We start from the raw sequence: 115,343 nt of genomic DNA, 5'->3' as shown, positions 1-115,343 counted from the left end.
AACCGCCCGATGGTCGGGGCGGATGTGATCAAGAGCAAGGAGCTGCAGCAGCAGTTCAATACCTACATGGAGGAGCGCGACCAGAGCGCGCGGGTCGATTGCCTGCCGCCGAACCCGAGCTTGTATGCGAAGATGGGGCCGACCGTCCAAGCCTCCGAGATGTTCCGCAAAACCTATCTGGCGAAAGGCTTGCTGCCTGAGCGGGATCCCGTCCCCACCTTGGCCGAAACCTGCGCGTTCCTCATCCGCAACGACCAGCACGTCTTCGCGAAGGAAACCCAGCGCACCTGGCCGATCTTTCCGCTGAAGGCCCCGTGGCCGGCACTGGTCCTGCTCGCCACCCAACGCGACCCGCTGCGGGAGTGTCAGGAGATCTGGGAAAACTATCGCGATACCGGCCGCGCCACCAAGGGCGGCCCGGCCTATGTCGGCAGCATCGCGCAGAAGCCTGACCTGCTGCGTGCCCGCTCGGTTGCGCCATTGGATTTCGGCTATGGCTCGGTGCAGATGATGTGCAAGGATGGCGGTGTCTGCGGCGTCGTCTCTGGCGTTAGCGTGCGTACCCAATTAGCCTTGGGCCGCCCCGCTGCCACCACTCGTGAGCCCGGGCACTGCGGCACCACCGGCGTCCGCTTTGACGCCGCGACGAACACCTATCAGTTCGGCAGCGGACTCTCTCCGGTGCTGTGGCCCTTCAGCAATCCCGCCGCCACCCTGACCTCTCCCCGCCGCGCCGCCACCACTGGCTTCGCCGTTAATTTCGGGATGCCGGCGTTCCTCGACTCGATGATGGCGGCCCGCTTGTGGAGCCTGCTTTCCCCCGATGACCGACAGGCCAATGGACTCGAACTGGTGAAGAGCGGGCTGGACCTCAACCCCTACAACATCCTCTTGACCGAAGCCGCCGCCGACTTCGATCCGCGGACGCAACTGCGGCTGATCCAATGGCTGGCCGAACGGCAGGCCGCCATCAACAAACCGGGCTGCCCGGTCTTTCTCCTGCATGTGCACGAGATGTTCGCGAAGACAGCCCTCTCCAAACCCGTTCCGCAAGACAAGGAGGCATGCCGCGAGATCCAAGCCTACCTGCTTGAGAAGAAGATCGGCACTCCCCTCGCCTTGGCCCGTTACCAGACAGCCGTGGACGGCCTGCCGGCCACGTTGGCCAAGGCCGAAGATGTCTTGAATAGCCACATCGCCTCCGTGCGCGGTGCTGCGACCTGCAAGGCGACCGCCGACCTCCTCCACGCGGCGTCCCAGCAAATCCCCGGCAAGGCGGAACAGCGTGCATGGGCCAAGGCGCGTCTCGGCGACTACGCCGGGCATGAGTTGTATCTCAGCGGCAAGAAGATCGTCACCGATGCCTGCGTGCCGGTCCTCGCAAAGATCGCCGGTGAAAAAGTCCGCCCTCAAGCCGCGATGATCCCGGCTTTCCTTGAATCCCTGACCGCCCGTCTACAAGCCGACATCGAAGGCACGCACGATCCGCGCGCCTGCCAGAAATTGCTCGCCGAAGTTCGTGTCGTCCTTCCGCAGCTTACCGACGCGGCGCAAAGGAGACAGTGGTGTGAAGGACTCGCACGCCTCATCGGCGACCGTGCGCCGTACCAGGACCTCAAGCGCACAGTGGTGAAATTCGACTGGAAGGTCACCGACTGCTCCCGCGAGTCCACGATTCGCCGCGGCGTCGCCACCCAGGCGATCGACGGCAACGCGACCTCCGTTTGGCACACCATGAACACCAAGGAAGACCAGGGAGGCCTGCCGCAGGACTTCTCGGTGGACATGGGCGAAGTCAAAACCCTTACAGGATTTACCTACCTGCCGCGCGTGACGATGAGTTCAGGCATGGTCGATCATTGCGCCTTCTTCACGTCCCTCGATGGCAGCACCTGGACCTTGGCCGCAGAGGGAAAATTCGACGACCTGCTCAAGTCGATCAAAGCGGGGCCGGAAGAGCAAAAAGTCACCTTCGCCCCTACTCCGGCCCGCTACTTCAAATTCGTGGCCAAGCATGTCCTCAAGGACGACTACTGCGCCGTCGCCGAGATCGGCGTGATCGAAGAGGAAGACGCTCCTTCTCGATGAAGGAGCTGAGTCTCTCTTGATTGCCGCCTCGGATCGCTTGCCTACTAACAGAAATCTGCAGTGAAACATTTGATTGCTGGCGGCTTCATCTCGCTATTCCTGCTGGCCGCACATGGCCGGGCGGCAACTCCGGCAGCCACACCCCAAGCAACCGCATTCGCTCAAAACGCGGTCGATTGGCCTGTCTTCATGGCGAAGCAGGACATGCATTTCACCAAATTGCCACGCAATTGGAAGGAAGCTCCCCATTTCGGCAACGCCTCCGTCGGGTCCATGCTTTATCTGGCCGACAGGTCCGGCACCGCACTGCGATTGCAGGTTTTCCGCTCCGATGTGCAGGACCACCGCGATGACTCGTACGGCTGGGCCGCATACAGCCGCCCGCGTTTGGGCATCGGTCACTTCGATCTCCACACGACCGGTAAAATCACCGGCTGCGATTGGCGCAAGGACCTGTGGAATGCCGAGCTGACCGGCTCCATCACCACGGACAAAGGGGAAATCAAAATCCGTCATTTCACTCATGCGGACGACGATGCCATCGTCACCGAGCTGACGCCCTCATCAGGGGAAAAAGACTGCCATTGGACCTGGCATCCGCTTCCGGCAAAAACCACCCGCAGTGGCGGCCCGGCAAAACTCGCCAAGAATCCGAATCCGCCGGGGCGCTTGGAGAAGCGAGGTGACACCTCGGTGTGGATCCAGGACTTCCTGGCCGGCGGCCAATACGCCACCGCCTGGGCAGAGCGGAACGACAAGGGCACACGCACCCACGTCGCCACCATCGCGCACAGTCATCCGGCCTCTACCGCCGCCGATACCGCCGCGACCGGCATCAACCGTTTTAAAAAAGCGAATCCATCCGTCTGGCATCAGGCGCATCGCGATTGGTGGCATCGCTACTACCCGCAAAGTTTCGTCTCCCTTCCGGACGCAAAACTCGAGGCGCTCTACTGGCAGACCATTTACCGCTTCGGCTCCATCACGCGCTCCGGCCGTTTTTATGTAGATACGCCGGGCATGTGGGCACAGGGCGGGTCGTGGTGCTATACCACCACTGACTGGAACATCGAGGCCGCCCATTGGCCCGTCTATACCGCCAACCGTCTGGATCAGGGCGCGGCCTTGCTGGAAGCATTCCACAGGAACCGGGAGGAATTGGTCAAAGCGGTTCGCCCCGTGGAGTGGCAAAAGGATTCCGCCTACCTGCCCGTGACCGTCTCCGGCGACCTTCAAGGCAACCGCGACGACCTCAAATCATCGCACCATTTCGACATGTGCATGGGCAACCTCACGTGGACCATCGCCAACTTCTGGAAGCACTACCGCTACTCGATGGATGAAGCGATCCTGCGCGAGCAAGTTTTCCCGCTGCTCCGGCGCAGCATCAACATGTATCTGCACCTGCTGACGGAGGGGCCCGACGGCAAACTACACCTGCCACCCACCTACTCGCCCGAAGCGGGAACCTTCGAGGACGCCAACTATGATCTGGCGATGCTCAAGTGGGGTTGCCACACCCTGATCAAGTCCGCCGGCATCCTGAAGATCGATGACCCGCTGATCCCACGCTGGAAGGAGGTGATCGCCCGAACGATCGACTTCCCACAAGACGAACGTGGCTTCCGACTCGGCAGCAACCGGACAGCGGATCCCGGCCACCGGCACCTGTCCCATCTGGTGATGATCTATCCCCTGTATCTCGTGAATAGCGAGCAACCGGAGCGGAAGGAGGCATTGGAAAAATCCTACGCCGCCGCCAACGCGGTGCGTGGCCTGCCAGCCATGGTCCAGTCCCATGCCGCGCCCATCGGCGCGAACCTCGGGAATGGCGACGCGACGCTGCTCGGCTTGCGACGCCTGCAACGGGATCTCCTTCCCAATGGCATGTGGTATCCCTCATCCCCCTGCCTGGAATCATCACTCGGCGCGGCCAACATCGTGCAGGAGATGCTGCTCCAGAGCTGGAGCGATCCGACCAAAGACGACGCCGGTCCTATCCGGGTGTTTCCCGCATGTCCCACCTCATGGCAGGATGTGACCTTCCACGACCTGAGGACTGAAGGCGCGTTCCTCGTCTCCGCGGAACGCAAGGGCGGCGTCACCCAATGGGTGCGCATCAAGAGCCTCGCTGGCGAACCCTGCCGTGTGCGCCCCGCCCTGAATGGGGCCCTCCAAGTCAAGGGTCCGCGCACCATCGCATTCAAGACCGTGGCACCCGGCGTGTACGATCTCGATCTCAAGAAAGACGAGGAAGTGCTGCTGACTGGAGAATGAAGCAGGCAAGGCATCGAGATGATCCCCATGAATGCACCTGCTCGACCGTGCCAGTTCGGAACCTCCCCTCGATGTCCCTCCGAATGTTTCACTCCATGAAATGGCACCCACTCATCCACCTGCTTGCTCTCCTCTCCGCCGCCGTTGCGGCACCGAATCCGTCGCCATTGGTGGTACCCGCGGTCCACGAATGGACTGGCGGTGAGGGCACCTTGGAGGTCGAGACGGCCCGTATCCTCGTCGATGCCAGCCATCAGGCATCATTGGCTGGAGTTGCCGCCGTTCTCCAAAGTGATCTCGCCACTCTGCGTGGCGGACCCATCGGCATTGAAATCTCCGACAAGCCAGCCGCCGGGGCCGTTTTCCTCACGTTGACCAAGCCGGACGCCGCACGCCCCGCAGACTTTCACCGTCTTGAGATCGATGAAAGCGTGCGCCTCTCCGCCAGCACCCCTACCGGCGTCTTTTACGCTACCCGCACGTTGCTGCAAATGGTGGCCCGATCCCCAGACGGCATGCTGCCCCGAGGCACCGTCACGGACTGGCCGGATTCGCGCGGCCGCATGCTGATGCTCGACGTGGCGCGCAAGCCGTTCCCGATCCCGGTGCTCAAGGACTACATCCGCATGATGGCTTGGTACAAGATGAACGAGCTCCACCTGCACTTCACCGACGAGTCCCGCGGTGACCGCTATCCGGCCTTCCGCATCGAGTCGAAGAAGTTCCCCGGCCTGCACAGCAAGGACCTGTTCTACACCTGGGAGGAATTGCGCGAGCTACAGGACTTCGCCGCCGCGCGTGGCATGACCATCACTCCGGAAATCGACATGCCCGGTCACGCCAGGCCTCTCACCGTCTATTGGCCGGAACTCAAACACCCGAAACTCGGCGAATCCAATCTCGACATTACTAACCCCAAGACCGCCGAGACCATGAAGGCGCTGCTCGACGAGATGATCCCGTTGTTCGATGCGCCGGATTTCCACATCGGCACGGACGAATACCGCATGGGAGGCTTGGCCAAGGAAGAGCAGGCGATCGCCGGCGAAGCCTTCCGCAAGTTCATCAACGAGATGAACGCCCATGTGCGGTCCAAAGGAAAAAATTGCCGCATCTGGTCCGGCTGGTCTCACATGCCCGGCACCACCGAACCGGATCCGTCTGTCGTGATCGACATCTGGCTTGGCACCAATGGCAAGGAACTCATCGGCAAGGGCCACAAGGTCATCCACTCGTCGGACCAGCGCACCTACCTCGTGCCCGGAGCGGGCTACTACGGGGTCAATCTGCCCGCCATCTACGCCAATTGGCATCCGTGGGTATTCGGCGGTGCCGACAAGAATCTGGACAGATACGATCCGAATCTCCTCGGTGGAAAGCTTCACGTCTGGATGGACATGGGTCCCGCCGGTTACACCATGACCGAGATCGCCGAAGCCACCCTCCCCAGCATCCAGGCCTTCGCCGAAAAAATGTGGGGCACCAAGGGCTCCAAGGACCATGCGGAGTTCCAGACCCGCGCGGCAGCGACGTTGCCGGTGCCCGGCGTGTCGGTCTTCGAGCGCATGTCCGGTGGCTGCCGCGAAAAGGACGTGTTCTATTCCAGGCCTGCCGAGACGACTCTCAAGGACGTCAACAGCACCGTCTATCTCCCGTGGTCCGTTGCCTCCCGCGCCGACCTCGAATATCCTTGGACGCTGACGATGGAAGTCCGCAAGACCGCCGAAACCGGCAAGCGCGGCGTGATCCTCGGTTCGGACCTCGTAGAGATTTGTTCCGACTTCAAACGCACGGACACGAAGAAAACCAAAGGCCCTGACGGCAAGCCGGTGGTCGAAAAAATCCCGCGCCATGGCATCGGTCTGATCCGGGCATCCGGTGCCTTTGGCAAGGATCCCGCCGATTCGGTCAAGGCACTCGAGGCATCGGCCGCCGTTTACAGCGACGCTCTCCCGCTCAACGAATGGGTGAAGATCACCGTGGTGGCCGAGGCGACCAAGACGGCCGTTTTTCTCAACGACGTCAAAACCGGCGAGAGCAAACACCAGATGGTCTGCCCGCTCCGCCATCTCGGGAGCAAGACCGGCAACTCCTTCGTGGGCCAGATCCGCAATCTGAAGGTGGAGTCAACGGCCCGGTAAAATCTCATGCGCCGCGGCCCACCGGCCTCGCGGCTTCCCAACTGACAATAGGGTGCCACGCGCGTTGGCAGCCCCAAGCCTTGCCGCGCCCTCGCGGCCCCATTCGGAACCCTGCGGGCCACTCCGGAAAGTCCACAAATCAAGCATCATAGTGCATAGACTTCCGATTGGTGGATCTGGCATCTTCCATCCTCCAATGCAGGCTCCAGCTTTTGTTAGAGACTCTGGACATGACCTCACACCGTGCGGGTCGGTGCCCGCAAAGCCACGCCGCGCTGGGGCATTCTCCCAAAGCTCACGTCTCCCGCAGGGTTTGAGAACGTGAGCCGCATTCTCCTCATGGTTCCACCCATATCCCGTCAGTAGAACCCAAGAAAACCCGTATGAAAAAGACCCAGTGGTTGAGCTTGTTCGCCGCAGGAGGAATGATCGGTGCGATCTTCCTTCTGAAAGACGGCGATCAACCCAGCGAAGCAACAACCCATCCGAAGGAATCCCCGGTACCGCGCCCGGCCCGGGAACTCGTTTCAAGTGAAACGCCGGAATCCACACCGGCCGACGCGGAACCGATGAAGCCGGTGCTTCAAGCCGGCTCGCACCAGCACACCGCAGAGTGCCTCCATGAGCATGGCGAGCATTCCAGCGCCGGCGGCAATGAGGTAAAGCCCGTCCATCAGGACCTTGAGCCGGACTTTCTGGACCGCATCGTTTCTGGAAAGTCCGTCGCCTTCGATCTCCCCGACGGCCGCAAGGCGACGGGCACCGTGGACCTGATCCAACACGATGCTGAAGGCGTCCTGTTCGTCCAGGGCCGCCTCGATAAACCGGCCGCGGGGTCCTATTTCTTCCAACGCCAAACCATCGCAGGAGTGGCCGGATCGCTGGTCGGCAACATCCGTTTCGACGCCGGCAAGGACGCGTGGAAGGTTCTGCCAGAGGCTCCGAACGGGGCCCCGCGCCTCGTCGCCAGCACCGTGGATGATGTGGTATGCGCGAACTACGCCGCGATGCCGGCACCGCCCGCGGCGGCCGAAGACGCGGAGCAAGCGGAGGAAGGCGACGCGCAACACGCGCCGCAGACTCATCCGACCAACGTCACCATCCCCTCGTATCAGAACGGCGTCATTCCCCTGCAGAGCCTGCCGGACGCTACCGGTGTCGTCTATCTCGACTTCGACGGCGAAAAGGGACCGTTCTCGGGCTGGGGAAATTTCGACGCCGCCCATTCCGGAGCCAATAACTCCCAAATCTACGATGTCTGGAAAATGGTCGCGGAGGATTTCCAAGGCTTCAACCTCAACGTGACCACCGACCGAAAGGTATTCGACTCGGCTCCGCAGGGCCGCCGCGTTCATTGCATGGTCACGCCCACTACCACCGCCGCTCCAGGTGCGGGTGGCGTGGCCTTCATCGGATCCTACAACTGGGGCGGCGATACTGTGTGCTGGGCTTTCTACACCACCGGCAAGTCGGCGGTTGAAGTCATCTCCCACGAGGTCGGGCACACCCTCAATCTCGGCCACGACGGGCGGACCAGTCCCCAGGAAGGCTACTATGGCGGCCACGGAAGTGGCGCTACTGCTTGGGCACCGATCATGGGCGTCGGCTACTACGCCAACCTCTCCCAATGGTCGAAGGGCGAGTATGCCAACGCCAACAACCTGCAGGATGACCTCGCGGTGATCGTCAACAACAACGACGTCGACTACCGCGCGGACGACCGGGGCAACACCCTCGCCACCGCTAGCTACCTCGAGATCGCGTCCAACAATTCGGTTTCCAACGAAGGGATCATCGAGAGCACCGGCGACGTGGACGCGTTCCGCTTCGTCACCAGCGGTGGCCAGACGACGCTCAACGTCAACACCGTCGGCCTAAATCCCAATCTGGACATCCTCGCGGAGCTCGTCAACGCCGCCACCGGTGTAGTGGTAACTTCTAACAATCCGGACCTTGGCATTGACGCCACCGTCACCTCCAACCTGCCGGCCGGCGAGTATCTACTGCGCGTGAGCGGCACCGGCCGCGGCAATCCTTTGACCGACGGCTATACGAACTACGGCAGCCTCGGTGCCTACCTCGTTTCCGGCTCGGTCGCCGGGGGCATGAAGCCCGACCGCTTCTCCATCGCTGAGAACAGCACCAACGGAACTTCGGTCGGCACCGTGGTGCCCCGCAACAATCACGGCGGCGCCACGCTCACTTACGCCATCGCTTCCGGCAACGGCGCGGGTGCCTTCGCGATCAACAGCGGCAGCGGCCTCATCACCGTGGCAAACGGTTCTCCACTCGACTACGAGGCGCTCTCCCTTCGCTGGGATGACCCGGCCAGCATAGAGCTGTTTGTGAACATCACCAATGCCTCGAACCCGTCCTTGAATGAAACCGTGCGCGTCGTGGTCAGCGCCACGGATGTTAACGAAGCCCACAGCATCGCCGGCACCTCCAACGCCTCGGTCTACCGCAACGCCATCGCCGGGACACTGGTGGCGGACTTCTCGACCGAGGGTGAGGATCAGTTCGACAGCATCACCTGGTCCATCACCTCGGGCAATGGCGGCGGTGCCTTCGCCCTTTCGTCGAACGGCAGACTGACCGTGGCGAATTCCGCTGCACTGGCCGCACAGGGCAACCATGTCCTGCAAATCACTGCGACGGACAGCGGCCCGCTGGCTCCCGTCATCACGGATAATCACACCGTTACCATCGGCACCTTGCTCTGGAATCCCGGCAATACCCTGGTCGTCAAGAATTGGACCCAGGAAGCGGGAGTGACGGCGAGCCAGTCCTCGACCTACAGCACGGGTGTCGCCTCAAGAGCCATCGATGGCAATGTGGACGGGAACTGGGGCAACGGAAGCGTTTCCCATACCGACACCGGCACTAACAGTTGGTGGGAAGTGAATCTGGGCGCCGATCGCCTCATCGGCTCGGTCGAGCTCTTCAATCGCACCGACGGAGCCGTCACGCGGCTTTCCAATTTCAGGGTCTCCGTGCTCAACGCCTCCCATGTGGAAGTCGCCGGCCAAGACTTCTATCCGGGCAGCGGCTCGGTGGGCGCCAGCGAACTATGGACCTTGGCCTCCACAGTGACCGGCCGCTATGTGCGGGTGCAATTCCTTGGCAGCAACAATGACGGCAACGGCTACCTGTCCCTGGCGGAGGTCATCGTCGCCGCGCCGCTTCCGCCCAATCTCGCCGTGGGTGATCCCAACTGGGCACGGGAAGCAGGAGCGACGGCGAGCCAGTCCTCGGTTCTGAGCGGGGGGGCCGCCTCACGGGCCATCGATGGCAACATTGACGGGAACTGGGGCAACGGAAGCGTCACTCATACCAACACCGGCAGCAACAGTTGGTGGGAAGTCGATCTCGGGGCCGACCGCGTCGTCGGCTCGGTGCACCTCTACAACCGCACCGATGGGGCGGGCACCCGGCTTTCCAACTTCAGGGTGTCGGTGCTCGACTCCAGCCGCGTGGAGCTCGCAGGCCAAAACTACTATCAGGGGACCGATTTTGTCGGCACCAGCGAGCTGTGGACCCTTCCTAGCGCCGTGACCGGCCGACATGTCCGGGTCCAGTTCCTAGGAAGCAACAACGATGGCAATGGCTACCTGAGCCTCGCCGAGGTTCGGGTCTTCTCCACCAGTACGCCGAGCGAGCCGCTTGCAACGCAATCCACCACCTACCAGACGGGAGTCGCTTCCCGCGCGATCGATGGCAACACGAATGGCACCTACTCCAATGGGAGCGTCACCCACACCGACGGCTCCACGAACGGTTGGTGGCAAGTGAATCTCGGAACGCTGCAGAACATTGATCAAATCGTTCTCTACAACCGGACGGATCTTCCTCAACGGCTTTCCAACTTCAAGGTGAGCCTCTGGAATGGAAGCACGGAGGTTTATAGCAGCACCCACTTCACCGCGCCCGGCACCTGGGCATCGAACGTGTTCAGCCTGTCTCAAATCGAAGGCATGGTTGCGGACCGCGTGAGGGTTGAGCTTCTCGGCAACAACAACAACGGAGACAAGTTCCTCTCATTGGCGGAAGTGCAGGTCTATGGAACTCCACCGACCAAAACCTGGGCCAATGCCGCAGGGGGATCGTGGATCAGCCCCGGCAACTGGAACGGCAACGGCGCTGCCAACGGTGCGGACAACACCGCCAACTTCGCCAGCCTGAACCTCACGGCCAATGCCACCGTCACGCTCGATGGCGCGCGCACCATCGGCCACCTGACCTTTGGCGACACCACTCCCAGCCACAACTGGGCCCTCAACACCGGCAGCGGTGGACCGCTCACGCTCGACGTCAGCTCGGGCAGTCCGCTGGTCACGGTCAACAACCAGACCGCCACCCTCGGAATGGTCGTCGCGGGAAATGACGGGTTCACCAAAGCCGGCTCCGGGACGCTGGTGCTCAATGCCACCAGCACCTACAGCGGCGGCACGAACATCAATGCGGGCACGCTTCAGGTCGGCAATGGCGGCACCACCGGGGCGCTTGGCACCGGCACCATCGTGAACAACGCCACCTTGGCCTATCTGTTCAGCAACGCGGGCTCGATCTCTCTGCCATCCGGCAGCGCCATCTCGGGCACGGGCAACCTCAGTGCGGGCGCCCGTGACATCAAGCTCAACGGCAGCATCACCCTGGGTGGCAGCCAGACCCTTGCCGAAAACGGTGGCGGGGGGCTCTATCAAGGGATCGAAGTCGCAACGTCCTCCACGCTCACGGCCTCGGCCATCACCCTGTCGGGCGATGTCGGCAAGCGAAGCAGCAACGGCAACAGCCTGGCCTTGGATACCAGTGCGGCGAACGGTCCGATCACGCTCAACGTGTCGCTGGGCCGCAACGGCGTCTGGTATGAGATGACCGCCTTCACCGCGAACGCGGGCACCGGTATCATCAACATCACCGGCTCCGGCCCCGCCTCCTCGGGCTGGAGGAATACCCCCGTGACCCTCACCGGCGCCATGAATATCACGTCCAACGTCAATGCCTTGAACTCGGTCACCCTCAATGCCACTGCCAACGGTGCCGCAGGGGGGGCCTTCTCGGGAAGCATGGCGCTGATCAAGCATGGCACCGGAACGCTCACGTTGTCCGGTGCGAACAGCTACACTGGTGCCACCACGGTCAGCGCGGGCACCTTGATCGTCACCGGATCCCTCGGCGCGACCACCACCACCGTCCAAAGCCAGGCCACCCTCGGTGGCACCGGCACCTTGGGCGGTGCCGTCACCGTGCAGAGCAGCGGCGCGCTCGTCCCGGGACTGAGTGGCATTGACATCGGCACGCTTACGCTCAGCAACAAGGCGCTCTCCCTGTCAGGCATCACCGCGATGCAGATTGCGCGCAATGGCAGCATGCTCTCCAACGACAAGGTCAGTGGCATCAGCACGGTGACCTACGGAGGCTGGCTGCTCATCACCGATGTGGGGGCGGACGCGCTACAGGCTGGCAACACGTTCCAGCTCTTCAGCGCCACCACCCGCACCGGCAGCTTCAGCAGCCTCACGCTGCCAGCCCTCGCCTCCGGCCTTGCGTGGGACACCAGTCGCCTCGCGGTTGACGGCAGCATCGTGGTTGCAACAAGCGGCGGAATCGTTGTCAGCCCCTACGCCACGTGGGCTGCGACCCACGGCCTCGACGGCTCCAGCAACGACACCGATTCCGATGGTGATGGCATCAACAACCTCCTCGAGTTCTATCTCAACGGGGACCCGCTGACTTCCGACAGCTCCACCCTCCCGGTCATGACGCTGGGTGCCACGCATGTGGTGTTTACCTTCCAGCGCCGCGACGATGCCGAGGCCCATGCCGGCACCGAGCTCATCCAGTGGGGATCGGACCTCTCCGGTTGGAGTGATGTCATTCTCGGTGCTTCCAGTTCCGAAGCCGACGCCGACGGCGTGTCGGTCGAAGTGAGCGAACACGATGATGCCCCGGATGACATCAAGGTATCGATTCCGCGCACTCTGGAGGCCGGCGGCAAGCTGTTCGCACGCCTCAAGGTCACCGAATGACTTTCGCGGAGCGACACGGGTGACCGGAGGTTGCCATTCCTCCGGTCACCCACTGCCCGCGTACCGAATCATCGATCGTCATCCCGCACTCAAAGACGGTCCTCACACCACTCGAAGGACCACGGGACCTAAAGCGAACACGAGGGCTTCGGATTGAAACAGGTTTGGTTTTGGTGATGCTCGGAAGGCTCGATCCACGATCGCGTTTGCCCCGCAAACCATCGCCCGCCGGACGGAAAAAAGGGAATTGCATAGGGATCTGTTAGAACTTCCGAAATCGTCGGATAGTCCATCATTTCGATCGGAAGATCCATGGATCCCGCGGTAATCCCTGTATTACAACTACTATTGGGTCGCGGGTTCTAACATGCCCGGTTGGAGCCGCCCGCTATCCACAAAACCCAAAAGAACCCATCAGTGAAAACCCCAAGAACCCTCCTCCTGCTCAGCGCAGCCATGCTGGGCGTGCTCACGGCCGTGATACTCTGGCTGTCGTCCGGTCATCGTGAACCGGCAAGCGCTCCGCCTGAATCCGCGATCGCCTCCACGACCGATCCCGCGCCCCCGTCTCTTGCAGGCGAGGAACCCATGGAGCCGTCCCCCACCCCGGAGGAAACGGGCTTCGTGACGCCGCGCCCCCAGCCGCGCGAACCGGATCTCTCGAAGCTCGCCGCCTTCGACGGCTGGATTGCCAAATGGAGGGATGCTGCGCCCGAAGAGCGCCAGCAGATGATGGATGAGGGAGCGCGGCTGGCCGCTGAGCGACGCGAGGAATTCAAAGCCCTCATCATCACCAATCCGCGGCAGGCGCTCCTGTCAGCGGTGGATCCGCTGGTCCGCCAGGAACTGCCGGAAGAAATCGTCGCACTTCTGGAAAAGCGGGTTTCCGCCACGGGTGACTACAACGTCTATATGTCGAACGGGAAGTACGGCGCTCCTCCGGTCGCTCGCTTCTTCGAAGCGAATGGAGTGAGTTATCAGGCCTACGTCTACGGAGGCATGGCGGACGTTCCCACACGCCCGCAGATCCCCTTGTATGGCGTGGCGGTGGACCGTCCCTTGGCGGTAGCCGAGAGCCCAGTCTACCGTTACAAGGTCGGCGAGAAGATTGCCAAGGGCACTGTGGTGGAATCGACCTGCCCGGTGTCGGGCAAGGAGACCGAAGTCGTGGCGCAAACGACGCCCGTGACGGAGGAGATGCCCACGGTCGAGGTGGGCGGCAAAGTGATCGGGCTTTGCGAAAGCGCTCACGTGGAGGTGCTGGATGACCAGTACCAAATGCTGATCATGGGAGCAGGGCCGGGTGGAGGCACTTCGATGGTCGAGGGCCTTCCCGGTTCATCCGCGAGGACGACCGGCAACTTCCGGGCGATCTACATCCGCACCACATTTCCAGACCAACTGGCGGCACCGTGCACGGAGGACCAGGCTGCCGATGACATGCGGGACGCCGCCCGCTACCTTCAGGAGACCTCCTTCGGCAAGTTGACCCTCACATCCACGGTCACCCCGGTAATCGTGCTGCCCCAGACGCGAGCGTGGTATGATCAGAAAGATGGGGATGCGGTCGACGGTGTCGATGTCCTCTCCGTGACACAGCAACAAGCGCGCGCCGCAGTCCTCAACCTGGGCTACGATTACACGCAATACGACATCGTCATTGTCCGGATCAATGGGGCGACCCAGGGTAGCTCGTGGGGAAGCCTCGGTGGCAGCAACGTCTGGCTCGATGAGAATGGCATGGGTGTGGCGTGTCACGAGATCGGTCACACGCTCGGGCTCGGGCATGCCAACTCCTGGAATACAACGGATGGCACCGCCTATGGCGACGGCAGCGTCCAGGAATACGGCAATCCCTTCGACGAAATGGGCGCCTCGTACGGCTTCAACCGCCACTACAATAGCATCAGCAAGCGCGTGCTCGGCTGGCTTCCGAGCAGCCATGTGCACCTTCCGACAGCCAATGGCGTTTACCGTATCCACGCCTATGACCAGCCGCGCCTGGAGACCGGAAAACAATACGGACTCAGCGTGAAGAAGGACAGCGTGCGCAGCTACAACATCGAGTATCACCCGCTCATGGGCGGACTGCTGGCGGATTCCGCGCTCGTTCTCTACAGCGGCGCCATCCGCGACCCAGACGGCAAGAACAGCAACGCCGGCTACTTGCTCGACACCACCCCCGGCACCACCGGCGGAAAAAACGACGGCGGCATCCAAGTCGGCCGCACTTATTCGGACAATGAAGCTGACATGCACTTCACGGTGTTGGCAACGAATGCGACGGATCCGCCATCGCTCGATATCGCCTTCAACCGCGGGCCTTTCCCGGGGAATGTCGCTCCCGTCACCACTTTGGCCGCCAGTGCCACCAATATCAGTGCGGGTGGCAGCGTCACCTTCACCGCCACCGCCAACGATGCCAACGGTGACGCGCTCGCCTATCACTGGCAGTTCGATGACGGGGTGACCGGGACCAGCAACGCGGTTTACACCCGCGTGTTCCCCAACGTTGCCCAGATGACGGCCATGCTGACCGTGTCCGACAGGAAGGGTGGCACGGCACGGCGTTCCGTCGTGATCAACGTCGGCGCGCATGGCAAGCAGGTCGTCGCCGGAACCATCACCGTGGACGGCACCCCCATTCCCGGTGTCCGTGTCAGCAACGGCACCAAGGAATGTTACACCAACTTCGACGGCACCTATTCGCTCGCGGGTCTTTCCACCGGCACGCACACGCTTAGCGCGAAGCTAGCTGGCTATACCTTTACGCCCTCGATCGCCAATCCCTATACCGTGGTCGCCGGAACCAACACCGTCAACTGGACGGCCACGGCTTTGACTGCCGTCACCTTGACCAAGATCGCCGATGCCACGGAAGGCGGCGCGGACGGAACATTCCGCCTCACCCGCAGCGGTGACACCACGGCCGCATTGACCGTGCTGGTCGCTCCGCCCGGTGGGACGGCCACCCTCACCACGGACTACACGTTGTCCCCGAATGTCACCGCAGCCGGTTCCTTTCGCAGCTTCACGATCCCCGCGGGGGCAGCATCCCTGGACATCACTGTTGATGCCTTGAACGACACGGCCGTGGAAGGTCCGGAAGCAATCACGATGCAGGTTGTTTCCGGAGACGGTCAATTCTCCGCTAGCGGCTATGTTTCCACCGCGGCGAATGCGGCGGAGATGACATTGGTGGACACGGACACGGCCCTGCCCCAGGTGGGAGTGACGGCTTCGGATGCTCACTCCACCGAAGGAGCGGGCGGAGACACCGGCAGGTTCACCTTCACCCGCACCGGCTCGACCGCCGCAGCGCTGAATCTCACCGTCGCGTGGAGTGGCACCGCCACCAATGGCACCGACCACACGACGCTGCCCGCGACGGTCACGATTCCCTCCGGCCAGAGTTTCATGGAGGTGACGGTCTCTCCGGTGAATGACAGTTTGATCGAAGGGCCGGAGGATGTGATTGCCACCATCGGCACCAACGCCACCTATGTCCTGGGCTCCACTATCACCGCCAAGGTTCTCGTCGCGGACGACGACACTCCGACAGTGACCCTTGTGACCCTGGACTCTTCCTCCGCCGAGGCAGGTCCGGATTCCGGCATGTTCCTTTTCACGCGCACGGGAAGCACCGCGGCACCGCTGCTGGTGTACTACTCCATCTCCGGCAGTGCCTATCTGGGTGCCGATTACGTCCCGCTCAGCGGACAGGTCCTCATTCCCGCCGGAGCCAGCAGTGCACAGGTAGCCCTCACGCCCTATGACGACGACGAGGGCGAAAGGGCGGAAACCGTGACGCTCGCGGTGAGTTCTTTTCCCGACGGATACAAGATCGGGCCAGACTCCACAGGCACGGTGACGATCGCGGACAACAATGATGTCCCCGTGGTTTCCGTGCGTGCCGGCACCGTCGCCGGCATCGAGGGCGGAGCCGGCCCCGCCGTGGTCTTCCATTCGACGGGAACCGGCAGTGGCACCATCACGTTGAATTACACGGTCTCAGGCACGGCGACGGCGGGTGTGGACTATACGGCTCTCACCGGTTCGATCAACGTGCCCGTGAATGGCTCGAATGAAACGGTTCTCTCGATTCCCCTCATCAGCGACACCCTTGCCGAACCGTCCGAAACGGTGAAGATCACGCTGACTCCCGGAACTGGCTATCGCATCGTCAACGATCCGTCCGCCGAGGCGATCATCCGCGACAATGACAGCGGGGAGCGGGTCCTGGTATCAGCCTACAACTCCGCGCCCACCGAGGCCGGGGCCGCCGGGAAGTTCTATATCTCCCGCGCGGGCACGGCGGGTAATCTCACGGTGAGCTACACCCTGTCCGGAACTGCCACCGATGGCAGCGACTACACGGGACTTACCGGCTCCGCCGTGATCCCGGATACCGAAAGAGGGGTGGTTGTCGCCTTCACACCTGTCAATGACACGCTCGCGGAAGGCACGGAGACGGTGGTGCTCACGGTGGTGGCAGCGGCAGGCTATGGAGTGGATCGTCCCGGGTCGGCGTCGCTCTCGATTGCAGACAACGACGCCTTCCCCGTGAATGTGGGTTTCGAAGACCACACGCTGGTGACCAGTGAACAGCCCGGCGCGCTCGGGGAATACCGGGACATTGCGGTGGTGCTCTCGGCGGCCTCCGCTTCGACTGTCACGGTCACCTGCACCGGGGGATCGGGCAGCACCGCTTTGGGAGACGGTTGCGATTGGGCCTTCGTCGATGCCGCGAACGGCAATGCGGTCATTCCCTACGCCACGATCACGTTCGCGCCGGGCCAAACCACCCGCAACGTGCGGATCCGGATCAATCCAGATCCCTTTGATGAAGCGGAGGAACTCGCGGTGCTCGAACTGCGCTCGCCTGTGAACACCGTCATCGACACCCCGAACCGCAGGCATTCCATCACGATCTTTGATGACGCGGTTCCAGCGTCGCTCGTCACCGAGGAACGTTGGACCGGGGTCACGGTCTTCGACAGCAACACCTGGGATACCGTCGCCCCCACCTTCACCGGGACCCTGGGCTCGTTCACCCCCCCCCAGCACGTAGCGGATAGCTACTCGCGGCGGCTCACCGGCCTGATCACCGCGCCGGCCACGGGCACCTACACGTTCTGGATCTCCGGTGACGATGTCGCGCGTCTCTTCCTGAGCACCGACTCCACCGCGGCGAACAAAGCCTTGATCGCCCAGACCACCTCCCCTACCGCGTTTCAAGAGTGGGATGCGGATCCATCCCAGAAGTCCGCCAACGTCAACCTGGTGGCCGGACAGTCCTACTATCTGGAAGTCCAGCACAAGGAAGCCACGGGCGACGACCACGTCTCTGCCGCGTGGCAGGGTCCCGGCTTCAACCGTATCCCCGTCCGCTTCGACGACGCTGCTCCTCGCACAGTCGGCCTCTTGACCTCCTCGTCCCTGCGTTCCGAAGCGGACGGCTCCGAGCCGCTTCTGATGGCGGTGCTCGACCGCCCGGCAGGAACAACTCCGGTCACCGTGAACTACAACGTCAGCGGTGGTACCGCTACCAATGGCAGCGACTACACGCTGACGCCGGGCGCGCTGACCTTCGCGGGGGGAGAGCAGTTCAAGCTTATCCCGCTGTCGATCCTGACGGATGCCATCGTTGAGATCCCCGAGAGCATCGTGGTGTCCCTGTCGAGTCCATCCGGAGCCTCGCTCGGCGCGCCGGCCAGTCACACCATCACGCTGACCGACACCACGGACCTGCGCGCCTGGTGGAAGCTTGATGAAACCGAAGGCACCGTGGCCGCGGATGCCTCCGGCACCGGCAGCACCGGCACCCTGCTCAATGGCCCGGTCTGGGAAACGGGCTTCACGGACAATGCCCTCGCCTTGAACGGCACGAGCCAATCGGTGGAGGTCCAGCCCCTCAACCTAAACTCGAATACCGTCACCATTTCCGCCTGGGTGAAACGCGACGGCGATCAACCGGACTACACCGGCATCGCCTTCATGCGCGATGGAGCTGCCAGCGGCCTGACCTTCGGCACGGACAATGAACTTCGCTACCGGTGGAACAATGTGGTGGCCACCTATCAGTTCAATAGTGGGCTGACGGTTCCGGATAACACCTGGACGCTATGCACCGTGGTAGTCGAACCGACCAAGGCGACCTTCTACATGCAGCCTGCCGGAGGCACCCTGCAGACGGCGGTCAATACGGCCACCCATGCCTCGGTTCCCTTCGCCACAAAACTCTATCTCGGTCAGGACAGCTACGGCGGACGGTTCCTCAACGGCTCCTTGGACGACGTGCGGATCTACAAGCGGGCGCTCAACGCGGCGGCGGTGGGCGTCCTATATCAAGAAGGCCTTCCTCCGGCCGCACCACTCTTCACCAGCGACCCGATCTCGGGAGCAGGAGCCACCGAGGACGCCGCCTACAGCGCCATGCTGGCTGGCAGCGTCACCGATGTGAATTTCGGGGAACTGGCGTATTCGAAGGTCAGCGGCCCGGCCTGGCTCAGTGTTGCCAGCAGCGGCGCGCTCAGTGGATCACCGGGCAATGGTGAGGTCGGAGCGAATGCATTCACCGTCCGCGTCACCGACCCCACGGGCCTGACCGACTACGCGACTCTGAATATCACCGTAAACAACGTCAACGACACGCCGGCCTGGACGAACGCCATCATCACGAAGCCGGCGGCAAGCGAGGGCGTGGCCTATTCCGGCAGCTTGGCCGGCGACGCCGGGGACGATGACCTCATCCATGGCGACACGATTGAGTTCACCAAAACGAGCGGCCCCGCCTGGCTCGCCGTGGCTACGGACGGCACTCTCTCCGGCACGCCGACCTCCGGTGACCTGAGCGGTCTCCCCTTCACGGTGCAGGTGACCGATGTGGCGGACTCTTTCGCCACGGCAACGCTAAACATCAGCGTGAACGTAACCAACAACGACGGCGCCTGGACCAATGCCAACGGCGGTTCTTGGACCGTTCCCACGAACTGGAACGGAAGTATCATCGCCAAGGGCGCGGACAAGTCCGCGAACTTCGCCAACCTGAACCTGACCTCGAACGCGACCGTCACGCTCGATGGAGCGCGAACGATCGGCAACCTGAGCTTCGGCGATACGACGACTTCTCACGACTGGATCCTCAACACCGGCAGCGGCGGACCACTTACGCTCGACGTCACCGGTGGCAGTCCACTGGTGACGGTCAACAACCGGTCCACCACCATCGGTGCGGTCATTGCAGGCAATGACGGGCTCACCAAGGCCGGGGCGGGAACCCTGAATCTCGGTGGAGCCAACACCTACTCGGGCGGCACCACGGTGTCCGGCGGTACTCTGACCCTCTCCCACCTCGGCACCGCAGGTTCCGGGAACATCGCCCTCGGAAACGGCACCACTCTCCAGGTGGCCAGTTCCCTCAATGGCACCCTGACCAACACGAATACCCTGTCCGTGACCTCGGGGAACACCGCGACCCTGGAAATGACCAACTCCTCAAGCAATGCCAGCTTCGGGACGGGCGCTATCACGATTGGTGGCAAGTTGATCATCCAGCGTTCCGCAGGCGGCACCGCGACGAATACCTTCAGCGGTGACCTTCTCGGTGCAGGCACCCTGGAGCTTGGCAGCCCGAGCGCCGTTGGCTCCATCACCCCGTTCCGCCGCACGAACTTCAGCAGTGCCACGGCCTTCGACAACTTCACGGGAAGCGTCGCAATTCAAAGCGGCGCCAACTTGATCTTCGTCACGGGCGGCACGCTGACCAACAGCAACAACGTCTCGGTCAACTCCGGCGGCTACCTCACCTTGGTCGCGGGCAACACCCCGGCCATTGGTGACCTCACGGGCGACGGAACCATCGTCAAGAACTCGACGGGGAGTACGGCGACCATGAATGTCACCAGCGGAAACTTCACCGGCGTGATCGGATCCAGCGTCTTCAGCGTCACGGGCCCGACCTTGATCGCCTTGAACAAGACCGGCACCGGCACACTCACGCTGGGCGGCGCCAATGCCTACACCGGTGCCACGACGGTCAGTGGCGGGACGCTCAGTGTCACCGGCTCGCTCGCTGCTACCACGCTCATCGTAGAAAGCGGCGGCACGCTCGGTGGCACCGGCACCCTTGGCGGGGCAGTCACCGTGCAGAGCGGCGGCACCCTGGCCCCGGGCGTGAATGGCACGGGCACCCTCGCGCTGTCCAGCAAGGCACTCACCTTGTCCGGCACCACCGCGATGCAGATCGGGCGCACCGGCAGCACGCTCTCCACCGACAAGGTCAGCGGCATCACCACCGTCACCTATGGCGGCACGCTGCTGGTCACCAATGTCGGTGGGAACGCACTCCAAGTCGGCGATTCGTTCCAACTCTTCAGTGCGACCACCCGCACCGGCAGCTTCGCCACGATGACCCTGCAGCCCCCCGGCGCCGGCCTCGTCTGGAACACCAGCACCTTGGCGACAACCGGCACCATCTCGGTGGCAGTCGCGGGTGCCCTGGTAAATCCCTATCTCGCGTGGGCCAGTGCCCATGGCCTCGATGGTTCCCATGACGATCCCGACCACGATGGCACCGGCAACCTGCTCGAGTTCTACCTCGGCGGCAATCCCATGACTGCGGACGGCTCGATCCTCCCACTCACGACCGTGAATGCCACGCACGTGGTGCTCACCTTCAAGCGTCGCGATGATGCCGAGGCCCATGCCGGCACGGAGATGGTCCAGTGGGGATCGGATCTCACCGGCTGGACCGATGTTGTTGTCGGTGAGTCCAGCGCCGCACCCGACGCGAACGGTGTCGAGATCCAGGTGATCGAGAACGAGGCCGCGCCGGACGACATCACCGTGTCCATCCCGAGGGCCTTGGCAAGTGGCGGCAAGCTCTTCGCCCGGCTCAATATCACTGAATAGCTACCGACAGGGATCGGCACAGACTTCTGCGAGTCGACGACGTGTCGTCGACTCGCCATTTGATCCGAGCCTTTGAAAAGGCGTTGCTTCTTTGTCGGCCCAAGATTGTGGGGTTGCCTGCGCCATGCGCCTTCTTGAGTCGTTCGCTTTCGACGTCCTCCTTCACGGTGCGGCCACCCGGCGTGGATACTTGAGTCGCAAGGAGCGCGCGGACATCTCCGCTTGGGCGGCGACTTTTTTCACGGAGATGACTTCGTGGAAATGCCGGTGGATGAAGACAGCCGCCCCCGTCACACCGGCATGGCCGCAGTGGAATGCCGTGGCCTGCTCAGCGCAGGCTTGCGGGTAGCCACAGCAAACCACTCGCGGGTATCGCTATTCCAAATCATCCAATCCGGAGATGCGATCGTTCGAAGGATTCCGTGTCAGGCATCGCCACACGGGGCCGTTCGGATCCACCGGGACGGTCTTCGTGTCGGAAGGAAGGCTATCATCGAGGCGAAACAAGGGAAGGATGGGCGAGCCTTCGGCCGTCTTCTGGTAGGTCTTGCCCGATTGTTCGATCATCAGCCATGAGCTGAAATACGCGCCCGGCATTTCTCCCGTCAGGATCTCGATCTCATAGCTCTTGCCGGCGAAGGCCGCAAACTCCGGCCCCACGGCCAACCCTCCGAACCAGTCGTTGTAAGGCAACGGCTTGTTGAGCCCGGGGTAAGGATAAAATGACATCGGCAGCGAAGCTGGCGCGCGACGGAGCTGCTTCTCGACGTTCTTGTCGCGTTTCTTCCCGGCCAGAACATCCAGATGGGTGGCAGACTTCGTGAGCAGTAGCCGTGTCGGGCCGCTGAGGATCGTGACACCATAGTCGAACACCAGCTTCCCATCAAATCGCACCGCCAGCACGTTGTCCGCGAATCCGACGAAGCGGAAGCGGCCGGATTCCGGCGGGCTCACCGTTCCCCGATAGATCACCGCCCAGCAACTCGGCTGGACCTCCTTCTCGCATTGGAATGCCGCAGGAGCATTCTTCGCGGGCATGGTGGGGAGATAGATTTTCGTCTGATACAGGGTTTGAGTCGCCTTGTAGTACTTCTCCTGGAGCGCGCGTTCCTTCCAGCCGTTGTTGATGAACTCGTGAAGGATCTGTTCCACCTTATCGGAATTCACGCCGGTGGGTTTTCGGTCCTGGTTTTGCTTGAAGTCGTAGAAGGTGCCGACCAGCGCATTGCCCGTGGGCTTCATGATTCCGAATGGATTGATGAACCCCTTCCCGAAGCCCGGGCCGCTGCCCGGCCCCGTGCCAGAACCGACGCCCGTTCCCGAGCCCGCCCCACTTCCCCCGCCCACACCGCCACCGGAACCCATATGCGCCGCTCCCATATCCATCGGCAGGCCCGGGTCCATGAGATTGTCCGCCGAGTCGGGCAGCGAGAAGGAGGCCGTGAGCGAGGTGGAGGCGATGCGCTTGGACTGCGCCGGGGCGGTCATCGCCGCCTTCCGCGCCGGTTGGATCCTGTGGGAAGTTCCGTTGCTACCCCCGCCTCCCCCCCCGGGGAGGAAATCGATCTTCTCCGGCGGCGGCTCCACCCAGCGGATGAAGAAGAAGATCGCCAGCAGGATAAAGATCGCATGGACCAGCATGGAGATCGTGAAGGCCCCCAGCCCCATTCGAGCGATGAGTCGTTTGAGCCCGGAACGACTCTTCGTTTGCGTCTGCTCGGGCTCGGCGTTGGCGGAAGATGGGTTCATGGGTAGTGTTGGGCTTCCAAAGTGAAAGATGCTGTCCCGCGAAATGTTTCCGGGAGCTGTGGAATTCGAAAAGGGAGCGCACGCGCGGAGTCGAAGGCGGCCTCATTCTGGAACTAAAATCTAGTTTCGGGCCGACAGGCACCGCGCGGATTCCTCCGCGCGGCACCCATCCTTCCCTTCTTGACCTCGACGGGAAATTTATTGTCGTCCCTTGGATGACCCCATTGGCTCAGGGCGCGATCTCCACCCGCAGGCGGGCGAATTTCTTCGTGTCTGGAGCTTGGGCAATCGTCAACTTTACCGTGTCGGTGCCGTTGAGATTGTCAGTCACGGTTACCCCGGTCGTGGAGCCGGCGGTGTTGTTGCCGACGGTGAAGTTCAGCGGCCAGGTCGCGAGCGTGGTCCCGACGTCGATAAAGACTGTAGCGTCCAGGGTCTTAGAATCCTGATCGCGCAGAAAGGTGAAGACAAGGTTGCCCGCCTCGATCGAAATGGTTGGCAGTTTGCTAAGATCGTTGGTGTTCGCCAGTCCACCGAGGACATACTCGACGCCGTTGGCAACCCCGTCGCCGTCGTAATCCTGATCGTCGGTTTGCCCGGGTGCGTTGGTGCTCGCCCACGAGCTGTAGCCACCCGCAGGAGTGACGGCTTCCAAGGTCACCGCATTGCTGTCGGCGTAGCGGATCTTGAAACTGTTGATGCCGACATTCACCGTGGCGCCCTCCGCCAAGCCGCTGAAGGTGCCGCCGAGCGTGCCGCTGTAGGTGATGAGGGTTAGCTTGGTGCCAAGCGTAACAGCCGCCGGAGTGCCGGCGATGTCCGTGACCGCAAGCGTGCCGCCCAAGGTGACATTACCCGTGACATTCACCACGTCCGCGGATGGCGTTCCGGACGAGTCGATCTGGGCAAAAAGCGTGGCACCGACTGGCAGCGTGAGGTCGCCCGTTGCGAGCGACTCGATCGAGGTCCCCGGGGCGAGCGCGGCGCCGGATTCCAGGACGACGGGTCCCGCCACAGCGCCGGTGCCGCCAAGGGTGCCGGTGGACTTGACGGTAACGGTGTTGGTGCCGGTGGCGGAACCGCTGGCATTGTTCGCCAGCAGCGTGCCGGCATTGATGGTGGTGGGTCCCGTGTAGGTATTGATCCCGGTGAGCGCCCAGGTTCCCGCGCCGGCCTTGGAGAAGGACACCACACCGGTGCCGTTGTCACCAATGACGGGAGCGAAGGTGTTCGCGCCGGTATTGGAGCCGCCGAGGGTGAGCGAACGCGTCAGGTTCGTCGTGCCGTAGGTGATGTCACCGGAGTTCGAAAATTCCAGCGTGTTGCTCGTGGCGTTGTTGGCGATGATGCCCGCGCCACCGGCGGCGGTCCGGCCGATTTGTAGCGGACGATCGGTGGATGAAGACGAGCCGCCGTCAACCAGCGCGAGGGTAGCGCCGCCATCGAGCGTGAAGAGACCCGTGGCGCTCGCGGCAGAGGCCCTGCCAATTGAGGAGTTGGAACCAATGTTGGCGAGCTTGGTTGCGGCGAGCGTGCCGCCGGTGGCCGTGACGGCGGAGTAACCGATTTCGCTGTTTCCCGTTCCCTTGATCACCAGCGTGCCGGATCCGCCCTTGAGAAAAGTCGTGGCGTTGGTGCTGAGGGCAGTATTAACGATGTTGCCATTGAAGGTGACAGAGGTGGTCCCTGCGACATTGACGGTCCGATTGGTCGCCCCCGTCCCACGTTCCAAATTACCCGTGAAGGTGAGGTTGCCGGTACCGGTACCATCGCCGAACGTGATGGAGCCTCCGGCAAGCTCTTGATAAAATCCCTTGCTGATCGTGAGCGCAGTGGCATCCACCGAGGCAAAGACGGTACTTGCGCTCCCGCTGCTGCTGCGGAGCGAGGCGCTGGTACCCAGAGCCGAACTGGCGTTCACGCGCAGGGTCCCTGCATCGATGCTTGTTGTGCCACTGAAGCTGTTCGTGCCGGTGAGCGTCAGCACACCGGTGCCGATTTTGATCAAACCGCCGGTGCCGGAGATGACGCCGGCGTAGCTCGTGGAAGCGTTGTTGCGTCCCGTCGTCAGGGTCGCCGCACCCAAGACAACGTTGCCGCCCGTCGTGCCGCCTCCGGCGAGAGAACCGATATCGGTCGCAAATCCCGTGATATTCAGGGTTGCTCCTGCCACATCCGCCAACGTCACCGTGGATCCATTGCCAAAGGGACCGCTCGTGCCACCCACCGAGGGCCCGCCCGCCTTGAGGGTGCCGGCACTTACCGTGGTAGCACCGCTGTAGGTGCTGGCTCCGCTGAGGGTGAGGGTTCCGGCAGACGTCTTGGTAACTGCGACCGCGCCGATGGCTCCGACCAAATTTTGCGCAATCACACCCGAGAACGAACCGCTGCCGACCGTCAAGGTAGCCGTGGTACCGGTGCCACTGTTCCGTGTGATGAATCCACCGCCATTCAGCGCCCCAATGCTCGTCGAATTGGAGTTGACAATGGTGAGGTAGCCCCCCGCATCGACCGTGGCATCCTGGCCATTCAACGTACCATTGAAAAGTGTCAGATTGCCACCTTCGAGAACGTGGACGCTACCGGTGAAAGCGGCATAGGCGTTGGCATTGGTGATGTTGAACCGGCCTTGGTTTGGGCTCACTCCCACGGCAGTTCCTGACTGGGTATTGCCAACTTCGAGAGTTCCGGCTCCGACCAGTGCTCCGGTGAAGTTCACCCCCCCCGAACCGGTGGCGGTGCGTGTGACCCGCAGCGTGCCATCCAGGTTGATATTCCCCGTGCCGAGCGCGCGAGCGCCACTCCCGACGAAATCGATCAGCGCGCTATTCCCCGAAGCCACGGTGAGGGTGTTGGCTCCGGTGAGGTTGCCGGTGGTGTTGACCTGTAGGGTGGTATTGTTCCCGAGCGCGACGTCACCGGTTCCCAAGGCACCGAGGTGGGAAATCGCCAGGGTGCCGGCTTGGATGGTGGTGCCGCCGCTGTAGGTGTTCGCCGCATTGAGCGCCAGCATGCCGGGGCCCGCTTTGGTAAGGCCCGCAGTTCCCGCGAGCTCCGCGGTGACGGCGGCGTTCTTGCCAGTTCCCAGTGCGTTGACGGCGATGGTCGGCGTGCCACCTTCCAGCGTGAGCACGTTGCCGGGCGTGGCATTGTTATCGAGGATCCATCCGGCAGCGGTGAGAGGGTCGGTGTCCCCAAAGCTCAGGCTGCCAATGGTTCGCGCGGAATCCAGATGGACCGTATTGTCCGCTGTGATATCGATGGCGCTAAAGTCCGCGGTGAAACCCGCGCCGTCGGCGCTGATGGAACCCGACCAGTTGGTGGGCTCACTCCAGGTACCACCGCTGGTGGCATTGGCCCAAGCCCCCGCAGCGCTTTCCGCATGGGCTTGGAAAACAACGGATCCGAGCAGGACGCTGAGATGGATGAAACGTGGAGTTTTTTTCACGAGGTCGGAGTGATCTGGTTTTAACAATTCGGGTAAGGACGGGAGGACGAAAGGGAACCGGAGCCGGATAAAATGCTGGAGATTTGTGGGCCGGGCCGGTTGGCCTTTTTCATCGAGATCGCAGCCCAGTTGTATTACAGCCAGAGACCCCGAAGCCATGGACAATCCGGGGAAAAAACTGGACAAACTTACGATTGGCGGCCCCGTCCAAACGGGGGTTCCACCTGTGCTTGAGCAAGAAATTCGCTCTCGTGAATGAACTTCAAAGGGATACTTGGACCCATCTAACAAGCACCCACTTCCATCAGGCCTGGACCTCATTCACCTGGGAACCAATCCCACGCCTCTCCACTTCCCTGCCGCGATCAGAAACGCACGCGCCCCTCGGATTGCTCCGGGGGAAAGCGCCCCTCCCCTCCTTGTCCTCGACGGCAAGTCGATCTCATCACCCTGTTTGCGTAGGCCGCGAATGCCGGGACGCGGTCAACCCGCCGAACCGTCGTTGGATGGCAAGGGCTGGCTGAGCCGGGGTAAAGATGAAGTGACCTCGCCAGCTAAGCGGGTGCGCGTCGTAGCGGCCTCTCGACGTTCTTGTCCGCCGATGCAGTTTGGTTATGCCTCCGCGCTCGCCACCTGGCGCTGGCTGCCGAGTCCGTCGATTCCGAGTTCGATCACGTCGCCCGGCTTGAGATACTGGGGCGGATTGAAGCCGAGTCCAACGCCGGCAGGCGTGCCGGTGGAGATCACGTCGCCGGGCAGGAGCGTCATGAAGCCGCTGAGGTAGCTGATGACGTGCGGAATGTTGAAAATGAAGTTGGCGGTGTTGCCGTCCTGCTTCTTCTCGCCATTCACGGTAAGCCAGAGGCGCAGAGCGTGGGGATCGACGATCTCATCCGGGGTGGCGAGCCAGGGGCCGAGCGGGGCGTAGGTATCGGCACTCTTGCCTTTCACCCATTGCCCGCCGCGTTCGAGCTGCCAGGCGCGTTCGCTGTAGTCGTTGTGAAGGACGTAGCCGGCGACGTGCGACAGGGCATCCTCGTAGGACACGTGCTTGGCGGTCTTGCCGATGACCACGGCAAGCTCGACCTCCCAGTCGGTCTTCTCCGAGCTACGCGGGATGACCAGCCCGTCGTCGGGACCGGTAAGCGCGGTGGTGGCCTTGAAGAAGACGACCGGTTCGGCGGGCTCGGCCATGCCGGACTCGGCGGCGTGGTCGCGGTAGTTCAGGCCGATGCAGATGATCTTGCTGGGGCGGGCAATGGGAGAACCCAAACGGGCGCCGGCCGCCACCTCGGGAGCACTGGTGGCGTTGGCCGCAAGCCATTCTGTTAGTCGAGTGAGGCCATCGCTGGCGAAGAAGGCTTCATCGTAGTTGGCGAAGGCGGCGGAAACATCGATGTGGCGACCATCGGCGAGGATGACGCCGGTTTTCTCATGGCCGGGCTGACCGTGACGGATGAGTTTCATGAGCGAGTGGAGCGTGGTGCGGATTAGCGGAGCAAGGTGAAGCCGCCGTCGAGATCGTAGGCGGAGCCGGTGATGAATGAGGCCTCAGGGGAGCAAAGGAAAGCAGCGAGGGCGGCGACTTCCTCCGGAGTGCCCATGCGGCCGATCGGCTGCGAGGCAGACAGTTTGGCAAACATTTCCGCTTCACGTCCCGGATAGTTCGCGGCGAGGAAGCCATCGACAAAGGGTGTGTGAACGCGGGCCGGGCAAATGCAGTTACAGCGGATACCCTTGTCCACGAAATCGCGGGCTACCGAGAGCGTCATGGTGAGCACCGCACCCTTCGTCATGCTGTAAGCAAAGCGATCGGCGATGCCGACCTTTGAAGCGATGGACGCCAGATTGACGATCGAGCCTCCGCCACTGGCGAGCATCTTGGCGACGCCAAAGTGGAGACAGTGGTACACACCGCGGACATTGACCTGATAGAGACGATCGAGATCGGCCGGTGTGGTGTTGAGGACATTGCCGATATGGGCGATGCCGGCGTTGTTGACCAGGATGTCGAGGCGATCGAGCGAGGCAAAGGCTTCGCGGACCGATTCGGTATCGGAGACATCGGCGGCGACGACCGATGCACTGCCGCCGCCCTCGCGGATGGCGACTGCGGTCTCCTCGCCAGCTTCCGCGCGGAGTTCCAGGATGTGAATGTGAGCGCCGGCTGCAGCCAGACGGAGCGCGATGGCACGGCCAATACCGGATCCAGCACCGGTCACGAGGGCTTGAGAGGAAGGACTCATGGAGCAAAAGGCTTCAGTTGATAAATGCGCCGCACGTTGCGCTGATAGAGGCGATCGAGTTCGTCTTGGGAGCAACCCGCCAGAATCTCATCCAGCAGTGTGATCCAGGTGGTCATGTCACGGGTGAGATTGCAGAGCGGCCAATCGCTCCCCCAAACCAAGCGGTCCCAGCCGAAACAATCGATCACGTGTTCGACGACCGGGCGCAGGGTGTCGGCTTCGATGCGCTCCGGCGAGGCGTAGGCGATGATGCCGGAGATCTTGCACGCGAGGTTGGGGCGACGCGAAAGCTCCTTCAGTCCGGCCTTCCAGAAATTGAGATCACCCGCCGCAATGTCCGGAACCCCGCAATGGTCGAGGACGAAGCGCGTGCCCGGACAGGCATCGATGAGTTCCGCGGCGATTGCATGCTGACGCGGCAGTATGCAGAGATCGAAAGTGAGACCCTTCGTCCCGATCCGCGCGACGTTTTCACGAAAGACCGGAGCGGTGGACAACTCGTCGGGTTGGGTATGCAGCACGCGGCGGTATCCCACCAGACGTGGATGCGCCGTAGCCTGGAGCCAGGCACTGATGTCATTCTCTTCGGGACGGCAGGCCGCGATGACCCCCGAAATCCCGTTCGCGGGATCGTCCGCGAGCTCACAGAAGAACGCGGCTTCACCGACCGCTTGCGCGAAGGGCACATCGACCTCCATGAAGATGGACTCCCTCACTTGGGACGTGACCGTCGCGGCGCGGTAGTCATTCACGCGGAATGATTTCCCCCCAAGAACCGGGAACGCCGCCGTCCAGTCGTATGAGAAATGCTCCGGATAAAGGAGATGCTGATGGCAGTCGATACGGTCCATGGCAGGTCAGAGCAAGTCACACGATGCGCCCGGTTCCTGAGGCGTCTGATAGACGCCGCCCTCGACGCGGACGGGATGAACGAAGTGCCCGCGCAGGTGAGGAATGTGCTCGAGAAAGAGCGCCTCGTGGCCCAGCCCGATATGGTTGAAGAGCACGAGGTGCTGGTGGAGCTGGCCCATGTCGCCGACGTGCGGCACGACGGGGATGCCGGCCTTGCGGGCCATCAGGCTGATCGCGAGGAACTCGCTCACACCGGCCACGCGCACGGCGTCCACCTGGCAGAAGCCCATGCACTCCATCTGGAGGTAATTCTTAAAGATGACGCGGTTCGGCACATGCTCGCCGGTGGCGACGCGGTGACGGCCGATCACATCAGCGAGCGTCTTGTGCGCAAGGATGTCGTCCGGGTGCGTCGGTTCCTCGATCCAGAAAGGGTCCATCGGGAGCAGCTTCCTGCAGATGTCGAGCGCCTGCGGAAGCGTCCACTGCTGGTTCGCGTCCACCATCACGCGCACCTCGTCTCCGGCCGCCTCGCGGACGATGTTGGCGCGGCGGATGTCGCGCTCCGCCTCCTTCGAGCCGACCTTGAGTTTCATGGCGGTGAATCCGGCGGCGACGGCCTTCCTTGTATTCTCACGCACCTGCTCGTCGGAATAGTTGAACCAGCCAACGGAGGTGTCATAGCCGGTGTATCCGCTTTTCAAGACGCCGCTGCGGGATTCTCGGGTCGGCTCGGCGGCTTCGAGGATCGAGAGCGCGTCAGCGGGCATGAGGTAATCCTCGAGATAGGAGAGGTCGAGCGTGGCGACGACTTCGGCCGGCTTGAGGTCGATAAGGAGCTTCCAGAGCGGGACGCCGCGCTTCTTGGCCCAGAGGTCCCAACAGGCGTTGGTGACGGAGGCGAGCGCGAGCTGCACCACGCCCTTGTGCGGTCCGAGCCAGCGGAACTGCTGCTCATCGGCCATGGCGCGCTGGAGGTTGCCGAAATCAGCCATGACCTCCTCGATGTCGCGCCCGACGAGGCGAGCGGCGTAGAACTCAGCGGCGCGGCAGACGAGATCGTTCCCCTCGCCCAAGGTGAAGGCGAGTCCGGTCCCGGTCAGGCCCGAGTCGTCATGCAGGAGCAGCGTGGCGTAGGAGTAAATCGGGTCGCGATGAATGGCGTCCGAGCCATGGCCGGAACCGATCGGGTAGCGGGCGTCGCGAGTGGCAATGCGGGTGATCATGTTGACAGGAGACTTGCCGGTGCCGCCCGGACTTAATTTTGCTCGCCGAAAACTTCGACTTGCTTGAGAAGTAGTGGCCGCGATGCGCCTTCCGGGAGTTGGAGTTTGACGTAGCGGGCGTTCTTGCCAGGCACATACGCTCCAGCCACGAATTGGGTGACTGGAACCGACCAAATCTCCGCATGGGAGGCGGCTTTCCAGACCGGTGTCCACTCCGACTTGTCCGCGGAAACCAACACTTCCAGGTCTCGGGCTCGCGTATCGCCGCGGCGGTTGGCGATGCGAAGGCCTTTGATGTTTTTAACCCCTCCGAGATCGATGATCGCCCATGGGCTCTTCTCGCTCATGGTGTGGAAGGCATAGTCCTGGTTTTTGCCGGTGAAGAGCGTGGGGTGAAGGGACGGGTCGTCATATTCCGGCCATGAGGAACTGGCCGTGAAAGTAGCGGCTCCGGAGATCACCTCTCCATAGCCCGGGCCATCGAAAATGGAGGGCGCGGCCTTGGCCTCGTAGATTTTGGTGACCGGACGGTCGAGCTTGAGTTCGATGATGGTGTCGAGCGGATCGCGGTCCTTCTCGTCCATGCTGAGGGTGATGACTCCAGCGGATTGCTCGAATTTCACCGCTCCCCCGGTGAGCGCGCGGGCGGACACGATCTTTTCATCGATGGGCGCAAGCGGAAGACTGGGGCCCGGCCAGCGAAGGATATGAACGTAAACCGTATCACCACGGTAAGTCGTCCCCCCCCAGGTGGAGTTACGCAGAGGACCGCCGCGGGTGTGGTAGACGCTTACCCCGTATTTTTTCAGCCATTCGCCCACGCCTTTCAGGGCAGCGACCTCCTTGGGCTGGATCTCGCCGGTTGGCATCGGCCCGACGTTCAGTAGCAGATTGCCGTCACCGGTGGAGGTCTGGACAAGAAGGGAGATGAGCTGTTGGACCGACTTTACCCCGGCGGTGGGATGGTAGCTCCATTGCGAGGTGAGGGTGACACAGGATTCCCAAGGACGATCGTGCTGGAAGTTGCCGACGTGCTGCTCGGGCGTGTCGAAGTCTCCGGGGATCGAGGCCCGATTGTTGATAAGGATCTGGGGCTGGCACTCGCGAATCAGCCGATAAAGCCGTTCCGCGTCCCAATCCTCCTCCTTGAACATTCCTCCCCACCAAGCGGCATCCAGCCATAAGATATCAATCTTGCCATACTTGGTCAGCAGCTCCCGGACGGCGTTGAATTGATACTCGAGGTATTTCTTGTGGTCGCGTCCCGCAAGATTGCCCCTGGGATTGTACTGGGGGTGATAGAATTCCCGCTGGGCGAAATAGAACCCGATCGGCATGCCCGCCGCGTGGCAGGCATCGGCCAGCTCTTTGATGTAGTCCCGATCGAAGGGCGAGTTCGTGATCTTGTAGTCCGAAAACGCGGTATCCCACATGTGGAAGCCGTCGTGGTGTTTGGTGACGATGACGATGTACTTCGCGCCTGCGGAACGCGCGATGTTCACCCATTCCTTGGCATCGAAGTTCTCCAGTTTGAAGTCCTTGTAGAGGTTGTCATAAACTTCGTCCGGGATTGGCCCTGTGCCGCCATCGGGCGAGAGGTGGGTTCCCCTCCCCCAACCGAGTTCCACACCCTTCAGGCTCGCCACGCCGAAATGAACGAACATTCCGAGCCGCGCCTCTTGCCACCACTGCTGCGCTCCGGCGGGGGCAAACGAACTGGTGTCCCAGCGCTCCGGCGAGAATGATTGGAACTTGAAGCTTGGCGTGTGTTCAGGTCGCAGGGGACCGCGCACCGAGCTTTGCGCGTGGAGGGCAGGGCCGAGCCACAGCAGACAGCACGGCGCTAGCAAGAGGCGTTTCACCTTGAGCATAATGGCGGATGGAGATTTGCCGATGGAAATGCGGGTGATCATGGTTTCGAGCGATCGGGTCAGTGGGTGGTGACAGCTTCCTTCGGTTCGCCATTCCCCATGGACTGGTCGGCGGCGGACTGAAGACGGGTGCCCGTATCCGAGTGAGCAGGACCGGAAGGAACTTCATCGCACCCTTGCCGTACAGCGCGGTAGCCGATCTCAGCTCCGCCCGAGACATGCATGATGTGCCCCGTGATGAACCGCGACTTGGAGGAAAGCAGGAACACGCAGGCATCCGCGACAACGTCGCCCTCCGGGCAATAGCCCAAGGCGTGGATGTCATCCAGGTACTGGGTAATCCCCGCTGGGTCGGGTTGTTCGGCAGCCCACTGGCGGAGCATCGGCGTCCAGGTGCCGGCCGGGCAGACGGCGTTCACCCGGATCCCTTCTTTGGCATAGTCGAGCGCCATCGACTTGGTGAGCGTGTTCATGCCGCCCTTGCTGGCGGTGTAGGCGGCATGGATTTCCTGGCCGATCACGCCGACCAGGCTGGAGGTGTTGAGGATGCACCCTCGCGAGGCGCGCAATGCCACGATCCCGTGTCGCGTGGTGTGGAGCACGCTCTTGAGGTTGATGTTGAAGAGGGCATCCCACTCCTCGTCCGTGGTTTCGTGGAGCGGCTTGCTCGGCGTCGCGATGCCAGCGTTGTTATGGATGGCATCGAGCTTCCCGTAGCGAGCAAGCACCTGCCCGATGGCGGCCTTGACGTCAGCATCGCTGGAGACATCGCAGGCGAAACCCAGGTGGTCGGGACCGAGGGCGGTGGCAGCTTGTGCGGCGAGCTCGCCGTTTCGTGCCACCAGCGCGACCTTGGCGCCTTCCGCCGCATACGCCTTCGCACAATCGAGCCCGATCCCGGTGGAACCACCGGTGAGGAAAATGACGTGATCCTTGAGTAGCATGGCAAACTTGGCGTGAAGCTCCAGTCGTTAGGGCAAATGGTAGAGTTCCCGGGTATCGGCCCAGATCTTGCCGGCCTTGAGTGCGTCCGGCAGTGGCGACTGGCACGGATCGGTTTCCTTCCACCAGCGTTGGGTCTGGGGATCCGCGGCCATCTTCTTCATGTCGGCGTCGAAGTCCTTCCCCGTATACTCAAGGTAGGCGAAAAGGTAGGTCTTCGCTTCGATGTCCCGTTCGTAGATGACAAATTCTCTCACATTGCACTCCTTGAGCGTCACGTTGACGGACGGCCACGGGTTGGCGTGAAGCTTGCGATAGTAGCTGGCCTTCTCCGGCTTCAAGCCGGTGACCCAGGCATGGCGTTCGACGCGGGTCGGTGCGCAGGCACCGACGACACCGGCAAGGAGAAGGATGATGAGGCGGGCCTTCATGGCAGGTCAGCGGAAGATGGCGTAGAGTGAAGTCATTGCGAGGATGACAATCGCCGCGAGGACCTTGTAGTTGCCGAGCCCCCGCCAGCCGGGGAACTCCAGCGCTTCGAGCGGGTAACGCCAGTAGAGCGACTGGGGATCTTCACCAGCTTCCTTCGGCATCAGCAGCGTGAACACGACCTGCATCGCGATGCAGGCGACGCACATGTAAAACGCCATCATCATGAACGGCGTCTCGTAAAGGAACGCCGGCACCCATGCGAAGTCGGCGGGCTTCCAAACGTGCAGGGTTTTCAACGTGAAGGCCATGACGCCCAGAAGCGAGCCAAGCCACATGGTCCACTTCGCTCCGCGGGCGGAAGCGGCGGGCCAAAACACGCCGAGGACGAACACACTGGTGATCGGCGGCGCCATGTGAGCAATGATGTCATTGATCCCGCTGAAGATGCTCTCGTAGCGGTCGAGCAGCGGCACCAGCGCGATGCCCGAGGAGATCGCGACCAGCGTGGCAATGCGGCCGATCCGGACCAGTTGCTTGTCGCCGGTGTGCGGCCGGAAGCGTTTGACGATGTCGTAGCTGACCATTGTCGCAATGGAGTTCGAGGCGCTCGAAAGATTCCCCATCAGTGCGGCCATCAATGCCGCGGCGAGCACTCCGAGAACGCCGCTCGGCAGCAGCTTGCGGATCATCACGGCATACACCTCCTTGGACTGATAGGCCTTCACGCCCGGCGGGGTGAGCATACTACCGTTGCCGTCCCCTTTCACCGGCACGCCGGGGCCGATGATGATCGCGGGCTCCTTGCCCGAAGCAGCCGCAGGGTACTGGGAAAGATCGAGCTGGTCGCCTTGTTTGACGATGATCGTCTCCCCCGCACCGGTGGCTCCGGTGAGGGCGATGGTGTGTTCCTTGGTGCCATCGGGAGCGGTCGCCGTGCCGACGACGCGGACTTGGGAAACGCCATCCACCCTCCCCTGCTTCACCGCCGTGTAGAGCATCAGTCCAGGCACGATGAAGATGAAGACCGGCAAGATCTTGATCAAGCCGCAGAAGATCGAGCCGACGCGGGCGTCGTTCTCGCTGCGCGCGCCGAGCACCCGCTGGACAATCGTCTGATCCGCGCACCAGTACCAGATACCCAGCACGGGATAGCCGAGAAACACCGCATACCATGGCATGCCGCTGGGGTCACCGTGCGGGCGGAGCATGCTCATCAACTGGCTGTCGCTGGAGCCCGGGGTGGAGTCGAGCGCGGCGGTCATGCCACCCCACCCGCCAGTCTTCTCCCATGCAAACCACGTGATGACAAAGGCACCCAGCAGCAGGATGATCGTCTGGATGGTCTCGGTGATGGCAACCGCCGCCAAACCACCGGTGACGGTGTAGATCCCGGTGAGGACACACATCACGACAATGCAGGTCCATTTCTCGATGCCGAAGATGTCGTGCAGGATCAGCCAGCCGGTCGCCAGGGGAAAGGCGATGTGGAAGATGATCGCTGCGACAATGGACACCACGGCCAGCCAGTCGCGGCACTCGCGGCAGTATCGCTTCTCAAGGAAGTCGGGCAGCGTCGCGACCTTCGACTTCAGGTAGAAGGGCGCGAAGAAGAAGCCGAGCAGGATTAGCGTGAATGCGGCCATCCACTCGAAGTTCCCATTGAGCAGACCGGTGTCGTAGCCCGACTGGGCGAGGCTGACGAGGTGGACGCAGGAGATGTTGGTGGCGAAGAGCGCGAGTCCGATGACGGGCCACTTCAGGGTATGTGCGGCCATGAAGTAGTCGCCGGCCTCGGACTCCCCCTTCGTCTTGCCTTTCCTTCTGGCGACAATTCCGGCCCAGCAGCCGAGTCCCACCACCCCGACGAGGTAGACAACGACGATAATCCAATCGATGGGACCGATGTTCATGGAGAGATCTGAAAATGGGGGTCAGTGGCGCGCACCGGCGGGACTGACCATGGCTGGGGGAAGGCGCGGAATTCCATGCATTTTGGCACCTCATTTATGGACTTTTCGGAAAAACCCCGCATTGACCTCGCTCCCTGCTTAACGCTTTTTTGAGGAATGCAAGACTCTGATCTCAGAGTGCTCAACCGTGGCTGCTATCAGCAGCCGCAGTCGGGGGTCGGCATGGAGTTTTCGCCCCTCTCGGGCCCGGTGCGGGAAACCCAGATCGTGCTTCATGAGACCGGCTACCTCACAAAAAACGACTGGTGGCACTTCCCAAATACCATCAGCCCCTTCTGGCGCTTCTACTACAATGCGACCCCCGGCCATAAGGTGATTTTCGCGGACTGCGAAATCACTCTCGGCCCCGAGCATGTGGTGATCATCCCCGATCGCCAGATTTTCCATTCACACGGCACCGAGGCGGTCCGGCATTTCTGGCTCACCTTCACCATCGGGGTCTTACCTCAAAAATCGGAACCCATTGTCCTGCCGGCCGATCCTGAATTGATAGACCGGGTCGACCGGATCTGTGGGCTCTTCACGGGAGTGGGTGAAGGAGATCGCTTTGCCATCTACCACGAGAGCATGGCCTTGCTTTACCAGTCGGTCCTGCGGATGCGGCCCTATCTGCAGGAATCGCTGCGGTCCGCGGTTCTGGAAACCGTGGTGGGCCACGTCCAAAACCATTTGCAGGAACCGCTCGATATCCCCGCCCTGGCGAAACTGGCCGGACTTACCCCGCGCTCCCTGGCCGCTCATTTCCGCAAGGAGTATCACTGCACGCCCGCCCACTTCGTCATGCAAATGCGAATTCGTGAAGCAGCACGGCTCTTGGCGGCCACTCCCCTGACGATCGATGAGATCGCCTTTGCGGTCGGATTCGCGGATCGCTTTTATCTGACCCGCGTCTTCTCGCGTATGGTCGGCAAGTCTCCCGCAAAATTCCGCCGCGAATATAAGAATCATGAATGAGGAACCACCTCGGATCCCAAGTCGCGACCTATCGCGTGAATGCCAGTGACCGGTCGCTGAACTCCCCAGTCGATGCGGCAAATCACAAGGAAGTGTATGGAAGGGGAGGCCCATCCGTTTTCTTCATGAACCGATAGCGCCAACCGCAGCAGGCTGTCTGATCGCGCTTGAAATCATGGAACGTGCCCACCAGTCCCGGGCCGCCCTTGAGCCCAAAGGGATTGGGATCGATGAAACCACGGCCGACGCCGGGGCCACCGCCCGGACCCGTCCCTATCCCCGTGCCGCTTCCTATCCCCGTGCCGCTTTCACCCCCGGCTCCCCCGCCCTTGCCCGCAGAAGCCGACCCCATCTCCATCGGCATGGTGACGTCGGGGAGTTCGCTTGCAGAATCGGACAGGGAAAATTCAGCCGACAGGCTGGTGGATGCGATGCGCTTCGAGACGGTGGTGGGAGTAATTCGCTGCCGCGCCGCTTGCTGGATCTTGTGGGTTACCTCAGAGCCACTGCTTCCGCCGCCTCCCCCGCCGGGGATGAAATCGATCCTCTCCGGTAGCGGCTCGACTCAGGGGATGAAGAAGAAGATCGCCAACACGATGAAGATCGCATGCACCAGCAAGGAAACGGAGAGTGCTCCACCTCCCGGTTTCCGCCATGCTCTTCCTCCGGTCCGGCGATCCGCCTCCGGGGGCGGGCGCATGCCTCTCGGCAGTTCCCACGCTGCGGAAGTTCGCCGGCTTGATGTCATCCCTCCCCGGCTGGAAATGCCCCGGATTGTTGGAGCAACTCATCATGGCACTCGAATGGCAGAGGTGGGGAAGCCACTTCCGGTTCAGTCGACCAGGCGTTCGGGAATGCCCAGCAGGGTAACCCGGCCGTTCTTGGGCGAGGGGTAGAGAAAAAGATAGGATCGGAAGCGCCGGTCCACGGCCCAGCGGGTGCTCTGTACCGCTTCCCAGCTTCCACCAGTCTTCCGGGTGAGAATCTGTGTGGCGATCATATCGTCCTGCTGCGGCACTGAGATGGGCAACAGACGGTGGCTACCGGGAGAGAAGCTCTCCGGCTTCGCATTTCCCTGGCGAACGGCCGCCTCAACCGGGCAAAGGTTGAAGACCAGCGTCGCGCCGCCATCGAAGCCCGTTGCGGGCAACGACACTGCACTTCCCTGATAACCTTTACCTGCGGAGACGATCATGAAGAGCAGCCGCTCGCGTCCTTCCGCAGGCACCTTGATGGAAAAGGCAGGCGTTTCGTCGGAGTCCGTCTTGAAGAAATCGACAAAGGCCTCGTCGCGCAGCGAGGCCTTGTGCGGACCTCCAATGTCATTCTTCGAGGTGGGAATCCTTTCACGTCCCGTGCCCGAATCGACATGGAAGACTGGCGGTGCACTCGCCGTCGGATCGAAGCACACCGAACGGAACGACACCACCGAGGGTTCCGCCCGTAGGCACGCCATGGCCAGCCATGGCATCGAGCGGGCAAGGAGGCGCCAGACACGCCGCTGAATTCGCAAGTGGGAGTTCATCCGATCAGATCAATGGGGATCACAGTTCCTCCGCAGGCAGCCAACGGAACGAAGTGATGTTGAAGCGGCGGCCAAAGCTACGGTTCACCTCCGAGCGAAGCGAAGCGGCGGCGACTTCGGGCAAATCGGTTGCATCAAGATAGTCCGGCACCCGTTGCACCACCGCCTCACACCAGGCACGGGCAGTCACCGTCCCGTCGCCAGCAGTGGCTTCGCCGTAGCCGCGCACCAGGAAGGTATCGGAACGCGCATTGAGCACGGGCGCGATCGGTCCTAACAGGTCCGCCTGGCAGACATAGGCGGGAGCCCCCTGATAGCGCGATCCCATCGCCGCGCTGCGGTTCGCGTAGTCGGTATCCGCCAGGTCGGCGGCGGTGATCCTTGCCGAGCGGAAGTCCTCGTTGATGTTTACCGCGGGGTCTTCGAGAGCGCCTTGCAAGGCGCCATAAAGGGTTCGCTCGTCGCTCTCCGGCCCCAGCCGGCGATTGATGAATTCCCCCAGTGAACGGAACGGGCCGCGTGCCTTGACCTGGCGGACGATCGCCTGCGCCAGCGCGTCGATCTGCTCTTCCTTGAGTTCGCGATAGCCAGTCCACCGCAAGTCGTCGCCGGCCTTCCCGCTGGCCGCATCGGCGGAGCCACCATTCGGCATGCTGAAGCGGCTGACCACGAAGTTGCCCGCCGGGCCCACCTCCGGCTTGCCGGCCATGCTTTCCATGATGCCCATCCGCTTGCGGTGGGCGGAGGCGAGCAAAGTCTTCCACGCCGCGACCGAGACAGAGTTGATGTTGAAGCCGCCCTCCACCATCAGCGAGGAGGCTGCTTTCTTGTAACCGTTCGTCGTCGGCCGGTCACGGGCCACCAACTCGGCGATCACACTTTCAGCGGGCCGCGTGAGGTAGGGACGATAGCGTTCATTGGGCAGCGGCTTGCCTTCCTCGTAGAATTCACGGACCGTCGCTTCGATGCCAGCTTTGTCCCCGGCGGCACGCAACAGGCCATCCTTCGGAGCCATCGAACTGAAGAAATAGTCGTCCCACAGCAGATGGTTCGCCGCATAGCTGCGGTCGATGTTCGACCGCTCCAGGAAGGCCTCCTTTGGGAACTTTTCGCCGCGGATGGTGCCGCCGCTATTGTTCATGTACATGTCCACCCAGAACGGCCAGCCGCGGTTCGACTTCACGGCATTGGACGGCACACCGGGAGATGCAAAGGAATTCCCGATCGCGTGATTCTGCATGAAGAACCCGCTTGAATAGAGGTTGTCGATCGAGGCCTGCGGCAAATGCTGCAACTGGGCCAGCGAGGTCAGGGGTACCATCGGGATCTCGATGTCGGTAATCAGGGATTGGCCGCCTTGCGGAAAATGACTGCCGCCAAAATAGGTGTGGGTAGCATCGTCGGGCGCGACCTGAAGATAGCTCGACGCCTCCTGATACGAGTTGATCGACTCCAGGCTCAGCTTGTAGGCACTGGCGGAGAAGGGGGTCTTGCCCTTGGAATTAGTCGCACCCTGGAAGGAGTGGCCCGGGATGCAATCGGCCCACGTTTTGTTCGGCAGGTCGGCTTCGTCGAGGGCCTTGAGCTGGGCGTCCATCACCATGAACGGACGCGGAGCGCCGTTCAAACTGGCGAAGGTCGTCTGCGCCCGGTCGTTCGACAGCTTGTTCGGGGACGGGCTGCCCTGCTGATAGCGCCACGCCACTTTCGATGACCAAAGGTAGGTGGGCCACGCGCCATCACTCTCCAGGCAGTGATTGCCACGGATATCGAAGGTGGATTGGTATCCTTGGCCAGCGGCGAAGGCGGTACCACCGTTTTCAAACAGCTTGACCGCGGTTCTCACTTCAACGCGATCGGAAGCCACGCCGCTGACTTGGATCAGTGCGTCCGAACCGCCGGCACCATTGCCATTACCCCATTCACCACCGGCAAAGGCGGGTGAATAACGAAATGGCACCGCATCCATGTAGTGGGCATGGTGCATCGAGACGGCTTGAAACCAGTTCCACCGCGTGGGCGTTAGCATCTTCGCCTCGCCAGCGCGCAGCCGCAGAGGCTTGTCGAGGATGGGGCGCACGGCACTGCCCTTTCCCCCGTTCCGCCAGTCGAAGACCCCGCGGACCTGGCCATTGACCACGATCTCGTGCTCCATCGGCATCGCCGTCCACAGCATGTTATACTCGGGCACCAGCAGATCCACGTTATACGGGTTCCACAGGGTCATCACCGGATAGGCGTAGAATCGCACCACCAGCTTTTGGGCATCCGCCGGATCGGGCTTGGTGCCGTAGCTGATGAAAAGGAGGCACCGGACCATCACCGGAGCCGGACGCAGCGTCCCGCTGTTCCAGCGCTGGTTGACCTGTTCGTCTGGTTGCACGTCAGAGCTGCCGTTGAAGGTGGTCAGCGTTGGCCGGCCGTTGCTCAGAGTTACCCGGTTCCGCAGGCGGCTGTAGTGGGCGAGGCTCTTCCACGACAAGACGTCGTACTCATTGACATCGCTCAGCGCGATCTTGCGGTTGGGTCCGAGCGGAGCATTGAGCGTCGTGGACGGCCAAGCCGGAGCCCGATCAAAGCTCGACTGCTCCAGGAAGAGGCTGAGGTCCTCTCGCAGTGCTCCCTTAGCGACGTTGGCGAGCACGCTCCGCGGATAAGGCGACAGGTCGTGGAAATGTTTCTCGCTCGCGTTCGGGGAAGCCATCGCCAGATCGCCCTGGCCTGAGGTAATGACCTTGGCGGCTTCCGGTTTGTTGGACGGGAATTCACTTTCCACCGCCTGGACACCATACGCACCTGGTGTTCCCGCTGCGGCCAGCACGTCCGCCGTGGGGGGGGATTCCTTCCGTTCGATTTCGGATACCGGGTTGATGAAGCCCTTGCAGTTTTCATCACCCACCCACCATGCCAGCCTCCCGGACCTCCCTTTCTCCGCTGTCACGTCGATGCCACCGGCGTGCACCGGCTCCCTATCCCCGTGACCGCTTACGAGCTTCACTGGCTGCTTGAAGCTGCCCTTGTCGGCGAAGTCGGTGCGGCCTAGTGGATCGGCATCATCCGACGAGACCAGCCACCGGCGGAACGGCTTCTCCCGGTCGTAGTCGGGGGCCTTGCCGAGCGCTTCCTCACGCGAATCCCAGACGCCGGTCAGTTGGGGATGAGCGAGCGCTGGCGCATCGTCATCGCCCGATGAAAGAATGCCAGAGGGTGCCGTGATCCGGCGGTCCGGGCCGAGTTCCTTTTGCAAGTCGCCGATCGCCAGCATCAGTGCCAGGCGTGCATTCGCCCTCGCCGTCCGGGCATCCGATTCGCGACCCGAAGTGCGCAGCGACAGCGTGGACAAACTGAGCAGCCCCACCGTTAGAACGAGCAGCAACGCCATCAACGAAAGCGAGACCACCAAGGCGAAACCTCGCGGCTTCCCGGACGTGAGCTTCCTCGACAGCCGCGTGCCCCAGCTTCCCTTCGCGATGATCTTCCGGCGTGCGTTCGGGATCGGCAGGTTGATTCTCATGACATTCAAATGACGTTCATCGTGCCCGGCATTCACGATCCGGGCTCTGAGGTCTCTGCGTGATGCATCCACTGAACGCGGTCCGGTGGGGAAACCAAACTGCATGTGCGTGCAACGTAGTGACAATTCGTGCAAAGATGCCGGATTCACCGAACGGACGACAATGCGGCGCCGGGGCTCCCCGCCCTCCGCCGAAGACCTGCCAAGTTGTGCAGCAAGGTGACAAATCGTGCAGAGAGATTTCGCCCCTGATCGGCCATGCATCAGAGATCGGCTCCAGCTCGACCGCGTTTCGACAGCCGTCCTGCGCGCTACCGCATGAACGGAAGATTTACATCCCCCTGCGATCTCTGAGAAAGGGCCGCCGTCGGCGTCACTCTCCCCGATCACTCCACGCCGCGCCAAACCTGCGAGTCATGTTCCCAAAGATCGCTCTCGATCCGATTCTCGCTGCCGATACCGGCGGCACGATCATCAAACTCGGCGTCGTTCAAAACGGCACCGTGCTCGCGGGAAAATCCATTCCCGCGCAGTCGGATCGACCACTGGCGGAGCGGCTGCCGGTCATCGCCGGAGTGTGGCGCGAGTTGTGCCGGGAGGCCGGAGTTGCCCCGCGGGATTGCGCCGGGATCGGCATCTCATTTCCGAGCATCATGAACCCGGTGACGGGGCGGATCCTGACTCATTTCGGGAAGTACGTCGACGCGATGGAAATCGATTTCAAAAGGTGGGCGAAGGATCTCTTCGGCCTCCCCCTGACGATTGAGAATGATGCGCGTGCGGCGCTCATCGGCGAGTGGCAGTACGGCGCGGGCCGTAATTGCGACAACCTGGTGATGATCACCCTTGGCACCGGCCTTGGCAGCGCGGCGCTGATCAACGGCCACCCTCTGCGGGGCAAGCACGGGCAAGCGGCCATCCTGGGCGGACATAGCACCCTCAACCACGCCGGCGCAATCTGCCGCGTCTGCGGCAACATCGGCTGCGCCGAAAACGAAGCCTCCACCGCTTCCCTGCCGCTCCACGCGAAGAGCATGACTGGCTTCGAGCAAAGCCTGCTGGCCCGGGAAGCCACGATCGACTACATGGCGGTCTTCCGCCTTGCCGCCCTTGGCGACCGCGTTTGCCGGCAATTGCGCGACCAAAGCCTGGGCGTCTGGGGAGCCTTCGCGGCCAACCTCGTGCTGGCTTACGATCCCGAGCGCGTCCTCATTGGTGGTGGCATTTCCGCCAGTGATGAAGTCATCGGTGCCATACGTGAATACATCCACCAACATGCCCTGACGCCTTGGGGTAAGGTCGCTGTGGAACGTGCCGGCCTCGGCGACGACGCCGCCCTGTTAGGCTGCGAGTGGCTGGGCAGGAATACCACGCCTGCCGCCACCCTGCCGTAAAAGTTCCCCTCCATCTTCTTTCCATCCATGCGCACCCCGAACTACGACAAGTGCCCCTCCATCCGGATACCCGTTTCCCCCGACGCCTGCGTGGCGGGCTGGGAAGCCATTGCCGGCAAACTGCGCCTTGCCTTGGCCAACCGGGGTGCCAGGACGGTGCTGACGGTCGAATGTTACACCGGGGTCCTGGCGGCTGAAGTAGGGGAGGCACTCACCGCGCTCTTGAGGCCCGCTCTCGCGATTGATTCCGAAGTCGCCTTCAAATCAGAAGCGCAGGTCGACGCGATGGTGGAACCATTCCTGGGAGGCGATGACCCGGTCTTCGGTTTCCTGTCCGGCCTCACCTTGCCGGCCTTTTTCGACGATGCCAAACTGGAGCATCTGAAGGCCGGAGTAGCGGCCCAAAAGGAAGGATTGATTCTGATCGTTGGGATCGGTGCTGCCCTCGTCCACCCGGGCGACATTCTGGTCTATGCCGACCTGGCCCGCTGGGAAGGTCAGCTCCGCCAACGCCGCAGTGAGGTCCCGAATCTCGGGGTCAGCAACCATGGCTTCAAGGCGAGCCTGCAGTACAAGCGCGCTTATTTCATCGATTGGCGCGTGTGCGATCGGTTCAAGCGTTCGCTGCTCGCTCGGGCCGACTTCGTCCTGGACACGAATTACACCTACGACCGCTTGCCAAAGCTGGCGGATGGGGCCGCCGTGCGTGCCGGCTTGGCCGAAGCTGCAAGGCAACCCTTCCGGGTGGTCCCCTTCTTCGACCCGGCACCGTGGGGCGGCCAATGGATGAAGGAAGTCTTCGACCTCGATCCCTCCAAGCCGAACTACGGCTGGTGCTTCGACTGCGTCCCCGAGGAAAACAGCCTCTTGCTCTCCTTCGGCGAAGGGCCCGAAGCGATCGCGAACTTCGAGATCCCCTCCTTGAATCTCGTCCACTCACATCCTCGCGAACTGTTAGGCGATCCGGTGCACGCCCGTTTTGGCGCCGAATTCCCCATCCGCTTCGACTTCCTCGATACCATCGGCGGCGGGCATCTCTCCTTCCAAGTCCATCCCCTCACCGAATACATCCAGCAACACTTCGGCATGCACTACACGCAGGACGAAAGCTACTACATGCTGGATGCGGTGGATGGAGCCTGTGTGTACCTTGGTCTCAAGCCGGGCGTGGATGCGGCGCGAATGATCGAGGATCTGGAGCAATCGCAACGGCCACTTGATGACGGATACCAGCCCTTTGACGCGGACCTCTACTCAAACCGCTTCCCGGCCAAAAAGCATGACCACTTCCTGATCCCCGCTGGCACCGTCCATTGCTCGGGCGCGGGCTCGATGGTGCTGGAAATCAGCGCTACCCCCTACATCTTCACTTTCAAATTGTGGGATTGGAATCGCCTCGGTTTGGACGGCAAGCCGCGCCACTGCCACATCGGCCACGGCCAGCAGGCCATCCAATGGGACCGCGACACCGAGTGGACGCGGAAGCAACTCGTCAACGCCGTCGAGGTCGTGGCTCAAGGCGAGGGCTGGCTTGAGGAGCGCACTGGCCTGCATGAGCGTGAGTTCATCGAAACACGACGTCATTGGTTCACCGGGATGGTCACCCATGACACCGGCGGCATTCTCAAGGGCAGCGTGCATGTGCTCAACCTCGTCGAAGGAGAGGAGGCCATCGTTGAAAGCCCGGGCCACGCATTCGCGCCGTTTGTCGTCCACTACGCCGAAACCTTCATTATCCCGGCGCAGGTAGGGCCCTACACCATTCGTCCGCATGGTCCATCCGCAGGCAACAAATGCGCCACCATGCTGGCGTACGTGCGGCATTGAGCGGGAGGAAGGCCGCCTTTGTTAAACGAAGGAAGCCGCTTCAATGACCTGCTGCGAGGGTGGCCTCCGCGGTGTCACCACGCATCGCCGGATCTCCCTTGAGGCGCATCGAGCCCGGGCTCAGCTCCCGGAGTACTTTGCACGAATTGTCACCTCGTTGCATGGATCGGCTACTGACCATCCGGACCCGATCCCGTTAATCCGATGATCGATAAGAGAGATCGCCCCTTTCGATCCTTGCATTGCGACCCACCTCAAAAACACCAGACTCACCATGCACACTTCCCCATCTATGCCTGCCGCGGCACTTGCGGCCCTCTTCAGCCTGGCGCTGCCGACGGCAAGCCAGGCCGCGACCATTCAGAACGTCGATCAAACATTCGCCGCCCACCCTCCGGTGGCCGACTTTTACGCCTACAACAACAACACAGCGGGCAACACCTGGACGGTAAACGGAAACATCACCTTGGGCAACGGCAGCACCGCCGACAGCCGCCTGTTCGTGGGCGTGAATTTCACCAGCATCGCCGCCAATGGCCTGCTCACCTTGCATGGGGCCAATGGGAGCGGAGATACCTTTCTCATCAACGGCTATCATCCTGCGGATCCGATTCTCGGCCGCTTGGGCCATGTAAGCGGGGGCAACTGGGTCGCCACGATCAACATCGACGGCGGTCTGGCGGTGACCATGGGCGGGCGGAAGATGAGATACGAAGCCGGCACCAACACGATCAACGTCGTGAACGGCTCGCTGAACTTCACAACCGCAGGCTTCGGATGGGCGGAAGCCGGCTCGGCCAATGCCTTCGTGAAGGTCGTCTTGACCCAAGGTGGCTCCTTGATCGTTCCTGGCGTCCTCAACGACGCCGCGGGAGTCGCCTCGTGGGCGGTCTCGAGCGGAACCGGAGTGGAACTCAACGACGTCACCGTGGAAGGTGCGCCAGGTCACCTCCTGGCATTCAACAACGACGGGGTGAACACCACCATCACCTCCATCCAGTCGGATAGCGATGGCGATGGCCTGCTCAACGACTGGGAGGTCGCGAATGACCTCGATCCTAATGACGACGGTACCGATGTATTTGACAACGGCCGCGAGGGAGATCCCGACCAGGATCTTTCCCTGAACTGGGAAGAGCAGGCCCGCGGCACAGACCCCCAGGACCACGACACCGATGACGACGGCGCGGACGACGTCGACGAAACCGATACCAACGTCTGGGTCAGCGAGTTCAACCGCGGCACGGATCCTCTGGATCCAGATACCGATGGAGATGGCCTCGAGGATGGCGTGGAATCCAACAGCGGCACCTATGTTGATGGCGACGACACCGGAACCCACCCGCTCAAAACAGATTCGGACAATGACGGTTTGTCGGACTTCATTGAAGACAACAGCGGAGATTTCATCAGTGGCGCCGACCCCGGCACCAACCCGAATCTCGCGGATACCGATGGTGACGGGATGCCCGACAAATACGAGATCGACAAGGAACAGGACCCGACCGACGACGACGACGCCTCAGGCGACACTGACGAAGACGGCGTGAACAACTTCGACGAATTCACTCGTGGCACCGATCCGGTTAGCACTTCCGGCACCGCATCGGTCGCCTCAGTGGACGCATCTCCCTACACCCCGGATGGGACCGACCTGCTGCAAACGAACCTGGGCTCGGTTTCAGCAGCCAGCGCGTGGGTCACCACCAACGAGCCCACCACCAATCCAGCGGATTCCGCCATGTTGCTGGCGGATGGGATTCTCCAGACCGGGGTCGCCGGCCCTCCCAATACCCATCTCCAAGGGCTGGCGGGCGAGGTTGGTGATTTCGTGGAGTTCCGTCTCAACACCGCTACCCATACGGCAGGCTTCGACATCACCCAGATCGACACCTTTGCCCATTGGCAGGACTTCCGCTCCCGTCAGGCCTACTCGATCGAGATGCGCCAGGTGGGAAGCAGCACCTTCACCGAGATCGTGCCCTCGGCGATCTGGCACGCGAACACGAGCGCCGATGCCAAATCCACGAGGGTGCGACACATCAGCAACGGCGCGATCGGCACCAAGCTGGCGACCGGAGTCGATGCCATCCGCTTCGTGTTTGCAGATCCCACAGCCGCTGCCGTGGCTTGGTCGATGTATCGAGAGATCGACGTGATCGGCACCGCGGTGCCGGTCGATGCCATGACGCTGAAGACGCTCGGCTTCGGGATCAGTGCTCCGAATGCCTTCGACATGCAAGCCAGCGGCTTGACCGTGGGGGCCACTTATCACCTGCGCCGTTCGGCCACTCTGGGCGAGCCTTGGACTACGGTGGGTGATCCGATCGTGCCTGCCTCCTCCAGCCAGATGCTGAGCGATCCGAACCCTCTGGCGGGCAAGGCGTTTTACCGTCTCGAGCGGAACCCGTGATTTTTTCCGAGGGGCTCACACCCGCTCCCATGGCCTCGGCCGGGGGCGGGTGTTTTTGTTTTGTTCCGCTTCTTCGCGAAGACTCACCCATTCCCGAGGCTCCGGCTCAGGGAACGGGTGCTGGCAAAGCCCGCCTTCCCCGCAGCTTCCCGCCGGGTCATCCCGGGGTGCTCCCGCAGGAGTCGGTCGGCCAATTGGGTTCGCTGCCGGCGCAGGTAATCCGCAGGAGTTACCCCCAGGTCGTCGCAGAACAAATGATAGAGCGTGCGCCGCGAAATACCCGCCGCTTCGGCCGCTTGGTCGAGCGAAAGCGACTTGCGGAGATTGGCCGTCATGAAAGCGATGGCTTCGGCCAGTCGAGGATCACGTACCACCGTGGTGTCGCTGCTCTCACGGACTACCAAGGCTCCCGGCGCCAGCCGCTCGGATCCCGCCGTCATCTTGCCGCGTGCCATCAAGCGGTCTAACATGGCAGCCGCACGTTCCGCGACCTCGGTGGAGCGGAGGTCAATGCTCGTGATCGGTATCTGCGAACATTCACAGACGGCGCTCAGGTTTCCCATTCCCACCACCGCGAGGTCGTCAGGAACACGTCGCCCGGCTTCAAGGGCGATCTCGATGAACTCCGACGCCACCAGATCGTCCAGCGCGAGCACGCCGGCCCGCGGCGGCAGCTTGCGGAGTTGGGCAGCCAAGCGCCGCCGTTGATCCGACCATGGGACCAGCCGGTTCGACCCTTTACGAGGGCAAATCGCGTGCAAGCGGTAGCCGGACGCCCGGATCACCTCCTCGAATCCGCTGCGCCGCTCGTCGGAAACGATTCCACCGAGCGCGCTGTAGTAAGCAAAATCGCGATGCCCTCTTTCGAGCAGGTGTCTCGCGGCCATTCGTCCGGCCTCCGCATTGTCAGAAGCGACGACGGGAACAACGAGTCCTTTCGGCAAATTCGCATTCAAGGACACCACCGGACACCGCTTGGCCTGATCGATCACGAATCGATCGATGCGTTCGCGGATTCCCTGGCTGTAGAGTATCCCGTCCCCGTTCCAGCGCTCCGGCACCATGTCGGTGAAGTAGGCTCTCATCTCGAGATGCCAGTGGTGCTCGCGGGCATAGTTGCTCACCGCCACGAATCCTTCCGGATCGCTCCATCCAAAAAGCACCATCACGGTGGGTTTTTTCCGCGGCGAGGTCATACCGGAAATTCCTCCAGAAGCATGGGTTGAGGTGACACTACCCTTTGCGGTTCAGATGCCATGTCAAGGCTGCTGCCAGTCCCCGACATCCCGCTGGAATTCCGTGCACCGGGCCGTCCGGACACAGGTGCACGATTTGTCCCATCGCTGCACGGAATGGGACTCAATGAAGCCTCGATTCGGGCGCAGGATGGCTTCCGTCGGCCCGCGATGCGTGAGCCAGCATTTTCGACAGCAAGATTGACACTCCCCAAATCCCAAGGTCATGCCCATCCTCCAATCTCTCCTCAATCTCACTTTGGCAGCCGCCATCACGGCGAGCGCCCGCGCGGCCACGGTCCAGAACATTGATAAAACCTTCGCCACCAACCCTCCCGTCGCGGACATTTACTTTTACGACAATCCGGTAGGGTACACTTGGACGGTGAACGGCAGCATCACCGTGGGTGATGGAACCACGACGCCAACCATCGACAGCCGTCTGTTCGTCGGGCTGAGAGTGGGTCCCTCTGATGCCGGCAATGGCTTGCTCACCCTCACCAGCACTGTCGGCGGCAGCACGCTCCTGCTGGACGGCTGGCATTCGGCGGATCCCGTGCTGGGCCGCTTGGGGCATACCAGCGGCGGAAACTTCGTCGGCACGCTCAACATCGACGGCGGGCTTGCGGTAATCATGGGCGGGCGGGACATGCGATACGACGGTGGGGCAAATACCATCAACGTCGTGAACGGCTCCCTCAACTACACCAACAGCCTCTTCGGGTGGCAGGAAGGAGCTGGCATCGCCCTGGTGAATCATTTCATCGGCGCCGACGGGGCACTGATCGTTCCTGGCATCATTAGCGACGCCGCCGGATTTTCGGCTTGGGCGGTATCGAGCGGGACCGGCGTGGAACTCAATGACATCACCGTGGCGGCCTCCGGCGGACTGACCCTCAACTTCGAGAACAACGGATCGTTCACGACGATCACGGCCGTCCCGGAATCATCGGTCGCCCTGCTCGGTGGTCTCGGCCTTCTGGTCTTGCTGCGGCGCCGCCGCTGATTCCCAGCCCTCTCGTTTTTACGGGGTAATCGAGGTTATTGCATCCGGCGGCCCTGGGCCGCCGGATGCACGTTCCGCCAACGAATATGAGATCGCAAAGCACTTCCCATCATACAGCACCCCGCCGAAGGCTGAGGAGAGCGCTTGGCGCTTGCCTGGCATGTTCCATCTTCCTCATCTCCCCGCTGAACGCCTCCCCCGTGGAGGCAGTGGGCATCGTCGGCCCTCATGAGGCGGTCTGGAACAGTCCTCCCACCGGCACCCCGAACAATGCTTCGGTGGATGGACCGTTGTTGGGAAACGGTGACATGCTCGTCGCCATGTCCGGACCGCCCGAACGGCTGGTGTTCCATCTCGGGAAGAATGATTTCTGGCGGCTCAAGCATGGCTCCGGCAACGCGATGCCGCTGCCGGTGGGCACCTTGTCACTGCAGTGCGCGGATCTAACAGGGGCATCCTATCAGGTGAAGCAATCGCTCGCGGAGGCAGCCACCCGCGGACGCTTTAGCCGCAGTGACGGAGCCTTGGAGGTGGAGACGCGGGTCTTGGCGCAGGAGAATCTCTTGCTGATCGGGCTCACCGCGGAAGAACGAGCTTTTGAGGTGCGCTGCGATCTCACCGCCGCGAGCGGGCGAGGGTCAAACTCGGCTGCGGGCATCGAGAACGGCGTGCCGTGGATGGAGCGCTCTTTTGCCGCAGGGACCGTGGACATTCCGGCCAAAGCGGCCTGCGCCATGCAGGCCATTGGCACTATCATTCCTGGCAGTGGCGGACGCCCGGAGGCGACGAGGTTTACCAGCTACAATGTGAATTTCGGCCGCGAGCAATGGTCCGGAGGAAGCCGCTGGGGCTTCGACGGCAGCGTGGATGAACTCGCCCTCTATAAGGTGGCCCTGACCGAAGAAGAAGTGGCCGCGCTCCACGGCGGATCGGTACCACAGACCGGCCTGGTCGGCCATTGGTCGATGGACACTCTGCCAGCGGGCAGCGTGAACGCCACCACCGTGGCCGGACGCCATGGCTCCGCCACCGACTACCTGGGTGCGAGCAACAGCTACACCGGGATCGGCACCATGTCAGTGCCGGAGGACGTGGTCTCCCTCGCCTGTTGGATCAATGTGGGGACCACGGGTGTCGCAAACTATCTGTTCAGTTGCGGTGAGTGGAACCAAGGCGTCAGCCTCGGCCTCTCCGGAGGGAAGGTCCGCTTCGCCATCAAGGGGCGCTATCTTGAAACGTCCGTCGTGCCGACCGGTAGCTGGGTCCATGTGGCCGCCACAGAGAACAACGGGGACATGAAGCTCTGGCTGAATGGCGCGCTGGCAGCACAGACCACCAGCGGTGGATCATCGGGAGTCACGCTTTCCATCGGTGCCGGCGAAACCGCATGGCTCGGGGTGGCCATGGACAGCATGTTCAAAAGCGCCGCCCCGAGGGAGGCCGCGATCGCCCGCTGCGATGCCTTTGATGCGGCGGAGATCCCCTCCCTGATCGAGGCCCACGCAGGTTGGTGGGCCGGCTACTGGGATCAGTCGTGGATCGAGATCGGCGACCCCGCGATCGAGAAGGCCTACTATCTCTCCTATCACGGCATGGGTGCTTGTTCCGGCGACCCCAGTTTCCCGCCCGCGCTCTTTGGCTGGACCACCACCGACAATCCCAGTTGGGCCGGCGACTACCACCTGAACTACAACTTCCAGGCTCCCTTCTATGCCCTGGCATCCGGCAACCGGCTCGAGCAACTCACGCCCCACGACGCCCCCATTCTCGACTTCCTGCCGAGAGCCCGGAACTACGCCACCACGATCTTCGGCCCGGAGGCGAAGGGGGTGATTTATTCGGTCGGCATCGGGCCTCTCGGGATCGATGTCACCCTGAACTCCGGCTACTCGTATCCCAACGAAGAAGCCGGCGTCCTGACCTTCGGCCAACGTTCGAACGCTGCCTACAGCCTGCTCAACATGGCCCAGCGCTGGCGCACGACCTACGATCCCGCCTATGGCGCCGAGATCTATCCCTTCGTCAAGGAGGTCGTCGCATTCTGGGAAGACTACCTCGTCCACGAAGGCTCGCGTTACAAGATCGTCGGCGACTCTGTCCATGAAGGCAGCGGCTCCGACGTCAACCCGATCCTGACGCTCGGATTGCTCCGCAATGCGTTCGACCTCGTTCTCGACCTCAGCAAGGAGCTGGAACTCGACGCCGACAAACGCGCGACATGGCAAGACATCCTGGAACATCTCAGCGGCTACACCACCCAGATCCGCAGCGGACGCCAGGTCTTCCGCTACACCGAATCCGGAACCGCGTGGTGGAACGATAACACGCTTGGCATCCAGCACATCTATCCCGGTGGCGCGCTGAATATGGAGAGCGATCCGGCGCTAGTAAGCACTTCGCTGAACACGCTCGATGTAATGCAGCGGTGGTTCGACTTCAATGGCTCGAACAGCTTTTTCCCCGCAGCCGCCCGCATGGGCTACGAGCCGCGGTTGATCCTCGCCAAGCTCCGCGAGTATGCAGGCAGGATGAGGCCGAATGGCTTCCAACAGAATAATCCGCACGGGATCGAGAACCTTTCAACGGTGCCCAACACCATCAACGAGATGCTCTGCATGAGCCACGTCGCGCTCGGCTACGCTTCTCCCGACGGGCCGCATCCGCCCCGGGCGGAATCGATCATCCGGGTCTTCGGGGCTTGGCCGCTGGAGCGCGACGCGCGTTTCGTCCGGCTGCGAGCGTGGGGCGGGTTTCTAGTCAGTTCGTCTCTCTGCGCCGGTGAAGTCCAATACGTCGAACTGCTTAGCGAGCAGGGCCGCCACTGCACCCTGCGCAATCCGTGGCCCGGGCAGCCAGCGCGGCTCTACCGCAACGGGACCGCCGCCGAGGTCGTCACCGGCGACACCTTTGTCTTCCCCACGAGTGCGGGCGAGTCGCTCCGGCTGTTTCCCGGCGAACATGAAATGCCCACGCTGGGCCAGACGCTGAGGATGACACCGCCCGCCGCCCGGGCCGGGACGCCGCTAGGTGGCACCAACCTCTCTTTCGAAAACGGGATGTCCGGATGGACCGTCAACGGCGGCACCTCGACCTTCGCCGAGGATGGCATCTCCACCACGACACCGCTTCCCGATGGCAACTTCGCCCGCGGCTTGCGCGCCGACTCCCCTTCAACTCCGATCCGCGCCAGCCAATCCCTCGGACCGGCCGCGGCGGGCGAGCATGTGATTTCCTTCCACGTCGCCGACCGGATCGCCGAGCGCTGGCTCAACTACCAGGTCGAGCTGCTCGCGGGCGCAACGGTCGTGCTAAGCCGCGATTCCGATAGCGATCCCTCCTTGCGTCCCCCCAATGGCTCGACGAGCCACCCGGGGTCATGGGGATTCGGTGGTAGTGAAGGCAACTGGCATCAAGTCCGGCTCAGCGCGTCGATCCCCCCCTCGCTGGCCGGCCAAGCGCTGACCCTGCGCTTTACCAGCACCACGCGGTCGTCCGGCGACAATGGACTCCACGACGACTTCGCGCTCGATGCCATCCAGGTAAGCCGCCTTGATTCCGGACTCTGGCCATTGGCGCAAGAGATCCAGAGCGTGCAGCGGCAGCCCGACGGCAGCACCCTCGTCACGCTCAACTGGTTGAGCGCCGCCGGCATGACCTACCGTGTCGAAAGCTCGACCACTTTGCAGACCCCATGGACGACGGTCCAAACCGGCATCGCCGCGACCCAGCCCGTCAACTCAATCACCGTTCAGTTCCCATCTGCCGCCAACTGCGCGTTCCTACGGGTGGTAGGATGGTGAAGTCTCACAGCGCGATCCGATTCCAATGCACCCATTTCTCTACCGATGAACGTCGAACCTGGCACGCCCATTCTCCACTCCACGGCCCAGCGGGCACTTGGCCATGGAGCTTCCGGAAATCCGGTTCACGATTCGAGTATGCTGGAGAGCGATCGGGCCCACGAGGATCAGGCACCTCAACTCACCGCGCCTCATGCCGCGCAGATCTCCGAGATTCTTGTCGTCCATCACAGTCACCTGGACGTGGGCTACACCCACTCGCAGCCGGTGTTCTGGAACTTGCAGCACGAATACATCGATCAGGCGCTCGATTGGCTGGAGGAAACGGCAGACCTGCCTGAAGGCGCGAGGCCGAAGTGGACCTGCGAAGCGAGTGAACCGGTACGCCGCTGGTTGGCAAAGGCATCGGGCCCGCAGGTGGATCGCTTCGTCCAATTGCACCGGGCCGGGCGCCTCGGGGTTTCCGCGCTGCGCTGGCACACCACGCCACTCGCCGACCGCGCCGGACTGGAACGCTTGCTGGCGGGGAAACAGGACCTTGAGCAGCTCCTTGGCACGAAGATTCCGGTGGCTTGCCAGCATGACGTTGCCGGAGTGCCGTGGCCGCTTGCCGACGTGTTGCTCGATGCCGGCGTCGATCTCTTCATCATGGCGGTCAACGTCCATCTCGGACGAGCGGTGAACCCGCGCCCCGGCATCTTTCGGTGGCAAGCTCCGTCAGGTCGCACGCTGCGGGTATTCAACGGCAACCACTACACGATGTTCGACCAGTGGCTGCATGCCTGGGACGATTCCGTAGCCGGAATGGAAGAGGGATGGAACGCGTATCAGACGCATTTGCAGACGATCGGCTACTCACTGGATTTCGCCTATTTGACCACGACCTGCTCGCCCGTCATGTGGGACAACGCTCCGCCCAACCCCTTCCTTCCCGACCTGATCCGGCGATGGAATGACGGCCACGAGGCCAGGCAGATGCCGCACATCCGGTATGCGACCTTCGATGACCTGCGCGAGCGAGTGATGAAGGTGCCGGAAAGCCGCTTGCCGGAACTCCGCGGAGATTGGACCGACTATTGGAATTTCGGTTGCGCGGCGAGCCCGATTGCCACCGCCCGCAACCTGCAGACGAAGCCGCTCATTGCGAGCGCCCGGCTGCTGATGGGACGTGCGGAGTCGCTCGCCGAGGCTCAAGAGAAGGCGGACCTGTATGATGAACACACCTGCGGCTACTACGACTCGGATCACGCCCATCCCCAGGCCCAGACGACGGAGATCCTCAAGCAAGCGGTCGCCCACGAAGGGCATGAGCATGCAGCATTCGCCCTGATGGATGGACTGGAGCGTCTCGCACAAAACCCGGTTGCTGACAAGGGCATCAAGGGAGTCATGTTCGTCAATCCCGGACCACAACCGGTCACGCTGCGTCCCGCACTTCCGGGCGATTGGTTTGCAAAGATTGCCCCGTCAAACGAACGGACCTACCGGGCCAGCAGGATGTTTTACGACGGTCGTTCTTGGGGAGAACGCTATCCAGGGTTGGATCCCCACCATTTCGGTCCGCTGGAACTGCCTCCCTTCTCATGGCGGGTCATTGCCTTGGCCGATCTGCCTCCTCCGGAGGTGACCGCCTCGATTTCCCATCAGATCGAAACCGAAACCTCCAGCCGTCGCGAGCTGAACTTCGCCCCTGCCGCTCATCACAAACGGAGGACCGGGCGTATCATCTCGCCATTTCATATCCTCCGCTACGATCTGAAATCGGGGAGAGTCCTGTCTCTACACGATCGGCTGCAGAACCGAGAAATACTCTCGCGCCGGGATGGACTGGATCTCTTCGCCTTCGTCCGCGAGCGCACCGATGCGCTGCACGAAGACCGGCGCTACGCCTTCTATAAACGCGACCTCGATAAGGAGAAGGTGGACGCGACGTGCTGGCGGAACTGGGTGCCCGTTCGCGAGCGGGCGAACCGTTTGATCCGTTGCAGCATCGAGGAAGATCAGGGCCGCATCAGCTTGGTCCGCGAGTTCCAGGCACCGGGCATGGCGTTTCTCAGGCAAAAGATCTCCCTGTCCGCACACGAGCCGGTGATCGGCTTGGAGGTCGAGATGGAATTGCTACCGGATCCCTCGCCCCACGGATTGTACTTTGCCATCCCCTTGGAGATGCACTCCGGCTGGCGGGCAATGTTCGACACCGCCGGGCAGCCAGTGCGCATGGACGACGACCAGTTGCCCGGCGCCTGCCGCAATTGGGTTACCACCGAAATGATGGCCGCCATGTGGGATGATGACGGGGGCGTGGCTTTGTTCACCCCCGACGCGCCCATGGTGCAGTTCGGCGATTTCCACTTCGGGCCTCCTTTGGACTCGCTGCCGCGACCGCAGAACCCGCTGCTCTTGGCTTGGCCGGTGAACAACTATTGGGACACCAATTTCCCACGTGTCCAATCGGGGCGCATCCGCTTGCGCTACGGGCTGCAAACCTTCGCCGGCCCGGCGGACGCGCTGCTGCTGCGCGCGGCGGCGGAGAGATTCCGCCATGCGCCACTCATTTGGCCGGTAACCACGAAGGGGAGATCGCCTGGGCACGGAAGCCTCGTATCTGAATCGGCAGTCCCGACCACCCCCTGATCTTTTCCACGTGCACTCGATCGACTGGTTCATTGTTGGCGCGTTCTTCTTCGTCGTTGTGGGCGCGGGGTTCCGCTTCTCGCGTAAAAGCGCGGAGAGTTCGAAATCCTATTTCCTGGGGGCCGAGAACAAGTGGTGGATGCTTGCCGCGTCCGGAGCCTCCACCAATTTCTCGGTCAATGGCACCGTCTGGAACCTCGCGATCCTGATGGTACTGGGGATGAAATCCTTCTGGGTCACCCTGGTGTGGTGGATGCCCAACGCGGTATTCCTGATGGCGTACTCAGGCATCTGGATCCGTCGCTGCGGCGGCATCACGTCCGCGGAGCTCAACAAGATCCGCTTCGGCGTCGGAACCGGCGCGAAGTGGGCGCGCACCAGCTTTGCCTTCATGATCACGCTGTTCTCCGTGGCCTCGCTGTGCATGTCCTACATCATCATCCACAAGTTTGCGGTGGTGTTCGGACTGCCGGGCTCCAACGCGCACGGCTTGGCATTGGGAATCGTCGGCATCACCAGTATCTACGTGCTATTCGGCGGCTTCAAAGGGGTGATCCTCAGCGAGTTCTTGCAAACCGTGGTGCTGTTCGCGGTGGCGTTCATTGTCGGCTTCATCTGCTACCAGCAGTATTCGGCGGACCAGATCCACAGCGCGGTCGCGCATGGCACCGGTGCCGCCGCGGTGACGCCGGACTACTGGAAGTCGCTCGTGCCGGAAGCCACTCCGGAGATCGGAATGTTCAGTGCCGCCGAGGGCTATAAGGGTTGGCAAGACTTCATCGGTTCCACGCTCGCGTTTTCCATCGTCGGCATGATCGGTTGCGTGGGCGGAGCGGGTGGACGCTATGGCGAGCAACGGTTTCTCGCCGCCACCAATGTGAAGGAAGCAGCGAAGCTGGCGGCCCTATGGCAATTCCTGGGTTTCCCGCGCTGGATCATGACCGCCGGGCTCTGCTTCCTCGGCTATACGCTCTACAAGTCCCAGATCGCGTATGACCCGGAGAGCGTGATGCCCAGGTTTCTCCAGTCCGGCCTGCTGGCTCCCGGCCTGTTAGGATTGGTCGTCGCAGGCCTTTCCGCCTCGTTCATGACGAACTTCTGTTCCGAGATCAACGCGTGCGCCTCGATCATCGTGCGCGATCTCTATCAGCCGCTGGTCGCTCCGGGATTGGAAGACTCCGACCGCAAGCTGGTGAAAATCAGCTATGCTGCCACCGGCTTCCTGGCACTGCTGTCCGCGGCGATCGGCTATGTCATGGTCGAGTCGCAGGCTAGCGGCGGAGGCAGCGCGCTGAATGTCATCTGGGGCTGGACGCTCGGGGGGCTGCTGACCTGCTTCGTGGTCCCGCTCGCCTTCCGCTGGTACTGGGGTCGCATGAATGGCTGGGGCTTCGCCGCAGGCTGCTTGTTCAGTCTGGTGCCATCGCTGGCGATGCTGGCGCGTGCCTTTGTCCCGGAAGGACACTTTCTCAAGGCATGGCCGGAGAGCTATTACACCTATGCCACGCTGGCGACCTCCACGCTTGCCTGCATCGTGGTCTCGTGGCTGACGCCGCCGATCGAGGATGAAACCTCGGTGGCATTCTACGCCCGGGTCCGGCCCTTCGGCCTTTGGAAGGAAACAGCCGCCAAAGCGGTCCGAGCAGGCGTCCCCTTGGCCACGGCCATCCCCGTGCCCCAAATCGTCCTGAATGTGGCGATTGGACTTGTTGCCTCATTCTCCCTCTACATGGCTCCCGTCTATTTTCTCGGCCATTGGCCGCTCGAGGGTTGGATCTGTAGCGGCATTTTCGCCGCCTGCTGCGTGGTTCTGTATTTCACCTGGTATCGCACCCTGCCTGACGACTGAATTTATGAAGCGTCATCCTTCCATGAGTTTCTCGGTGATTCCATTGATCGGCCTTCTGATGTTCGGCCCCGCGAATGCGCAGTCTCGAACACCGGAGGCAGCGGGACCACGGATTGTGGCCGCTCATAATACGGTCTTTGACCAACCGCCCAAGCAGATCCCCTCCAACGGCCCGACGGACGCGCCGCTGCTTGGCAATGGCGACTTCCTCGCCGCGTTCGGAGGCCCGCCGGAAATGCTGCAATTCCATCTCTCCAAGGCCGACCTTTGGGAAATCCGCCCGGATGGGGGTCCGCGGGGACTTGGACGGGTGGACCTCGCCTTTCCCGCCCTTAAAGGCGCCACCTATCAGGTCACTCAGGATCTACTTCATGCCACCACTACCGGCAGCTTCGAGAAAGACGGCGTCACGCTCACCGTGGAATCAGCCATCGCCGCAACGGAGAACCTCCTATGGGTGACCCTTTCCTCAACCGGAGGCGACGTCAAAGGGAGCGCCCTGCTAAAGAACGCGGACCAAGCCAGCGCGCCAGACGCGATCGTGGACAATGATCATCCGGCGATCATCGGAAAAGAAGGCTACGGCGGAGGACGCTACCACTTCGATGGAGAGATCGCCGATGTCGTGGTTTCCTCGAATCCCCCTCCCCCGACTGCAGCGAGCAAGCCTGTCGCCATCCATTCTTTCGACGGCAAGACGACCTCACGTGAACTGGCCGTTTCCAAAATGGACAAGGCCGTCAATGTGGGAGCGTGGATCAAGGTCAACCGTGCTGGGGAGGCGAACTACATCATTAGCAAGGGAGAATGGAACGCCGCATATAGTCTTGGCCTGTCCGGCGGACGCCTGCGCTGGTCGGTGAACGGCACCTTCATTCAGACCGAGACGCCCCTTGAAACGGGAAAGTGGATTCACGTTGCCGCCACCTTCGAGCCCGGCGCCATGCGCCTCCTCATCAACGGCAAAACCGTTGCCGAAAAGCGGCCGCAGAAAAGCGCGGCCGGCGTGCAAGTCATCGAACGCCGCTATGAACAGGGCGTGGCCCGCCCGACGGGGGCGGCTTGCGCCTTGCGCGCCCTCCGCGGTGAAGCCGGTGATTTCACGGTCTCACCCGGCAAGCCCGTCACCTTGATTCTCTCGGCATCCGGTTTGGCCAACACCACCGACTACCGCGCCGCTGCCGTCCGGCGCGCCACGGAAGCAACTCCCGCGTCATTCACCTCCCTCACCCGCGCCCATGCGGCATGGTGGTCCGACTTCTGGAGCAAATCCTTCATCGAGATTCCCGACAAGACGCTGGAGCGTCGATACTATCTCTCCCACTACTGCATGGCCAGTTGCAGCCGGCTGCGCCATTTTCCGCCGGGCCTGTATGGATGGACGCTCTCGGAGGCGACCCCGAGGTGGGGCGGGGCCTATTTCCTCAACTACAACTTCTACGCGCCCTTCTACGGCCTGTATGCCGCGAATCACATCGAGCAAGCAATGCCCGCCAATGACGCGATCATCGATTCGATCGGGCTGGGTCGCGCTTGGTGCGAGGACGAAGGGAAGTATGAACGGATGTGCGGGAATAGCCTGAAGATCAAAGACGGCAAGGGCATTCTCCTCCCCGTCTCGATCCTTCCCCACGGAGTCACCGGTGCTCCGACAACCTGGGGCCAGCGCAGCAACGCCGCCTACTGCTGCGTGCCGATCGCCTCCACCTGGTATTCGACCTACGACCGGAACTTCGCCAAACAGGCCTATCCGTTCGTGCGGGCAACGGCCGAATTCTGGGAGGACTATCTGGTTCTCGAGAACGGGCGCTATGTGGACAAGAACGACGCCGCCCTCGAAAACTCCGGCCGCGACACCAACCCTCTTGTTAGCCTCGCCATGATCCGCCTGGTCATGGAGTTGGCCAAGGACATGAGCATCGAACTTGGCGTGGATCGCGACAAGCATTCCAAATGGGCGGATATCGGCACGCGCTTGAGCGACTATCCGACCTGCACGGTGGGCGACCTGCCACCCGGAAGCCGCATCGAGCTGCCCAATACGCCGGAGACCAAGGCCCTACCCATCTTCCGCTACAGCGAATCCGGACAGGCGTGGCAGAACGACAACGCGGTCGGCATCCAGCACATTTTCCCCGGCAACGGCATCGGGCTCGGCAAGCGCCCCGAACTTCTCGAGAGGGCTCGCAACCAGATCCAAGTGATGGCCCGCTGGATCGATCTCAACGGTTGCAACAGCTTCTACCCCGCTGCCGTGCGCACTGGCTACGATCCGGAGATCATCCTCCAGAAGTTGGGCCATTGGACGGCCACCGCTTCCAAGAACGGCATGCGCTCCGACAACCCGCATGGTACCGAGCAGTTCAGCGTAGTCCCCTGCACGCTGCAGGAGATGCTGTTTCAAAGTCACGACCACGTCCTGCGCTTCTTCCCCAACTGGCCGAAGAACCAGAACGCACGCTTCAGCACGCTGCGGGCTTACGGGGCATTTCTCGTATCGGCGGATCTGAAGGACGGCCTCATTGGCGAGGTAAAGATCACCAGTGAAAGAGGCCGGGATTGCAGCGTCATCAATCCTTGGCCCGGCCGCCAGGTACAGGTCACCCGCAACGGCAAGCCCGCAGAGACATTCGAAGGAGAACGCTTCCAATTCAAAACCTCCATCGCAGAGCGTCTTGAACTCAAAGCGAAATAACGTCCCCACAATCCGTCACGCGGGTCACGTCTGCTCTTCAGGTTTCACGGAAGCATCGCCATTTAATTCGAACACGATGACAATCGTTTCCACCACTTTCGCCATCGCCACGCTCCTCGTCACCCCCTGCCTCGGGGCGGCCATCGAGACACGCGCCGCCCCGGCGCCAGAGGGTACTGCCATCGTCGCCAGGCACACCATTGTCTTCGACAAAACCGCCACGCGCGTACCCACCAACTTCATGGTGGACGGCCCCTTGCTGGGCAACGGTGACATTGGCGTGGTACAGGCCGGCCCGCCGGAGAACCTGCTCTTTTACATCGGCAAGAATGACTTCTGGAGCATTCAGACCCAAGCGCCCACGCCGGTAGGCCAGCTCCAGATTCTCACACCCGCTTTGAAAGGCGCGACCTTCCGCACCGAGCAGGACATGCTGCTGGCAGAAACGCGGGGTCGCTTCACCCAGGGCAAATCGGAACTCAGCACGCGTTCCTTCGTGGATGCCAATGGCAATGGATTCATCCAATCGCTCGGCAATAGCGGACAAGAACCGCTGACCATCGAAGTGCGCACCCTTAAGGGAGCGGCAGTCGCTGTGGCTGACGTTCCCGCACGAGTGAATCCCCCGCCAAAGCCGCCGCTCTTTGGCTGCGAGCAGCACGGGGAGAATCGCTGGTTCTTCCGAGGAGCGATGGCCGACGCCCGAGTTCAGGATCGCGCTCTCTCGGCCGCGGAAGTCGTTGCCTTGGCCAAGACCCGCCGTGGCGAAGCCGAACGGTTTGACGGAAAGACCAGCCGACCCGCCAACGCTCCGGTGATCGACAAGGCGATGACCTTTTCGGCATGGGTCAAGCCGGACACGTTTTCAGATGAAGCCGACTACCTCCTCAGCAGCGGGGACTGGGATCACGCCTATAGCTTCGGTTTCTCCTCCGGACACCCACGCTTCAGCCTCCACGGGATCGCCTTCCAACATCCGGGGACCATCCCTCTGGGACAGTGGACCCACGTGGCGGCTGTTTTTGACGGCAAGTCGATGCGCATCTATCTCAATGGCCTCGCCGGGAACGATGATGCGGGGGATTCATTCCTCCTCGATCCCGACGCCAAACCCGAGGGCCGTAAAGCCGGGGTTTCAACCCGCGTTCTGTTCAAGGACGGCTCCCGCACCTTCACGCTCGCACCCGGCGAAACCGCGATCGTGGCGACCGTGATCTTGAGTGATCTGGACGTCGGAAGCCCGGATCCGCTGGCCACGGCCAAAACAAAAGCGGCAGCCCTGACTCCGGCAACCATCAAGCAACAGGTCCTGGGCCATCGCGCATGGTGGAACAACTTCTGGAGCCAATCCTTCATTGAGATCCCCGACAAGGTGATCGAGCAGAACTGGTATTCGTCCCAATACGTCATGGCCTCATGCAGTCGCAAGGGCAAGGTTGCGCCCGGTCTGTGGGGAAACTGGATTACCACCCGCACTCCCGCGTGGCACGGGGACTTCCATCTCAACTACAACTTCCAGGCACCGTTCTATAGTCTGTATGCCGCCAACCACACCGATGGCACCCTGCCCTTTTACGAGGCCTTGAATCAATCCATACCGCGCGGGCGAAGCATCGCCCAAAAGCGCGGCTGGAAGGGCATCCATCTTCCGGTTTCCATCGGCCCTTGGGGAATGTGCCCGGAGGGCGACAACAGCGACCATGGCCAGCGCAGCAACACAGCTTACTCCGCCCTGCTTTACATCTGGCACTGGCAATACACCCGCGATGAGGCTTGGCTGGAGCACGATGGCTATGCCTTCGTGCGTGAGACTGCCTTGTTCTGGGAAGACTACCTGAAGCTTGAGAATGGCCGTTATGTGATCTACAACGACTCAATCCATGAAGGCTCGGGAGCGGATTTCAACCCGCTCCTTTCGCTCGGTCTGGTCCGCACGCTTTTTCAAAACATTGTGCCCATGAGCGAGGTCCTGGGACTGGACACCGCCAAGCGCGCCAAATGGAAAGACATCAGCGAGAAGCTCAGCGCGTTCCCCACACAGGAGCGCGGTGGCAAGACGGTCTTCCGCTACAGTGAGAAGGGCACGCCATGGTGGGGAGACAACACCCTGGGAATCCAGCACATCTTCCCCGCCGGAAGCATCGGCTTGGACAGCGACCCCGGACTGCTTGAGATCAGCCACAATATGCTGGATGCCATGGGCCGCTGGCGCGACTACAACGGCAGTTCCTCATGGTACACCGCTTGCGCGCGCGTGGGTTACCAGCCCGCGCGTATCCTGACCGAGCTGCGCCACATGCTCGACACGCATTCACTGCCGAACCGGCTGCTTAACTTCGGAGGCGGCGGGATCGAGAATGCATCTCCCTCCTTGGCGGTCACCGAGATGTTGCTTCAGAGCCACGATGGAAAAATACGCTTCTTCCCCTGCTGGCCCAAGGAACAGGATGCCCGCTTTGGCTCGTTGCGGGCGGTGGGCGCCTTCCTCGTGTGGGGCGAATGGAAAGGCGGCGTCGTGGCCGGCGTGAAGATCGTCAGCGAAAAGGGCGAGGACTGCACCATCGTCAATCCGTGGCCCGGGAAGAAGGTGCAAGTCCTCCGCACCGGAAAAGCTGCGAACACCGTGGAAGGCACCCATTTCACACTCGAAACCACTGTCGGGGAATCCCTTGAACTCAAGGTGGACTCATGACGCAACCCCGGAGCCTGGAAACAAGGCATCAGCGCCACGTAACCCTGCAAGTCACTCGTTCAACCGGTGTATGATCAACATCCTGTTTCCCCTTTGCCTCTGCTTGCTTTCATTGAGCGCCCTCGCGGAGGACACCGCCCTGAAGATCGTCGGCCAATATAAGGCCGTGTTCACCTCGCCGCCGCGCAAGATTCCGGCGAGCACTGCGGTGGACGCGCCGCTGTTAGGCAACGGCGATCTACTTGTCGCCCTCGGCGGGAAAGCCGAGAAACTTCGCTTTCATGTCAGCAAGAACGACCTCTGGGTCATGCGCGGCGACCACGACACTCGTCCGCAACCGCTCGCACGGCTAGATGTGGGGCTGTCCGGCATGGAGGACGCCTCTTACCGGGTAGAACAGGATTTGGCGCAAGCCATCACAACCGGGACCTTCACGAAGGAGAAGACGACGGTAACACTCGAAACGGGCGTCGCGGCCACGGAGAACCTGCTATGGATCAAGCTCTCCGTTTCCGGTGGGGAGATTCAGGGCCGCGCAGGACTGTTCCTGCCGAGCCAAGACGGCCAGACAGAGATTCCCGTCGGCACGCACACGAGCGTTCGGAATTCCCAGGGTATCTACAGGAAGGGCAACGCGTGCGAAGAAACCGTCATCCGCGGCACAGATGGCGTCCAGGTGGCTGAACGAAAATTCAGTCAGAAGGTTGTCGTGCCGTCCGGAGCAACTTGCGCGATGCGAGTCGTGGGAGCCAAAGAGTCCTTCGTTCTCACGCCGCAAAAGCCGGTATTGATCGTGATGTCGGCATCCGGCCTCGCGAATACGCCCGACTTCCGTGCGGCAGCCATCAAGCGCGCGACCACGTTCGGGAAAGATGAGTTGCCGGCAGTCAGGCAGGCGCACCAGAGGTGGTGGCAGGGCTTCTGGGACAAGTCGTTCGTGGAGATTCCCGACAAGCTGCTGGAGCAGCGCTACTACCTGTCGCACTACGGCATGGCCTGCGCCAGCCGGCTGCGCGGATTCCCGCCGGGCATCTTCGGCTGGAACACCACCGACACGCCTATGTGGAACGGCGACTACCACATGAACTACAATCTCGTCGCGCCGTTTTACGGCCTCTATGCCGCCAACCACATCGAGCAGGCCGACCCTTGCAACGACGCGATCATCGACTCCCTCGAAAACTCCCGCGACTTCTGCCGCAAGCAATTCGGATTCGACGGCATTGCCCAGAGGGTTGCACACGGCCCCAAGGGTTCGCTGGCGCATCTAACAGACGCCGGACAGAAGAGCCACGCCTCCTATTCGTGCGTTCCCCTTTCCTTTCGCTGGTATGCCACCTACGACCTCGATTTTGCACGGCAAGCCTACCCCTTCGTGCGCGGGGTCGCGGAGTTCTGGGAGAATTACCTGACGTTCGAAGGCGGCCGGTATGTCATCTACAAGGACTCCGCTCACGAACAGTCCGGCGCGGACATGAACTCCCTGCACTCGCTCGCCTTCGTGCGGATGGTGATGAACCTGTCGCTCGACATGAGCCGGGAACTCAAGGTGGACGCCGGCAAGCACGAGAAATGGAACCACATCCTCGACCATCTCAGCGCGTATCCCACCATCACCGGCGCCGACCTGCCTGCCAATTTCCGCCCCAAGGACGAGTCGCTGTGGTCGCTGCCGATCTTCCGCTACACGGAACAGGGCATCCCCTGGTATCGCAGCAACGTCGTCGGCGTTCAGCATATCTACCCTGCCGGCGGCATCGGCCTGGACAGCCCGCCCGAACTTCTCCAGCGCGCCCGCAACCAGGTCCGGATGCTCGGCCGCTGGAGAGACTTCAACGGCATGAACAGCCTCTACGCGGCCGGCGTCCGTGTCGGCTATGATCCCGACACCATCCTCAAGATCCTCCACGAGACCATGGCCGCGATCGGTGGACCGAACGGCATGATCTCCGGGAATCCGCACGGCGTCGAACACTTCAGCATCGTCTCCAACACCATTCAGGAAATGCTGCTACAAAGCCACGAGGGCACCATCCGCTTCTTCCCATGCTGGCCCCGCAATCATGATGCGCGCTTTGGCACCCTCCGCGCGCGCGGCGCATTCCTGATCAATGCCGAGTTGAAAAATGGCACCGTCACGGGCGTCAAACTTCTCAGCGAAAAAGGCCGGGACTGCACCCTCGCCAATCCGTGGCCGGAGAAAAAGGTACAGGTCATCCGCGGCGGCCAACCGGCGGAAACCGTCGAAGGCGAGCGCTTCACGTTCAAGACCGTCGTTGGGGAGACACTGGAACTCAGAGCGAATTAAGACTTCTTCCATCCACCTGACTTCATGCTCGCCTCCCGCTCCAGTGTCCTTTTCTTCGTCCTGCTCGCTTTGCCCTGCATGGCCGCGCCCAAGCCTCCCGCTCCCGAAGGCGCGGACTTAGCTGGCAAGCACGCCATCATCTTCGGAAAGCCGGCAGCCCGGGTGCCTACCGCAGGCATGACAGATGGTCCATTGCTCGGCAACGGAGACATCGGCGTGGTGCAGGCGGGATCTCCGGACCTGCTGAGTTTTCACATCGGCAAGAATGACTTCTGGAGCCTCAAGCGGTTGCTGCCCCTCGTCGTCGGGCAGGTGCGTATTGTCACTCCCGCCCTCAAGAACGCCACCTTCCACACCGAGGCGGACCTGCAATTGGCAGAGACCCGCGGCCGCTTCACGCAGGGCGATGCAGAGCTAAGCACGCGCTCGTTGGTGGACGCCAATGGCAGCGGTTTCATCCAGACGCTCACCAACAGCGGAAAGCAGCCGCTGGACATCACAGTGCACAATATCAAAAGCGACGAGATTCGCACTGCCACCGGTCCCGCGCTCGTAAGTCCTGCCACCAAACCCGCGCTCTATGGCTGCGAGCAGAGCGGAAAAAACCGATGGTTCTTCAAGGGCGCGATGGCCGATACTCAGGTGCTGGACCGTGCGCTCTCTGATGAAGAGATCGCCACTCTCGCCAGAGCACCGCGCGGTGAACCGCAGATTTTCGATGGCAAGACCACTCGCCCTGCCAACGCCCCGGTCATTGAAAAGGCGATGACCTTCAGCGCTTGGATCAAGCCAGATGAGTTGTCCAAAGCGGGCGATTACCTGTTTAGTTCCGGCGCGTGGAACAAGTCCTTAAGCCTCGGATTCTCTGCCGGGAAGCTGCGCTTTTCTCTCAGCGGCGTGACGCTCCAATATCGGGGCACCATTCCGCTGCGGGAGTGGACCCATGTGGCCGCCGTTTACAAGGACCGGACGATGCGTCTCCATATCAACGGCGTCGCAGAGAACAATGACGCCGGCGCTTCGTTTCACCTCGATCCTGATGCCACGCCCGAAGGCCGCAAGGTCGGGGTCTCCACGCGGGTGCTGTTCAAGGATGGCGCGCGCTCTTTTACCCTCCAACCCGGCGAAAGCGCCACGGTGGCCACCGTCATCCTCAGCGATCTGGATGTCAAAGGTGCCGACACGCTTGCCGCGGCAAAGGTCCAAACGGCGGCCCTGACCGCGGGTGCGGTGAAGCAGCAGATCGAAGCCCACCGCGCCTGGTGGCGCAACTACTGGAGCCAGTCATTCATCGAGATTCCCGACAAGGTCATCGAGCAGAACTGGTACGCCTCCCAATACACCATCGCCTCATGCTGCCGCGCGGGCAAGATCGCCCCGGGACTGTGGGGCAACTGGATCACCACCAACGACTCCGCTTGGCATGGCGACTACCACCTGAACTACAACTTCCAAGCTCAGTTCTACGGCCTCTATGCCGCCAACCACACCGACGAGACACGGCCCTTCTATGAGGCCATGAACCAGTCCATCCCGGTCGGCAAGCGCATGGCCGCGGACCGGGGCTGGAAAGGCATCCACCTCCCGGTGGCCTTGGGCCCGTGGGGTACCCTGCCCTATGGCGAGCGCAAGGACCACGGCCAGCGCAGCAATGCCGCCTTCGCGGCCTTGCCCTACTTCTGGTATTGGAACTACACCCGCGACAAGGAGTGGCTGAGGAAGGAAGGATACGCCTACGTTCGCGAGGTGGCGGACTTCTGGGAAGACTACCTGAAGCTGGAAAACGACCGCTACGTGATCGTCAATGACTCCGTTCACGAGGGTTCCGGACCTAACACCAATGCCATCCTCTCGCTGGGCATGGTGCACGCGTTGTTCGAAAACATCGTGCCGATGAGCGAAGCTCTCGACGTCGATGCCGACAAGCGCGCCAAGTGGAATGAGATCCGGGCGAAACTCAGCGACTTCCCCACTCTGGAGCGCAAGGGCAAAACCCTCTTCCGCTACACCTCGGTAGGACCCGCTGGATGGAGGGACAACACCGTGGGCATCCAGCACATCTTCCCCGCCGGTTGCATCCACTTGGACAGCGATCCGAAGCTGATCGAAATCAGCCACAACATGCTCGACGCCATGGGCCGCTGGAGCGACCCCAACGGCAGCGCTTCATGGTACACCGCCTGCATCCGGGTCGGCTACAAGCCTGCGATCGTCTTAAAGAATCTGCGCACCCTATTCGACAAGCGCTCGTTGCCCAACAAGGTCCTCTCTTTCGGCGGTGGCGGCATCGAAAACGTCGCGCCTTCGCTGGCGGTCACCGAGATGCTCTTCCAAAGCCACGCCCGCGTCCTCCGCTTCTTCCCCTGCTGGGCGAAAGAGCAGGATGCCCGCTTCGGAGGAATTCGAGCGGTGGGCGCCTTCCTCGTTTGGGCTGAACTCAAAAGCGGCCAAATCAGCGGCGTGAGGATCTACAGCGAAAAGGGCTTGGACTGTAACCTCGTCAATCCTTGGCCGCAGAAGACAGTGCAAGTCATCCGCAACGGCAGATTGGCGGAAACCGTCGTAGGAGAACGCTTCAAGATCAAGACATCGACCGGAGAAAGCCTTGAGCTCAAAGCGGAATGACGTCCCGGCAAATCCGCCGCTCGAATCGGCGGCCGACCCAGGACCGCGATGGTACTAAGGTCCAATTGGCGAATCGTCCGGCATTCTGCAAGCCTGCCTTCCGGCTGAGGTTCAGAGCGATTCATCCCTCTTGCCGCTGGCGTCGAGCAATCCATGAAATTCCATTCCACTTTCCCCTGCTTGGCAGGCGTCTTCGTTTTCGCCGGATGTGCGTCCAAACCTCTGCCGCCCGACGAGGCACTGCACCGATCGGCAGCCGTCCATCTCAAGGAAGCGGGGGCAAAAGCCACACCGGATGAGCAGCGTGCGGCCCTCTACCTGCAATCCGCTGCAGAGGCCCATGCGTTGCTTGGCTCGGCATCCTCCGGTGAAGCAAGCCGCGTGATCTACAACAAGGCGGCCACCGATCTCACGGTGCTGCTTCGCAATGCCGATCAGGGCAAGATGTGGAATCGTCCCCTGACACTTGCCGCCAATGGCACCACCTACCGCCTGCGCTATTCCCCCGGGACCCGGGATGGCGTCTGGAGCCCGCAATACTTCACCGACTTCAAGCCGGCTGCGGAAGTCCCGGATGGAACCATTGATGCGAAGAACCGCCAGGATGGGATCGGCGGCGCGCTGGTCGGCGTCCACAAGACCACTCCTCTGGAAGCCTTCTCACCTCGGGTCGGCGTCGCCGCGCCGGTCACGGCCATTCTGGATTTCAAGGGGCAGGAAGCGACTCTCACGCTCATCGATCCTGTCGAGCGCCCCAAGTTTGCTGTGGCTGGCAAGGAGCGGGTGATGGACGCCGATTTCTCGGCACCGCTGGCTTACTATCCCCAGAAGTCGGAACTCTGGAACGGCCTGATGGGAGCATTCCGGGTGACCCACTACATGGGCAATACCGGCCTCTACCAATTGGAGCCCTACGATCGCGACCGGATTCCGCTCATCTTCGTCCACGGCTTGATCTCCACACCGCAGATGTGGCGCAACGTGATCAACGAGGTGGAAAAAGACCCGGTCTTGCGCGAGCGATACCAATGCATGGTATTCGGCTATCCGACCGGAAATCCGCCGGGTTACTCCGCCCTCAGACTGCGCGAGGAGCTGGCGAAGTTCGAGAAGCTGCATCCCGAAGCACGCAACTATGTGCTCGTCGGCCACAGCATGGGCGGACTGGTGTCGCGGATGCAGGCGGCAACCGTTAACCGGGAGTCGTGGAATGCGATTGGAAAGGACAAGGCGGACAAGCTCTTCGCCCATGTCGAACCGGGCAGCCTGATGGATCGCGCGACCGCCTTCAAAGCCAACCCGCGTGTTGACCGTCTGGTCTTCATCTGCACGCCGCATCGCGGAAGCGAGATGGCGCTGGGCAGGATCGGTGATCTCGGACGCCGCCTGATTTCCTTGCCCGTCGATCTGACAGGTACGATCACCAAGTCGATGGGCGACGCCATGTCGATCGCCACTGGCGCTCCCGGAAGAATTCCTAACAGCGTCACCGGCCTGTCCCCGACAAATCCCATGCTCAAGGTGCTCGATTCGCGTCCCATCGAAGCTCCCTACCACACCATCCTCGGCGACCGGGGAAGAGGCGACGGGACACTCAGCTCGGATGGCGTGGTCAAGTACTGGAGCTCCCACCTCACCACGGCGAAGTCGGAATGCGTGGTCCCCGGTCCTCACGGAGCCTGCGAGATGCCGCAAACCATCGAGGAGCTTCGCCGCATCCTCCACCTGCATCTCAAGGAAAGCGGGGCTGGACGCTGAATTCCTTTTCGCCTTTTCAGCCTGGCAACCCACAAGACTCCGCCCATCTCCTCTCCAAACCATGAAATCGAAAGCCATCGCATTGCTCCTTGCCTCCGCCGTCCTCCCCACGCTTCTCCCAAGCTGCGCCACCGACGGACCGATCACCCAGGCCAACGCGGAGTCAGCCAGCGCCTCGCAGATCTCCCGTGATTCACGCGCCGCGCTCCGTTCGCTCTATGCCCAGAATCCCCAGGCGCGGGCCCTCGGCAGCAAGGCACGCGGAGTGCTGGTCTTCCCCTCGATCACCAAGGGCGGCGTCGTGGTGGCAGCACAGGCCGGCAACGGCGCGCTGATCTTCCACAATGGCGAGATCGGCGGCTACTATCAGACCACCGCCGCTTCCTACGGCCTGCAAGCCGGCGTGCAGAAGTTCGGCTACGCTCTCTTCCTGATGGACAATGAGGCCTTCCGCAACGTCAACCGCAACGAAGGCTGGGAGGTCGGCAGCAGCCCGAGCCTCGTCGTCGTCGATCGCGGCGTGGCCGGCTCCCTGAGCACGACCACCATCGACAAGGGCAGCTATGCCTTCTTCTTCAACCAGCGCGGCCTGATGGGCGGTCTCGGTCTGCAAGGATCGAAGATCACCCGCATCTATCCGAAGCAGTAAACGAATGGCCCGCACAGCACGCCCGCGCTGCCTTGGAAACAAGGTTCCGCGGGCGACATCGTTTTCCGGCCTGGCAACTCAATACATCTGCGGTTGCTCACTCTTGGCTAGCGCATCATAGGCGGCGTATTTGTAGAGGTCGCCGAGGGTCGGGTAGTTGAAACAGGCCCGATTGAAAATTTCAGCTCCTGCTTCCGCGAGCATGGCAATGAGGCCGACATGGACCAGTTCGGTGGCCTGCTCGCCGATGATGTGGACGCCCAGCAAACGCATGTCACCTTGGCGGAAAATCAGCTTCAGGAAGCCGGTTTGGTCGCCGATGATCTCGCCTCGTGGAAGGTCGCAGTACCGCGCGCGTCCGACGACGAACTCGATCCCCTTTTCACGGAGTGATGCTTCCGTTTCACCGATCATGCTGGCTTCGGGGATCGTGTAGATCCCGGTAGGAAGGAGCGTCGCGAGATCGGACTTGAAGGTTGATCCAAAGGCATCGGACACGGCCACGCGGGCCTGTTCGATGCCAGTGGCGGCGAGAGCCGGAGGACCGACGACGTCGCCGGCCGCGTAAATATGAGGCACGGCGCTCTGGTAGTGCCCGTTGACCGGTATCAGACCCCGGTTCCCCGGAGCAATGCCGGCCGCGGCGAGGTTGAGATCGTCCGTATTGCTCTTGCGTCCGGCACAGACGAGCACGCCGTCACAGGACAGCGTTGCCCCGCTCGACAGCGTGAGCACCACTTCGCCGGGCTTGGTAGCGTCGCAGGATGTCACCCGCTCCTTCCAATGAAACTGTACGCCGTTCTCCGCCATCGCGGAGGCGAGCGTCCGGGAAATTTCCGGATCGAGAAAAGGCATCAGCGTGTCCCGGCCATCGACGAGATGAGTTTCGACTCCTAGGGAGGCGAACGTTCCTGCGTACTCGCTGCCAATCACTCCGCCGCCGATGACGACGAGCTTTTTCGGCATCGCTTCGAGCAGCAGGATCTCGTCGGAGTCGTGCACACGATCATCGCTGAAGCAGAATTCGGCAGGGCGTAGCGGCGAGGATCCGGTCGCGATGAGGATCTTCTCGCCGCGCAGCAAGATCTCGGTGCCACCCGCTTGCACGATGCGGATCAGGTGCGGATCGACGAATGACGCCGAGCCCGTAAAGCGCGCAACTCCTCGCGCAGCCAGCCGCGCCTCGGAGCGGTCCCGTTCTGCTGCGATGACGTTTTGTTGATGCCCCATGAACTCGCCGATGGTGGCCGCGCGGCGCAATGAAAGATCAACTCCGAACAGACGCCGCGACCGCCATCCGCTCAGCGCCAAGGCTGTTTCGCGCAACGTCTTGCTCGGGATCGTACCGGTATTGATCCCCGCGCCGCCGAGATCGCAGGTCTTCTCCACGAGCGCGACATGCTTGCCGAGGAAGCCTGCCGCGGCCGCACCGCTGGCACCGGCAGGGCCACCGCCGATGACGATGAGATCGAATTGTTGGATGGATTCAGGATTCATGGCGAGTTGGATGAGCAGGAATGGGTGAAGGTTTCCCGGCCTCCGGGAGCCGGGGGCGGCAGCAGATACACGGTCATGGCGAAGATCGCGTGGAGGAACGGCATACCGGAGAGAACTCGCATGGCTCCGATCCCGGCCCTCCGGCAGATGTGGGGCTTTCAGATTTCATCGCGGAGAGTTTGTCTTACGGGTGGAGATTCGGCTCAGAAGAAAAGCATGGCACAAGCAGGGAGAACCGTCAGGTAGAACCCTCTCCCGTCGACTTTCCCTCAACTCATTTTGCGGGCAGATCGCCCTGCATTTTGAAATAGCCCGTCTTGCCGCCTTTGAGAGCTTGCTCTGGCGTAAGCGTCGCGAAGAGATGCATGGCGCGGGCGATCACGCCGGTCCATCCCGTCTGGTGACTGGCACCGAGGCCGGCGCCGTTGTCGCCGTGAAAATACTCGTAGAACTGGATGCAGTCGCACCAGTGCGGGTCCTCCTGAAACTTCTGCGCACCGCCATTGACGGGCCGGCACCCGTCCTCGCCGCGCAGGAACATGCTCGCAAGGCGGCGAGTGATTTCCTCTGCGATCTGATAGAGCGTCAGGTGCCGGCCGGAACCGGTGGGACACTCGACCGTGAAGTCGTCGCCGTAATACATGTAGTATTGCAGCAGCGCGCGAATGATCAGCGCATTGACCGGCATCCAGATCGGCCCCCGCCAGTTCGAGTTGCCGCCGAACATTCCGGAGTCGGATTCGCCCGGCAGATACCCCACGCCATACGACTGCCCCCCCGCCTCGAGGACATAAGGATGCTCGGCATGATACCGCGACAGTGCCCGGATGCCGAAGGGACTGAGGAATTCGTTCTCATCCAGCATCCGCGACAGCACCCGGCGGAGCTTGGTTTCATCGAGGATCGCTCCGAGCCGGCGACCCGCGCAGCCTGTCTGGCCAGGATCATGAATGAAGCTTGTAAGCTCCGGCCGCGCCTCCAGGAAGCCGTGGAACCGCGCCATGATCTCGGGATATTTCTCCCGGAATTCGCCCTCGAAAACGGTTACAGCGCAGAGGGGCAACAGCCCGACCATCGAGCGGACTTTCAAGCGCTGTGCCTGACCGTCCGGAGTTTGAAGGACGTCGTAGAAAAATCCGTCGTCCTCGTCCCACATGCCCGTATCGCTGCCCGCATGGATCGTTGCCGAGGCGATCGAGCAAAAGTGCTGGAGGTATTTCAGCGCCATATCGCCATAGGCGACGTTGTGCAGCGCCAGCTCGATGCTGATCTCCAGCATATTGAGACTGAAGATGGCCATCCACGCGGTACCATCGGCCTGCTCCAGATGACCACCGGTAGGCAGCGGCGCGCTGCGATCGAAGACGCCGATGTTATCCAGCCCCAGGAAGCCGCCCTCGAAGGCATTGTTGCCCGCGCGATCCTTGCGGTTGAGCCACCATGTGAAGTTGAGAGACAGCTTTTGAAAGCATCGCTCCAGCCAAACGATGTCGCCCTTGCCGGTCCGCTCCTTTTCCAGCCGGTAGGTGAAGATCGTCGCCCACGCGTGCACCGGCGGGTTGACATCCCCAAAGTTCCATTCGTAGGCCGGGATCTGGCCATTCGGATGCATGTAGTTCTCGCGCAGCATCAAGTCGAGTTGCTGCTTGGCGAAGGCCGGATCAATGAGCGAGAGCGGCAAGACGTGAAAGGCAAGGTCCCAGGCCGCGTACCATGGATACTCCCATTTGTCCGGCATTGAGATGACATCGGCATTGTAAAGATGGTGCCAGTGCCCATTGCGCGGCGCTGGCTTTCGCGCCGGGCAGAACGGATCGGAGCCTCGTTCTTCGAGCCAGCGATTCACATCAAAGTAATAGAACTGCTTGGACCACATCATGCCCGCCAGAGCCTGGCGCATGACGTTCGCCGCATCCGCATCAAGTGAAGACGGAACCACCGTCGAGTAGAACGCGTCGGCTTCGTCCCGGCGCGCCTGCATGACTCCCTCGAAATGTTTGCCGAAGGGGCCGCCGTTGTAGCTTGCTTTCAGGGCCTCGGGAGCGACGGAGGTAAGCCGGAGGCTGATCGTCTTGGACTTTCCGGGTGGCACGCTCAGGCGGTAATGGGCCGCGGCCTTCGTGCCGGTGTGCTGCGGATTTACGGCACCCGGTTCGCCTTGGACCACGCAGCGACCGATCCCGTCCTTTACAAAGGGCGACCCGCTCGGCTTACCGAAAATTCGCTCCGTGTTGGTTTCGTTCTCGGTGAACAGCAGCGCCGGATCGCCCGCGCAATACAAATAGCGGTCACCCAGCTTCACTTCCGCGGCGTGCAGCGCGGTGTCGGCAAGCCTGCCTCCGCCAGCCTTGATTGCCGGACGCGGATTGTCATCGCCCCAAGCCCAGCGATTGCGAAACCACAGCGTGGGCAGCACGTGAATCTCAGCTTCTTCCGGGCCACGATTGTGGACACCGATCTTGATCAGGATGTCCTCGGGACTTTCCTTGGCATACTCCACGAGCACATCGAAGTAGCGGTCCTCATTAAAGACACCGGTATCGAGAAGTTCGTATTCGTGCTCGTGACGCCCGCGACCGCCGTTGATCGCCACGAGATCGTCGTAAGGGTAAGCCGCCTGCGGGTACTTGTAGAGATATTTCAGGTAGGAATGCGTCGGCGTGCTATCGAGATAGAAGTAATACTCCTTCACATCCTCCCCGTGATTCCCCTCGCGGTTGGTCAGTCCGAACAAGCGCTCCTTGAGGATCGGGTCGCGCCCATTCCACAGCGCCAGCGCGAAACACAACCGCTGGCGATCGTCGCAGATCCCCGCCAGCCCGTCCTCACCCCAGCGATAGGCACGGGACCGCGCCTGGTCGTGGCTGAAGTAGTCCCACGCGTTGCCGTCTTCGCTGTAGTCCTCCCGCACGGTCCCCCACTGCCGCTCGCTCAGATAGGGACCCCATTTTTTCCAAGGAACGCCATTCTCCGCGGCTTCATCGAGGCGTTGTTGCTCGGCGTTCATCATCGGAGAAGGCTGGGACTATTTCGACGGAGTACCTCTGAAATCGCCGCCGAGTGCCAGATGGAGGTTCACGCGTTCGCGCAGGCGGGAAGCGCGGATCTGGGTCAGCTCCACCTTGGCAGCCAGGTTTTCCGCGGCGAGTCTCAAAATCACGAAGGTGTCGATCTGACCTTGGTCAAATTGGAGTCGGCCAAGCTTGGCGGCAGAGCAGCTTCGAGTAGGCCCAGAGCCAGGCGATCGGCCACAACAGCCCGCCGAAGAACAAGGAAAGCAGGCACAGGCACTGGATCGCCTTCGCCTGGGGATGCTTCCGCTTCTCCGCGATCTTCTCCGGCATGATGTGGAGGATCCAGAACACGGCGATGCCCACGATCGGCACCAGAAACAGCACCACCCAGAACATGACGTCGGCCGTCTTGTCGAGGGCTTCGCCTTTGAGGAAGGGCGCATGGGCGTTCGCCGGAGCGAAGGCCGCAATGATCGTTGAAAGCAAGGTTCACGCTCGGGGCATGCGACGGGGCATGGAGTGTATCGCAGGTATCATAAATGCGGTTGAGATGACTGGTCCTTTGCCCTTAGGGAAGGGACCCCGGATTCGCAGGATAGCAGGCCCAACGCACCGCATCCAGCAGCGCTTGGATATCCACCGGCTTGCGGAAATAGGCCGCAGCACCGGCGCTTCGGGCCGCGGCGCGGGTTTCATCGGTATCCTGCGCGGTGAGCAGGACCAAGGGGAGTTTCAAGCCCGCGGAATCCAATAGAATCTTCAACTCCAGCCCGCTCATCCCCGGCATGGTCATGTCCGCTACGATGCAGCCGGCATCCCCTTGATGGGTCGCGGCGAGAAATGCCTCCGCGGACTCATAGGCCTCCGAGGGCAGCCCGGCCTGGGTCATCACCCGCGTCAATGCCCGCCGCACGCTAGCGTCGTCATCGATGATGAAGATGGTGGATTTCCCCGGCGTCATGGCGCTGTCGCCTTCAAGCGAAAGAAATCCGCGGTATTGCTGCCTACTCCGAGCGTTGCTTGCCGCAGCTGTATGCCGCCCGCAGTCGAGATGAGCGCGTCTGTTGCGGGCGTGATTGGCAGCCATCCGCTCAAGGTGGCGCTGTGTTCAAACGAGAGGGTTGCGTCGCTCGCGGTGGGATTCTTGCGATAGCTCAGGGAAAACACTGACCCGGCGTGGGAGACGGCGGCCAGCGGAGCCGGGGTAGGTGCATTGGGATCGCCGCCAGTGGCATACTCCACGACATTGGGAACTCCGTCGCCATCCGGATCTGCATTGGGAAGGGAACTGCCGGAAGCCAACACCACGTTGAAGTTCGACTGTCGCCAGATTTCGTGTGGCGAACGGGTCAGACCAAGGGCCAGATCCGCCATCAGGATGCCGTGACCGGTGTTCACCTCGTATCCTTCATCCTCGATATCGATGCAGCTCGATTCGAGCAAGGTGCGCAGTTGGGTATTGGTGAGTGCGGGCTTGCGGCTCCACACCACTGCGGCGAGGGCAGCCGCATGCGGGGCCGCGGCGCTGGTGCCGTAGAAGGGCGAAAAGCCCGGAACCGACGTTGCTCCACCTGTGGCGGCAGTCAGTGAGGGAGCCGGAATTGTCACGCCACCGCTAGCAAGGAAATTGCCAGGCGTGATGGGCGTGCCATCCGGTTCGTAGAACATCTTGTGCGGACCATCGGAAGAGCTGTCGCGCACCGGCGAATCGGAGGTAAAGGGCCCCGGGGCCACCGCCGAAGCGTCGGAGGCCGCGATCGACATGCAGCTTGCGGTCGCGGCATGACCAATGGTCTGGCCCGCGGTGGCAATCTCCAGCGGATTGCCCGTGCAGGAGAGGCGCAGGTAGCGCGGGGCGGCTCCATTCGCCTTCCAGATCACGATGCGTTCGCCCGGGTTGATCTCATCGATGAACTCGAAGGGCTCGTCGTCACCGTCCTGTGTGTCGGCGGAGGAACTCACGATGGTCGAGCCATCCGCACTGAGGATGTGGAGATCGTAGTCATTGGCAGAGGTGTGGTATTCGTCGCTCCATTGCAGCGAGCCGCCGGATGGGTCATCGGTGAGTCGATTGAAGTTCTGGGGGCCGAAGTCATGGACCACCCCCGCGGGCAACAATGCTTCGCCACCACCGCTGGCAAAGTCGCCTTCCCAGGTGGTGGAGGTGCCCTTCGCCAAACTGCCTTCGTTGCCGGAGGACGAGAGATAGAGCGCTCCATCGGCAACCACGTCATTGACCGCTTGGCCGATCTCATCGTCTTGGAACTGCCACTCGTTGCCGTAGGAGATGTCGTCCACGATCACCTTGCAGCCGGCTTCCCTCAGCAGCAGGATGGAATCCGCAAAAGCGGCCTTCCCGCCGGAAGCGGAAGCGAAAATGATCTCCGCGCCAGGTGCGAGATCGGCCACGATCTCGGACATCGCTGTTCCTTCGCCGCTGCCCGGTATGCCGCTACGATCGGGTAGGATCGAAAACGACGGCAGTTCCCCGTTTTCCACCGAGTCTTCATAATAATCGACGCTATCCGAGATGACTCCCACTTTCACGCCGCTGCCATTGGAGCCAAAGAAGGTCCGCGATGAAGCCGCCTTGTGAGCCGCATCTCCCTCGCTGAGCACCGGGCCGGTGTGGCGAACCAGCCGCGCGCCCTGCTTGATTCGCTTCACATCCTCGCGGGCTGCAATGCCTTGCAACGCGGCGGGCGGGAGACAGACGCGCAGGGCACCCAAGCGCGGCGACTCATAGATGATGCTGCCTCCCGCGCCGACGATCGCTTGCCTGAGATCCACAGAGGGTGGCGCGGAAATATCCACGGTCACCCGTCCATCAGGCTCCCGGCAAACCCGCGACCGGAGAAGCGGCGCACCCGCTACCGCTTCGAGACCGGCGGTCTCCCGACTGAGGAACAAAAGCTGGGAATCGAGCTTTCGTTCGGCAGGCGTGCGTGCCGCCTTCTCGATCTGAATCGCAACGATCTGCCCCGCCAGATCAGGTCCCGATTGAGCCGCAAAGCTGGTGCCATAGGCGACGAATAGAGCGGTGATCGAGAGGATGCTGCAACGGTGGTCCTTCATCTTCAACTGGAGTCGTGTGGTTGCCCTCCTTTAACAAAAGGGCTCCGTGGGAGGGCAAATCCAAGCCTGCCAGATTCCATGCCCGGCCTACAATTGGACCTTAGTTCAGTGACCGATGCGGTATCCGGGAACTTCCGTTCACTTCACCGCGGCCTCGAAACCGACAGAAACGCAGGCTCGCACCAATTGCGCCACGGAGACGACCTTCATCTTCTCCATCACTCGCCCGCGATGGACCTTCACGGTTTGTTCCACCACACCGAGCTCATCCGCAATCTGCTTGTTCAAGGCACCGGAAATCACCCAAGCCATGACTTCCCGCTCCCGCTCGGTGAGCGAGTCGATCTGGCGGCGCAATCGCTCCACCTGGGAAGTGGATTCGATCAGTGCCCGATGGGTTTCGATGGCATCCCGGACAGCCTGCAGAAGATCCTCGTCATCGAAGGGCTTGGTCAGGAATGTCACCGCTCCCTGCCTCATCGCTTGCACCGTTGAGGGAATGTCACCATTCCCGCTGATGAAGATCACCGGGCAAGGGGCCGGCTCCGAAGCGAGTTCGCGCTGCAATTCCAGTCCTCCCAGCCCGGGCATCTGCAAATCCAGGATCAGGCAGGCAGGATGTGGCCAAGGCACGGGTCGCGCCGCAAGGAAGTCCTCCGCGGAAGAGAAGGTCCGCGCTTCAAAGCTCGCCTGCCGCACCATTCGGGCCAGGCAGCGACACACCGATGCATCGTCGTCGACGATATAGACCGCAGGCGCTGATCGATCTTCAGACATGGGAGAATGCATGAAACCTGAGACAAACCCTCACCCGCTGACGAGATAAAATTCAGATGCCCGAAACCGGCAACAGCAGCCTGAATTGCGCCCCTCCTTCCGGATGATTCGCCGCCACCAGGCTCCCGTGGAATCTCTCGGCAATGCTGCGGCTGATCGCCAGTCCCAGCCCGAGACCACTATGCTTGCTCGATACGAAGGGTTCGAACAAGCGGTCGATCATGTCCGGTGGAATCCCCGGGCCTCCATCATGCACGCTCAGCTCGACCACTCTGCCTTGCAAGCGCGTCGCCACCGCAATCGCTCCGCCTTCCCCTGCTCCCTCCATGGCATCCAAGCCGTTCAGTACCAGGTTGATGAGCACTTGTTGGATCTCGACACGTCCGGCCTTGGCAGCAGGCAGCCCCTCCGTCAGATGGAGCACCATCTTCACCTTCCGTCCTACGATCTCACTGTGAAGCAGCCCCAGCGTTTGCGTCACCGCTTCGTTCAAGTCCACCGCCTGGGGCTCGGCGGCCACCTCCTTGCGGAACATCGCACGCATGCCATGGATGATGCCGCCGGCCCTCTTCGCATCGTCGGCGATGTCGTCGAGAATCGCTGCGGTTTCCGTCAAATCCGGCGAGCCGTCCCTGAAATCCCGGCGAGCCACCTGGGCATTCCCCAGAATGGCGGCGAGCGGTTGATTCAGCTCGTGCGCCAACGCCGACGAGAGTTCGCCGAGCGTGGCCACCCGGGTCAAGTGAGCCACCTCATTGAGATGCTGCCGGGCATCCGCCTCCGCCCTCGCCAGTCGCTCCATTTCTTGTGCGCGGCGGAGCCGTGCCCGCGACCGCCAGGCTGCAAGAAAGCCTCCCGTGGTCATGAGAAGCGCCACCATCCCACCGCGGAACCACGCTGTCTGCCAATAAAAGGGCTGCACCGTGAAGCTCACGCCACTCACCTGATCCGACCATCGACCGTCTGGATTTGCAGCGCTGACCACGAAACGATAGTCGCCCGGAGGAAGCAGCGGAAAACGGGCGGATCGGATACCACGGGTTTCCGACCACCCGTTGTCCAAGCCTTCCATCCGATAGCGGAAGCGGATCTTCTCCGGCTTGGAATAGGCGAAAGCCGTGAAGCGGATCTCCACTTCGCGGGGACCCGGAGGGACTATGAATTTGTCCGTGATCCCGCTGATCCGCCGCCCGTCTAACAGCACATCCTCAATTAGCAGCGAAGGCGGGGAACCCTCCGTCCGGAAGCGCTTGGGATCGACTTCCACCAAGCCACGCACGGTCGAGAACAGCAGTTTGCCGGCCTTGGTTCGCAATCCCGCGGGTGAGTAGCCGCCCGTGCAGCCCGCTACCGGCATCCCATCGGATTCATCCAGGACCAATGGATGGATCGCATCCGCCCGGCCTGCCGCCACGTCCTCAAGCTCACGCTTCGACACCCGGGATATCCCGCGGTTGCAACCCAGCCACAGATACCCGTCATCGTCTTCGAGAATTTGCGCGATCGAGTTGTCGCCGAGACCGTGCCGGGCATCGACGGAATGAATCGCTCCATCCTTCAGCCACGCCAGACCGCCACCATTGGTGCCAATCCAGAGGGTGCCGTCCGCATCGAGATGCAGGGCCTGTAGCATGTCGGTGGGCAAGCCGTCGGCTTCCTTCCACTGCCGGATCTTTCCCGCTTCCCAACGGAACAGACCCGCACCGGTGGCTGCCACCCACAAAACCGGTCCGGATTCGCACGCTAGTGAAGCGATCGGTGCACCGAAGGAACCACTCGTCACCTCCTCCGGCATCCCGTCAACCATCCTCCACAACCCGCCGCGGGCAGTTCCGAGCCACAGGGTACCGGCCTCATCTTCGCACGTGGAGATCCACGATTCTGCCTTGGCCGGGATTTTCTCCGGCGAGGCCTCACCGCGGCGCTTGTGGAGGAGTTGCCCGCTACCCAGAAGCCAGGTGTCGCCATTTCTGCCATTTCTCAGTCGCAGCGCGGTGTGCAGGAAGGGGTTGTCCAACTGCCCACTCATCGGCAAGGCCTTCAAATCCTCGATGGGTCCATGGAAGATCCCACCGCCGTAAGAAGTCACCCACAGCAGGCCGTCCTCATCCTCGCTCAGTCCGTGCACCTGCCCCTGCCGTCCCGGCCCACCTACAGCGTAAGAATTGAGCCGCCGCGGTGTCACCCGGCTCAAGCCCCCCGAACGCGTCCCGACCCAGAGGATTCCATCGCGGGCTGCCTTCACCACCCGGACCGCAGGATCCACTTCTCCGGCGTCGCCCACCGGTTGGAATTTTCCATCCCGGAAGACATGAAGCCCCCCCTCCCCCGAGCCCGCCCAGATCTCCCCATCAGCCCCCTCTGTTAGACTGTAGACGACTTGAAACGGCACCCCGTGCGTCTGATTGAACTCCGTCCAAGCGCCGTCCCGATACCGCAGGATCCTGCCGTTCCCGACACTGGCCCACAACGCCCCTTCCCGATCCGCCAGCAGGTAGGGCCTTCCCAGTCGCTCTCCCGCCGGCCCGGGAACCTGTTCGAAGCGGCCCTCCTTCATCCGCCCGAGGCCGCAATCCGCCGTGGCGACCCACAAGACGCCATCCCGGTCCGTGGCGAGTCCGCTGACAGTCCCCTTCCCCAAGCCCTCAGCCTCGCCGATCTTGGTGAACCGGCCCGATTCAAATCGCTGCAGTCCGCCAGGTCCGCCCAGCCACAAGCTGCCGTCTCCCGTCTTCGCCAAGGCGAGCACGAGGTTGTGCGCCAGACCGTCCGCGGTAGTCAGCGTCCTGATGGATCCATTCCGATAGTGACTGATTCCGCCTCCACCCGTGGCGATCCAGAGGCCTCCCTCCCCATCATCGAGCAGGTCGACGATATACACGCTCTTCAAGCCCTCCGCGAGGCCGTAGGTCGTGAACTGCACCCCATCGAACCGGGCCAATCCACCCCGCGTCCCGGCCCAGATGTAGCCATCGGAAGTCTCGGCGATGGCCTCCACCGTGTTCTGTGGCAACCCATCGTCGGTGGTCCACGACTTCACCAAATACGGCGAGGTTCCCTGACCCGAGGCAAGTGCGATCAGAACGCAGCCCATCGCACAAGCGGAAGCCCGCTTGATCTGGTAGACCAGCCAATGGCGGACCGTCATCAATTCAGCAACATGCTTGGTGCCAATGTTCTCCCCCAAGACGACAAGGCAGGGCAAGCGGATAACGCCAGCTAATCAGGGGCGAGGGAAGCAAGCAGCTCCGATCGACGCGGACTCCATCGAGTCTTCGGTTTTTTTCGAGTCCAGTCGGGAGCGCTTCTTTCCATGGGCGGGCGAGCGTGAATGCCCTTCCCAGCGCCAATGCCGCGGCATCCCTCAGCCCCTGCCGCAGAATTCGTCAACCCTGCGCCTGTGAATCCAAAAAGGCTCTGATGTCGGAGTAGGTCTCTTTATCCGGAAGCAGGGAAGCCGTGATGGTATATCTGAGCCCTCCGACGGTAACGTAGAGAAACGTCTGCCCTGACACTTGGACCTCCGACACATTCACGATGTCCGCGTAGGCAATGCGCGAGGTCTGCCGCTGCAGGATTCCGTGCGGCAGAAGCAGGGCCTCTGTCCCAAGCTCCAATACCTTCGGCCGGGCAATCCGGCGCGCGATCGCCACAATCGCCGCTAGCACGAAGCCGGCACCGAGCGCGGAAATAACCCAGTAAAACGCCGTGGCCCCCGTCGGTCCGAGCGTGATGATGCGATTGATGGTCAGACCCGCGGTATTGTGTGCCGCCTTGTAACCCATGAAGCCGGAGGCAACGCCGAAGAAGGCCCCGCACATGAGCATGACTCCCCACTTGGGATTGTAGGGGATGAGGCGTGGTAGCTCCATGTCCTGCGAAGCGGTCTGACGCGTGGTTGCGCGCACCCTGTTAGGATGGATGCCGTGCCTTTTCAAGGCGGGACTTGGAATGCAGGCTCCGCACACTACGATGTTTTGAAATCGTTCTCCGAAGTGACGGACTAGGCCTTCGCGGTGCCGTCACGGCGTGACACCCGGCTTCCCTCCCGTCAAAGCTGATCCGCGATCGTCTCGATGAGCGGAGCACTGGCGGGATCCGATTCGCGGTGCGGCGACGAGACGGCGAAGTCGGGCCGGAACACGGAAGCAATGAGGGCGTCGATCGCGCGACGGTCATTGAAGGCCACATTCAACTCGCGGTTGATCCGCATGCTGAGGGTGTCGAGATTGGCGGAGCCCACGCAGGCCCAGCCGTCGCAGATCATCACCTTGAGGTGAGTCATCTTCGGGTAGGCATAGGCACGGCCGCCAGCTTTCACCAGCTTGGTCGCGAAGGCACGGTTGGCGATGTCCATGATCTTCGAGTCGTTCTTGGAGGGATAGATCATCCGCACGTCCACACCGCGGCGGGCTGCATCCTCCAGCGCCTCAGTGATGTCGTCATTGGAAACGTAGGGATCCTCGATCCAGATGCGCGTGCGTGCGGCGCGGATGGCCAGCACCATGCTCTTCTGGATTTCACGACGGCCCGCTGCTGGGTCGGTGCGGATGATGCGCAGGGGATAGGCACCCTTGACCTCGCGGGGATCGGGAGGAACTGCGGTCTTGCGCCGGAAAGCTCCGAACAAGCCCACCGGGTCGGCCCGCCGCCAGGTCGCGTTGTAGTCCTGCTGCAGCTTGGCGACCGCCGGGCCCTCCACGCGGAACAAGAGATCGTGCCACTCGCTGGCATACTCGCGGCCGATGTTGGCGCAACCCATCACCGCGACCTGCCGGTCGAAAACGTGGAGCTTCGTATGGTCGCACACGAGCCACGGGTTCGGGATCGAGCGGACCTTCACGTTGCTACCCTGCCGCAGGTACCGGCTCATGTCGCGGGGCGGCTGCCCCCCCCCGGGGTAGGGGGTTTCGGGAGGTTTCCCCCAGGACATCATGCTGCCGAGTTCATCGAAGACGACGCGCACGCTGACCTCGCTGGAGCGCTGCCGTAGGATGTCGGCGTAAGCAACCGCCGCGTCATCGTTGTCGAAGATGTAAACCTGCGAATCGATGGAGTGTCGCGCGGCCCTCGCTTGCCGGTTGAGCTCGGGGACGTAGTCCTTGCCATCCACCAGCCAGGTGAGCTTGCCAGGGACGGCCGCGGGCAGGCGCTTCCGATCGAGCAGCGCCTCGAACTCCGGCGTGCCCGGCACCTCGGGGGGCAGGGGGAGGACCTTGTGCGAGCCGGGGATGCCGCCGGCTAACAGTTCAAACGGCCGCTGCCACAGGACCATTCCTCCCACCCGCGCCGTCGCCACGGGTTGTCGCGCCGCGCTCAAGGCCGTCCCGCCGACGACCTTGAGGCCGAGAGCCGAGCGAGATAACTTGTGATCGTCCTGCTTGGTGGCGGTCTTCTCGTCGCGCAGGCCCGATGGGTAGCGGTAGTTTTGGGCGAGTCCGGAACACGAGGCGACCATCAATGCGCCCGCGAGGGGTAGAACAGCATGGGAGGTAAACATCCTAACCGATTCACCCGTCCCAAGCTGGCGTCAAACGACGAACGAAAGCGAGCACGCCAGCAGGGGGCATCCGGGCTTCCACCGCCCATACAAACGTCGCTTAATTTCCGAAAACGCCGTTCGAAAGCATAGCCGACACGTGCAACTGGCGCGCACTGGGGCCGGCCCAAACCCAAGAACCCACCGGCACCAGCAGCGGGCTGGAGCACTTCATCCAAGCGGTGAGGTGCTCCGCAGTGACCACTGCGAACCGGCGGGCACGTGTCACGAGTCACGCCTTACCGCTATCGGGTCGTCATCTTCCTCCAAGTCACCCTTTGCTACCCGCTGCCGGGCTGCGCGGAGTCTTGGCCCCGACATGCAGCTCGCTTGATCCGGGCGGAACGCCGAGCAAGTGAGCGGCAGCCTTTGCAGTTTGCGATGAATCATCTCGAAGGACTACCGTTTTTGGGCGGATCGCGCCCGGCACGCTCGCTGCGATGACCGGATCGCATGAGCGAGAAACACTCGGATAACATCAGGCAATATGTGAACGACATGATCGGCCTGGAGGCGGACATTTCGAAGGCCATTCGCGGTCAGCTCGAAGACGACCGGGTCAGGAGCGTGCCACAGCTCGTGTCTCTCCTGGATCGGATCGCGACGGCTAGCGAGGGAAGGCTGGAGCGCTTGAAGGCGATTTCGAAGGACGAGGGCGGAGCCTTTGGTTCGGCCATTAAGGAAGGAGTGATGACGGCCACGGGGGTGCTGGCCGGACTCTATGGGAAGGTCCGGGAGCATCCCCTCTCGCGCATGGTGCGGGACGATATCATCGCGCAGACGACGGCCGCCACCAGCTACTCCATGCTCCTCACGCTCGCGTTGTCTGCGGGGCATTCTGGATGCGCCGCGCTTGCCGAAGAGGGGATCAAGTCCTGCGCGCCCACAGTCACACTGCTCACGCGTGAGCTGCCGGAGATCGTGGCGCATGAGCTGGCACAGGACGAACCCTCGGCAAATCCGGCAGCTTCCCAGACGGCATTGGCCGCCATCCGCGAAGCATGGAGGAGTGCTCCAGAATCCTGATCCTGTGGCGTTTTGCGACTCAACATCCCGGTCTTGAAGAGGCCGACTGGACTCCCTAACAAGAACGGGAACGCGATGCCTCTTCACCGGGAAATGGGAACTCCAGAGATCAAATCATTCGACTGCATCGATCAGGATCCCATCGACCAGTGGTCGCCCGGGTCGGAGGCTGACGTGCATTACTCCCTGTGCCTTCATATCGGCTCGGTCGGCGGAGAAGGAGCGGACCGATTCCACGTGGTCGTGGTTACGCCGCAAGCGATCACCGAGCACAACCTCGGAAGGACGCTCCCGAAAAGGTGCATCATGGTGAGCCCGTATTCATGGGAGAACGTTCTGAAGGAAGTGCAAGCAAGGCTGGCTCGTTGCGTCGGCGACGATTGGAACCGGCAGTCGCGGCTTCTCGCAGAACACTTTAGTTGGGAGTTCGAGGAGCGGGCACGCCACTCCTTGTAGAGGAAGACGCAGCAGGACGTCGTCTCCGGAAATCATTCCGCAAGGCTCCGGACGGGCCGAGCGATGTGTCCCTATACTCGGGGCCACTTCACGGCAGCTGGACTGCCGCAGCCCGGGCAACTTCCCAGCGGCTCCTTGAAAGGTGATCGCCCTTGCCCTCTCCGCTCCGGTCTGGGAGCGTCCGGCATCCTCCTGATGACTCCTCCCCACGGCCTCTTCATCGTCCTCGAAGGCATCGACGGCACCGGCAAATCCACCCAGGCGAAGCAGCTCGCCCAGTGGTTCCGCGAACAAGGGCGCGAGGTGATCGCCAGTCGCGAGCCGACCGACGGTCCGTGGGGCACCAAGATCCGGGCAACCGCGGCGACCGGGCGGCTGTCACCGGAGGAGGAACTCGACTACTTCCTGCGCGACCGCCGCGAGCACGTCGAGCAGCTCATCGCCCCGGCGCTGGCCGCGGGGAAGGTGGTCATCCTCGACCGCTACTACTTTTCCACCATGGCCTATCAGGGTTCGCGCGGCGTGGACCCGGCGGAGATCCGACGATTGAATGAGGCCTTCGCGCCGGTGCCGGATGTGCTCTTCATCCTGGATCTGGAAGTGGAGACCGCGCTGACCCGCATCGGCGGCCGCGGCGACACGGCGAATGAGTTCGAGAAGCAGGAGTCGCTGGCGAAATGCCGCGAGGTCTTCCTGACGCTGGCCGGCGAGCCGTTCGTCCACGTGATCCCGAGCGACGAAAAGCCGGAGGCGGTGCAAGACCGGCTCCGGCAGCTCGCTGCGGAATTTCTCTGAGCGCCTGTTACTTGCCTTGGGCCTCGCGCTCTTCCTCGGTCATGAGCCAGACGGACTGGCCGCCCTTGAAATCCCTCTCGATCTCGAGCTGACGCGCGGAGCCATCGAGCAGCAGGCCGGCGGCCTTGCCATTGTAGCGCTCTGGATCCGGCAAGCTGCTATCGTCCAGGATGGCATTGCCATTCTTGGCCGGTCCATCGGCGAGCACCAGGATGCGGGCCGGCTCCTTGAAGTTGGCCATGCGCTTCGGGCCATCGTCGCCTTCTGCCGACTCGGTACGACCCACCACGCGGGCATTCCAGCCGTAGGAGAGGTTGGGATTGGACGGGGCCGGGCTGAATTCGTCGTGCCCCGGGCTGTGGAAAATCTCGAGCTCGCTCTCGTTCCGCGGGTCCTTCACCAGCATGCCCCACCAGTAGAGGTCCTGCGACGAGTCCTTCCAGACCGGGAGCTGGCCGGCATTGTCCTGGGTGTAGGCCTGGACCCGCACGCCTAGGTCGCGGACGCGGGTCGAGCTGGCGGCGAGCCGGCTCTTGGCCATCGCGTTCTTGGTCAGCGCGAACACCATCGCGGCCAGCGCGATCACGATCACGATGCAGACCATCAACTCCACGAGGGTGAAGCCCCCTGCCCTTTTTCCGAACTTTGGTTTTTTCATGTGATTGGATCTTCGGTGAAACGAATTGAAAACTCCGGCACGGCACGCAACGAACGGCGCGACGCCTCTCACGAAAGGCAACACGTCCGGGCCGGGATTCAACCCGAAATCCGGCCTTCACCCGAATATCCGCGGAAAAGCCGCCAGCTCACCAGGCCCACACCACCGGCGGCACGACGATTTTCACCGGTCCGCCCCGCCGCTGCTCGCTTTCCTCCAGCGAACTCACCACGCCGTTCTCGAATTCAACCACGGTCTTGTTCTTCTCCTCCTCGGTCACGTGCGAGAACTGGCGAAAGACCTGCCCGGAGACCGGGTCGCGACGGTAGGTATAGTGCTGAACCTGCTCGATATCAAGGTACTCCCAGCGGCCGGACTGGCCTTTGCCGGTCTGCTTGACCGAGGTCTTGGTGGGGTTCCCGCGGGCCTTGGAGACCTCGTCGGGGGTCATCCCGATCGCGACCAGTTTCTCATCGATCAGCGCCTGCACCTCGACCTGCCGGGTGTGGAGCTTCTTGAGATTCTCGACGAAATTCGGGTCCTTCGAGGAGAAGGCCTGTGGCCCCACCCACCCGGAGACGCCGTGTTTCTCGCCCTGACCGCGGACCTTGTAGGCCTTTTCGGTCATGGCCTCGAGGACCACGGTCTGGCCGGTCTTGAGCGCGCCCAGCTTGTTCTTGCCGTTCTTGTCCGAGAAAACCGGTGCCTCCTTCACCACCGTCAGCTCGATCGGCGTCTTTACGTGCTCCGCCAGGTGGACCACGTCCGGGTCCCTATCGATCAGGGACTTCCGCTCCACGCGCTTGACCTGGGCCGAGACGGGGAGGAGCAACGACAACAGCAGGGTGGAAACCAAAGCGACGGCTTTCATGGGATCAAAATAGCGTGTCCATCGCGGAAAGAAAATTCCGCGTTTGTTCCGACGGGAAATAGGGGGCCGCTATTCAGGAAATTTTCCCGGGGGGCGGGTCTAGATCCCAGCGCCTGCGACTTTGAGCCGGCCTCCCGGGCAAATGCCGGCTGGTCCCGCAGAGAAACCCTCGCAACTTCCCGGCCGAGGCGCTCTTCTATCAGGATGGACCGAAAAACCGCCCACGACTTCCCGCAGGAGCTGCTCGATCTCTACGATGAATACGTGCACGGCCAGGTCGGGCGGCGCGGATTCTTGGAGCGCGCGTCGCAATTCGCCGTCGGCGGCGTGACCGTGGCGGGCCTTCTGGCCGCCCTCAGCCCGCAGTATGCCTTCGCCCAACAGGTGCCGAAGGACGACGCGCGGATCACCGTTTCCTACGAAAACTACGATTCACCGAAGGGTGCCGGTGCAGGGAAAATGCGCGGCTACCTCGCCCGCCCCGCCAAGCCCGCTGGCAAGCTGCCCGGCGTGATCGTGATCCACGAGAACCGCGGGCTGAATCCCTACATCGAGGACGTCACACGGCGGCTCGCGGTCGCCGGCTTCGTCGCCTTCGCCCCCGACGCGCTCACGCCCCTCGGCGGCTATCCCGGTAATGACGATGAGGGCCGCAACCGCCAGGCCCAGCGGAAAAAGGAGGAGATGGAGGAGGATTTCATCGCCGGCACCCAGTGGCTCCACGCCCACGCGCTGTGCAATGGCAAGGTCGGCGCGGTCGGCTTCTGCTTCGGCGGCGGCATGGCGAATACCCTGGCGGTGCGGCTGCCGGATATCGTCATCGCGGCGGTGCCCTTCTACGGCGGCCAGCCGCCCGCAGATGACGCGGCGAAGATCAAGGGCGCGCTGCTCCTGCAATTCGCCGAGAAGGACGAACGTGTAAACGCCGGCTGGCCCGCGTATGAGGAGGCGCTCAAGAAGGCCGGCGTGAAATACGAGGCCCACATCTACCCCGGCGTGAACCACGGCTTCCACAACGACACCACCCCGCGCTACGACGAAGCCGCCGCCAAGCTCGCGTGGGAAAGGACCATCGGGTTTTTCAAGAAGCAGCTCGGGTAAGGAGCAATTCGCGGTTTCCGAAAAGGGGGCATCGGGCTTGACTACCTGCACTTTTCAGCGAGCAAACGTGGATCCACAGATGAAGAAAGCGGTATTCACAGCAGTGATCGTAGGCTTGACCTCTTGCAACAAGGTTACGGTGCCTTCCGGTAGTGCGATGACCGAGGTGGAGGTCCGGAATGCCATAAAAAAGGACGCCACGTTGGAACTTCCGCCGACCTCTAAAATGGTGGAGTTTGCGCATGGAGGTCAGCTCGTGGATCCATCCTGGGCTGCCAGATTCTCCGTTTTACCCGGTGCGAAGGCCGCACTGGCACCCAAAATATCGGCATTGGATAAAAAGGTGAAGTCGTCTGGAGGGATCACCACAACGCTGCCTTGGTGGAAGCCCGGGACAATTGTGGCGGAGGCTGCTTTCGAACCTCAGCCTGACTCATTTGTTCGGGTGATCCTGTCTGAGGAAGGCGGGCAGTTCTTCTTGTATCTCGAAGACGAGCAGTAGGCCGGCTGCGGTATGACCAAGCCCCCGCGAGGCTCGCGTGGGAGCGGACCACCGAGTTTTTCAAGAAGCAGCTCGGGGCGTGAACGCTGGGTGCGCGGAGCCGCTGCGAGTGAAGCTCCGCTGGGTGCGCGGAGCCTCCGAACTACTGCTGGCGACCACACCCGTCCATCGAATCCTTGGCGAACATCCCTTCCCCGTTCACCCTCCCCCCGTGACCGGTCCGCTTTCCCAGAAACTTTTCGCCGCCGCCAAGGAGAAGATCCCCGGCGGTGTGAACTCCCCCGTCCGCGCCTTCCGTAATGTCGGCGGCGAGCCTTTCTTCGTCCGCCGCGCCAAGGGCAGCCGCATCGAGGACGTGGATGGCAAGACCTACATCGACTACATCGGCTCGTGGGGGCCGAACATCCTCGGCCACGCGCCGACCGTGGTGACGAATACGATCCACGAGGTCGCCAAGGACGGCATCTCCTTCGGCATCCCGAATCCCTTCGAGGTCGAGATGGCGCGCGTCATCTGCGACTGGGTGCCCTCCGTGGAAAAGGTCCGCATGTGCTCCTCCGGCACCGAGGCGACCATGTCCGCGATCCGCCTCGCCCGCGGCTTCACCAAGCGCGACTACATCGTGAAGTTCAATGGCTGCTACCATGGTCATAGTGATTCGCTGCTCGTGGCCGCCGGTTCCGGCGCTCTAACACATGGCGAGCCCGATTCCGCCGGTGTGCCGAGGGCCTTCGCCGAGAAGACCATCGTGCTGCCCTACAATGACGTGGCGGCGTTGGAGAAAGTCTTCGACGAACAAGGCGAGCAGATCGCCGCGATTATCGTGGAGTCTTACCCCGCGAATGCCGGCCTCGTTTTCCCGAAGCCCGGCTACCTCGACCTGCTGTCTTCCATCACGAAGAAGCACGGCGCGCTGCTCATCTTCGACGAAGTCATGACCGGCTTCCGCCTCGGCAAGGCCGGCGTGCAAGGCATCGAAAATCTAACACCCGACCTGAGCTGCTTCGGCAAGGTCATCGGCGGCGGATTGCCGGTCGGTGCCTTCGGCGGCCGAGCCGATGTGATGGACATGCTCGCGCCGCTCGGCCCGGTCTATCAGGCCGGCACGCTTTCCGGCAACCCGCTCGCGATGGCCGCCGGCCTCGCCCAGCTCAAGGAGCTCGGCAAGGTCTCCGGCTTCCCCCGCCTCGAACAACTCGGCGCGCATTTCGAAGCCGGCCTGCGCTCGCTGTTAGACGCGAAGGGCATGCCCTACCGATTCAACCGCACCGGCTCGATGTTCTGCCTGTTCTTCACCGACCGCGAGATCGTCAACGTGGACGACGTGATGAAGCAGGACCTGGAACTGTTTAAGAAGTTCTTCTGGGGCTGCCTCGACAAGGGCATCTACATCGCCCCGAGCCCCTACGAAACCGGCTTCCTCAGCCTCGCGCACACCGAAGCGGATCTCGATGATACGCTCACGGTTTTCGATGAAGTGCTGACGGCGATCTGAGATAGTCTGCCGCCCGACTGCATGACGCGGCACGATTCCCTCGTGTCACATCCTGGTCATTGACCTGTGCCGGAGCAAGCTACCAGCCTCCGCCGCCGGGCGACGGGATCAGACCTTCCGTCGCTCACCTTCCCTTACTGATTCCATGAAATTGATCCGCACCCTGCTGTCCCTCGCTGGCGTTTCCCTGCTCGCGACGAGTTGCGCCTCCTTCTCCGGCAACAAGCTTCCCCAAGTGGCCGACACACCGGCCACGAACGTGAAGAAGATTCCCCTGACCTACACGATGACGTCCGGTCGAGGCAACACCGGCGGTGCTCGCACCGAGACCCCCGCGGGCACCAGCACCCACTTCGCAAAGCCGATGGTCGACGCCTTCAACAAGAGCGAACGCTTCTCCTCCGTGAGCCAGGGCAAGGGCGGTGCCGTCCATGTGGACGTGGACGTCCTCAATCATGGCAATGCCGGCGTCGCGTTTGCATCGGGGTTCATCAGCGGCTTCTCGCTCTTCACCATCCCGGGCTTCGGGACCGACCACTTCAAGCTGACCGCCACCGCCCGGACCTCTTCCGGCAAGTCGCGCCAATACATCCTGGAAGACAGCATGACGACCGCCTTCTGGCTGCCACTGATCGTGGCCGCCCCTTTCGCCTCCCCCACCTCCGTGTACCCGAAGGTGCATGAGAACATGTACCGCAACCTGATGCTGAACATGGAGCGGGACGGCATCCTGCCCAAAGCCGGAAACTGATCCGCCCGCGCTCGACTTTTCCCACGGCCCGCTCCCGCGCATCGTCCGCCGGGAGCGGGCCGTTTTGTTTTTCGTGGCGAAGGTCGGATCGGGAATCGACCGTGACCGCCGACTATCTCATTCTCCACCCATGTCTTTCCCGACCAGAGGCCTCAAGGCCATCAACCACCGCGACACGCACTACCGCTGGATCTACCGCAACCGCGCGGGCAAGAACGAGCTGTGGGTGGAAATGAGCGCCTCCGCCGCAGGGCAGCATCTCATCGCGGATGTTCCGCGCGTGGTGAACCACGAGATGGTCCCGCTCGCCATCGACTACGCCCGCGCCCACGGCTGGGATCCGATAAAGAGCGCGCCGCCTTTCCGGTGCAGGTATTTGAAGGGTGCCTTCGTCGCGATCGATTCCTAACAATCCGGGCCATGTCGTTTCTTAGCCGCCTCTTCGGAAAGGGTCAGCAATCACTTGAGCATCCGCAGGCACCGGCCGAGTTCACCTTCAACCAGCGCGCCGCCGCTTTCTGGGATTGGTTTGCGTCCGCGGCGGAAGAATTGCGCGACATCCACAACCAGGGAGACCGCAAGCAGCTTCCGTCGATCGTATCGCCAAAGGTCGATGAGTTCCTGCCCGGGATGGCATGGGTCTTCGGACCCGGCACCGAGAAAGGCTTCCACTCCTTCACATTGTCGGGTGAAGGGGTCATGTACCGGCAAATTCTGGCGGACCAATGGCTGAAACGCTTGCCCGGCATCGAAAATTGGACCTTTTACGCCTCGCGTCAACCTGAGGAGGAAGTGGGAGACTTCACCCTGGTGGACGATGATCTGAAGTTCCGCCCGATTGAGTTTTGGCTCACTCCGGAGATTGATGAGGAAAAGGAAAAGGTGCACCTGATGCTATGGCATCCCTTGATCGAAAAGGCGGAGGAACGCTTGTGCATGCAGGCGCTGTTCCTGGTGCTCGATGAGATCCTCGGTGAATTCGGCACCACCCGCTGGGTCGGGAGCATCCAGTTCAGCCAAAAGCGGCTCGCGGAATCGATGCCGATCACGGAGTTGAAGGAGTTCGTTGAGGAGACTCGCGCGTCCCGTGGTTGGAAGATGCTCTCGCCTGTGGATACTTGGAATGGCTACTCGATTCCACCGGCGAAGCGGAGCGCCGCTCGTCGCATGGACACCATGGGCGGATCGTGCGGATGCTTCCCCGTGCTGGGTTCCTTTTTCGACGAGCCGAAGAAGTTCGAGGATCCTTTCCTCGAGATGGGAGCGGCATGGGTTTACCTGTCCTTCTCCTCTGCCGATCTGCCGAAAGGAAATGAAGTGGAGGTCCGCGAGGCGATGACGGACGTGATCGTCTCGGCCCTGGAACAGGACCGCAGCGGCATCCCCTTGGGTGGAGCGACCGGCGAGCGACTGGCCTACATGGACTTCCTGATTTTCGATGGTGAACGAAGCCTCGCCCGCATTCGCGAAGCCGCGCGCAAGGCAGGCGTGCCGGCCGATACCCGGCTTGAGTTTCTGGACTCCCGTCGCCCCGGCAGGCCGTTGTTCGGCTGAGTTTGTGTTCGCCGCTAGGAGCGGGTGCTTGGCATCGCCGGGTGGCACTGGGATCGCGGCATTTATCCCGCCTGAATGGCAGATGGAGCCGAGACCGGCAGCGAAGGACCATTCAGGCCGATCTGAAATCCGGCACTCCCGGGTAGCTCAAGCTCCCAGTGGAGTTCCAAACCTCGCGCCACATCCAACTCGCCGCCGATCCCGTTTCATCACAGCATCGCGAGCATGCGCCTCTCCCGCCTGCTCATCGTCTTGGCAGCCGTGTGCCCTGCCCTAGCAGCACAGCCGCTCCACGAGATCGCGGAGAAGGCTGGGGCCAAGTTGCCCGCCGGTGGCATCGTCACCGCCGAATCCATCGCAGGCACCACCCGCTTCGCCGCAGCGGGCAAGTTGGAGCCCGCCGACATCGCTCCCGAAAACCGCGTCTTCGAAATCGGCTCCATCACCAAGGTCTTCACCGGCCTGCTGCTCGCCGATGCAGTGGAGCACAAGAAGGTCCGCCTCGATAGCACGCTGAAGGAGCTGTTAGACGGGCAGGTCTCCTTCATCGATCCGGACGTGGCCGCCATCACGCTGGTCCAGCTTTCCACCCACACCAGCGGGTTGCCGCGGCTGCCGGATAACATGGGGTGGTTCAACGCTCTCTCGAAGGATCCCTATAAGGCCTACGACCGCAACGACGCGCTCAAGTTCCTCGCGAAAGCCGAGCTGCCTCATGCGCCGCCCTTTCCCTCGTCGTATTCAAACTACGGCGTCGGCCTGTTAGGCGAGTTGATCTCCGGCATTCACGGAAAAAGCTACGCCGATCTCGTCGCGGAAAAGATCACCGGTCCGCTCGGCATGAAGGACACCATGGTCCTACCCGGTGAGGCCCAGCAGATGCGGCTCGCCCCGCCCTACAATGGCGCCAAGCCAAGCCACTCGTGGACCTTCCAGGCGATGGCCGGAGCCGGAGCGCTGCGCTCGACCGCAGCCGACTTGGTCACCTTCGGCCAAGCCTTGTTAGAGCCCGACAAGACACCGCTTTCCGCAGCGATCAAGGGCATGCTCACGGTGCACGCTCCCTACGAAGATAGCGGGGCCGAGATCGGGCTGGGCATCATGATCGACAAGATCGACGGGCACCGCGAATACAGCCACAGCGGCGGGACCGGCGGCTATCGCTCCGCGCTACAGGTGATCCCTGACCTCAAGATCATCCGCGTCGCGTTGGTCAACAACACCGCGTTCGGACCGGCATCGTTGTTTGGCAAGACCCGCGACGACAAGCACTCGGACGCCCCCGAACAAAAGCTTTCCGCGGAGGAGCTCGATGCCTTCACCGGCGTCTTCGAGTCGGGGCCGCAAGCTCGCTTCACCGTCGTCCGCCGCGACGACCATCTCCACGTGCGCCTGACCGGACAGCCCTTCTTCCCCGTGAAGTGCATCGGCAAGGACCGCTTTCGCTATGATGCGGTCGTCGCCGAGCTGCAGTTCGGTCGCGAGGAAGACGCCGTCAGCTCGCTGGTGCTCCACCAGAATGGCCGCGAAGTCCCGGCAAAGCGAAGCGGCGATGCCCCGACCGTCGAGTTTCCCACCGCCGAAGCCCTCGACGCCTACGCGGGCGAGTATGCCCTTTTTCCCGGCAAGGTCTTCACGATCACCCGGAAGGACGACACGCTCATGGCCCAGCTCACCGGCCAGCCCGAGATGCCGGTTTTCGCCAGCAAGCCCGACTACTTCGAATACGACGTGGTGGAAGCCGCGATCGAGTTCCAGCGCGACGCCGCGGACAAGGTCACCGGCCTGATCCTCCACCAGAACGGCAAACACACCGCAAAGAAGCGCTAGGCCGGTCGAATCGGGGGGAACAACGAAATCGGCGAAACAGGCGAAAACAGAGCCGGGTTGCCCGGTCTGGACCCGCCGGCCCCGGGCCGTCGCTGTCTTCAAATTTCGCCTTTTTGCCCGTTTCGTTGTTACCCCTCCCATTTCCCATCCGGAAATTGATGCCTTGCTATTGCGAATGATTCGCAACAATTTTCCGCATGTTCGAATGCTGGTGGCAAAACGAGGGTTTTGAGGCATGGCACCTCCGGGGCGACCTGCGCGGGGCATCTCGCCGCTGGCAGCACCGGCTGCATGACGAGTTGTGGTTGTGGTTCAATGATTCCGGTGAAGGAGTGGTGTGGGGCAAGGACCACCGGATCTTCCTGAAACCGGGCCTTTTCGGCTGTTTCGGCGGGCAGGAAGGCGAGGATTGGAAGTGGACGCGCCTGCCGGGCCACCACGCCGGTGAAATCCTGATCATCCCCCGCGAGCACCTCTTGCGGCAATTCGGCGAAGCCGCCGCGGGCAAGAGAACGCCCTTCGCCCGCTGGCTGCGCGGCGAGAAAGGCGTGTCATTCGCCGGCCTGACGGGTGCGGCCGAAAAACGGCTGGCCAAGCGTCTGGCCGCCGGTTGGAAGTCGCGGAGCTTGCCGTCCACAGTCACCCGCGACCTTCACGCCTGGGTTTCCGGCGTGCTCGCGGCCGCTTTGTCTTCCATGCCGCGCGCCTCCGCATGCGGCCGCAAGCGCACCAAGACCCAGGTCAGCAGCACGAAGCCGATGTCGTACCACAGCCAGTCGGCCGCCGGAATGTAGTACTCGCCGATCACATCCGGCCGCCATGGCTGCAGCCACGCGATCCCGCCCGCCACCGCGTCACCGATCAGGTGGAGCAGCACGGCCAGCCAGCACGCCAGCGCCAGCCTCCACCGGCCTTCCTTCCCGAAAAACGAGGCGACCATCCCCGTGACGGGAATCATCGCGCCGAGGAACCATAGCGTGTGCGACCAGCTTGCGTAGCGCGCATCCAGCGACACATGCGGCGTGCACAGATCCGGCAGCGCCCCGAAGACCCCGATCGCCACCAGGCCCCATGGCGGGAAGACGTGCCCCCGCCCCTTGGCGAGCGACACGTTTTCCGCCACCAGACCGAGGCATACGGGTAGCAAGGTGTGGGTGCCGATCAGCATGGGTCGATCCTACGCAAGTTCCTCTCGCCAAGGCAATTCACCGGCGCGCGTCCTTGAAGGAAAATGCCACGCCATCGGTGCGTGACCACCAACCCATGAGCCCCCACCCGGCTCAGACGATCTTGGAATCCGTCCCTCCGGCCCGAAACTCCTTCGCCTTGCGCAGGCGTTCCGCAAACGCCGGATCCGCGGATGGCGTGTGGTTGCGGTCGCCGAAGAGACCCTGCTCAAGATTGCCGAAAATGTAGTTCGTGAGGAGGAAGATCATCGAGCCAAAGGACAGGATGAAGGCGGTCCAGAAGCACCGCCGGGCCAGCTCCTCGCCGATCGTTCCCCATGCAAGAAGGATCCCCGCCAAGGTGGAAGCGACGATGCAGGCGGTCAGCACCCAGAAGACCACCGCCTTGACGACCGCATGGGGTAGGTAACCGTTCATGAACAGGGATTTACCACCGGCCTCCGGCGATTTCAAGAGGTGGTTTGCCGCCGGTCACCCGCCGGCCGCTACTTCCACCGGTAGTGCCCGGTCAGCGGGTAGGTGAAGAGCACGTCTTCCTCCCGCGCGCCGCCGCCGATGTTGTGAATGACCAGCGGCACGCCCTCGGTCGTCTTTTTGTCGCTCACGATCATCACGTGCGGCAGATTCGGCGGCACCGTGCAGGTGACCAGATCCCCGGGCAGGAACTTGGTCGCGTCCTTGGTGTCGGCCACCTTGTAGCCGCAGCGCTTGAAGTAGGCCTGCAAGTTCGGCACGCGGCGGTGGTCGATGTTCTTGTCGGTGCGGCTCAGTCCCCAGTTCTTGGGATAGGCGGAGAAGTTCGCCTTCATGTCCTCGTGGACCAGCTTCTGGAGATCCTGCGAAAGCCCGTCGCGCAGGGCGCGGATCACCACGTCGGTGCAGACGCCCTTTTCGCGCGGCACGTCCCCGCCCGGGTAGGCCAGCGAGACATAGGCCGGGTCATAGGAAAGCGTCACGCCCACCTGCTTGCGGGCCGCGGTGACGATCTTCGCGCCGGTGTCCTGCGCGGACAGCGGGAGCAGCATCAGGAGAAAGCAAAGCAACGCTCGCATGACGTCTCTATACGGGCGTCAGCTCGTAGCCTTCCTTGCCATCCTTCATGTTCCATCCTTTCTCGACGAGCTGGCCGCGCATCTCGTCCGCCTTGGCCCAGTCCTTGGCCGTGCGCGCCGCCCATCGCTCCTCGGCGAGGGCGCGGATGTCGGCGGGAATGTCGACCTCGGGTTCGTCCTCCGGCAGCGTCAGGCCGATGGCCCGCAGCACGCGGTTGAAGGCTGCCAGTGCTTTCGCGGCGTCCTCGCCCTCCAGCTTCACCGATTCCCGGAGGCCGGTGAAAAGACCACCGAGACAGCCCGGCGTGTTGAGGTCGTCATTGAGCGAATCCCATGCGGCTTGGAACGGGCCGAAGTCGACCGAGTCGAAGCGCGCTTCCGCCGGGGCTTTCGCGGCCAGGCTGCGGGCGCCTTTCGCCAGCTTCGCCATCGCCTCGCGGGCGGCGTGGAGCGAATCGAGCGTGAAATTGAGCTGCTTGCGGTAGTGCCCGCCGATCATCACATAGCGCACCTCCATCGCGGTGAAGCCCTTCGCTTTGAGGTCATCGAGCGTATAGAAATTCCCCTTCGACTTGGCCATCTTCCCACCGTCCACCAGCAGGTGGGTCGAGTGAAACCAATGGGCGGCGAAGTGCCCGCCGCAGGCGCACTTGCTTTGCGCGATCTCGTTCTCGTGGTGCGGGAACATCAGGTCCTCCCCGCCCCCGTGCAGGTCGAAGTCGGCACCGAGATACTCTTGGATCATCGCCGAGCACTCGAGGTGCCAGCCCGGCCTTCCCTCGCCCCAGGGAGAGGGCCAGAAGTTGTCGCCATCCTCGGGCTTGCGGCCCTTCCATAGCACGAAGTCGGAAATACTATCTTTCTCGTACTCGTCGGAGTTCGCCCGCTCATTCTGAGTCTTGCCGAGTTCCAGCTCGCGCGTGTCGAGACGTGAGAGACGCCCGTATTCCGGGTAGGAAGCGATGTTGAAATACACCGAGCCATCCTCGGAAGCATAGGCATTCCCCTTCTCCACCAAGGTCGCGATCATCGCCACCTGCTGGTCGATGTGCTCGACCGCGCCCGGCTCGACGTGGGGCGGCAGCATTCCCAGCGCCTCGCAATCGATATGGAACTTCTCCGTCCAGTGGTCGGTGAACTCCTTCAGCGTCTTGCCGGCGGCCTGCGAGTCGCGGATCGTCTTGTCATCCACATCGGTGATGTTGCGGACGTGGAAGGTCCGCATTCCACCGGTTTCCAAGGTGCGCCGGAAGACATCCTGCAGCACGAAGGTGCGGAAGTTCCCGATGTGCGCCGGGCCATACACGGTGGGACCGCAGCAGTAGAACCGGTAGGTCGTGCCGTCGAGGGGGCTGAGCTCCTTGAGCTCGCGGGCCAGCGTGTCGTAAAGCCGCATCGCCACGGGGTCTAGCGGGTGCCCAATGCGAATTCAACCGCGATCACCAGCGAACCGGCGACCGCAGGGGCGTTCGTGACGCTTTCCGGTCCAAGCGATCCCGGAGGGATCCCAGCGAGTAGCCGGGGGTTGAGCGAGGCATGAGCGACACCCCAGGATAAAAGGCGGGATGAAGGGAACCCCGGATGGGATTCAAGCCGGGCATGAACGATGGATGCGGCCGCCATCCCTGTCCTCGTACGGACCTGACGGGGATGTCATCCGCCCCGGTGTGCTTCCCCCCCGGCTGGAATCCCTTCCGGGATTCCTATTGCGCTCCATGAATACGGTGGTCTCCGCCGCTAAGCGGCTGCGAGCACCGGCTACTCGCTTTGATCCCTCCGGGATCGCCAGAGCCGGGACATGGGTTTTGCATCATGCTGGTGAGAACGCGGGAAGCATGGGTGTGGTCCGCTTCACCGGCGGCATCCGCGGTGTCACCACCGCGCCTGCATTCCCTAGCGCGCCACGCGGATCTCCCGATGCTGCGGGGCCTGCCCGGCCTCGACGATCTCCACGGGTATCGTCAGCTCGCCCACTGGCACGCTGGACGCCGAAACCGCCTCTTCCCCGCGAGTCCGCAGCTTCCACGCCGCCAGCGAAAGGGCGGTGCAGATCATTGCGATTCCGAGGTTTCTGAGACGGTCGACAAGCATGGGCCGCCGGAAGAGAAGCGAAGTTTTTAGAAAATATCAAGATTGATTAAAAACTTTTTCCGGTTCGCATCCGCCCCGTTGGCGTGTTTTGTTCCCCCCACGAATGGCACGCGACGAGAGAAAGCGCCAGGTGGCAACCGCGATTGGGATCATCGGCGGCTTAGCAGCCCTGTTCCTGCTGCTGGTGATGGCCACCGGCCTGCCGGGAGTGGCCGGGGAGTTTTTTGCAAGGGTCGCGGGAATCGTGACCACGCCCTTCCTGCTGGAAGGCACCTTGGCCATCGTCGGCTTCATCCTCGTGATCCTGATCAACCACTGGCGGCACCAGCGCGAAGGCGATGAACTCGTCTACCTCGACGAGGTGAAGGACGGTAGCCAGGACCACCCAAAACAAGCGCCGCTGGAACCTCCACAACCCCCTTGATCCCCATGCAGGTGCCGCTCACCGTGCTCTGCTTCATCCTCGGTTTCATCGTCGTGGTGTGGCTGAACCATTGGCGACGGAAACACGAGGGCGACGAGTTGGTTTACCTTGAGCAGGTGAAAAACGGCCCGAAGGACCTCCCCGGTCATGCCCGCTGGGCCATCTACCGCAACAAGCCGCTCGACGCCGCTCCCCCACCCGCTTCGGATCTCTTGGAGGGCGCTGTCGCCATCGGTGACCATGAGTCGGCGATCGAGATCCTCGAGTCCATGAGCGACGAGGAACGCCACCGGCCGGAGGTGATGCAGCAGCGCATCACCCTGGCAAAAGCCACCGGGAAAGAAGAACTCGCCCGGCGGCTGGAAGCGGAATTGGCGGAGCTGGCCGGCTGAGTGCCCGCGGAGGGTAAATCGCAGATGGCGGATGGCAGATGAACGGCAGAGAGTCATCATCTACCACCTACGATCCTCAATCTACCATCGCTTCTTCAGCGGCTGCGGCGCGCGGCTTCTTCCAGGAAGATTTCCGCGAGACGGAAGCTGCGACGCGAGATTTCGCGGGCGTCGTGATCGTCGATCAGGGCGAGGCCCTCTTCGCCGACTTCGGATTGGAAAATCTTCCACGCCCTCTTGACCACCTCTTCGGGATCGAGCTTGGGACGCGGCGCGGCGCTCATTGCGGGCGCATGAGCCGTTTCCGGCGGAGCGGATGGTGCTTCGGCGAGTGCCGGCACGGCATGAGGGTGCTGGTGCTGGGGACGTTGCTGCGGCGCCTCGCGCTGATACGATCCTTCCCTCTGGGATGATCCTTCACGCTGCTGCGGCGCTTCGCCTTGGCCCTGCCCCTCACCATGCTTCTTCTTCTTGCGGCGGCGGCGCTTCTTGGGATTGCCCGGAGGCTCGCCACCGGCGGTTTCCACCACGAAAGGAATCACGTCTTGGGCCGACTCGCGTTGAGGGACCTCGTCGTCGCGCTCCGCGCGCTCGCTGCGTTCGCTGCGCTCGGTGCGGGCAACCGGTTCCGACTCACGCACGGGAGCAGGTGCAGGCGCTTCGGTGGGAGCATCAGCCGCGGACTCGGCGGCGCTTGCCGGCTTCGGTTTCGCAGACTTGCGGACGGCCGGCCGTTTGCGGGCAGTCTTGGTGGCCGGCACTTCTTCGGCCGCAGGCGGCTCTTGGAACTCTTCGCTCATGGTCTGCGCCAAGAAGAGCGCACGGTGGAGCGGCGTCGAGCGCAAAGCCCCGGCGAGGCAAGAAGACACGAAAAAGGGCGCCCGGCGGGCCATGCAGCACCACTCGAACGCCCTTCGAAGAGAAACAGGATTACCAGCTCTTGATATCGTCGAGGCTATCCTTGTGCTTGGCATCCGGGTTGGTCTTGCCATCGGGTCCCATCGACCACAGGTCGAAGTCAACATTCACCGCCTGATCGCCGGTGCGGTAGCGGTAGGGATTCGCCCACGGATCGATGATGCGGGCCTGGGCATCCTTGCCCAGAATCCATCCCTGTCCGGCCTTGGTGTTGTTCAGCGGATCCAGTTCGCCGAGGTAGATCTTTCCGCCGCTATCGCGGCCTTCGTAGCCTTCCCAATAGAGGGCCTTGTAGAGCACCTCGTCACCGCGCTCGCCGTTCGCATCCGTGCTGACCGGATAGGAGCGGTTGTCGGCGTGGTAGTCTTGAATCGCGTTCGCGAGCAGGCTCACCTGGACCTTGGCCTTGGTGCGCGCGCTCTTCTGGTTGATGAAGTTGAAGGCACCGAGCGTGAGCGCGGCGAGCACGGCGATGATGGCGACGACCACGACGAGCTCCATCAAGCTGAAGCCCGCGTGGCGGCGGCGGATACCTTGGATTTTCATGGGTGTTGGGTGGTTGGCGAAGCGGGCGGACAACGGGGTCCGCCCGGCATCCGCTCACATGTTGCCCATTTCGGAGATGATCTTGATCAGTGGCAGGAACAGCGCGAACACCACCGCACCCACGACGAGGGCGAGGACGACGATCATGATCGGCTCAAGGATAGAGGTAAGCGCGGTCACGGCATTGTCCACTTCGTCGTCATAGACGTCGGCCACCTTGAGAAGCATTTCCGGGAGCTGACCGGTTTCTTCACCGACGTCCACCATGGAAATGACCATGTTCGGGAAGACGCCGCCGGTAGCCTGCAGCGGTGTGACGATCGACTCCCCTTCCTTGACCGCCTCGTGGACCTTCTCGATCGCATCGGAGACCACCACGTTACCGGCGGTGTCGCGGGTGATATTGAGGGCTTGGAGGATGGGGACACCCGAAGTGACGAGCGTGCCAAGGGTGCGGGAGAAACGGGCGATCGCCGACTTGCGCTGGATGTCACCGAAGATGGGTAGCTTTAGCTTCATGGAGTCGATCGTGCGGCGACCTTTCTTGGTCTTGCCCCACGCGTTGCCAATAAAGGCGAGCAGGCCGATGAACGCGAACACCCAGACCACGTTCGGGATCGGCCCGACGCTGGCATTCAGGAAGAACTTCGAGGTGCCGAAGACGATCTGCGAAATCATCGGCAGCTCGGCGTCCTTGCCCAGTTCCGCGAACATCGTCTCGAACTTCGGCACGATGAACAGCATCAGGAAGACCAGGATGGCGACCGCGATGAACATGACGATCACCGGGTAGACCATCGCCGAGACGATCTTGTTCTTCAGCTTGTGGGCCTTTTCCTGGTACTCGGCGAGACGGACGAGGACGACCTCGAGCACACCGCCCAGTTCGCCGGCCTTGACCATGTTCACGTACAGCTTGTTGAAGATCCGCGGGTGCTGGGCCAGCGACTCCGAGAAGGTGGAGCCGGACTGCACCGAATCCGCCAGAGCGCCGATGGTGCCGCGGAGCACGGGATTTGGTTCCTGCTTGGCCAGCACGGTCAGACCGCGCAGCAGCGGCAGGCCGGAATCGATCAGCGTGGCAAGCTGACGGGTGAAGATCATCAGGATCTTCGGCTTGACGCGCCCGCCGACGGACGACTTGTCCTTCTTCTTGCCGGCAGCGGCCTTGGCGCCCTTCTTGGCACCTTTCTTCGCGGCGAGCTTGCCCTTGCCGGCCTCAACCACTTGCAAGGGGTAGTACCCTTGCGAGCGGAGCTGCTGGATGGCATCTGCTTCGCTGGTGGATTCGATCGTGCCGGACATCTGCTCGCCCTTGGCATCGGCGGCGGTGAATTGGAACTGAGGCATGGGGTTGTTTTTAAATCGAGTGGAGTGATTGTGAGCAGGCGCGCGAAAGCTGGCGACTCAAATTTCAGGCTGAAAAATGGGCGTCAGGTATATTTCAGAACCTCCTCAATCGTGGTGTGGCCGAGGTAGATGTTGCGCAAGCCGTCCTCGCGGAGGGTCTGCATGCCCAGCTCCATGGCCTTCTGCTTGAGCACCACGGTGGGCGCCCGGTCGGTGATGAGCTCGCGGAGCGGATCGGTGATGTCGAGCAGCTCGTAGAGTCCTTTGCGGCCCTTGTAGCCGCTCTTGCCGCAGGCATCGCAGCCGCGGCCGGTGAAGAAGTCCTTGTCGCCGAGTTCATGCACCGCCACCCCGAGCTGGGTGAGGATGCTCTCGTTCGGCTCGTAGGAAGCCTTGCAGCTCTTGCAAATGGTGCGGACCAGCCGCTGGGCGAGCACCCCTTCGAGCGAGGCCGCTACCAGGAAGGGCTCGCAGCCCATGTCCACCAGACGGGTCACGGCACCGGGAGCGTCGTTCGTGTGGAGCGTGGAAAGCACCAAGTGACCGGTCAGCGACGCCTGGATGGCGATCTGCGCGGTATCCTGGTCACGCATCTCCCCCACCATGATCCGGTCGGGGTCCTGACGAAGGAAGGCGCGCAGGATTCGCGGGAAAGTCAGGCCGATGCCCTCATGCACCGGGATCTGGATGATGCCGTCGATGTCGTACTCGACCGGATCCTCGGCGGTGAGGAGCTTGGAGTCGATCGTGTTGATTCGCGCCAGCGCGGCGTAGAGCGTGGTTGTCTTGCCGGCACCAGTCGGACCGGTGACGATGAAAATGCCGTTCGGCTTCTCGATGGTGTCGCAGACGTATTCGTAGATCGCTTCCGGCAGGTGCAGGTTCTCCAGCGAGAGATTGACCGAGGAGCGGTCGAGCACGCGGAGCACGATCGACTCGCCGTATTGGGTGGGCAGAGTCGAAACGCGCATGTCCACCTGACGGTCGCCGACCTGCTTCACGATCCGGCCGTCCTGCGGGACGCGCCGCTCGGCGATGTTCATGTTCGACATCACCTTGATACGCGACGTGATCGCCACCGACAGATGCACCGGCGGCGGAGCCATTTCATAGAGCGATCCGTCCACGCGGTAGCGGATCTTGAAATCCTTCTCGAAGGGCTCGAAGTGAATGTCCGACGCCCGTTCCTTGATCGCTTGGAAGAGCACCAGATCGACATAGCGGATGATCGGGGCCGAATTGGCTTCGGCCTCTAACTCGGCGGCGCTCAGGCTGGTGTCCACACCGGTCTGGAGCTGCTGGAGGATGTCCTCCATCGCCTTGCCTTCCCCACCGTAGCACTCGTTGATCTTGGCCTCGACGACGTAGTCGGGAGCCACCGCCAGCACCACCTCGCGGCCGAGCGCGAAGCGCAGGTCCTCGATGGTCTGGGGATTCATCGGATCGACCAGCACGACATGCAGGCCCTCGTGATCGAAATTCACCGGCAGCGCGCCGTGAAGGCGGGCCATCCCCGCCGGGAGCAGCGCGAGAAGCTGATCCGGCGGCGTCCACTCACGGATATCGACCACCTGGGTGCCGAGTTCCGAGGCGACCACCGGCCAGACATCGTCGCGGTGGGTGATGACCTGGAAGTCGGCGAGGATCTCAGCGGCCTCCTTGCCGCTGTTTTCGACTTCGTGAAGAATGTCCTGACCAAGCGAGCGGTCGATGAGCCCGCGGCTGATGAAAAGTTCTACGATCTGGTTGTTGTCCATGGATCGGGTTTTAAGAAATTGGAAATCTGGGATTTAGAGCGGATCCTCGGATCATTCGAGGTCCGACATGGTCACGTGGATGACCTCATCGGGGGAAGTCAGGCCGGCGAGCACCTTGCGGATCCCGTCGTCGCGGAGCGTGCGCATGCCGAGTTCGCGGGCGCGGCGGCGGAGCTGGCTGGAAGTCAGGTTCTCATTGATCATGTGCCGCACCTCATCATCGATCTGGAAGGTCTCGAAGATGCCGATACGACCGCGAAAGCCGTTGCGGCGGCACTTGTCGCAGCCAACCGGTCCCATGACCTGCGAAATGTCTCCGCGGCTCGGGTCGAAGCGCAACGAGCGGGCTTCCTTGTCGGTCAGCGCGTGCGGGGCCTTGCAGACCGGGCACAGCTTGCGGACCAGACGCTGGGCCAGCACCGCCCGCACGGCCGAGGCGATGAGGAAGCGCTTGATGCCGATGTCCGCGAGACGGGCGACGGCCGAGGGCGCATCGTTCGTGTGCAGCGTGGAAAGCACCAAGTGACCGGTGAGCGCCGCGTTGATGGCGATGTTTGCCGTTTCCGCGTCACGAATTTCCCCGATCATGATGATGTTCGGAGCTTGGCGGAGCATCGCGCGCAGCGCGGCGGCGAAGGTCATGCCAATGTCCGTCTTCACCATCACCTGGTTGATGCCGGGAAGCTCGTATTCCACCGGGTCTTCCACGGTGATGATCTTCTTGTCCGGCTTGTTGATCACGTTCAAGCAGGCGTAGAGCGTCGTGGTCTTACCGGAACCGGTGGGGCCGGTGACGAGGATGATGCCGTCCGGCAGGCCGATGAGGTTCTCGAAAAGCGCCTGGTCGTCGGAGAAGAAGCCGAGTTCCGGCAAGCCGAGCACGAGCGCGGACTTGTCGAGAATACGCATGACGATCGACTCGCCGTGGTTCGAGGGGACGGAGGAAACACGGAGGTCGATCTCCTTTTCCGCCGTCTTCACCTGGACACGACCGTCTTGCGGCAGGCGCTTCTCGGCGATCGACATCGTGCCGCTCATCACCTTGAGGCGGGCGATGATGGCTGGCAGCAGCTTCTTCGGGTGGTTGTCCACCTCGATCAGCTTGCCGTCGACGCGGTAGCGGATGCGGACGGAGGTTTCGAGCGGCTCGATGTGAATGTCCGACGCGCGCATTTTCATCGCGTCCACCAGCATGTTCTGGACGAGGCGGATGATCGGGGCATCGCCATCCGACACCTCCACGTCGTGGCCGCCGGAGACGTTCATGGCGCCGGAGCTGGACGCGCCGTAGAACTGCTTGAGGAGCGTATCGATCGCATTGACCGGCGCGCAGACGAAGCTGATTTCCCGCCCGAGCACGTGGGGCATGCTGTCCATCGTCTCGAAGTCGAAGGGATCGCCGACTGCCACGGTCAGGAAAACGCCGTCGTCCGACACCGGGACGGCCTTGTAGCGGCGGGCGATTTCGTCCGGGATGGACCCCAACACCTCAGGGGTGAGGGTCATCTGGCCGAGATCGATGGCCTCGATTCCCGCGTTCTGGGCCAGCACGGCGCAAACCGTGTTTTCCGAGAGATCGGTATCGCTGAGCAGCCGCTCGATCACGGAGCCGCCCTTGCGGCGGGCCTGATCAAGCACGTCGGGATCGACCACGCCAGCTTCCACTAGCAGGTCGGCCAAGTAGTCTTCGTTGGAGAACACGGGTTTTCGGGCCTTTTGGAAATCGAATGAAAGAAACGCGGGGCGTGTGGCACGACCCGGCGGTGACACACTGGTCAAGCCTCTCCCGCTTTGTCAACCTGCCGCCGGAACATTGCCGGAGGAATCCGCCGGGGGTAAGCACGCCGTATTGACGATGTGGCGGCGGCGGGCGGGAATCAGGCGCAGATCCTTGGAATTTCAGCTCATCGGAGCCCCGCAACGGCGGCAAAACCGCGCGTCCGGCAGGTGCCCGTGGACCCCACAGGAGGGGCAGGCGTCGGAAGTGTCGTCGCCCTCGAGCTTCGAAAGCTCCGAGGTCAGGATCCCGGTCGGCACCGCGATCACCGCGTAGCCGGTCAGCGCCAGCACGGAGGTCAAAAGGCGGCCCAGCGGCGTGACCGGGGTGATGTCGCCAAAGCCCAGCGTGGTGATGGTCACCACCGCCCAGTAGACGCCCGTCGGGATGCTGCTGAAACCACCCTGCGGCCCCTCGATGAGGTACATGAGGGTCCCGGAGACCAGCGAGATCGCCAGCATGAAGGAGAAGAACACCGTGATTTTCGCCCGCGCCCCGTAAAGCGCCCGCACCAGCATCTCCGCCCCGTTCACGTGCCGGACCATCTTGAAAACCCGGAACATCCGCAGCATTCTGAGCACCCGGATCACCAGCAATGCCTGCGTCCCGGGGAAGAACATCATCAGGTAGGTCGGCAGCACCGACAGCAGGTCGATGATGCCGTAGAAACTCCGCGCATAGCGCAGCGGGTGGCGGACCACGCACAGCCGCAGGATGTATTCGGCGGTGAACAGAATCGTGAACGCCCACTCGGCCGCCAACAGAGGCTCCGCGTAATCCCGGCGGACCGCGGGCACGCTTTCCAGCATCACGCAGACCACGCTCAGGCCGATCAGCCACAGCAGGGCGATGTCGAAGCGCCTCCCGGCCGGGGTTTCCGCTTCGAAGATGATTTCCCGCCACCGCTCGCGGCGGTCGGAACGAGGCGACTCAGGCATGCCTCGACTGTGAGATGAAGAAATGACGTGCGGAAAGAGCTTTCGTTGACCACACGTCCGGGCAGCGCCATGAATCATGCGCCGCCTTGCTTCCGATGAGTACCGACGGAGAATCCCCGCCAGAAAAGAAGAAGCGCCGCCGCGGACGCAAGCGGCTGACCGCGCTGGTCCTTTTTCTCGTCGGCCTGGCCTGGCTGAATGGTCCCGGCTGGCGTTGGCTCGGGGAAATCGCCGCGCAGAAGGCCTTGGAGGGCAGCGGTCTAACGGCGGACTTCGAGCTCAAGGGCACCCTGCTCGGCGGGATCAAGGTCGAGAAGCTGTCCGTCAGCGGCGGCCCGATCCGGAAGCTGGAGATCGGCTCCGTCGATCCGCGCTATCAGTGGAGCAAGATCTTCCGGGGCAATCTCGACGGCCTCGCCGTGGACAAGCTCGATCTGGTGCTCGACCTCGCGGCCGATCCCCTGCCCTCCCGGGGCAAGCCGAAGGAGGAAAAGGCCCAGGACCTTTCCGCCACCGTCAAGAAGGTCCGCTCGATCATCCTGCCGCTCGACCTGAGCGCGGCGGGCCTGCGAATCCAAGTGGTGCGCGGCGAGGAAAACGTGGCGGTCCTCGATTCCAGCAACTTTTCCCACCTACCGGGCAGCGAGGAATTTGGCCTCGCGTTCGGCGAGATCGCCATCGGGGCCGGCTATGCCTTCGCCGCGCAGGAGTCCAAGATCGTGTGGCAGGAAGATCGGATTCTGCTCGATCGCTTCGACGTGACCCCACGGATGGGCATTCGCGATGTCCGCGTGGAATTTCCCGCCAGCGGCAAGCTCGTGGCGTCCGCTCTCATTCAGGTGGAAGATTCGCGGATCATCCTCGCCAGCGACCGCTCCTCGGCCACCGTGAAGCTGGAAGGCGAGCCACTGGTGGTGCAGGAGGCCATGAAGAATTTCGCGCTCGAGATCCCCGCCGGGGCCACCGTCCGCAAGCTGGAGATCGCCGCCCAGGGCCTGGACCTCACCCCGGATCAGTGGCAGGCGACCGCCACTGCCGAGATCGGCGGGATGCAATATGAGGATTGGAAGGCGGAGACTCTCGCGCTCGACGTCACCAAGACCGGCAGCGAGGGCACGCTGAAGTGGTCGCTCGCCGCGCTCGACTCATCTCTCACCGGCAATGCCTCGCTGCGCTGGCGCGACCTCGCCGCCGGCCAGTGGACCGACTTCGAAGCCACCGCCAAGGCCAGCCTCCCGCAAGTCACGCCGCTGTTCGCCGTGCTGAAGGAGAAATACTCCGTCGCCCCGAAAGAGGCACCTCCCCTGCCCGCGTCGTCGCTCAATCTCGAAGCCACGATTGATTCCGCATCTAGCGGTCTTCGCTCCCTCGCCGCGAAGTGGCTGCTTTCTCCCGAGAAAGATGTCGCAGCTTCCTTCGCCGGTGAAGCGAAGTGGACGCCGCCTGATGGCAAAATCGCTGGCACGATGAGCAGCGAGGGGCATCGCGGAACCTTTGCCCTCGATCTAACCGCTAAGCGCTACGATGGCTCCTTCGTGCTCGAAGGCTTCCGCCCCGAACGCGTCGCAGCATGGACCGCGACCTTCGGCGTGACCTTGCCCACCGGCATGAATGCCAGCGGAACTTGGCAAGGCGGTGGCGAATTCGGCCCGCAGCCTCACCGCGGCACCTTCGATATCACCTCCTTCGAATGGGTGCGCAAGGACACCCCGCCGCTGATCCTCCGCACCAAGGGCAACTACAATTGGCCACAGGAAGTCGTGCTCGAACAGCTCACCGCCATCACCGAAGGCCAGACTATCAATGCCAGCGCCAGCTTCGCCAATCAGGTCCTGAAGATTCCGCGCATCGAATGGAAGGACGGCGAAACCCGGCTCGTCGGCGGCCAGGCGGAGATCCCGGTGCCGAAGGAGATGAAGACCGCGAAGGATTTCCTCAAGCAGGAGATCCCGCTGAATGTCTTCCTCGAATCCGAGTGGATCGATCACACCCGCCTCGCCGCATGGCTGCCGGAGAAGAAGTCGCCGCTCGCCGGGGGCAGCGGCCGGGTCCGGCTCGTCGTCGCCGGCACGCCCGCCGCGCCAAAGGTCGATCTGGATCTGGATCTCAAGGGCGTGAGCGTGCCCGACCAACCGGACGTGCCCGTCACCGATGCCGCGGTCACGCTCGATGGAGCCGATGGCACGCTTGCCCTCAACGGCCAGATCAAGCCGGCCGGGTACCAGCCTGTCGTCATCACTGGCAAGACCGCCTTCAAGCCCGGCGAGTGGGCCGAGAATCCCGACTCCGTGCTCAATGAGAAGCTGGAAGCCCGAGCCAACATCCCGCGGCTCGACCTCGCGACCTTCTCGAAATTCGTCCCGAATGCCGAGAAACTCGCCGGCACCTTGGAAGGCCAGTTCACGGCCAGCGGCACCATCGGCAAGCCAGACTTCGGCGGGGAGCTCCGCCTCTCGAAAGGCGAATTTTCCTTGAAGGATTCCCCCGCCCCGCCGGTGACCAATGCCAATGCGCTGATCCGTCTCGAAGGCAAGGACGTCCGCCTCCAGACGCTATCGCTCGAAGCCGCGGGCGGCACTCTCACAGGTGTGGGCAACGTCGGCCTCGCCGATGCCGCGAAGCCGACCTTCGACCTCAACCTGCGAGGCACCGCGCTGCCGCTCAAGCGCGACGAATCGATGATCGTGCGCGCCGATGCGAACCTGACCTTGCGCGGCGATCTCCAACAGGCCGGCATTTCCGGCACGGTGGATATCGTGGACAGCCTCTTTTACCGGGACTTCGAAATCCTGCCGGTGAGGGTCCCCTTCACCGCTCCCTCGCGGCCGAGCCTGCCCTCGATCGATCCCGATGAGAAGGCGGCCGAGCTTCCCGCACCCTTCGCGAACTGGACGCTCGATGTGCTGGTCCGCACCCGCGACCCGCTGCTGATCCGCGGCAATCTCGCCAAGGGAACAGCCACCGCCAACGTCCGCTTCGGTGGCACGCTCGCCAATATCCAGCCCCAGGGAACCGCCATTCTTAGTGAGGTCGAGGCCAAGCTCCCTTTCAGCACCCTCAAGGTGGACAACGGCGCCGCCACCTTCACGCCCGCCGGCGGACTCAACCCCGAGCTGAACATCCGGGGCACGTCTAACATCGGCCGCTACGAGGTGAATGTCTTCTTCTACGGCCCGGTCAATGCCCCTAAGACCGCGCTGACCTCCGATCCGCCGCTGCCGGAGAGCGAGATCATGACCCTGCTCGCCACCGGCACCACCTCCGATGGCCTCGAGGACGGCCAGGCCGCAACCATGAAGGCCGCCCAGCTCATCCTGGAAGAATGGAGGAAAGGCCGCCTCCCCTACGCCGAGCAAGTCGCCAAGGTGCTGGAAGTGCTCAACCGCGTCGATGTCCGCATCGGCGAGGATGACCCGCTCACCGGCAAGCGCCTCAACTCGGCCACCATCGAAGTCACCGAAAAGATCTTCGTCAGCGGCTCCGTGGACAAGCAAAGCAATACCCGCGTCCTCGGTGCCTTCGTCCTTCGTTTCAAATGAGAGAAGACAGCAGACTGGAAGACCCAAGACGCAAGAGGAAGAGCTTCCGGCTCTTTCTTCCGGTCTTGTGTCTTGCGTCTTCAAGTCTTGTGTCTCCCGCCGCAGACATCCGCATCGAGGGCCTCGGTTCCATGAGCGAAAGCGAGGCGCTGGACCTGCTCGGCGACCGCTTGGAACTCATCAAGGCCAAGCCACCATCCACCTCGCGGGCGTCGGACGCGGCCTTCCTGTTAGAGAACCTGATGAAGCGGCAGGGCTTCCAGACGCCCGACGTGAAGCCCGTCATTTCCGGCAACGCCATCCGGCTGGTCGTGAACGAAGGCCCGCGGGTCAAGATCGGCTCCGTCGCCATCCCCGGTTTAGAGAAGGAGGACCAGGAACGGCTGTCGAAGCTCTTCAAGCTCCCCGGTCAGGAACGCGTGCTGCGCCCCGGCCAGGAACCACCCTTCCGCGAGGCCGATGTCGCGGAAGGCCTGTCGTTGTTAGAAGCCGACTTCAGATCTCGCGGCTACTGGAAGGCCAAGGCGGTGGTGCAAAAGCGCGGCGAGACCGGGGGTGAGATTGCATTCATCATCCGCATTGATCCCGGGCCGCTCCATCATCTCGGTGCGCCCCGTTTCGATGGCGCGCCCGCGGACTTGATGCCACGCCTGCAGGCGAAGGCCGCACCCCACGTCGGCAAGGTGGCGAATACCGACCTCCTCACCACGCTGCGCAGCGAGATCGAGAGCATTTTCCGCTCCACCGGCTACCCGCTGGAGACCTTCAAGATGAACCGCATCCTCGGCGATGGCACGCTCACGCCGCGGTTCATCATCAAGTTCGGCGTCCGCCAGCGCTTGGGCGATGTGATCGTTGCCGGCGCGGAGAAAACCAAGACCGAGCGCATCACCAAGCGCTTCGAGGATCTCCGCGGCGAGTGGTTCGATGCCGAGGAATTCGACAAGCGCCTCAAGAAGATCCTCGCCACCGGGGCGTTCTCTTCCGTCCGCGTGGAGAATGCCACCGATCCCGGCGGCATGCTCGATGCCACGTTGCAAGTGGTCGAAGGCAAGGCGCGCGGTGCCTCCGTCTATGGCGGCTTCGGCAGCTACGAAGGCGGCATCCTCGGTTTGAAGTACCACGACCGGAACTTCCTCGGGCGGCTTTGGAACTTCAGCACCGGTGTCGAGGTGAGCTCGCGCGGCCTGTTAGGCGACATCCGGCTTTCCGATCCGTGGCTGTTCGACACCGACACCTACCTCGGCATGCGGCTCTTCTCGGTGACGCGCTCGCTGGAAGGCTACGACAAATTCGAGACCGGCGTGTCCGCGGAGTTCTCACGCGATGACTTCGAGAACGTCGATGCCAGCATCATCTTCGGCTCATCGATCGTGAGCACGGAAAGCAGCGACATCCCGAATACACAGCTCGGCGAAACCGACTACGGCCACCACTATGTCCGCGCCGATGTCACCTACGACCGCCGCGATGACCCCGTCACCCCCGGCAAGGGCTATCATCTCAATGCCCTGTTAGAAGCCGGCTTGATCGCCGGTGACATCTCGTCCAACTACACCCGCTTCGATCTGTCCGGTGCCGGCTACATCCCGGTCGGCAAGAAGGGCCAGGTGAACCTGGGCGCACGTGCTGCCATGCTGTTCCCCTCCTCGGGCATAAGCGAGTTCCCCATCGACCTGCGGCTCTTCACCGGCGGCGCGGATTCCGTCCGCTCCTTCCGCTACAACGAGCTCGGCCCGCGCTCCGTCACCAATGACCCGCTCGGCGGTGAGGCCTACTGGATCACGAATGCCGAGTATGTCCATGTCCTGTTCGGCCCGATGAAAGGAGTCGGCTTCGTCGATGCGGGAAATATGTCCGCTTTCGACGAAGGCTTCAACTTCAGCTCGCCGGAACTCGCCGTCGGCCTCGGCATCAGGATCGATCTACCGGTGGGCCCGATCCGGCTTGAATACGGACACAACCTCACCAAGGACGAGAACGAGCCATCGGGCGTCTGGCATTTCGCCATCGGCGTGGCGTTTTGAGCGCTGGTGGTTCGACAAGCGTCGTCATTTCCGGTTTTACTCCGCCATGTTTGTCCTTTCCTGCGAACCCGCAACCAGCGCCGTCCCAGAGTGGCACAAGGAACTGTTCCGCGGGAACGAAGAGGTGGTCAGCTCCATGGAGGGCTGGTCACCGGGTTCGCTTAATCTGGCCCAGGCATTCGCCACGAAATTGCGGACCCTGCTTGCCCACGGCGACATCACCCGCCTGCTCATCGATTTCTCCTGTCACCCGGAGGATCCCGAGCGCTTCAGCCGGTTCTCCAAAACCCTCACCGAGGATCAAAGGCTAAAACTCGACGAGCGGCACCACCGTGCTCACCTCAACCTGCTGAAGCAGCGCATCGTCGAGGAACAGCGCCGCAGCGGTCTCGCAATTCACCTGACGCTGCGCACCGAAGACCGCCCCGGCATGCCAGCGGTCGAGTTTCTCCACGCCGGCGAACGGGAAATCGAAACAGGTTTCGTCCAACGCTGGCGAACCCGCCTCCAGTCGGCCGTCCCGGAACTCTCTGTGAACTCCCGCATAGACGATGGCTCCGGCCTCTCCCGCTACCTCCGCGACCAATTCAAACTGGGCTTCGGCAGCATCAACGTCGTCGTCGCCCGCTCCAGTTTCCTGGACGGAAAGCCGATTCGCTGGGACCAGCTCAAGAAGGCCTTGTTAGAAACCTTGCCCCAAGCCTAACCGCCCCGCTGGGACCGCGGGATTCATCCCGCTTGGACGGTCGGGCTTGGACGGTCGGGCTTGGACGGTCGGGCTTGGACGGTCGGTTCGCCGGACCGTCGAAGCGGAATGAATTCCGCGCTCCCGGTGATCCGGAAGGCCCTCTCCCGTAGCGGATGGACTTCGTCCTTCCGGCGCGGTGCGGGTGGAGCCGGCAAGGTGCAACGATTTGCCTCCACGCACCGCCTTCCAACGGCACGGCTCACCAACTAAGAATAGGCCCCCCCAAAGTGTAGGTAGTCCCGGCTTCAGCCCAATGCCTTTAAGGATTGGCCGCACGGAGAGGGAACCGAGGATCAAGTTGGATTGATTTACCGCAGATTGCGCGGATAGCACGGATGGAGAAAGTAGCACCGAGAGCGATGCCGGGAGCTTGGAGGCATCTTGCCTGCCATCTATCACATCTCTTATTATCAGCGATATCCGCGTAATCCGCGGTCATGCTTTCTTCCAATCCTTAAAGGTATTGGGCTTTAGCCGGACTGAACCTAGGGAAAGGCCCGTCTATTTGCAGCGAGTCTGCAGCGAGTCCGGCTGAAAACCGGGACGACGTGCACTTTGAATCCCATCGCCGGAATCCCCAGCCGTCCGCGGCAC

At 62.4% G+C, this 115,343-nt stretch carries 70 protein-coding genes (1 of these 70 running past the window's edge); 34 read left to right on the top strand and 36 right to left on the bottom strand.

All coding sequences use genetic code 11. The features are described 5' to 3' along the window. The 5 genes from OKA05_RS14985 to OKA05_RS14965 all read left to right on the top strand — a co-directional run. Positions 1 to 2,088: the 3' portion of a discoidin domain-containing protein gene (locus OKA05_RS14985; RefSeq protein ID WP_264487977.1), read on the top strand. It extends 669 nt beyond the left edge of the window; only the last 2,088 of its 2,757 coding nucleotides appear in the window; its start codon lies off the left edge, out of view; it ends in the stop codon at positions 2,086 to 2,088. Positions 2,089 to 2,148: 60 nt separating this feature from the next. Next, positions 2,149 to 4,365: a glycosyl hydrolase family 95 catalytic domain-containing protein gene (locus tag OKA05_RS14980; RefSeq protein WP_264487976.1), complete on the top strand. Its 2,217-nt coding sequence runs from the start codon at positions 2,149 to 2,151 to the stop codon at positions 4,363 to 4,365. A gap of 95 nt (positions 4,366 to 4,460) precedes the next feature. Beyond that, on the top strand, positions 4,461 to 6,506 hold the full coding sequence (locus OKA05_RS14975; RefSeq protein ID WP_264487975.1) for a beta-N-acetylhexosaminidase: 2,046 nt from the start codon (positions 4,461 to 4,463) through the stop codon (positions 6,504 to 6,506). 383 nt (positions 6,507 to 6,889) lie between these two features. Further along, positions 6,890 to 12,535: a beta strand repeat-containing protein gene (locus OKA05_RS14970; RefSeq protein ID WP_264487974.1), complete on the top strand. Its 5,646-nt coding sequence runs from the start codon at positions 6,890 to 6,892 to the stop codon at positions 12,533 to 12,535. A 417-nt stretch (positions 12,536 to 12,952) separates the two neighbouring features. Further along, positions 12,953 to 21,448, top strand: a complete 8,496-nt coding sequence (locus OKA05_RS14965; protein WP_264487973.1) for a Calx-beta domain-containing protein — start codon at positions 12,953 to 12,955, stop codon at positions 21,446 to 21,448. A gap of 375 nt (positions 21,449 to 21,823) precedes the next feature. Here OKA05_RS14965 and OKA05_RS14960 read toward each other — a convergent pair whose 3' ends face one another. The 10 genes from OKA05_RS14960 to OKA05_RS14915 form a co-directional block, all read right to left on the bottom strand. After that, the gene (locus tag OKA05_RS14960; RefSeq protein WP_264487972.1) at positions 21,824 to 23,197 is read right to left on the bottom strand and encodes a hypothetical protein; all 1,374 of its coding nucleotides are present in this window, start codon (positions 23,195 to 23,197) and stop codon (positions 21,824 to 21,826) included. 229 nt (positions 23,198 to 23,426) lie between these two features. Then, positions 23,427 to 26,645, bottom strand: a complete 3,219-nt coding sequence (locus OKA05_RS14955) for a beta strand repeat-containing protein (RefSeq protein ID WP_264487971.1) — start codon at positions 26,643 to 26,645, stop codon at positions 23,427 to 23,429. Positions 26,646 to 27,257: 612 nt separating this feature from the next. Then, complete coding sequence (locus OKA05_RS14950; RefSeq protein ID WP_264487970.1) at positions 27,258 to 28,112, bottom strand: fumarylacetoacetate hydrolase family protein; 855 nt, start codon at positions 28,110 to 28,112, stop codon at positions 27,258 to 27,260. Positions 28,113 to 28,135: 23 nt separating this feature from the next. Further along, entirely contained in the window at positions 28,136 to 28,891 is a 756-nt protein-coding gene (locus tag OKA05_RS14945) for an SDR family NAD(P)-dependent oxidoreductase (protein WP_264487969.1), read from the bottom strand. Further along, on the bottom strand, positions 28,888 to 29,742 hold the full coding sequence (locus tag OKA05_RS14940; protein WP_264487968.1) for an amidohydrolase family protein: 855 nt from the start codon (positions 29,740 to 29,742) through the stop codon (positions 28,888 to 28,890). Before OKA05_RS14940 ends, OKA05_RS14945 begins: the two co-directional genes overlap by 4 nt. Positions 29,743 to 29,748: 6 nt before the next feature. Then, positions 29,749 to 30,969, bottom strand: coding sequence for an enolase C-terminal domain-like protein (locus OKA05_RS14935; RefSeq protein WP_264487967.1), 1,221 nt, complete (start codon positions 30,967 to 30,969; stop codon positions 29,749 to 29,751). A gap of 32 nt (positions 30,970 to 31,001) precedes the next feature. Then, on the bottom strand, positions 31,002 to 32,882 hold the full coding sequence (locus OKA05_RS14930; protein WP_264487966.1) for an alpha-L-fucosidase: 1,881 nt from the start codon (positions 32,880 to 32,882) through the stop codon (positions 31,002 to 31,004). Between the two features lie 17 nt (positions 32,883 to 32,899). Next, positions 32,900 to 33,784, bottom strand: coding sequence for an SDR family NAD(P)-dependent oxidoreductase (locus OKA05_RS14925; protein WP_264487965.1), 885 nt, complete (start codon positions 33,782 to 33,784; stop codon positions 32,900 to 32,902). Positions 33,785 to 33,811: 27 nt separating this feature from the next. Then, on the bottom strand, positions 33,812 to 34,213 hold the full coding sequence (locus OKA05_RS14920; protein WP_264487964.1) for an L-rhamnose mutarotase: 402 nt from the start codon (positions 34,211 to 34,213) through the stop codon (positions 33,812 to 33,814). 6 nt (positions 34,214 to 34,219) lie between these two features. Further along, positions 34,220 to 36,124 (bottom strand): sodium:solute symporter family transporter, encoded by a 1,905-nt coding sequence (locus OKA05_RS14915; protein WP_264487963.1) that lies wholly within the window; start codon positions 36,122 to 36,124, stop codon positions 34,220 to 34,222. Positions 36,125 to 36,280: 156 nt separating this feature from the next. Between OKA05_RS14915 and OKA05_RS14910 the strand changes: the two genes are divergently transcribed. After that, positions 36,281 to 37,138: an AraC family transcriptional regulator gene (locus OKA05_RS14910; protein ID WP_264487962.1), complete on the top strand. Its 858-nt coding sequence runs from the start codon at positions 36,281 to 36,283 to the stop codon at positions 37,136 to 37,138. A gap of 832 nt (positions 37,139 to 37,970) precedes the next feature. Here OKA05_RS14910 and OKA05_RS14905 read toward each other — a convergent pair. Together OKA05_RS14905 and OKA05_RS14900 are read right to left on the bottom strand one after the other, a co-directional pair. Then, the gene (locus OKA05_RS14905; protein WP_264487961.1) at positions 37,971 to 38,663 is read right to left on the bottom strand and encodes a hypothetical protein; all 693 of its coding nucleotides are present in this window, start codon (positions 38,661 to 38,663) and stop codon (positions 37,971 to 37,973) included. A 19-nt stretch (positions 38,664 to 38,682) separates the two neighbouring features. Then, positions 38,683 to 42,177 carry a hypothetical protein gene (locus OKA05_RS14900; RefSeq protein WP_264487960.1) on the bottom strand — a complete coding sequence of 1,165 codons (3,495 nt, stop codon included), beginning with the start codon at positions 42,175 to 42,177 and terminating at the stop codon, positions 38,683 to 38,685. A 416-nt stretch (positions 42,178 to 42,593) separates the two neighbouring features. Here OKA05_RS14900 and OKA05_RS14895 point away from each other — a divergent pair, with 416 nt between their 5' ends. The 3 genes from OKA05_RS14895 to OKA05_RS14885 all read left to right on the top strand — a co-directional run bounded on the left by OKA05_RS14895 (position 42,594) and on the right by OKA05_RS14885 (position 47,811). Next, on the top strand, positions 42,594 to 43,571 hold the full coding sequence (locus OKA05_RS14895) for an ROK family protein (RefSeq protein WP_264487959.1): 978 nt from the start codon (positions 42,594 to 42,596) through the stop codon (positions 43,569 to 43,571). A gap of 27 nt (positions 43,572 to 43,598) precedes the next feature. Beyond that, entirely contained in the window at positions 43,599 to 45,398 is a 1,800-nt protein-coding gene (locus tag OKA05_RS14890; RefSeq protein WP_264487958.1) for a class I mannose-6-phosphate isomerase, read from the top strand. Between the two features lie 274 nt (positions 45,399 to 45,672). Then, positions 45,673 to 47,811 carry a hypothetical protein gene (locus OKA05_RS14885; protein ID WP_264487957.1) on the top strand — a complete coding sequence of 713 codons (2,139 nt, stop codon included), beginning with the start codon at positions 45,673 to 45,675 and terminating at the stop codon, positions 47,809 to 47,811. Positions 47,812 to 47,894: 83 nt separating this feature from the next. Here OKA05_RS14885 and OKA05_RS14880 read toward each other — a convergent pair whose 3' ends face one another. Continuing rightward, positions 47,895 to 48,977: a substrate-binding domain-containing protein gene (locus OKA05_RS14880; RefSeq protein ID WP_264487956.1), complete on the bottom strand. Its 1,083-nt coding sequence runs from the start codon at positions 48,975 to 48,977 to the stop codon at positions 47,895 to 47,897. A 295-nt stretch (positions 48,978 to 49,272) separates the two neighbouring features. Between OKA05_RS14880 and OKA05_RS14875 the strand changes: the two genes are divergently transcribed. From OKA05_RS14875 to OKA05_RS14830, 10 genes are all read left to right on the top strand, one after another. Then, entirely contained in the window at positions 49,273 to 50,052 is a 780-nt protein-coding gene (locus OKA05_RS14875; RefSeq protein ID WP_264487955.1) for a hypothetical protein, read from the top strand. 200 nt (positions 50,053 to 50,252) lie between these two features. Continuing rightward, positions 50,253 to 53,852 (top strand): LamG-like jellyroll fold domain-containing protein, encoded by a 3,600-nt coding sequence (locus OKA05_RS14870; protein WP_264487954.1) that lies wholly within the window; start codon positions 50,253 to 50,255, stop codon positions 53,850 to 53,852. Between the two features lie 45 nt (positions 53,853 to 53,897). Further along, positions 53,898 to 56,486, top strand: a complete 2,589-nt coding sequence (locus OKA05_RS14865; RefSeq protein WP_264487953.1) for a glycoside hydrolase family 38 N-terminal domain-containing protein — start codon at positions 53,898 to 53,900, stop codon at positions 56,484 to 56,486. A 10-nt stretch (positions 56,487 to 56,496) separates the two neighbouring features. Further along, complete coding sequence (locus OKA05_RS14860; RefSeq protein ID WP_264487952.1) at positions 56,497 to 58,335, top strand: sodium:solute symporter family transporter; 1,839 nt, start codon at positions 56,497 to 56,499, stop codon at positions 58,333 to 58,335. Between the two features lie 22 nt (positions 58,336 to 58,357). Beyond that, positions 58,358 to 61,030, top strand: coding sequence for a LamG-like jellyroll fold domain-containing protein (locus OKA05_RS14855; protein ID WP_264487951.1), 2,673 nt, complete (start codon positions 58,358 to 58,360; stop codon positions 61,028 to 61,030). Positions 61,031 to 61,106: 76 nt separating this feature from the next. Continuing rightward, entirely contained in the window at positions 61,107 to 63,722 is a 2,616-nt protein-coding gene (locus OKA05_RS14850) for a glycosyl hydrolase family 95 catalytic domain-containing protein (protein WP_264487950.1), read from the top strand. Between the two features lie 70 nt (positions 63,723 to 63,792). Next, a complete protein-coding gene (locus OKA05_RS14845; protein WP_264487949.1) occupies positions 63,793 to 66,030 on the top strand; it encodes a glycosyl hydrolase family 95 catalytic domain-containing protein in 2,238 nt (745 codons plus the stop codon). Positions 66,031 to 66,054: 24 nt separating this feature from the next. Then, positions 66,055 to 68,655: a glycosyl hydrolase family 95 catalytic domain-containing protein gene (locus OKA05_RS14840; RefSeq protein WP_264487948.1), complete on the top strand. Its 2,601-nt coding sequence runs from the start codon at positions 66,055 to 66,057 to the stop codon at positions 68,653 to 68,655. A gap of 153 nt (positions 68,656 to 68,808) precedes the next feature. Next, entirely contained in the window at positions 68,809 to 70,413 is a 1,605-nt protein-coding gene (locus tag OKA05_RS14835; protein WP_264487947.1) for an esterase/lipase family protein, read from the top strand. Positions 70,414 to 70,474: 61 nt separating this feature from the next. Next, complete coding sequence (locus OKA05_RS14830; protein WP_264487946.1) at positions 70,475 to 71,062, top strand: lipid-binding SYLF domain-containing protein; 588 nt, start codon at positions 70,475 to 70,477, stop codon at positions 71,060 to 71,062. 78 nt (positions 71,063 to 71,140) lie between these two features. Here OKA05_RS14830 and sthA read toward each other — a convergent pair whose 3' ends face one another. The 10 genes from sthA to OKA05_RS14780 form a co-directional block, all read right to left on the bottom strand. Next, entirely contained in the window at positions 71,141 to 72,559 is a 1,419-nt protein-coding gene (gene sthA / locus OKA05_RS14825; RefSeq protein ID WP_264487945.1) for a Si-specific NAD(P)(+) transhydrogenase, read from the bottom strand. A 274-nt stretch (positions 72,560 to 72,833) separates the two neighbouring features. After that, positions 72,834 to 75,566, bottom strand: coding sequence for an MGH1-like glycoside hydrolase domain-containing protein (locus OKA05_RS14820; protein ID WP_264487944.1), 2,733 nt, complete (start codon positions 75,564 to 75,566; stop codon positions 72,834 to 72,836). Between the two features lie 18 nt (positions 75,567 to 75,584). Continuing rightward, positions 75,585 to 75,719, bottom strand: a complete 135-nt coding sequence (locus OKA05_RS14815; protein ID WP_264487943.1) for a hypothetical protein — start codon at positions 75,717 to 75,719, stop codon at positions 75,585 to 75,587. 22 nt (positions 75,720 to 75,741) lie between these two features. Beyond that, the gene (locus OKA05_RS14810) at positions 75,742 to 76,059 is read right to left on the bottom strand and encodes a DUF3302 domain-containing protein (RefSeq protein ID WP_264487942.1); all 318 of its coding nucleotides are present in this window, start codon (positions 76,057 to 76,059) and stop codon (positions 75,742 to 75,744) included. A gap of 82 nt (positions 76,060 to 76,141) precedes the next feature. Beyond that, positions 76,142 to 76,534, bottom strand: coding sequence for a response regulator transcription factor (locus OKA05_RS14805; protein WP_264487941.1), 393 nt, complete (start codon positions 76,532 to 76,534; stop codon positions 76,142 to 76,144). Then, complete coding sequence (locus OKA05_RS14800) at positions 76,531 to 78,648, bottom strand: S8 family serine peptidase (RefSeq protein ID WP_264487940.1); 2,118 nt, start codon at positions 78,646 to 78,648, stop codon at positions 76,531 to 76,533. The genes OKA05_RS14805 and OKA05_RS14800 overlap by 4 nt, the downstream gene beginning before the upstream one ends. A gap of 138 nt (positions 78,649 to 78,786) precedes the next feature. After that, the gene (locus OKA05_RS14795) at positions 78,787 to 79,425 is read right to left on the bottom strand and encodes a response regulator transcription factor (protein ID WP_264487939.1); all 639 of its coding nucleotides are present in this window, start codon (positions 79,423 to 79,425) and stop codon (positions 78,787 to 78,789) included. 52 nt (positions 79,426 to 79,477) lie between these two features. Next, on the bottom strand, positions 79,478 to 82,573 hold the full coding sequence (locus tag OKA05_RS14790; RefSeq protein WP_264487938.1) for a sensor histidine kinase: 3,096 nt from the start codon (positions 82,571 to 82,573) through the stop codon (positions 79,478 to 79,480). A 238-nt stretch (positions 82,574 to 82,811) separates the two neighbouring features. After that, a complete protein-coding gene (locus OKA05_RS14785) occupies positions 82,812 to 83,297 on the bottom strand; it encodes a hypothetical protein (RefSeq protein ID WP_264487937.1) in 486 nt (161 codons plus the stop codon). A gap of 179 nt (positions 83,298 to 83,476) precedes the next feature. Then, a complete protein-coding gene (locus OKA05_RS14780; RefSeq protein ID WP_264487936.1) occupies positions 83,477 to 84,925 on the bottom strand; it encodes a phospholipase D-like domain-containing protein in 1,449 nt (482 codons plus the stop codon). A gap of 492 nt (positions 84,926 to 85,417) precedes the next feature. Between OKA05_RS14780 and OKA05_RS14775 the strand changes: the two genes are divergently transcribed. The 3 genes from OKA05_RS14775 (at position 85,418) to tmk (ending at position 87,241) form a co-directional block, all read left to right on the top strand. After that, positions 85,418 to 85,990, top strand: a complete 573-nt coding sequence (locus OKA05_RS14775) for a hypothetical protein (protein WP_264487935.1) — start codon at positions 85,418 to 85,420, stop codon at positions 85,988 to 85,990. 75 nt (positions 85,991 to 86,065) lie between these two features. After that, positions 86,066 to 86,446, top strand: coding sequence for an Imm8 family immunity protein (locus OKA05_RS29445; RefSeq protein WP_369335606.1), 381 nt, complete (start codon positions 86,066 to 86,068; stop codon positions 86,444 to 86,446). Positions 86,447 to 86,641: 195 nt separating this feature from the next. Continuing rightward, positions 86,642 to 87,241 carry a dTMP kinase gene (gene tmk, locus OKA05_RS14770; RefSeq protein WP_264487934.1) on the top strand — a complete coding sequence of 200 codons (600 nt, stop codon included), beginning with the start codon at positions 86,642 to 86,644 and terminating at the stop codon, positions 87,239 to 87,241. Between the two features lie 7 nt (positions 87,242 to 87,248). Here the strand turns inward: tmk and OKA05_RS14765 are convergent, their stop codons facing one another. Together OKA05_RS14765 and OKA05_RS14760 are read right to left on the bottom strand one after the other, a co-directional pair. Next, on the bottom strand, positions 87,249 to 87,899 hold the full coding sequence (locus OKA05_RS14765; protein WP_264487933.1) for a type II secretion system protein: 651 nt from the start codon (positions 87,897 to 87,899) through the stop codon (positions 87,249 to 87,251). A 148-nt stretch (positions 87,900 to 88,047) separates the two neighbouring features. Then, on the bottom strand, positions 88,048 to 88,770 hold the full coding sequence (locus tag OKA05_RS14760; protein WP_264487932.1) for a hypothetical protein: 723 nt from the start codon (positions 88,768 to 88,770) through the stop codon (positions 88,048 to 88,050). A gap of 204 nt (positions 88,771 to 88,974) precedes the next feature. Here OKA05_RS14760 and OKA05_RS14755 point away from each other — a divergent pair, with 204 nt between their 5' ends. From OKA05_RS14755 to OKA05_RS14725, 7 genes are all read left to right on the top strand, one after another. Beyond that, on the top strand, positions 88,975 to 89,871 hold the full coding sequence (locus OKA05_RS14755) for a dienelactone hydrolase family protein (protein WP_264487931.1): 897 nt from the start codon (positions 88,975 to 88,977) through the stop codon (positions 89,869 to 89,871). 79 nt (positions 89,872 to 89,950) lie between these two features. Next, complete coding sequence (locus tag OKA05_RS14750; protein WP_264487930.1) at positions 89,951 to 90,373, top strand: hypothetical protein; 423 nt, start codon at positions 89,951 to 89,953, stop codon at positions 90,371 to 90,373. Between the two features lie 211 nt (positions 90,374 to 90,584). After that, positions 90,585 to 91,868: a glutamate-1-semialdehyde 2,1-aminomutase gene (gene hemL, locus OKA05_RS14745; protein WP_264487929.1), complete on the top strand. Its 1,284-nt coding sequence runs from the start codon at positions 90,585 to 90,587 to the stop codon at positions 91,866 to 91,868. 145 nt (positions 91,869 to 92,013) lie between these two features. Further along, entirely contained in the window at positions 92,014 to 92,619 is a 606-nt protein-coding gene (locus tag OKA05_RS14740) for a hypothetical protein (protein WP_264487928.1), read from the top strand. Positions 92,620 to 92,749: 130 nt separating this feature from the next. Then, the gene (locus OKA05_RS14735; RefSeq protein WP_264487927.1) at positions 92,750 to 93,028 is read left to right on the top strand and encodes a hypothetical protein; all 279 of its coding nucleotides are present in this window, start codon (positions 92,750 to 92,752) and stop codon (positions 93,026 to 93,028) included. Positions 93,029 to 93,039: 11 nt separating this feature from the next. Beyond that, positions 93,040 to 94,173: a hypothetical protein gene (locus OKA05_RS14730; protein ID WP_264487926.1), complete on the top strand. Its 1,134-nt coding sequence runs from the start codon at positions 93,040 to 93,042 to the stop codon at positions 94,171 to 94,173. A gap of 225 nt (positions 94,174 to 94,398) precedes the next feature. After that, positions 94,399 to 96,003 carry a serine hydrolase gene (locus OKA05_RS14725; protein ID WP_264487925.1) on the top strand — a complete coding sequence of 535 codons (1,605 nt, stop codon included), beginning with the start codon at positions 94,399 to 94,401 and terminating at the stop codon, positions 96,001 to 96,003. Between the two features lie 652 nt (positions 96,004 to 96,655). Here the strand turns inward: OKA05_RS14725 and OKA05_RS14720 are convergent. The 5 genes from OKA05_RS14720 to OKA05_RS14700 all read right to left on the bottom strand — a co-directional run bounded on the left by OKA05_RS14720 (position 96,656) and on the right by OKA05_RS14700 (position 100,297). Beyond that, positions 96,656 to 97,171, bottom strand: coding sequence for a metal-dependent hydrolase (locus OKA05_RS14720; protein ID WP_264487924.1), 516 nt, complete (start codon positions 97,169 to 97,171; stop codon positions 96,656 to 96,658). A 112-nt stretch (positions 97,172 to 97,283) separates the two neighbouring features. Beyond that, positions 97,284 to 97,607: a hypothetical protein gene (locus OKA05_RS14715; RefSeq protein WP_264487923.1), complete on the bottom strand. Its 324-nt coding sequence runs from the start codon at positions 97,605 to 97,607 to the stop codon at positions 97,284 to 97,286. Between the two features lie 68 nt (positions 97,608 to 97,675). Then, positions 97,676 to 98,242 carry a DUF1287 domain-containing protein gene (locus tag OKA05_RS14710; protein ID WP_264487922.1) on the bottom strand — a complete coding sequence of 189 codons (567 nt, stop codon included), beginning with the start codon at positions 98,240 to 98,242 and terminating at the stop codon, positions 97,676 to 97,678. 7 nt (positions 98,243 to 98,249) lie between these two features. Further along, on the bottom strand, positions 98,250 to 99,644 hold the full coding sequence (gene cysS / locus OKA05_RS14705) for a cysteine--tRNA ligase (RefSeq protein WP_343226967.1): 1,395 nt from the start codon (positions 99,642 to 99,644) through the stop codon (positions 98,250 to 98,252). Positions 99,645 to 100,135: 491 nt separating this feature from the next. Continuing rightward, complete coding sequence (locus OKA05_RS14700; RefSeq protein ID WP_264487921.1) at positions 100,136 to 100,297, bottom strand: hypothetical protein; 162 nt, start codon at positions 100,295 to 100,297, stop codon at positions 100,136 to 100,138. 139 nt (positions 100,298 to 100,436) lie between these two features. On the opposite strand from OKA05_RS14700, the gene OKA05_RS14695 reads away from it, so the two are divergent. Both OKA05_RS14695 and OKA05_RS14690 read left to right on the top strand, forming a co-directional pair. After that, positions 100,437 to 100,757, top strand: a complete 321-nt coding sequence (locus OKA05_RS14695; protein ID WP_264487920.1) for a hypothetical protein — start codon at positions 100,437 to 100,439, stop codon at positions 100,755 to 100,757. 5 nt (positions 100,758 to 100,762) lie between these two features. After that, positions 100,763 to 101,149 carry a hypothetical protein gene (locus OKA05_RS14690; RefSeq protein ID WP_264487919.1) on the top strand — a complete coding sequence of 129 codons (387 nt, stop codon included), beginning with the start codon at positions 100,763 to 100,765 and terminating at the stop codon, positions 101,147 to 101,149. Positions 101,150 to 101,244: 95 nt separating this feature from the next. On the opposite strand, the gene OKA05_RS14685 is transcribed toward OKA05_RS14690, so the two are convergent. The 6 genes from OKA05_RS14685 to OKA05_RS14660 all read right to left on the bottom strand — a co-directional run bounded on the left by OKA05_RS14685 (position 101,245) and on the right by OKA05_RS14660 (position 108,435). Continuing rightward, positions 101,245 to 101,949: a hypothetical protein gene (locus OKA05_RS14685; RefSeq protein WP_264487918.1), complete on the bottom strand. Its 705-nt coding sequence runs from the start codon at positions 101,947 to 101,949 to the stop codon at positions 101,245 to 101,247. A 130-nt stretch (positions 101,950 to 102,079) separates the two neighbouring features. Further along, positions 102,080 to 102,613 (bottom strand): type II secretion system protein GspG, encoded by a 534-nt coding sequence (locus OKA05_RS14680; protein WP_264487917.1) that lies wholly within the window; start codon positions 102,611 to 102,613, stop codon positions 102,080 to 102,082. A 54-nt stretch (positions 102,614 to 102,667) separates the two neighbouring features. Further along, the gene (locus OKA05_RS14675) at positions 102,668 to 103,963 is read right to left on the bottom strand and encodes a type II secretion system F family protein (RefSeq protein ID WP_264487916.1); all 1,296 of its coding nucleotides are present in this window, start codon (positions 103,961 to 103,963) and stop codon (positions 102,668 to 102,670) included. A gap of 83 nt (positions 103,964 to 104,046) precedes the next feature. Further along, positions 104,047 to 105,720, bottom strand: a complete 1,674-nt coding sequence (locus tag OKA05_RS14670) for a GspE/PulE family protein (RefSeq protein ID WP_264487915.1) — start codon at positions 105,718 to 105,720, stop codon at positions 104,047 to 104,049. 51 nt (positions 105,721 to 105,771) lie between these two features. After that, positions 105,772 to 107,421 (bottom strand): GspE/PulE family protein, encoded by a 1,650-nt coding sequence (locus tag OKA05_RS14665; protein WP_264487914.1) that lies wholly within the window; start codon positions 107,419 to 107,421, stop codon positions 105,772 to 105,774. 198 nt (positions 107,422 to 107,619) lie between these two features. Beyond that, on the bottom strand, positions 107,620 to 108,435 hold the full coding sequence (locus OKA05_RS14660) for an ion transporter (RefSeq protein WP_264487913.1): 816 nt from the start codon (positions 108,433 to 108,435) through the stop codon (positions 107,620 to 107,622). A gap of 95 nt (positions 108,436 to 108,530) precedes the next feature. Between OKA05_RS14660 and OKA05_RS14655 the strand changes: the two genes are divergently transcribed. The 3 genes from OKA05_RS14655 (at position 108,531) to OKA05_RS14645 (ending at position 114,707) form a co-directional block, all read left to right on the top strand. Then, on the top strand, positions 108,531 to 111,974 hold the full coding sequence (locus OKA05_RS14655) for a translocation/assembly module TamB domain-containing protein (protein ID WP_264487912.1): 3,444 nt from the start codon (positions 108,531 to 108,533) through the stop codon (positions 111,972 to 111,974). Positions 111,975 to 112,063: 89 nt separating this feature from the next. After that, positions 112,064 to 114,001 carry a BamA/OMP85 family outer membrane protein gene (locus tag OKA05_RS14650; protein WP_264487911.1) on the top strand — a complete coding sequence of 646 codons (1,938 nt, stop codon included), beginning with the start codon at positions 112,064 to 112,066 and terminating at the stop codon, positions 113,999 to 114,001. A 46-nt stretch (positions 114,002 to 114,047) separates the two neighbouring features. Beyond that, positions 114,048 to 114,707: a hypothetical protein gene (locus OKA05_RS14645; protein ID WP_264487910.1), complete on the top strand. Its 660-nt coding sequence runs from the start codon at positions 114,048 to 114,050 to the stop codon at positions 114,705 to 114,707. Positions 114,708 to 115,343 lie beyond the last annotated feature (636 nt).

The sequence above is a fragment of the Luteolibacter arcticus genome, assembly GCF_025950235.1.
Taxonomy (GTDB): Bacteria; Verrucomicrobiota; Verrucomicrobiia; order Verrucomicrobiales; family Akkermansiaceae; genus Haloferula; species Haloferula arctica.
Note: the sequence above shows the minus strand (reverse complement) of the source record. Positions and strands in the feature narration are given on the sequence as shown.

What these genes read in the sequence shown, in the direction of transcription:
- OKA05_RS14975 (WP_264487975.1), top strand. Translation starts at nt 4,461, where the DNA reads ATGAAATGGCACCCACTCATCCACCTGCTTGCTCTCCTCTCCGCCGCC.
- OKA05_RS14970 (WP_264487974.1), top strand. Translation starts at nt 6,890, where the DNA reads ATGAAAAAGACCCAGTGGTTGAGCTTGTTCGCCGCAGGAGGAATGATC.
- OKA05_RS14960 (WP_264487972.1), bottom strand. Translation starts at nt 23,197, where the DNA reads ATGAACCCATCTTCCGCCAACGCCGAGCCCGAGCAGACGCAAACGAAG.
- OKA05_RS14950 (WP_264487970.1), bottom strand. Translation starts at nt 28,112, where the DNA reads ATGAAACTCATCCGTCACGGTCAGCCCGGCCATGAGAAAACCGGCGTC.
- OKA05_RS14945 (WP_264487969.1), bottom strand. Translation starts at nt 28,891, where the DNA reads ATGAGTCCTTCCTCTCAAGCCCTCGTGACCGGTGCTGGATCCGGTATT.
- OKA05_RS14940 (WP_264487968.1), bottom strand. Translation starts at nt 29,742, where the DNA reads ATGGACCGTATCGACTGCCATCAGCATCTCCTTTATCCGGAGCATTTC.
- OKA05_RS14935 (WP_264487967.1), bottom strand. Translation starts at nt 30,969, where the DNA reads ATGATCACCCGCATTGCCACTCGCGACGCCCGCTACCCGATCGGTTCC.
- OKA05_RS14930 (WP_264487966.1), bottom strand. Translation starts at nt 32,882, where the DNA reads ATGATCACCCGCATTTCCATCGGCAAATCTCCATCCGCCATTATGCTC.
- OKA05_RS14925 (WP_264487965.1), bottom strand. Translation starts at nt 33,784, where the DNA reads ATGCTACTCAAGGATCACGTCATTTTCCTCACCGGTGGTTCCACCGGG.
- OKA05_RS14920 (WP_264487964.1), bottom strand. Translation starts at nt 34,213, where the DNA reads ATGAAGGCCCGCCTCATCATCCTTCTCCTTGCCGGTGTCGTCGGTGCC.
- OKA05_RS14915 (WP_264487963.1), bottom strand. Translation starts at nt 36,124, where the DNA reads ATGAACATCGGTCCCATCGATTGGATTATCGTCGTTGTCTACCTCGTC.
- OKA05_RS14910 (WP_264487962.1), top strand. Translation starts at nt 36,281, where the DNA reads ATGCAAGACTCTGATCTCAGAGTGCTCAACCGTGGCTGCTATCAGCAG.
- OKA05_RS14905 (WP_264487961.1), bottom strand. Translation starts at nt 38,663, where the DNA reads ATGAACTCCCACTTGCGAATTCAGCGGCGTGTCTGGCGCCTCCTTGCC.
- OKA05_RS14900 (WP_264487960.1), bottom strand. Translation starts at nt 42,177, where the DNA reads ATGAGAATCAACCTGCCGATCCCGAACGCACGCCGGAAGATCATCGCG.
- OKA05_RS14895 (WP_264487959.1), top strand. Translation starts at nt 42,594, where the DNA reads ATGTTCCCAAAGATCGCTCTCGATCCGATTCTCGCTGCCGATACCGGC.
- OKA05_RS14890 (WP_264487958.1), top strand. Translation starts at nt 43,599, where the DNA reads ATGCGCACCCCGAACTACGACAAGTGCCCCTCCATCCGGATACCCGTT.
- OKA05_RS14885 (WP_264487957.1), top strand. Translation starts at nt 45,673, where the DNA reads ATGCACACTTCCCCATCTATGCCTGCCGCGGCACTTGCGGCCCTCTTC.
- OKA05_RS14880 (WP_264487956.1), bottom strand. Translation starts at nt 48,977, where the DNA reads ATGGTGCTTTTTGGATGGAGCGATCCGGAAGGATTCGTGGCGGTGAGC.
- OKA05_RS14875 (WP_264487955.1), top strand. Translation starts at nt 49,273, where the DNA reads ATGCCCATCCTCCAATCTCTCCTCAATCTCACTTTGGCAGCCGCCATC.
- OKA05_RS14865 (WP_264487953.1), top strand. Translation starts at nt 53,898, where the DNA reads ATGAACGTCGAACCTGGCACGCCCATTCTCCACTCCACGGCCCAGCGG.
- OKA05_RS14855 (WP_264487951.1), top strand. Translation starts at nt 58,358, where the DNA reads ATGAGTTTCTCGGTGATTCCATTGATCGGCCTTCTGATGTTCGGCCCC.
- OKA05_RS14850 (WP_264487950.1), top strand. Translation starts at nt 61,107, where the DNA reads ATGACAATCGTTTCCACCACTTTCGCCATCGCCACGCTCCTCGTCACC.
- OKA05_RS14845 (WP_264487949.1), top strand. Translation starts at nt 63,793, where the DNA reads ATGATCAACATCCTGTTTCCCCTTTGCCTCTGCTTGCTTTCATTGAGC.
- OKA05_RS14840 (WP_264487948.1), top strand. Translation starts at nt 66,055, where the DNA reads ATGCTCGCCTCCCGCTCCAGTGTCCTTTTCTTCGTCCTGCTCGCTTTG.
- OKA05_RS14835 (WP_264487947.1), top strand. Translation starts at nt 68,809, where the DNA reads ATGAAATTCCATTCCACTTTCCCCTGCTTGGCAGGCGTCTTCGTTTTC.
- OKA05_RS14830 (WP_264487946.1), top strand. Translation starts at nt 70,475, where the DNA reads ATGAAATCGAAAGCCATCGCATTGCTCCTTGCCTCCGCCGTCCTCCCC.
- sthA (WP_264487945.1), bottom strand. Translation starts at nt 72,559, where the DNA reads ATGAATCCTGAATCCATCCAACAATTCGATCTCATCGTCATCGGCGGT.
- OKA05_RS14820 (WP_264487944.1), bottom strand. Translation starts at nt 75,566, where the DNA reads ATGAACGCCGAGCAACAACGCCTCGATGAAGCCGCGGAGAATGGCGTT.
- OKA05_RS14805 (WP_264487941.1), bottom strand. Translation starts at nt 76,534, where the DNA reads ATGACGCCGGGGAAATCCACCATCTTCATCATCGATGACGACGCTAGC.
- OKA05_RS14800 (WP_264487940.1), bottom strand. Translation starts at nt 78,648, where the DNA reads ATGAAGGACCACCGTTGCAGCATCCTCTCGATCACCGCTCTATTCGTC.
- OKA05_RS14795 (WP_264487939.1), bottom strand. Translation starts at nt 79,425, where the DNA reads ATGTCTGAAGATCGATCAGCGCCTGCGGTCTATATCGTCGACGACGAT.
- OKA05_RS14790 (WP_264487938.1), bottom strand. Translation starts at nt 82,573, where the DNA reads ATGACGGTCCGCCATTGGCTGGTCTACCAGATCAAGCGGGCTTCCGCT.
- OKA05_RS14785 (WP_264487937.1), bottom strand. Translation starts at nt 83,297, where the DNA reads ATGGAGCTACCACGCCTCATCCCCTACAATCCCAAGTGGGGAGTCATG.
- OKA05_RS14780 (WP_264487936.1), bottom strand. Translation starts at nt 84,925, where the DNA reads ATGTTTACCTCCCATGCTGTTCTACCCCTCGCGGGCGCATTGATGGTC.
- OKA05_RS14775 (WP_264487935.1), top strand. Translation starts at nt 85,418, where the DNA reads ATGAGCGAGAAACACTCGGATAACATCAGGCAATATGTGAACGACATG.
- OKA05_RS29445 (WP_369335606.1), top strand. Translation starts at nt 86,066, where the DNA reads ATGCCTCTTCACCGGGAAATGGGAACTCCAGAGATCAAATCATTCGAC.
- tmk (WP_264487934.1), top strand. Translation starts at nt 86,642, where the DNA reads ATGACTCCTCCCCACGGCCTCTTCATCGTCCTCGAAGGCATCGACGGC.
- OKA05_RS14765 (WP_264487933.1), bottom strand. Translation starts at nt 87,899, where the DNA reads ATGAAAAAACCAAAGTTCGGAAAAAGGGCAGGGGGCTTCACCCTCGTG.
- OKA05_RS14760 (WP_264487932.1), bottom strand. Translation starts at nt 88,770, where the DNA reads ATGAAAGCCGTCGCTTTGGTTTCCACCCTGCTGTTGTCGTTGCTCCTC.
- OKA05_RS14755 (WP_264487931.1), top strand. Translation starts at nt 88,975, where the DNA reads ATGGACCGAAAAACCGCCCACGACTTCCCGCAGGAGCTGCTCGATCTC.
- OKA05_RS14750 (WP_264487930.1), top strand. Translation starts at nt 89,951, where the DNA reads ATGAAGAAAGCGGTATTCACAGCAGTGATCGTAGGCTTGACCTCTTGC.
- OKA05_RS14740 (WP_264487928.1), top strand. Translation starts at nt 92,014, where the DNA reads ATGAAATTGATCCGCACCCTGCTGTCCCTCGCTGGCGTTTCCCTGCTC.
- OKA05_RS14735 (WP_264487927.1), top strand. Translation starts at nt 92,750, where the DNA reads ATGTCTTTCCCGACCAGAGGCCTCAAGGCCATCAACCACCGCGACACG.
- OKA05_RS14730 (WP_264487926.1), top strand. Translation starts at nt 93,040, where the DNA reads ATGTCGTTTCTTAGCCGCCTCTTCGGAAAGGGTCAGCAATCACTTGAG.
- OKA05_RS14725 (WP_264487925.1), top strand. Translation starts at nt 94,399, where the DNA reads ATGCGCCTCTCCCGCCTGCTCATCGTCTTGGCAGCCGTGTGCCCTGCC.
- OKA05_RS14720 (WP_264487924.1), bottom strand. Translation starts at nt 97,171, where the DNA reads ATGCTGATCGGCACCCACACCTTGCTACCCGTATGCCTCGGTCTGGTG.
- OKA05_RS14715 (WP_264487923.1), bottom strand. Translation starts at nt 97,607, where the DNA reads ATGAACGGTTACCTACCCCATGCGGTCGTCAAGGCGGTGGTCTTCTGG.
- OKA05_RS14710 (WP_264487922.1), bottom strand. Translation starts at nt 98,242, where the DNA reads ATGCGAGCGTTGCTTTGCTTTCTCCTGATGCTGCTCCCGCTGTCCGCG.
- OKA05_RS14700 (WP_264487921.1), bottom strand. Translation starts at nt 100,297, where the DNA reads ATGATCTGCACCGCCCTTTCGCTGGCGGCGTGGAAGCTGCGGACTCGC.
- OKA05_RS14695 (WP_264487920.1), top strand. Translation starts at nt 100,437, where the DNA reads ATGGCACGCGACGAGAGAAAGCGCCAGGTGGCAACCGCGATTGGGATC.
- OKA05_RS14690 (WP_264487919.1), top strand. Translation starts at nt 100,763, where the DNA reads ATGCAGGTGCCGCTCACCGTGCTCTGCTTCATCCTCGGTTTCATCGTC.
- OKA05_RS14685 (WP_264487918.1), bottom strand. Translation starts at nt 101,949, where the DNA reads ATGAGCGAAGAGTTCCAAGAGCCGCCTGCGGCCGAAGAAGTGCCGGCC.
- OKA05_RS14680 (WP_264487917.1), bottom strand. Translation starts at nt 102,613, where the DNA reads ATGAAAATCCAAGGTATCCGCCGCCGCCACGCGGGCTTCAGCTTGATG.
- OKA05_RS14675 (WP_264487916.1), bottom strand. Translation starts at nt 103,963, where the DNA reads ATGCCTCAGTTCCAATTCACCGCCGCCGATGCCAAGGGCGAGCAGATG.
- OKA05_RS14670 (WP_264487915.1), bottom strand. Translation starts at nt 105,720, where the DNA reads ATGGACAACAACCAGATCGTAGAACTTTTCATCAGCCGCGGGCTCATC.
- OKA05_RS14660 (WP_264487913.1), bottom strand. Translation starts at nt 108,435, where the DNA reads ATGCCTGAGTCGCCTCGTTCCGACCGCCGCGAGCGGTGGCGGGAAATC.
- OKA05_RS14655 (WP_264487912.1), top strand. Translation starts at nt 108,531, where the DNA reads ATGAGTACCGACGGAGAATCCCCGCCAGAAAAGAAGAAGCGCCGCCGC.
- OKA05_RS14645 (WP_264487910.1), top strand. Translation starts at nt 114,048, where the DNA reads ATGTTTGTCCTTTCCTGCGAACCCGCAACCAGCGCCGTCCCAGAGTGG.